Genomic DNA, 100971 nt, shown 5'->3' on the forward strand with positions numbered 1-100971 from the left:
AGCTACGGACCCGCGACGCGCTTGACGCGGTACTGTTGCGCCTCGGCAGCGCGCCGATGCCGCGCGACTTCCCCGAAACCTTCGCCGATCATGTCGGCGACGCGCTGGTCTCCGCCGCCGGCCTGCGCGCCATCGCCGATGACCCCGCGTGGTGGTCGCCCGCCGGGCTGACCCCCGCGATCGCCGCGACCGAGGGCTGGACGTTCGGGATCGCCTAGAGCGTCCACCATTTCAGCGCGTCGGCGCGCGCGCGGCCGTAATCGATCAGGCAGCGCATCTGGCGCTTGTGGAATTCGACCGGCGCGGGCTTGTCGGCATTGTCGAGTGCGCGCCACGCGTCGCAGCTCAAGGTCTCGCCGCCGGATGCGAACAGATGCTCGCCCGCGTCGGGGCCGATGAGCGCGACCGGCGGGTCGCCGGGCAGCGTCGCCGCGGCGGCGGAGAAGCGGTAGATCTGGTTGGTCAGGATCTTGACTGCACGCTGCGCACTGTCGGCGAAGTCCCAGTCGCGCAAGCGACCCGTCGCCGGACACGCCGCGCCCTTGGCGGTCACGAACGGGCACTGCGCCTCGGTTTCGAGCGTGCCGTTGACGACGCGCAGCGCGAGCGGGGCCGGGCCGCGGGCTGTGCGCGCCGCGAGCAGGGCGCGATCCTCGGCAGCACGGAAAAGGCCGAAGCGCGCGCCGCCGTCGATATACATGACGTCGTCGATATAGACCGGCGGTGCCGCGGCGGGCACCGACGACGAGGCGATCAGCGTCTCGATATAGCAGCGCTTGATCTGCGGTTTCGCCGCCGCATCGGCTTCGCGCCAGCGTTGCGCCAATGCCGTCATGTCGACCGCCCAGGCGTCGCCGCCGCGCAGGTCGACAACCCCGACCAGCAGCTTGCGACGCTGGTCGGCGGCGGTGGCCACCTCGCCGAGCAGGGCGTCGTCGTCCACGCCGGGCGCGCTGTCGAACATGCGGTCGAGCCGCCCGCGCAGCGGCACCAGCGTCCCCGCCGCGCCCTTGCGCACAACGCCGATCAGCCCGCGCGCCTGGACGTCGAGGATGTCGGCCTCGGCATCGATCGTATAGCCCGCGACGGCCCGCTCGCTGCGCCCGACGAAGATCGGCGTCGCGAGCAGCGACCCCGTGCTGACCCCGGTGACGACGCGGAACGCCGGCAGGCCGCCGCCGCGCACGCGCCACTGGTCGATGAACCCCGCGCCGAACGCGCCGTTCTGGCTGCCGCCCGACAGGAACAGCAGCACCGGGCGTTCGGCGACCCCCACCGCCCCCGGCGCGCCGGCAATGGCGCCCGCGATCAGCGCCTCGTACCCGGTCTCGGCCCCGCCCACTGCGCCGCGCGCGACCTCGGTACGCAGCGGCGTGCGCGGCAGGTCGCAACCGCCTAGCGACACGGGCTTGTGCGCGCAGCCCGCGAGCAGCGCGGCGAGGATTGGCATCACCAGCCAGGTGCGCATTCGCGAGCTCCCCCGTCTGCCGCGCAGCATGCCATATCCCCGTAAATGCGCAATTGACGCGCACCGCCTTTTGCCCCGCCGCCCCGCGTGCGCTACAGGCTCGGCAATGCCCGCATTCGCCGCCCTGCCCCCCCTCGCCCTCGTCATGCTCGGCGGCGCGATCGGCGCCGGTCTTCGCTACTCTGTCGGCGTCTGGACAATGCGCACGCTCGGCCCCGGACTGCCGTTCGCGACCTGGGGGGTGAACATCCTGGGTGCGCTCGGCATGGGGCTGCTCGTCGGCTGGCTGAGCGCGCGCGACGATGGGGAGCCGTTGCGGCTGCTGCTCGGTGTCGGGGTGCTGGGCGGATTCACCACTTTCTCGGCGTTCAGCCTCGAGGTCGTCGAGATGATCCTGCGCGGCGAGATCGCGCTGGCCACCGCCTATGCCGTGTCGTCGGTCGCGGGCAGCGTGCTGGCGCTGTTTGCCGGCCTCTACCTGATGCGCGCCTGATGCGGACCTTCACCGTCCAGCCCGACGACGAGGGCATTCGCCTCGACCGCTGGTTCAAGCGGCACGAGCCCGGCACGAGCTTCAACGTCGTGTCGCGCTGGGCGCGCACCGGCGTGCTGCGCCTCGACGGGGCAAAGGCCGATCCGGGCGACCGGCTGCGCACGGGGCAGGTCCTGACCCTGCCGCCCGCCGAGGCCCCCGACCCCGGCGCCCCCGTGGCGCGGCCGGCGAAGCCGCTGAGTGCTGCCGAGATCGAGTATGCGCAGTCCCTCGTGATCTACAAGGACATGCACGCGATCGTCATCAACAAGCCCCCCGGCCTCGCGACGCAGGGCGGCACCGGCACGACGACGCACGTCGACGGGCTGCTCGACGCGCTGATGTACGACACGCGTGCCCGGCCGAAGCTGGTGCACCGGCTCGACAAGGACACGTCGGGCGTGCTGCTGCTGGCGCGCACCGCGCGCGCGGCGGCGCATTTCTCCAAGGCCTTTTCGGGCCGCACCGCGCGCAAGATCTACTGGGCGCTGACCGTCGGCATGCCCGAGCCCGAGCAGGGCGAGATAGATGCGGCGCTGGCGAAACAGCCGGGCAGCGGCGGCGAGAAGATGCACGTCGATCCGCAGGCGGGCCTCGCGGCGCGCACCGTCTACTCGGTCGTCGACAACGCCGCCGACCGCGCCGCCTGGGTGCAATTCCAGCCGCTGACTGGGCGCACCCACCAGATCCGCGTCCACGCCAACGCCATTGGCCACCCGATCGTCGGCGACGCCAAGTACGGCGGCAAGGAAGCGTTCCTGACCGGCGGGATCAGCCGCAAGCTGCACCTCCACGCCCGCCGCCTGCTGATCGACGATCCCGACGGCAAGATCCTCGATATCTCCGCCGACCTACCCGCGCATTTCATCGAGAGCTTCAAGATGCTGGGCTTCGAGCCCGGCCAGGCGACCGCCGAGCCCTACGACGACACCAAATACGCCGACACGCCCGAGGGCAAGCGCAAGGCGGCGGCGGCGGCTGCCAAGTCGCGCCGCAAGGCGCATCGCGGCGAACGGCGGTCGCGGGGCCAGGGCTGACGATGCACCCGTCGCCGCTGTACCGCTGGGACGACGACAGCGCGCTCGAGTTCGTCGCCGAGATGGCGTTCGCGCATGTGTTTGCGCAGGTGCCCGCCGGTCCGCGCGTCGCGCATGTGCCGCTGCTGGCGGAGGGGCGGAAACTGCGTTTCCACCTCGCCAACGCCAATGCGCTGACGCCGCATCTGGGCGGGATGACGGCGCTCGCGAGCGTCGCGGGGCCGAACGCCTATGTCAGCCCGAATTGGTATGTGAAGCGGACGCGCGTGCCCACTTGGCTGTACGTCGCGGTCGAATGCGAGGGCCCGGTGCGGGCGCTGGGCAACGACGAGCTGGTCGACCTGCTCGATGCGAGTGCGGCGACCTACGAGACCCGCGCCGCGCAGGACTGGACGCGTGCCAAGATGGACCCGGCGAAGTTCGCCGCGATGTGCCGCGCCATCACCGGCTTCGAGCTGACCGTCGAGACGATCCGCGCGACGCGGAAGCTGAGCCAGGATTCGGACGCCGCCGACACCGCCGGCGTGATCGCCCACGTGCCCGACGACGTGGCGGCGCTGGTTCGCGCGCAATGACCCGGCTTGCGGTGTTCGATTGCGACGGAACGCTGGTCGACAGCCAGGCGAACATCGTGCGCGCGATGGGCGACTGCTTCGTGCGCGTCGGGCTGACGCCGCCGCCCGAGCAGGCGACGCGGCGGGTGGTGGGCCTCAGCCTCGTCGAGGCGATGCAGGCGCTGCTGCCGGACGCCGACGCGGCGCTGCACGCGAGCCTCGCGGGCGAGTACCGCGATGCCTTCCACCGGCTGCGCGCCGAGGCGCGGCTCGACGCCGAGCCGCTGTATCCGGGCGTCCGCGAGGGGCTCGACCGGCTGCGCGATGCCGGCTGGGCGCTGGGCGTCGCGACGGGGAAGTCCGACCGCGGCCTTGCGCTGCTGCTCGACCACCACGGCATCACGGGCCATTTCGTGACGCTGCAGACCGCCGATCGCCACCCGTCGAAGCCGCACCCGGCGATGCTGCGCGCCGCGCTGGCCGAGGGCGGCGCTCGTCCCGCGCAGGCCGTGATGATCGGCGACACGGTGTTCGACATTGTCATGGGAGGCCGCGCGGGCGTGCGCGCGATCGGCGTCGACTGGGGCTATCACGACACGCACGAGCTGCACGACGCCGGCGCGCTGGCGGTGGTGACGACGATGGACGAACTGCTCGACCTGTTGCTGGAGGACGCATGATCGGACGGTTGAACCATGTCGGGATAGCGACGCCCAGCATCGACGACGCGGTGCGCGTTTATGCTGACCTTTACGGCGCGACCGTCAGCCGGGCCAAGTTCGCGCTGCCCGAACAGGGCGTGTGGGTCGCCTTCATCGACCTTGCCAACAGCCAGATCGAGCTGATCGAACCCTATGGCGACGCCTCGCCGGTGTGGGGTTTCCTCAAGAAATTCCCGAACGGCGGGCAGCACCACATCTGCTTCGAGGTGCCCGACATCATCGCGGCGCGGGACGCGCTGAGGGCGAAGGGGGCGACGGTACTCGGCACCGGCGAGCCGCGCATGGGGGCGCACGGCGTGCCGGTGATCTTCGTCCATCCCAAGGACACGGGCGGGGTCCTCGTCGAGCTGATGACCGAGCCGTCAGGCCACTAGCGCCGCCCGCGCGCCAGCAGCAGCGCCGTCAGCAGCCCCGCACCAACCACCCCAGCAGCGCGCATCGGGAACAGCTGCGCCTCCAGCCACAGGCTGGTGCGGCGGACGTGCGTGTCCTGGTCGCTCTCGATCCGCCCGTCGGCGCGCGAGGTGAACAGATTGTCCTTCACCCCCGGCGGCGGCGGCTGGTCGGTCTGCTGCGCGGGCGTGCCGATCAGCGACTCGCCGAGTTCGGTCAGCGCCGGGAAATGCGTGCCGAACAGGCTGATCAGCGCGCCGTTGCCGCCCACCGTGATTTCGCGGCGCGGGTTGGCGGCGGCGAAGACGATCGCCTTCGCCACGAGGCGCGGGTCGTAGATCATTGGCGGCAGGCTGGCGGGCTTGTCCATATAGTTGCGCGCATGCTCGGGCCACGGCGTGTGGATCGCGCCGGGCTTGATCAGCGTCACCTGCACCGGGTCGCCCGCCTCCATCACCTCGGCGCGGAGTGCGTTGGTGAAGCCGTGGACGGCGTGCTTCATCGAGGCATAGATGCCCTGCTGCAGGATCGACACGTCGCCGAGGATCGAGCCGATGTTGATCAGCGTGCCGCCGCGGTCCTGCATCACCTCGACCGCCTTCAGCGAATTGCGCACCGTACCGAAATAGCCGACGTCGAAGACGCGGCGATGGTCGGCCTCGGGGACCTGGTCGAAGCGGCCGTAGACCCCCGCAGCCGCGATGTTCACCCAGGTGTCGATGCGCCCGAAGGCGGTCAGTGCGGCGTCGGCGATACGTTCGGCACTATCCTCGTCGGCGATATCGGCGACGCACACCACCGCGGCATTACCCAGCTCGGCGGCGACGGCGTCGAGCGCGTCGGCGTTGCGCGCGACGAGCACCATTTTCGCGCCCTCGCGCGCGGCAAGATGCGCGGTGGCGAGGCCGATGCCGCTCGAGGCGCCGGTGATGACGATGACCTGGTCTTGGATGGGCTTCTGCTGCACGGCACGGACTCCTGTCGGGTCCCTGCGCAACGCGCGCTCATGGCCCGCGGGTTCAGCCCTGCGACACCAGCCGCCGCTCGATATCGGCCCATAGCCCGTTGAAGGCGCGCGCCGCGGGTCCGCCTGGGGCGCGCACCGCGATCGGCGAGCGGTGAACCGACATCGCCTCGACCGCGCTCGCATAGGGGATCGCGGCCCGGTCGGCATCGACGTCGACGATGTTCCGGTGCAGTGCGCGGCGGCGGTCGACCATGGTGAACACCGGCACCACCGCGGGCCCCTTGGGATGATGGCGCGCGAGGTGGGCGACCAGCTGCTCATAGGCGCGGATCGACAGCGGGGACGGGATCATCGGCACGACGAGCAGGTCGACCGCGCGGAACAGCTGTTCGGCGAGTTCGCTCAGCCCCGGCGGGCAGTCGAGGACGATGCGGTCGTAGTCGCCGTCGAGGTCTTTGAGCATCCGGCGCAGGCGCTTCGCCTTGTCGTCGGTCGCCAGCTGCTTCTCGAGGCTGCGCAGCGAACCGTCGGCGGCGAGCAGGTCGAGGCAGGGCCAGGCGCTCGGCTGGATCGCCGCGTCCAGCGCGGCATCCTTGGCGAACAGCTTGCGCGCCGCCGCGCCGCCCTTGGGCGCGAGTTTCAGGGTGAAGGTCGCCGCCCCCTGCGCGTCGAGGTCCCAGAGCAGGGTGCGCCGCGCGCTCAGCGTCGCGCTGGCATAGGCGAGGTTGACCGCGAGCGCGGTCTTGCCGACCCCGCCCTTGACGCTGAAAACCGCGACGCTCTTCACGCAGCTACGGCGAGGAGCCCCGCCGCGAGCCGGTCGCGGATGGCGCGGATCGCACTCAGGTCGATGCTGGCGATCGCCGGTGCCGCAGCGGGCGCCGGCGCGGGCGCTGGCTTGAGCCCATCGCCCAGCAGCTTCTGCACGCCCTTGATCGTATAGCCCTCGTCGTAGAGCATGCGATGGATATCGCGCAGCAGCACGACATCGGCAGGGCGGTAATAGCGCCGGTTGCCGCCGCGCTTCAGCGGCTGGACCTGCGGAAAGCGCGTCTCCCAGAAGCGCAGCACATGCTGCGGCAGGCCGAGTTCGGCCGCGACTTCGCCGATGGTGCGAAACGCACCCGGCGACTTGCCCGTATCGGTCATGCGGCGGGCGGCCCGCCGTTGATGCGCTCGCGGAGCAGCTGGCTGGGGCGGAAGGTCAGCACGGTGCGCGGCTCGATCGGCACTTCCTGGCCGGTCTTCGGGTTGCGCCCGATGCGCTGGCCCTTGCTGCGCAGCACGAAGCTGCCGAACGAACTGATCTTGACGTTGTCGCCGGCGACGAGCGTGTCGCAGATATGGTCGAGGACGCCTTCGACCAAGTCCGACGACTCGGAGCGCGACAGGCCGATCTCGCGGTGAACCGCCTCGCACAGGTCGGCACGGGTCAGCGTGCCCTGCCCCGAAGCGCGCGCGGCGCGTGCCGTGGACTTCGTTACGCCAACCGTTTCAACTGCTTCCAGCATTGTCATCTTGCCCTCCCGTCGATCGCTCCAGATCACCTACCAGCGAACCGCTGCTGCCCCCCAGGTGAAGCCGCCGCCCATCGCTTCCAATAGCAATAAATCGTACGGTTTGATACGCCCGTCGCGCACCGCGGTGTCGAGCGCCAGCGGCACCGACGCAGCGGACGTGTTGGCATGGGCGTCGACGGTGACGACGACGCGCTCGATCGGCAAATGCAGCTTCTTCGCCGTACCCTCGAGGATGCGCAGGTTCGCCTGGTGCGGGATCACCCACGCGACATCGTCGGCGGCGAGACCGGCGGCGCCGAGCGTCTCGGTCATCACCGACGCGAGGTTGGTGACCGCATGGCGGAACACCTCCTTGCCCTTCATCCGCAGCTTGCCGACGGTGCCCGTCGAGCCCGGGCCGCCGTCGACGTAGAGCAGGTCGTTGTACTTGCCGTCCGAATGCAGGCGATGCGCGAGGATGCCGCGGTCGGCGGAGGTCCCCGCCCCCTCCTCGACGCGCAGCACGATCGCGCCTGCGCCGTCGCCGAACAGCACGCAGGTCGCGCGGTCCTCCCAGTCGAGCAGGCGCGAGAAGGTCTCCGCGCCGATCACCAGCGCGCTGTTCGCCGCTCCCGTCACCAGCATCGCGTCGGCGACGCTGAGCGCATAGAGGAAGCCCGAACACACCGCCGCGACGTCGAACGCCACGCCGTGGCGCATGCCCAGCTTGTGCTGCACGACCGTCGCGCACGACGGGAAGGTCTGGTCGGCGGTCGCGGTGGCGACGACGATCAGGTCGATGTCGTCGGGCGTCAGGCCGGCCATTGCGAGCGCGCGGTTGGCGGCGGCAACCGCGAGGTCGGAAGTCAGTTCGCCGTCGGCGGCGATGTGGCGCTGGCGGATGCCGGTGCGCTCGATGATCCATTCGTCGCTGGTGTCGACCTGCGCCGCGAGTTCGGCGTTGGTCAGGATGCGGTCGGGCAGGTAACTGCCGGTGCCGATAATCCGCGCGCGCCTCACTTGGCGCTCGTCAGGTCGACCGCAGCGGGCCGGTGCGCGTGAAAGTTCGCGAGATCGTCCGAGATCTTGCGCGCCACGTCGGCGACGACCAGGTCGTGCGCGACGCCGATCGCATTGGCGATACCGCGCACCGACGCGCCGCCATGGCTCTTCACGACGATGCCGTTGAGGCCGAGCAGCACCGCGCCGTTGTGGGCGTTGGGATCGAGGTGCGCGCGGAGCGCGCGGAGCGCCCCACGCGAGAGCAGATAGCCGAGCCGCGTCAGCCACGACGTCTTGAAGGCTTCGGCCAGCAGCCCGGTGACGAGCTTGCCCGTCCCCTCGGCGGTCTTCAGCGCGATATTGCCCGAGAAGCCGTCGGTGACGATCACGTCGACATTGCCCTGGCCGATCTTGTCGCCCTCGACGAAACCTTCGAAGCGCATCGGCAGGTCGACGGCGCGGAGCAGCATCGCCGCTTCCTTCAGCTCTTCGGTGCCTTTCAGCTCCTCCTCGCCGATGTTGAGCAGCGCGACCCGCGGCCGCTCGACGCCCAGCACGACGCGCGCGAAGGCGGCGCCCATGACGGCGAACTGGATCAAATTTTCGGCATCGCACTCGACGTTGGCGCCGAGGTCGAGGACGACCGAATCATTCTTGAGCGTCGGCAACAGCGCCGCGAGCGCCGGGCGGTTGATGCCCTCCATCGTGCGCAGCGCGAGGTACGCCATCGACATCAGCGCGCCGGTATTGCCGGCCGACACGAGCGCCTGCGCCTCGCCGGCCTTCACCGCCTCGATCGCCAGGCCCATCGACGTGCCGCGGCCGCGCCGGATGACCTGGCTCGGCTTGTCGGTGCCCAGCACCTGCGTCGCGGTATGGACGACGACCGCTTCGGCGCCGACGCGCGGCGCACGCGCCAGTTCGGCGCGGATCGCGGTCTCGTCGCCATAGAAGCGGAAGAGCAGCTTGGGATAGCGTTCGCGGGCAAGCTCGGCACCGGCGATTACTGCCGCCGGTCCGCTGTCACCGCCCATCGCATCCAGCGCGATCACGGGGCGTGCGGTCATGCCGTTGCCCCCGTCACGCCGGTCGAAATCAAGCCTCGACGGCGACGATCTCGCGCCCGTTGTAGTGGCCGCAGGCGTTGCACAGGTTGTGCGGGGCCTTGAGCTCGCCGCAGTTCGGGCAATCCTGGAACGGCGACGCGCTCAGCGCGTGGTGGCTGCGGCGCATGTTGCGGCGCGAAGGCGAGGTCTTGCGTTTCGGAACGGCCATCCGGCACCTGTCATCTTCATCATGAGGGGCAAGCGCCTGAGCGGCCGCAACGTGCGGCCGGCGCGTACCCCGGCTGTTTGTGAAGCGCGGACCATAAGGATTTGCGCGCCGAACGCAATATGAAAAGCCGCCGCCCCCCGGTTATGGGGGACGGCGGCTCAATCATGCGGTGAGTTTAGGCAGCGTCTTTGTCGCGAAGCGCGTCCTTGGCTCCGCCCCAGGTGTTCTGGACCTTGCCCTCGACCTGGTCGGCCTTGCCTTCGGTCTCGATCTTGGTGTCGCCGACCAGCTTGCCAAAGCCTTCCTTGATCTTGCCGCCGACATTCTTGGCGGCGCCTTCGATGCGATCTTCGTCCATGACAACACTCCTTCGTGAAGTTACTCCAGGTTAACGAGGTGGACGCCCGAAGGTTGCACGGGGTAAACCGGGACCACGACCGAACGGGGGGAACACACATGATCGTCACCATCACCACGGCCGGCCTGTGCGGGCTGGTCCTCATGGCGCTCAGCGTCCGCGTCATCGTGGTGCGCGGCAGTGCCAAGGTGTCGCTCGGCGACGGCGGCAACCCGCTGCTGCTGTCGCGCATCCGCGCGCACGCCAATTTCGCCGAGTACGTGCCGATCATCCTGATCCTGATGGGCCTGATCGAGAGCTTCGACGGCGACCGCTACATCCTCGGCATCATGGGTATTGCGCTGGTGCTGGGGCGCATCGCGCAGGCGGCCGGGATGGGGCTGCCGGCGCCGAACCCGTGGCGGGTCGTCGGCACGCTGACGACCTTCATCATCCTGATCAGCACGAGCGTCTGGGCGCTGATCATCTCGGCGCGCCTGCACGGCCTCTAGGCAGCGAGCACACTGTCCGCAACGAAGGCGTTCGAGCGCCGCTCCTGCGCGAAGGTCGACATCGCGCCGTGCCCGGGGATGAACGCCGTCTGCCCGCCGAGCGGCCATAGCCGGGTGGTGATCGCGTTGATCAGGTCGGCGTGATTGCCCATCGGAAAATCGGTGCGCCCGATCGACCCCTGGAACAGCACGTCGCCGACGATTGCCAGGTTCGACGGCGCATGGTGGAAGATCACGTGTCCGGGCGTGTGGCCGGGGCAGTGATGGACGTCGAGCACAAGCTCGCCGACGGTCACCGTGTCGCCCTGCACCAGCCAGCGATCGGGCGTGAACGCCGTCGCGCCCGCGATGCCGTATTGCGCGCCGACCGCGGGCGCCATGTCGATCCAGAACTTGTCGTCGGCGTGCGGCCCCTCGATCGGCACGCCGAGCCGGTCGCGCAGCGTCCCCGTCAGCCCGCAATGGTCGATATGGCCGTGGGTGACGAGCAGCTTCTCGATGGTCACCTTGTGCTGCGCCGCGACGCCGAGCAGCCGGTCGAGGTCGCCGCCGGGATCGACGAAGGCACCCTTCATCGTCTTCGTGCACCACAGGAGCGTGCAGTTCTGCTGGAGCGGCGTCACCGGCACGATGACGGCATTGAGCGGCCGGTCGGTCACAGCAGTTTGATCTCGCGCAGGCGCTGCAACAGGAAGTCGTGCGCGGTGATCGGCGCCGCGGGCCGTTCGCCGGGAAGCGTCTCGATCAGGTAATCGGGCCGGAAGTGCAGGAAGTACGGCGTCGAATAGCGCGCATGGCCGCGCCGCTCGGGGGCCGGATTGACCACCCGGTGCGTCGTCGAGGGCAGGCGCCCGCCGGTCAGCCGGTCGAGCATGTCGCCGATGTTGCACACCAAAGTCCCCGCCGGGGCGTCGATGTCGCGCCACTCGCCGTCGCGGGTCAGCAGCTGCAACCCCGCCTCCTCGGCGCCGAGCAGCAAGGTGATGACGTTGATGTCCTCGTGCGCCCCGGCGCGGATGCCCGGCGCGTCCGCCCCGATCGGCGGATAGTGCAGCAGGCGGAGCACCGAATTGCCGTCGCGCACCGTGTCGTCGAAGAAGTCGGGGGCGAGAGCCAGGTGCACCGCGATGGCGCGCAGCACCCGCCGCCCGGCGAAGTCGAGCGCGTCGTACAGCGCCAGCACCGCACCCTCGAACTCGGGCACTTCGGCGGGCCAGACGTTGGGCTGCATGAACGCGCGGAACACGTGGCCGGCGGGCAGCTCGCGCCCGACATGCCAGAACTCCTTGAGGTCGGAGACGTTCGCGTCCTTGGCAGTCTCGATGCCGAACGGCGTCAGGCCGCGCGCGCCGCCCTGCCCCGCCACGACATAGGCGCGCTTGACCTCCTCGGGCAGCGCGAACAGCGCCTTCGCGGCGGCCAGCGCGCGGTCGATGATCGCCTGGTCGACCCCGTGATCGGCGACGACCGCGAAACCGGTGCGCGCGAACGCATCGCCGAACGCGGCGGCTGCGGCGTCGAGATCGCTGTCGACGAGGCTAAGCGAGATCGGGCGGATGTCGGCTATGCCTGGCACGAGGCCTCCAGATCGGGTGCGGTAGCGGGAGAGGGACTTGAACCCCCGACCCCAGGATTATGATTCCCGTGCTCTAACCAGCTGAGCTACCCCGCCGCACCGGCGCGAGGGCGGCGATATAGTCTTGGGGTTGGCGCTGCGTCAACGCCAGTCTAACCGGGCGGGCATGGAAAGCAGCAACTGGTCGCTCGTCGTCCACGGCGGATCGGGCGTCTTCACGCGCGCGTCGCTCAGCCCCGAGCAGGACGCGGCGTTCCGCGCCGGGCTCGGCGAGGCGCTCGCGGCGGGGTCGGCACCCCTCGCGGCGGGCGGCAGCGCGCTCGACGCGGTCGAGGCGGCGGTGCGCGCGCTCGAGGACAACCCGATCTTCAATTCGGGCCGCGGCGCGGTGTTCACCGCCGAGGGGCGCACCGAGCTCGATGCCGCGATCATGGACGGCCGCGACCGCGCCGCGGGGTCGGTAGCGGGCGTGACGCGCACCCGGAACCCGGTCACCCTGGCGCGCGCGGTGATGGCGCACTCCCCCCACGTCCTGCTGGCACGCGACGGCGCCGACGTGTTCGCCCTCGAGCAGGGCCTGCCCCAGGTCGACCCCGGCTATTTCCGCACCGAGGAACGCTGGGCCGCGCTGCAGGCGATGAAGGCCGCCCATGCGCGCGGCGAGCCGCTGTTTGACAAGAACCTCAAATACGGCACCGTCGGCGCGGTAGCACGCGACAGCCACGGCCATGTCGCGGCAGCGACCTCGACCGGGGGCCTGACCGGCAAGCGCTGGGGCCGCATCGGCGACTCCCCGCTGATCGGCGCCGGCACCTACGCCGACGACCGCGCCGGCGCAGTATCGGCGACCGGTTCGGGCGAATATTTCATCCGCGCCGGCGTGAGCCACGAGATCTGCGCCCGCGTCCGAATGCTCGGCGAGACCATCCAGCAGGCCGCCGACCTCCTGCTGCAGGAAGAGCTGAAGGCAATGGGCGGCGACGGCGGCGTGATCGTCGTCGGCGCGGACGGCAGCATGGGCTGGTCGTTCAACACGCCGGGCATGTTCCGGGGGCGCGTCGGGGCCGAAGCAGCGGCGGTGATCGCGGTTTACGGGGACGAAGCCTGAGCCCATCGTTCGGAGCTTGAACTGGAAGGTTGACGCACCCGTCAACCTCCGCGATGCACAGCCGTAACGCCTCGGGGAGAGCACGCATGTCCATGCCCGCCAGTTTCGCGAACCGCCTGTCGATCCCGGTCATCGGGTCGCCCTTGTTCATCATCTCCAACCCCGACCTCGTCATCGCGCAGTGCAAGGCGGGCGTCATCGGCAGCTTCCCCAGCCTCAATGCGCGGCCGATCGAGCAGCTCGACGAGTGGCTGACGCGGCTGGGTGAGGAACTCACGCCGCAGGACGCGCCCTTCGCGGTCAATCTGATCGTCCACAAGACGACCGCGCGGCTGGAGGAGGACCTCGCCCTCGTCGTCAAGCACAAGGTGCCCGTGGTCATCACCTCGCTCGGCGCACGCGAGGACGTCAACGCCGCGGTGCACTCGTACGGCGGCATCGTGCTCCACGACATCATCAACGACCGCTTCGCGCGCAAGGCGATCGAGAAGGGCGCCGACGGCTTGATCGCGGTCGCCGCTGGGGCCGGCGGACATGCCGGCACGATCTCGCCCTTCGCGCTGATCCAGGAAATCCGCGCGTGGTTCGACGGGCCGCTGGCCTTGTCGGGATCGATCGCGAGCGGCGGCGCGGTGCTCGCGGCGCTCGCGATGGGGGCGGACTTCGCCTATATCGGCTCGGCGTTCATCGCGACGACCGAGGCGCGCGCCGACGACCGCTACAAGGCGATGATCGTCGAGTCGGGCGCATCCGACATCGTCTATTCGAACCTGTTCACCGGCGTGCACGGCAATTATTTGCGCCCCAGCATCGTCGCGGCGGGCATGGACCCGGACAATCTGGCGACGGGCGACGTCAGCACGATGAACTTCGGCTCGGGCGGCAACTCGGACGCCAAGGCATGGAAGGACATCTGGGGCTGCGGCCAGGGCATCGGCGCGATCACCGAGGTGCAGGGTGCCGCGGGCTTCGTCGCCAAGCTGCGCCGCGAGTATGAGGAGGCGCGCGCGCGTCTCGGCCTGTCGACCCAAGTCGCTCGCGCCGCCTGAGGGAACACAGAACAACCGCCATCGTTGCCGCCGCATATTCGCGAAGGAACGCCCTGTGGAACTGACCATCCCCCTCGACACCGTCTGCCGCATTGTGCTGCGCGCCCGTGAGTTCGAGGCGCTGATCCCCGACACCGACCCCGACGACGGCTCGAACGCGAGCGACGACGGCGCGGTCGGCGAACTCGAGGACGACGGCGACAATCCGACCGAGGAAGAGCTGCGCGCGATCATCGACGACCTGGCCGACGACGAGCAGGCCGAACTCATTGCCCTCGCCTGGGTCGGCCGCGGCACCTACGACGCGACCGAGTGGGACGACGCGATCAGCACGGCCGCCGACGAGGTCGACGACACCGCCGACTATCTCCTCGATCTGCCGATGCTGGCGGCGTACCTCGAGGCGGGGCTGGCGGCGTTTGAGCTGAGCTGCGACGGCCAGGGCCAGGTGGTCTGAACTAAATCGTCATCCCCGCGAAGGCGGGGACCCAAGGTCACAATTTCTGCCAAGGGGTCAGCGCTGCTTCATCCGAGCCCGGTGACTTTGGGTCCCCGCCTTCGCGGGGATGACGACTGTTAAGGCCGCTTCGCATCCCACAACGCGACCGCGATTGCCGCGACCACGCCCGCGGCGAACCCGCCCAGCAGCCCGGCGGTCGCCTGCCCCACGGCAATGCCCGCGAGCGCCCCGACGATGGTCAGCGCCGCCAGCAGGCAGCCCCCGGCAGCGCGCGGTTGACGGTTCATGCGCTCAGATACTCCAGTATGGCCGCACCCATTGCGGGCCCGACGACGGCGCTCATATGGGTGCCCGGCATCTCGACATAAGTGCCGTGCGGCAAGGCGTCCGCGAGGTCGGGCGCCGACCCGTTGTCCTGGTCCTCGGCCCCGCACAGCACCAGCACCGGCGTCTGCACCGCCGCAACCTCCGCCGCCGTCGTGACGATCTGCGAGCGCAGCACGTGCGCGACCGCTTCGCCGTCGACCTTGTTGGTCCGCATGAACTGCACCGCGGTCCAGCCGTTCGACCCGCGTTCGAAGCTGTCGGCGTTGGCGATGACGTTCAGGAACCAGTCGGTGCGCTTGCCGATCTCGATGATGCCGGTCAGCCCCATGCCCGCGACCACGGCGCGGCGCGGCGTCATCCCCCGCACCAGGCAGCGCATCGTCGTCCGCCCGCCGAGCGAATAGCCGCCGAGGTCGTAATCGGTCAGCCCGAGGTGCGCGACTAATGCCGCGGCATCCATTGCCAGCACGTCGGGCGGATAGGCCGCGGCATCGTGCGGCGCGCCGCTCTGCCCGTGGCCGCGCAGGTCGGGCAGGATGACGCGAAACCCCGCGTCCGCCAGCTGCTTCGCCTGGCCGAACTTCGTCCAGTTGGTGTCGCCGGTCGAGAACAGGCCGTGGAGCAGCACGACGGGCCGGCCGGCACCGACTTCCTGCCAGCTCAATTCCACGCCGTCGAAGCTGGGGAAGGTGAAGCGGTCGGTCATTCGGCCTTATGCACCGCCGCCCAACGCTCGACCAGCGGCGGATGCTCGTCGGTCCGCAGGTGCGGCAGGGTGTCGTCGTGGATCCAGCCGGGCACCCAGCTCTCGACGCCGAAATGGCTGGCGAGCCGCACCAGACCAGGCTCGTCGAGCGATCCCACAGTCAAGTCGAGCATGTCGGACCCCGCGTCGTATTCGAAGGTCAGCGGCGTCCCGCACAATGCGCAATGTCCGCGATGCGCGAACGGCGAAGAGCGGTACAGGTCGCGCGGCCGCCCCGACCAGGTGACCGCATCCCGCCGCGCGTTGACCAGCGCCGCCGCGACCCCACCGGTGGCGCGCTGGCACATGCGGCAATGGCAGAAATAGGCCTCGTCGGTGTCGAGCGTGCCCGCATAGCGCACAGCCCCGCACTGGCACCCGCCTTCGATCTCGATCATCCCGCCTCCACGAACCGCCGCCGCCACGCCGGCAGATCGGCCGGCTGCGTCTCGAACGCCTCCACCGCCGGGTCAAGAATTACCCACGGCTGGCGGTGCGCCGTCCAGATATGCGCTCGCGCGAAGAGGCCCGACGTGTCGTCGAGCGTCCCGGGCTTGAGAGTCAGCCACTCGGGCGCGGCGCTCGACTGGTGATGGATGCGCGTGCCGCATGCCGCGCAGAAGCTGCACGCCGTACGCGCCCCGCTGGCCGTGCCGCGCGACCACACGCCGACGTCGCCGGTCAGCGCGAAGTCGGCGCTCCGCACCGGTGCCGACAGCGCAAAGGCGCTTCCCGACTGGCGCTGGCATTCGCGGCAGTGGCACGCATAGACCTTCAGGTCCGCGGCGCTCACCCGGTAGCGCACCGCCCCGCACTGGCACCCGCCCTCGATCATCCGCCGGTCTCCTCGCGGTCACCTAGCCGACAAAGCGAGCGTTTTCGAACCCGGACCGCGAAGACGGTTGCCCCGCCGTTATGAAACGGCGACATGCCCTGCCAGAAACGGGGAGCGATGATGATCACGACACGGCGGCAAATCCTGGCGGGCGCGGCCGGCCTGACCGCGAGCGCGGCGTTCGCCGCGCCGTTCGACCCCAGGGCCTACGACACCGCCATCGTCATCGACGGTCTCGGCGCCTTCAACGACCCCGACGGCAAGGAGAGCGACGGCTTCAACCTCAGCGTCCGTGCGGTCGAGGAGCTGCGCGCCAGCGGCCTCACCGCCGTGCAGCAGACGATCGGCGAGGTCGGCAACACGCCCGGCGGGTGGGAATCGACGGTCGCCAGCATCGCCTTCTTCAACCGGCTCGTCGCCGCCAATCCGCAGGTGCTCAGCGTCGCGCGCACGGCGGGCGACATCCGCGCCGCCAAGGCCGCGCGCCGCATGGCGTTCATCTACGGCACGCAGGACACCGCGATGGTCGGCCCGACGCTCGACCGCATCGACACGATGGCGGGCCTCGGCATCCGCGTCGTCCAGCTGACCTATAATCTGCGCAACCTGAGCGGCGACGGTGCGCTCGAAGCGGCCGACGCGGGCCTGTCGAAGCTCGGCCGCACCACCATCGAGCGGATCGAGGCGGCGAAGCTGCTGCTCGACCTGTCGCACGGCGGCGCGCGGACGATCGCCGACGCCATCGCCCACGCCAAGCGCCCGCCGACGATCAGCCACACCGGCTGCCGCGCCCTCCACGACCACCCGCGCAACGTCGGCGATGCCAGCCTGAAGGCCGTCGCGGCGAAGGGCGGCGTCGTCGGCATCTACTGGATGCCGTTCCTCGTCGCCGGCGGGAAGCCGATGGCGGCCGACCTGATCCGCCACCTCAACCACGCGGTGAACGTGTGCGGCGAGGACCATGTCGGCATCGGCACCGACGGCATCCTGTCGAAGACGGTGATCGACGCCGCCGCGCGCAAGCGCCAGGCAGAGGCCTATGCCAGCCGCAGCGCCGCGGGCTACGCCGCCCCGGGCGAAGGGCCCGACATCTTCACGATCATCCCCGACCTCGACTCGCACCTCCGCTTCCGCCTGTTCGCCGACGCATTGTCGAACGCCGGATGGAGCAGCGCGCGGATCGAGAAGATCCTGGGGGCGAACCTGCTGCGCCTGTACGGCGAGGTATGGGGCTAGAGTCGATAGCGGTCCGGTCGCCCAGTCCTTGCAGGGACTTGTGCCGCCGTCGCCGCGTCGACTAGTCTGCCGGCACAGGCGCGATGCGCTCCCACCCAAGGGCTTTCATGATCAGCAAGAATGTCGTCGCCGCCACCACTCTGCTTGCCGCGGCGGTACCGCTCGCCGGTGCACACGGGGCGCCCGCAATGACGCCGCTGCCCGCCGACCCCTATATCTGGCTGGAGGAAGCGTCCTCGCCGCGCGCCATGGCGTGGGTCAAGGAGCACAATGCCGTCACCGAACAGCGGCTGACCGCCGATCCGCGCTACAAGACGCTGTACGAGGAGGCGCTGGCGCTGGGCGGGGCCAAGGACCGGATCCCGCAGCCGAGTTTCCTCAACGGCGCGATCTATAATTTCTGGCAGGATGCCGATCACCTGCGCGGCATCTGGCGCAAGACGACGCTCGACAGCTATCGCACCGCCAGCCCGGCGTGGACGACGGTGCTCGACATCGACGCGCTCGGCAAGGCCGAGGGCAAGAGCTGGGTGTTCAAGGACGTCGACTGCCTGCGTCCCGCCGAACGCCTGTGCGTCGTCTCGCTGTCCGATGGCGGCGAGGACGCCGTCGTGGTGCGCGAGTTCGATCTCGACACGGGCAAGTTCGTCGCCGGCGGCTTCAACCTGCCGCGCGGCAAGCACCGCATCGAATGGCAGGACGAGAATCATCTGCTCGTTGCCAGCGAATGGACCCCGGGCGACCTGACGCCGTCGGGCTATCCCTATATCGTCAAGCGACTGGCGCGCGGCCAGGCGCTCGCCGACGCGGTCGAGGTGTATCGCGGCGGCAAGACCGACGGCGGCTACGGCGTCAGCCCGGGCAGCGTCCGCGACGGCAAGGGCCGCAGCCTGTTCTTCGTCGTGCGCCCGCTCGACACCTTCCATCACGAAACCTGGGTCCTGACCCCGCGCGGCGTCGAGCGGCTGGCGATCCCGTCGAAGGCCGACATCGTCGCGATGGTTGACGGCCGGGTGATCGTCAGCCTCGACGAAACCATGACGAGCGGCGGCGCGACCTTCCGCGCCGGTTCGGTGGTGGCGCTCGACCTCGACGCGGTGCTGGCGACGCCGGGCGCGCTCAAGCCCAGCCTGGTGTGGCAGCCCGGGCCGCGCGACGCGCTCAACAGCGTGCGTTCCAGCAAGGACCTGCTGCTGCTGTCGACCCTCGACAATGTGCGCGGCCGCGCGCTGGTGCTGCGCCCGGCGGCGAACGGCGGCTGGACGACGACGACGCTCGACCTGCCCGACAATCTGGCGGTCGGCTTCGGCTCGGCGGACGATAATTCGAACCTCAGCTTCCTGAACGTCAGCGGCTTCCTGACCCCCTCGTCGCTGCTGATCGCCGATGCCGCCGCCGGCAAGGTCGACACGCTCAAGACGCTGCCCGCGAAGTTCGACGCCGCCGGGCTGGTCGTCGAGCAGCGGTCCGCAACCTCAACCGACGGCACCAAAATCCCGTATTTCATCGTCCACAAGAAGGACATCAAGCGCGACGGCACGACGCCGACGCTGTTGTCGGCCTATGGGGGCTTCCAGGTCAGCCGGACGCCGAGCTATTCGCCAGAGCTGGGCAAGCTGTGGCTGGAGCGCGGCGGGGCGTACGTCCTCGCCAACATCCGCGGCGGCGGCGAGTTCGGCCCGGCGTGGCACGAGGCCGGGCTGCTGACCAAGCGGCAGATCATCTACGACGACTTCGCCAGCGTGGCGCGCGACCTGATCGCCACCAAGGTGACCAGCCCGCGGCGCCTCGGCATCCAGGGCGGATCGAACGGCGGGCTGCTGACCGGCGTGCAGATGATCCAGCAGCCCGACCTGTGGACCGCCGTCGTCATCGACGTGCCGCTGCTCGACATGCTGCGCATCTCCAAGATCGCCGCGGGCGCGTCGTGGCAGGGCGAGTACGGCGACGTCAACGCCGACCCGGCAGTGCGCGCCTTCTGGCTGAAGACCTCGCCGTACCACAACCTCAAGAAGGGCGTGCGCTACCCCGAACCGTACATCTTCACGACGAGCAAGGACGACCGCACCGGCCCCCAGCACGCACGCAAGTTCGCCGCGCGCATGGAGGAAATGGGCCTGCCCTTCTACTTCTACGAGAACACCGAAGGCGGCCACGGCAGCGGCGCCGATCTCAAGCAGGCAGCCCACACGCGCGCGCTGACGATGACCTACCTGCACAAGAAGCTGGTGGACTGAAGGCGAGGGGGAGGCTTTCGCTACTCCCCCGCCCCGCGCACGATCCCGTATTTCTCGACAAGCGCCCAGATGTGCGGGGGGACCATCGACTTGACCCGGCGGGGGCGTTCGCGGCGCAGGTGGATGATCGTCTCGGCGGCCTTCATCTCGAGCCGGGTGCGGGCGAATTCGAGGCCGCGGGGGCCGGTGCGAGGCATCAGCCACGCGACGATCGGCCGGACCCAGTCGGGCATCTTCTGCAGCGGCAGGCCGCCCGCGGCGCGCTCGACGTTGGCGATATAGCCCTTCACCGCGCCCGCGCGCTTGCCCTTGCTGCCCAAGGGCCTGGTCACCAGCTCGGCGCCGAGCAGGTCGATCAGCTCCTGCCCGCGTTCGTTGCGGACGATCAGCCACTGGTCGCCCTCGCCCGCCATATAGCCGACCGTCACATCCGCGAGGACGTTCGAATAATCGACGCAGGTCCGGCAGGTCAGCGGAAAGAAGTCGGGCGGCAGCGTCGACAGCGGCAGCATCAGGAAGGGAATGCGCTTTACCGCGCCCCCGACGAAGCGCAGCTCGACATGATAATCGGCGCAGAACTCGAGGTAGGTGATCGTCGCCGGGTCGTCAGCCAGCAGCGCGAGAAACTCGTGGAAGCGCACCGTCGTGGTGTTGTCCGAGCACGGCGTGCCGATCACGTATAGCCGCTCGAAGCCCAGCTTCGCCTCGAGCGCGCGCAGCGCATGGACCTGACACGGGATGCCGATCACCGCGAGCCGCCTGTGCCCCGCCGCCGCCGCGGGTTCGAGCATCGCGAGCAGCGGCGCGTACCCCATCCGCATGCCGCGTACCGCCGCCATCCCTTCCGCCCTGGTGACCAGCACGGGCACCGGCTTCCAGCGGTCGTCGGGGTCGGGCGCCATCGTCAGCACCGCGTCGACCGCGCCAGTCTCGAGCAGCCGCTCGGCGATGCGCGAGGTGATGCCAGTCCATTGCGCGCCGGGCGATGCGGGGTTCAGCCGCGCGCGATACATCGCCTTGAAAGGCCCGAAGAACAGCTCGTCGGGCCGCTCGGGGTCGCGCGCCCGGCCATGCACGCGGGTTTCGAGGTTCGCGTAATCGGGCTTGATGAACTGGCACGCGGTGCCGCAGTCCTTGGGCGTCGCGGTGCGCGAGATGCCGCAATCGGTGCACAGATCGCGCGGGGCTGCGTCACGCAGGATCAACGCGCGCTCTTCTTCAACGCGACGCGGATCAGCGCGCCCGCGTCGCTGTCGCCGACCTCGGCCACGGCTTCCGCCACCGCGCGGCTGGCGTCCATCGGCCGGAAGCCCAGGTTGGCGAGCGCCGACAGCGCATCGGCGACCGCCCCGCGACCGGGTGCTGACACCGGCGCGACCACCGCACCCGCGGGCAGCGACCCCGCGCGGTCCTTGAGTTCGAGCACGATGCGCGCCGCGAGCTTCGGGCCCACACCGTTGGCGCGCGCGACGCTCGCAGTGTCCTTGGCGGCGACCGCGTGCTGCAGCTCGGACGGGGTCAGCACCGACAGGATCGCCAGCGCCACCCGCCCGCCGACACCCTGCACCGACAGCAGCAGGCGGAACCAGTCGCGCTCCTCGCCGGTGGTAAATCCGAACAGCTGGATCGCATCCTCGCGCACCTGCGTCTCGATATGCAGCACCGCCTCGCCGCCGAGGCTGCCCAATGTCCGCGCGCTGGCATGGACGAGATAACCGACGCCGTTGACGTCGACGACGCACGTATCGGTGCCGATCGCGTCGACGGTGCCCTTCAGCCGCGCGATCATGCTTACCCCTCCCCTTCAGGGGAGGGGCGAGAGACGGCGAAGCCGGCCCGGGGGTGGGGCTCCGGCCCGCGCGCAAAACCCCACCCCGGGGCCGCGCTTCGCGCGTCTCTCCGACCCTCCCCTGAAGGGGAGGGTTGCTCCCCGCGCGACGCCGCCGATCCCGCCATGTGCGCATGGCAGATCGCCACTGCGAGCGCGTCCGCCGCATCCTCGCCGTCGATCGAGCAGCCCGGCAGCAGCCGCTCGACCATCGCCCGCACCTGGCGCTTGTCGGCCCCGCCCGTGCCGACGATCGCCTTCTTGACGAAGGTCGTCGCATATTCGGCGACCGGCAGCCCGGCGCGCGCCGCGACCAGCATCACGACCCCGCGCGCCTGCCCCAGCTTCAATGTCGACTGCGGGTTGGAATTGACGAACGTTTCCTCGACCGCCGCAGCGTGCGGGGTATGCGCGCGGATCACCGCGTCAAGCCCGTCGTGCAGCGCCACCAGCCGGACGCTCAGCGCATCGCTCGCCCGGCTGCACACGCGCCCGTTGGCAATGTGCCGCAACCGGTTGCCCTTGGCCTCGATGATGCCCCAGCCGCTGGTCTGCAACCCCGGATCAAGGCCGATAACAATCACCACCCCTCCCCTTCAGGGGAGGGGCGAGAGACGGCGAAGCCGGCCCGGGGGTGGGGCCCACTCTGCGCTCCGAGTCCCCCCACCCCGGGGCCGCGCGTTCCGCGCGTCTCTCCGACCCTCCCCTGAAGGGGAGGGTTTTGCCACCGATCCGGCAGCGCCTCGAGCTTCGCGAGAATGGTCGTCGTCACTCCATCCAAATTACGCCCGATCGACTGATTCCCGAACCGCAGCGTCGTGAAGCCGCGCGCCAGCAAGTCTGCATCCCGCCGCGCATCGCGTTCGGCCTCATGCGTGTCCCCGTCGAGTTCGACGATCAGCCCCTTTGCCGGACAGAAGAAATCCGCGATCCACGGCTCCAACACGGCCTGCCGCCGGAATTTATACCCGCCGAGCTTCGAGTTTCGCAGGCGCTGCCACAAGGCGCGCTCGGGGGGCGTCTGCGCGGTGCGCATGTCGCGCGCAAAAGTAGCGAGGCGCGGGTCCAGTCGCGTCACCCACCCCTCCCCTTCAGGGGAGGGGCGAGAGACGGCGAAGCCGGCCCGGGGGTGGGGAACGAGCGAGGTGCGGGCGACATGCTCATACCGAAAGTCCCCCTCCCCCACCCCGGGGCCGCGCGTTCCGCGCATCTCTCCGACCCTCCCCTGAAGGGGAGGGTTTGTCACAGCTTCGCCAGCACGTCCTCGGGCACGTCGCTGTTGTCCCATACGACCTGGACGTCGTCGTCGTCCTCCAGCGCGTCGATCAGCTTGAACAATGTCCCCGCGTCACCCTCGCCGACGGTCACCGGGGTCTGCGCGCGCCATGCCAGCTTGCCGCCGTCGCCTTCGCCCAGCACCGCTTCGAGTGCCTTGACGACATTGTGCAGCTCGTCGAGCGCGGTCCAGATCTCGTGGCCGTCCTCGCTCGACTGGCAGTCCTCGGCACCGGCGTCGAGCGCGGCTTCGAACACCGCGTCGGCGGTGCCGGCCTTCGCCGGATAGACGATACGGCCCAGCCGGTCGAAGGCGTGGCTGACCGATCCGCTGGCGCCCAAATTGCCGCCGTTCTTGGCGACGATGGTGCGCACGTTGGTCGCGGTGCGGTTGCGGTTGTCGGTCAGCGTCTCGATGATCAGGCTGACACCGCCGGGGCCGAAGCCTTCGTAGCGGATCTCCTCATAGGTCTCGCCCTCGCTGCCGGCGGCCTTGCTGATCGAGCGCTCGATATTGTCCTTGGGCATGCCGCCCGCACGCGCCGCGAGCACGGCGGCGCGCAGCCGCGCGTTCATCGCCGGGTCGGGGATGCCCGCCTTCGCCGCGACGGTGATCTCGCGGCTGAGCTTCGAGAATGCGGCCGCGCGCTTGCGGTCCTGCGCACCCTTGCGGTGCATGATGTTCTTGAATTTGGAATGGCCTGCCATGGTGCGCGTCCTAGCGCGAAGGCGGGCGGTTTGCCAACTCCGCGAGGAGCAGGTCGCGCGCCGCGGTGGCGCGCTGCGTCGCGGCGTCGGAGCCGCCGGCATCGGGGTGGGCGGTCGCCAGCGCGCGGCGCCACGCGGCGTGGATTTCGGCCGGGCCCGGGTCGCCGGTCAGGCCGAGCACGGTCAGCGCCTCGCGGGTCGAGCCGACTTCGCGAGTCCGGTCGCGCGCCGCGTACCACCACCACGCCGCCGCGCCCGCCGCCGCCAGCGCCAGCGGCCAGCGCCCGGTTTCCAGAAAGCGCGCCGCGAGCAGCGCGAGTGCGGCCACCGCACCCCAGCGCTTGAGCGCGGGCATCAGCTCGCCCTTCGAATGCAGCCACCACGCCAGCCCCAGCACGGCGATAGCCGCGAGGATCACTCGGCCCACCCCGGCAGCTTGAGCGCCCCGACCAGCGCGCGCAGCTCGGCACGCGCCGCGACATGGCTGAGGCTGAAATCCTCGAGCGCGCCGACGTCGAGCAGGGTCAGCCCGCGCGGGAACAGCTCGCGGAAGATCACGCGCTCCGAAAGCCCCGGCGCGACGCGGAAACCGACGCGCTTCGACAGTTCGGCGAGCGCCGACGCCATGCGCCGCATGTTGCGCGCGTCGAGGCTCGACAGGCGGTTCCTGAGCACCACCCAGTCGACCGTGCCGCCGTCGACCCGCCCGCGCGCCTTGCGGGCGTCCCAGATGAGTTCGCTGTAGAAGCTCGGCCGCTTGACCTTGAAGGTGTCGGGGTCGACTTGCCCGATCAGGTCGAAGTCGACGAAACTGTCGTTCATCGGCGTGATCAGCGTGTCGGCCTTGCTGAGCGCCGCGCGCGCCATCGGCGAATCGCGGCCCGGCGTGTCGACGACGACGAAATCGAGCCCGCGCCATTCGAGCAGCTGGTCGGTCAGCGCGTCGACGTCGCCCTCGCCGTCCTTGATCACCGCGACCTGCGGCGACGGCAGCTCGATGCCCGACTTCTTCGCGAAGTTCGCGCGGTTCTCCAGATAGCGCGCCACCGTCGCCTGGCGCGCGTCGAGGTCGACCGCGCCGACGCTGAACCCCGCGTGCGCCAGCGCGACCGCGACATGCACCGCAGTCGTCGACTTGCCCGACCCGCCCTTTTCATTGCCGAGCACGATGATGTGCGCCCGGCCAGCCCCCGCCGTCATTCGCTATGTCCCGTCATGTGCGCGCGGTTTCGGGCAGGGGGGCGGGTAAGTCCAGTTTTTTTGCGGAGGACGCGCTCGCGAAGGCGCGAGCACCCACCCCCGGCCCCTCCCTGAAGAGGGAGGGGGGAAGAAAGGACGCGGGGGTCCCCCTCCCTCTTCAGGGAGGGGCTAGGGGTGGGTGCGCGGCGCTTGCCGCGCTTGTTGACGGCGCTCGAAACCGGGGGGCAAGAAGCCCCCATGACCCACCCCCTCCCCATCGTCCGCACCGTCGCCGACCTCCGCGCCCGCCTCGCCCCATGGCGCGCCGCCGGTGAGCAGATCGCCCTCGTGCCGACAATGGGCGCGCTCCACGCCGGCCACCTCGCGCTCGTAACCGCAGCGAAGGCCACGCCGGCGCGCACCGTCGCGACGATCTTCGTCAACCCGAAGCAGTTCGGCGCGAACGAGGACCTCGACCGCTACCCCCGCGACGAGGCGGGCGACGCCGCCGCCCTCGCTCACGTCGGCTGCGACCTGCTGTTCGCGCCTGCCCCGGCCGAGGTCTACCCCGCGGGCTTCGCCACGAACGTCCGCGTCGCCGGCCTGTCGGACGTCCTCGACGGCGCCGCCCGCCCCGGCCATTTCGACGGCGTCGCGACGGTGGTCACCAAGCTGCTGACCATGGCGCGCGCGCACGCCGCGTGGTTCGGCGAGAAGGACTGGCAGCAATTGTGCGTCATACGCCGCCTCGCCGCCGACCTGAACCTCGAGACGCGCATCATCGGCCACCCCATCGTCCGCGCCGCCGACGGCCTCGCGCTGAGTTCGCGCAACGCCTATCTGAGCGCGTCCGAACGGGCCGCCGCGACCGCCCTGCCCGCCGCGCTTAACACCGCCGCCGCCGCCCTCGCCGCCGGAGCCGCCGCGCCCGAAACCCTCGCCGCCGCGCACGCCGCGCTGACCGCCGCGGGGTTCGACCCCATCGACTATATCACCCTCGCCGACGCCGCGACGCTCGGGGATCCCGTGCCCGGACAACCCGCCCGCCTGCTCGCTGCCGCGTGGCTGGGAAAGACGCGCCTGATCGACAATGTGGCGGTCGCGCTGCGCTGAGCCGCGGAACCTTTCGAAATCGAAACTATTGTGGCTGGCGTGTAAGCGGTTGGCACCGCGCGCTATTTCCCCCCAACAGTCCCGAGAAGCTTTTCATGCCCGGCGTGTCCGAAATCGAATATCGCGTTGCCCGCGAGGCGTATCACCTCGACATGGCGACCAAGGCAGGCAGCGACGCCGTAGCGCGCCGCCACCACGAAGCCGCCCGCCGCTGCGCCGACTATAGCTACCCGCTGTCGGCCATCGAGCCGGCACCGCTGCGCCCCGTGTGGTTCGCCCGGGAGCTTCACGCCGACGCCGCATAGCGCTGGCGTCCGACACTCATTTCGTTTATTCGACTCCTATGGAAGAGTCGAAGACCGTCGAAGTCCTGCAGGCACTCGGCCACGCGACGCGGCTACAGGCGTTCCGCGCGCTCGTCGTCGCCGGGCCGAACGGCCTGCCCGCGGGTGCGCTGGGTGAGATCACCGGTGTCCCCGCCTCGACGCTGTCCAGCCATCTCGCGCGCCTCGAACAGGCCGGCCTCGTGCACGGCCAGCGGCGCAGCCGGCAGATCATCTACGCGGTCCAGATCGACGCGGTGCGCCACCTGCTCGCCTATCTGATCGAGGATTGCTGCCAGGGCCGCCCCGAACTCTGCGGCGGCATACCGGCCTTGGCGTGTGCGGGATGACCACGCCCTTCGACCTGTCCAACATCGCGCCCGAGTTCCTCGACCGTCCCGACCTCGCCCGCCTCGGGCTGACGGCGGGGGCGGCGCATCCCCCGCGGATCCTGCTGCTCTACGGGTCGTTGCGCGAGCGGTCGTACTCGAAGCTGCTCGCGCTCGAGGCCGAGCGGTTGCTGCAGTGGATGGGGTGCGAGACGCGCGTCTACGACCCGCTCGGCCTGCCGCAGGTCGAGGCGTGCCCCGCCGACCATCCCAAGGTCGCCGAGCTGCGCGCGCTGTCGCTCTGGTCGGAGGGGCAGGTCTGGGTGTCGCCCGAGCGGCACGGCACGCTGACCGGCATATTGAAGTCGCAGATCGACTGGCTGCCGCTGGAGGAAGGCGGGGTGCGCCCGACGCAGGGGCGGACGCTCGCGGTGATGCAGGTCTCGGCCGGGTCGCAGTCGTTCAACGCGGTCAACGCGATGCGCATCCTCGGCCGCTGGATGCGCATGGTCACCATCCCCAACCAGTCGAGCGTGCCCAAGGCCTATACCGAGTTCGACGACGCCGGCCGCATGAAGCCCGGGGCCCTGTACGACCGCGTCGTCGATGTCTGCGAGGAGCTGGTCAAGTTCACCCTGCTGGTCCGCGACCACGACGCCTATCTGACCGACCGCTATTCGGAGCGTAAGTCCGCCGGCCGCCCCGTCCCCGGTGCCGCGCATCTGAAGGCAGCCACCGCGTGATCCCGCTGCCGCGCCGCCTGCTCGCCGAGGGGCTGGGGGCGGCGCTGCTGTTCGCGACCGTGATCGGGTCGGGCATCATGGCCGAGCGGCTGGCGGACGGGAACGACGCGGTCGCGCTGCTCGGCAACACGCTGGCGACCGCGGCGATGCTCGTCGTGCTGATCACCATCCTGGGGCCGGTGTCGGGGGCGCACATGAACCCCGCGGTGAGCCTCGTCGCGACGCTGCGCGGCGAGCTCAAGCCGCTCGACGCGCTCGCCTATACCGCGGCGCAACTCGGCGGCGGCCTGCTCGGCGTGGTGACCGCGCACGTCATGTTCGACCTGCCCGCGCTGATGATCGGGGTGAAGGAGCGGACCGGCGCGGGCCAGTGGCTCGGCGAGGGCGTCGCGACCTTCGCATTGGTGCTGACCATCCTCGGCACGGTGCGCCATCGCCCCGCCTGGGTGCCGGTCACCGTCGCCGCAGCGATCACTGCAGGCTACTGGTTCACCTCGTCGACGAGCTTCGCCAACCCTGCGATCACGCTGGCGCGCGCCCTGACCGACAGCTTCGCCGGCATCCGCCCCGTCGACGCACCGGGGTTCATCGCCGCACAGCTGGCGGGCGCGCTGCTCGCGGCGCTGGTGGCGCGAGGGCTGTTCGCGGAGAACGACCGCCGCTGACCCGCGGGCCCTATCGAATCGCCCAACGTTCCCTCTATGTTCTCACGCAATGCCCGAGCGCAAATTTCCCGATACCTGGGTCCACCAGCACCGCGTCCATGATGCCGGGCTGCTCGGCTATACCGTCGAGCTGACTTGCCCCGGTTGCGGCCGGGTGCGCGGCTTCGACCCTTACGCCTTGTGGTGGCTGTTCGAGCAGCGCGGGTGGGACGACCGGCTGAAGCACGTGCCGCGCCGCTTCCGCTGCACGCCGTGCTACATCGCGCGGCGCAGGGTGGTGCGGCCGACCCTGCGCATCACCAACGACCCCGCGACCGACGACACGCTGAAGCGCCCCGACGCGCTGACGTGGAAGAAGTCGGTCAAACGGCGGCAGACCTGAACGGGCGATCAAGCCGCGCGAAGTTGCGATTTACAAGCCAATGCGGACAGACTGATGCAAGTTCGAACCTGTAAGGTCCGAAACGGGGTAGAAAGCGGGGATGGCAACCTATTTTATCCATTCCAGCCTTGGCGCCCAAACAATCGAAGATCCAGAGGGCCTGGACTTCGACGGCCTCGAAGACGCCCGCCAATACGCGATCGGCGCAGGGCGTCACATCGTTGCGGAAGAGATCATCGAGGGCGCAACCTCGGTCGATCTCCAGCTCTACATCGAGAACGAAGGTGGTGAGCGGCTTGCGACGGTCAGCTTCGCCGTGCGGGTCGGCCACCCGTAACTGGCAACGTCAACCGCGTTGAGGCTGATGTTTGTCGGGACACGGCGGCAAAATGAGCGTAGGGTGCCTGCATCGGTCGCTTCTGAATCAGCGCGTCACCGATTGAGGGTCGCTGCCCCCGCTGTAGCCGGGGGGCCTTTGATGATCTTTGAAACCGATTCGATCTATTTTACTCGCCGCGAGCGTGAAGAGCTGGTTTTGGCTCATGCCACAGAGCATCGTATCGTACGCCGCGCTCATCATGCGATGGCGAACGCCTACCAGGATCAACTCGAAGCCCTTGCCGTCGTCGAGCGCGCGGCTTGGCCGCTTGTGGCTGCCAGGATCAAGGCTCGGGCCGATCTGCTGCAGGAACGCCGGTTGCAAAGGAAGATTGCGCCTGCAGTCTAAGTCTTGCGAGAGGTGCTGCGACCCCGGCGCCGCTCGCAACCTGCCCGCACCGTCGAGAAAAGTCCCCGCCCCCTGTCAGGGCGAGGGCTTCTCTGGCCTAAACGCAAAGGCTGACGCCGCGCCTTAGGCGGGTCCGCTGCAGCCGTAGGAACCTAATCTTCGGTCGGTGCGCCCACACCGTGTCGGCGTGAAGTATTTGAATGTCAAAGTGTTTATCGGCGTCGACCGGTTCGGTCAGGCCGGAGGGCAGTTTCGCGCGACGAACTGCAGCACCGGCCTCACTCCCATAGGCTCCGGCCGGGTACACGCTCCGCGACTTCGGGCTCGGGCACCGGCATCGCGGCGGGCGGCGGCGGCGGGGGCAGCAGGCCGGCGGCGACGCATGCTTCCCTCATGGTGATCAGGCTCCCGCCGTCGTTGAGGCGGCGCAACAATTTATCGCGCGCCCTGGCCACCGACTCCTCGGTGATCTCGACCCATCTGCCGCCGTTCGAGCGGCGGTCGGCCTCGATGCGCTCGATGACCTTCAGCATCATGCGCGGGTTGGCGCGGCGGGTGCGGCGGACCTCGCGGCCGTCGGCCTCGGTCACTTCTTCGAAACCGTGGAGCGCCCCTTCGATCAGCGTGTCGTTGAGACGCTCGGCGAAGTCGCGGCGGACCAGCGCCCAGGCGGCGGCGAAGTCCGCGTCGTGGCGGCGCACGACGTACGGCGTCACCACCGACGAGCCGATCGCCTGCGCGGCCGCCTTCGCGCTGCCGGTTTCAGCGAAAGCCGCGAGAAACGCCTCCTTCCGGTCTCGCGTCCACGCCACCGGCTGTCCCCGGAACGGCCGGGTCGCGCGGAGCGCGCGGCTCCAGCGCGCCGCGAAGCCGGGGTCGCGCCGTCGCTCCTGATAGAAATGCGCGGTGCACAGGCCCAGGTCGCGCGCCGCGGGGGCAACCCGCGCGCCGCCCTCCAGCAGCGCGATGAAGCGGTCCTTCAGCGCCGGATCCGACGCCCGCGCGCTGCCCTTCAGCTCGCCCATCACTTCAGCCCGTAGAAGGTCGCGACGCGGTCGAGCGCGAGGCCCAGCACCAGCTTCGCGGCACGCGCCGGCCACGCCAGCGCGCGTTCGGCACTCTCCAGCCCCTCGCCCATGCAGACGACGCGCCACAGGATGTCGGACAGGCCCGGGCCGGCCGCCGCGACCGCCGCGTCGAATCGCTCGCGCGCGGAAAGTGCAGCAAGTCCGGGGTCATAGGCTGGCGGCGCACCCCGCGGACCGAGCTGGGGGGGTGCGACATTCCACCGCATGCTGACCTGCGGCGTGTGCCCGGCGCGGTGAAAATCCTCGCGCAGCCGAACCCCGGCTGCCAGCTGGATGGCCGACAGCAGCCCGCGACGGGCCAGCCAGTAAAGAGGGGATTCACTTAGGTTAACAGAAACTTGACGGCGATCGATGCGATCCGATGGTAACAAATTGCGCCGCGACATCACCCGTCCGGCCGACGGCGGGGCCGCGACATCGGTGGCGGCGGCGGCGGGTTTGCGGCGGGTGGCGGCGCGGCTGGGCATGGGCGGTCCTTTCGACTCGGGAACCAAATCCCTTGCACACCCGTACCCAAATAGGACAGGGTTTAACCGAACCGGTTTCTTTGGAGCTGTAACGCATGATCACGCGCATCCGCGAAGTCCGCAAAGCCAAGGGCTTGACCCTGCACGAGGTCGCGATGGCCTGCGATCCGCCGACGACCGCGCAGACCATTGGCCGCCTTGAGACCGGCATGCGCACCGTGTCGGTGGGCTGGCTGAACCGAATCGCGCCGGCGCTGGGCGTCGAGGCCGCGACGCTGGTCACCCTGCCCGACCGCGTCGACGTGCCGGTCAGCGCAATCTACGGCTCCGAAGGTCCCGTCGCCCCCAAGCGCGCCGCGACATTGCTCGCGCCCGCCCCCGCCGGCGAAGCCGTCGGCGTCAGCTTCGAGGTCGCCGCGGGCGAGTACCGCGCCGGCGACGCGCTGTGGCTCGACAAGCTGGGCCCGACCGAGTTCGGCCGCGCGGTCAACCGCGACGTGCTGGTCCCGCGCGGCGGCAGCCGCTTTGTCTTCGGCCGCCTGGCGGCTGCCGACGGCGCCAAGCTGCAGATCCTGCCGATCAACCCCGGCGCCCGCCAGATCGTCGTCGGCGATGCCCAGTGGCTCGCGGTCGCACGGACGCTGATCCGCGCGCTGTAAGGGATAGTCGTTCCGATTACAGACGCCCCCGCCCTGCCCCGCGTACATCGCCGCCAACGACGTTGTGCGAGAGTATGAGAGCATGGCACCGCCGATCGACCCGAGCGTCACCCGGGTAACCACCACCCCGCCGCCGGCTGCGCCGCCGCCGGTGGGGGTCGAGGCCGATCGGCTGATCGCCGACGCCCGGGGTGGCGGCTGCATCGACCAGCGCAAGCTCGCCGATGGCCTGCTCGCCGCCGCCGACCAGCCCGATCAGGGCGTCGCGCTGCGTGCCGCGGTCGACGCGCGCCTGACCCCCGTCGAGCGCGGCCAGCTGCAGTCGGCGATCGACAGCCAGCTGCGCGCCGCGGCCGCTCCGCCGCCTGCTGCCGACGACGGCCCCAGCCAGGCGTCGGTGGCGCTCGACCTGACGCAGGTCGCGCTCGACATCGTCGGGATCGTCGAGCCGACGCCGTTCGCCGACGGCAGCAACACGATCATCTCGATCGGGCGCGGCGACTGGTGGGGTGCGGGCGCCTCGTTGCTCGGCGTCGTGCCGTACCTCGGCGACGCGGCGAAGCTCGGCAAGCTGGGCAAGTGGGCCGACACGGTCAGCAACGCCGCCGAGCTCGCGGCGAAGGATGTCGGCTTCCGCAAGCTCGTCGAGCCGACGCTCGAGAAGATCCGCGACGCCATCAATGCCGCTCCGCTCGACAGCCTGCCGTCGTCGGTCCGCAACACGCTCGAGAGCATGCGGACCAAGATCGACGAGGCGCTGGCCCCGCCGCCGACGACGCGCATCGGCGATTACGACGCGACCGTGCGCGGCGTGCCCGTGCGCCTAGAGGGGGTCGAGATCCGCCCCGTCGACTACCTGAAGCGCGACCGTGCGAGCTATGAATCGCTGCGCCGCGAATTCGACGGCGGCGCGCGTGCCGGCTTCGTGAAGTCGATCTCTAGCGATCCCACGAACCTCGCCGCTTTGCGCAACGCCGGGCTGAACGACGCCCAGATCGCGCGCCTCGCCGAGGGCAAGATCCCGCAGGGGTGGCAGGTCCATCACAAGCTGCCGCTCGACGACGGCGGCACCAATTCCTTCGACAATCTCGTGCTGATCAAGAACGACCCGTCGCACATCGCAATCACCAACGCCCAGCGCTCGCTGGTGGGTGACCTCGCGGTCGGCGAGACCCGCCGGGTCGATTTTCCCGTCCCCCCCGGCGTGGTATATCCGCCCGCGCCCTGAGTTGAGGTCCGACGCATGATGGAAGCAGTTCTCGACGCGGTCAGCGCCGACCAGCGGAAGGCGGGCGAAATCGTGCGCCCCCCCGCGAGCGACGCGGCGGTGGCGACGGTCGCTGCGCGGGTGCGCGACGAGCTCCACGCGACGCTTCCCGACGATTACGCGGCCTTCCTGCGCCGCCACGACGGGGTCGATTACAACGGCATCGTCTTCTACGGCGCGACCGCGTCGCCCGAAACGCCCGAGGACGGCTTTTGGCAGGGCATCGTCGCGGCGAACCAGGCGTGGCGCGCCGACGGCGGCAACAAGGGGCTGCTGGTGCTCGGCGACAGTGACATCGACATGTTCGCCGTGCCCGCGACCGGCGGCGCGCCGGGCCGCTACGACCGGGTCAGCGGCGACGGCATCGAGACCTATGCCGACGTGCCGACGATGATCGAGACGGTGCTGCGCGAGCGGCTGTAGAATCCTATGCTGACCGACGAAGTGCAAGTGGCGCGAGCCGATTACGACGACCTCGAGTTCGATGACGATCTCGCGTTGCTGAACGGGGTGCCGTTCACGGGGATCGTGTTCTCGATGCACCCCAACGGCCGGCTTGAGGCGGAAACCCGCTATACCGACGGGCTGCCGGACGGGCTGTCGGAATGGTTCTACCCCGACGGCCGGCTCGAATCGCGCAACATCGCGGTGCGTGGGCGGGGGTCGAGCGAGAGCTGGAACTGGCACCCGAACGGTGTGCTGGCGGAGTATCGCCGCGACGAGAACCAGCGGCCGGTCGAACTCCGGAAGTGGAACGAGCAGGGCGTGGCGCGCTAGTCGTCGAGCTTCGCCTTCGCCGCGTCGGCCCATTTCTCGCCCGCGTCGCCGCCCCAGAGCAGCCACGCGATATAGCCTGCCGACGGGTCCTCGGTGTCGCCCCAGCGGTGTGCCTTGGCCTGCTTGTCGACGCTGTGACGTTTGAAATAGCTGCTGATCTTGGCGATGTCGGCCTCCGACACGGCCTCGCGGGCGATCAGCTGCTTGGCACGGCGCACGCCGACCTCGGTGCCGCCGCGCTTGAACTTCGCGCGCAGGTCGAGGCCCTGCTGCGCGGCCTTGGCGACCGCGGCGGGCGGGACGAGGGGGTCGCTCACTTGGCCTTCTTCAGCGCCGACGGCTTGTGCGCCGCCTCGCCGCCGCTCTTGTCGGACTTGACCAGAAACTCGGGGTTGTCGGGCGACGCGGCGACCTTGTGACCCTTGATCTGGGTCGGCTTGGTCAGCTTCTTGACCACCTTGCCCTTGGAATGGCCGCCCGACGAGTCCCACTCGACCGCGTCGCCTGCCTTCAGATCCTTCGCCATGACGGTCTCCCTCTTGCGGGAGCCAACCGGCTACGGACGCGCGCGGTTCCGCCTACTCGCCGACCTGCGGCTCCTTGTAGCGGTTTTCGAGGAACTTGCCCTGGATCAGGAAGGCGTCGCGGTCGTCGCTCGCGAGGTTTTCCGACACGCGGGCGAGTTCGGTGTCGACGGTCTTGAGCCCCTCGACGAGCCGCGCCTCGATGCTCGGGCCGCCGTCGTCGGCGGGGGTACGGCGCAGCTCGGGCGGCACCTTGCGGTAGCGCTCGACGAGCTCGGGCAAATGCGAATTCAGCAGGCGGCCGACATCCTGCGCTCGCGCGTCCATCGCCGGCACCGCAGCCAGCTGCGGACCGATCGCGTTGAGCTTGGCCGAAATCGCGTCGAGCGTCGGGGCCGCAAGGCGCGGCAGGTCGCGGCGGCGCGCGTCGAGCCACACGTCGGTCCGTGCCGGCAGCTCGGCGGGGGGAAGCTTCTTCAGCGCCGGGGTCTCGATCGCGGCACCGCCGAGCGGCAGGATCATGCCCAGGATGAACGCCAGCGGCAGCAGCAGCGCCGCCAGCAGAAACCCGCCGATCCCGATCGCGCCCACGAACAAAGTATAGCCGAGCAGCACTGCGAGCAGCGCGGCCACCGCATACAGCCCCCGCCGCAACCGCCGCCCGGCGTTCGACACGGTGCGCGAGATCCGCCGCGTCCGCGCGGTGTTGTTGAACCCGCCCGGCAGCCGGTCGAGCACCTCGTCGAAACGGGCAATGGCGCGGTCGACGTCGCGGCTCACCTCAACCCTCCAGCGCCGCGAAGGTCGTCCCGCCGCCGCCCAACGCCATTGAATTGCTCGCCCCCTCCGCCCGCGCGATATACCCCCGCGACTTCTCCACCTCACTCGACAATGTATCCACCGTCGTCTTCATGCTGGTCAGCGCCTGCACCTTGAACGTGTCGATGGCATCCATCGTAGCGTATATATTTTGGAACGCCTTCTGCAGCGTCGCGATCGGGATCGTGCTGCTCGCGGCCTGCTGATGGATTGCCCCGGTCTGGGTGCGCAGCAGCTCGCCGGTCGAATCGATCATGCCCGCGGTCGTCGTGTTGAGCGCTGTGATCTGCTCCAGCACCAGCTTCTGCGCGGTCAGCGCCTGTGCGACGGTGACCGCGGTGCGCAGCGCAGCGACGGTCGTGGTCGACGCGCGGTCGACACCCTTCACCAGCTCGACATTGTTCTTCTTGACGAGGTCGAGCGCCAGATAGCCCTGCACGCTGACTGCCATCTGCGTCAGCAGGTCGGTGGTGCGCTGGCGGATGTAGAACAGCGCGGTCTCGCGGATCGCCTTGGCCTTGGCGGGGTCGCTATAGTCGAGCTCGGCGGCCTTCGCCTCGAGCCCCGCATCCAACGTCTTCGAGACGTGGATCATCTGCTCGAGCTTCCCCATGGTCTTCCACAGGTTGGCCCGCTCGACGTCGACCGCGGCATTGTCGTGGAGCAGCTCGTCCTTGCCCGACGCGAGGCGCGCGAGGATCGCCGAGATGTTCGACTGCGCCGACTTGTAGCTGTTGAAATAGCCGCGCAGCTTGTTGCCGCCGAAGGGGATCAGCCCGAACAGCTTCTTCTTCTGCAGCAGATCGCCGCGCTTGCCGGGGTCGAGGTCCTCGATGGTGGCGCGCAGCTGGGTCAGGTTGGCGCCGATGCCGGTGTCGCGGTCCATCGCGCGCACCGGGCGGTCGAGGAAGCGGTTCGACTGGCCCGCGGCGTCGGCGATTTCCTTCGCGCCCAGGTTGGTCAGCGCGTCGACCTTGGCACCGAAGGCAGGCGACGCGGCATCCTCGGTGACAAGTTCGCCGATCCACTTCTCGACATTGGCGTCGAGCTTCGACTTGGTCGCGTCGTCGACGGGGACCAGCCCGCTGGCGGCGGTCGGCGCGACGACCGCGACGGGCGCGGGCGGGGTCAGCACGATGGTCGGCGCTTCGGCGGTGGTCGTCGGGGCCTGGGTGGCCATTGGGCGATGCTCCGGTGAGTGGCGAGTGCGAGGGTTAGCAGATCGGACGCGACGGCTCTACTGTGTTGCCGCACTATGTCGGTAGTTGCGAGGGCCGGCGCAAGGGCTAGGGTGGCGCCCATGACCGACCCCCGCGACGCCGACTTCGGCACCCTGTCCGACCTGATCCGCGGGCATGCCGCCGCCAACCCCGGGGGCACCGCCTTCGTGGTCGGCGACGAGCGGATCGACTGGGCCGACCTCGACGCGCGACTCGACGCCGTCGCGGGGGCGCTGCAGGCGCGAGGAGTCGAGCGCGGCGACCGGGTCGCGGTGTGCGCGGGCACCAGCATCGCCTACGCCAGCCTGTTCCTCGCGACGCTGCGTGCGGGCGCGTGCATCGCCCCGATCGCCCCATCGTCGACGCCGACGCAGATCGCGGCGATGGTTGCCGACAGCGGGGCAAAGCTGTTCTTTACCGACCCCAGCACGGTGGCCGACCCGGTCGCGGTGCCGGTGCTCGACCTGGGCGACGACGCGTGGATCGGTTCGCACGCCTTCACCCCCGTCGCGGTTGGGCCGAGGGACGCGTTCAACATCATTTATTCGAGCGGCACGACGGGGACGCCGAAGGGCATCGTCCACGACCATGCGATGCGCTGGCAGCATATCGCGGCGGGGTGGAAACTGGGTTACGACCGCGCCTCGGTGACGCTGCTGTCGACGCCGCTCTATTCGAACACGACGATGGCGAGCTTCCTGCCCGGCGTCGCGGGCGGCGGCACGGTAGTGATGATGCCGAAGTTCGACGCGGCCGCGTACCTCGCGCTCGCGGCAGAGCATCGCATGACGCACACCATGCTGGTGCCCGTGCAGTACCGCCGCATCATGGCGCTGCCAGACTTCGACAGCTTCGACCTGTCGAGCACGGTCTGCAAGTTCGCCACCTCGGCGCCCTTTCCCGCCGCGCTGAAGGCCGATGTACTCGCGCGCTGGCCGGGCGGGCTGATCGAGTATTTCGGCATGACCGAGGGCGGCGGCCTGTGCGTACTGATCGCCCACCAGCACCCCGACAAGCTCCACACCGTCGGCCGCCCCGCGCCGGGCCACGAGATGCGCGTGCTGGGCGACGACGGCCGCGAGCTGCCGCCCGGCGAGGTCGGCGAGATCGTCGGCCACTCGACCGCGACGATGCGCGGCTATCACAACCAGCCAGGCAAGACCGCCGAGGCGCAGTGGATCGCCCCCGATGGCCGCGTCTTCATGCGCACCGGCGACGTCGGGCGGATCGACGCCGACGGGTTCCTGACGCTGATGGACCGCAAGAAGGACATGATCATCAGCGGCGGCTTCAACATCTACCCGAGCGATCTCGAGGCGGTGCTGGCGGAGCACCCGGCGGTCGTCGAGGCGGCGGTGGTCGGGGTGCCGTCGGACGACTGGGGCGAGACGCCGGTGGCGTTCGTGGTGCTGCGCGAGGCGGCGGACGTGAAGGCATGGGCGAACGAACGGCTAGGCAAGACGCAGCGGCTGCATGCGGTCGAAGTTGTGGACGCATTGCCGCGGAGTGCGATCGGGAAGGTGTTGAAGCGGGAGTTGCGGGATGGGTGGGCCGCAGCCTGATCGAAGGCTATGTGACCCGGATGCACCTCACCAACTTCGACGCGCCCGCCTTCCTCCGCGACACTTGGCAGCGGCGCCCGCTGCTGATCCGCAACCCCTGGGCCGCATGGGCGAACCCGCTCGAACCCGACGAGCTGGCGGGGCTGGCGTGCGAGGACGGGGTCGAGGCGCGGATCGTGACGACGAAGCGCAAGGGCTATGTGCTCGAACAGGGGCCGTTCGCGGAAAAGCGTTTCGCCAAGGCCGGCAAGAAACCGTGGACGCTGCTGGTGCAGGCGGTCGACACCTACGACCCCGACGTCGCCGCCTTGCGGGAGGCGTTCCGCTTCATCCCCGACTGGCGCATCGACGACGTGATGGTCAGCTACGCCAGCGACGGCGGCGGTGTCGGGCCGCACTACGACCAGTACGACGTGTTCCTCGTGCAGGGGCTGGGGCGGCGGCGCTGGCAGATCGGAGGGATGTGCGACGCCGCGACGCCGCTCCAGCCGCACGACGATCTGCGGTTGCTGGCGGACTTCCAGGCGACCGAGGAATGGGTGCTCGAGCCCGGCGACATGCTTTATATTCCGCCCGGCATCGCGCACCACGGCGTCGCGGTCGGCGACGACTGCATGACCTATTCGATCGGCTTTCGCGCCCCGTCGCGCGCCGATCTGATCGGCCACTGGGCCGACGACCTTATCGCGGGCCTCGCCGACGACGACCGCTACGCCGACCCCGGCCTGAGCCCCCAGGCGAACCCCGGCGAGATCGCGCCCGATGCGGTCGCGCGCCTGCACGCCATGGTGACGAGCACGATGAAGGACCCCGCGGTCTTCGCGCGCTGGTTCGGGCGCTACGTCACGGAGCGCAAGTACGACGATGCGCCCGAAGTTGTCCCCGAGGGAACGGGCCTGCGCCGCAACCCGGCGAGCCGCTTCGCCTTCGTGCGCCGCAGCGAGGGCGTCCTGCTGTTCGCCGACGGCGCCTGCTTCGACTGCACCGGCGACATGGTCGGGTACGCAGAAGCGCTTTGCGCGGGCGTCGTCGGCGCACCTTCGTTCGCCACGCGCGAGCTCATCGCGGCGCTGGTCGCGCAGGGCAGCCTGGTCGACGCGTGAAGCGCACGCGGGCAAGCGTCTGCGCGCGCAAAGTGCGGCACGCGAGCGAGGCGGCGGCGCTTGCGGTGGCGCGGGACGCGGCGGTGCCGCTCAGGCCTTATCGGTGCGACCGCTGCGGGGCGTATCATTTGACCAGCCGGACCAAGGGCAAGCGGGTGCCGCGCTCCGGTGCGAGCTGAAGAAGGAAGAATTGCTCACACGAAGGCACGAAGGCACGAAGAAGCAAGGCACCGAAAGGACGGCCGATACGCGGATCAGATGACCGGCGCCGTCCCTCCGCGCCCTACCTTTTCTCTTTCTTCTTCGTGCCTTCGTGCCTTCGTGTGAGCAATGACTTCTACCGCTCCACCTCCCGCCACGCCCCCGGAGCAAGTCCCGCGACCGCCCAGTCGCCCACGCTCCAGCGGACGAGGCGCAGCGTCGGGTGGCCGACGGCGGCGGTCATGCGGCGGACCTGGCGATTGCGTCCCTCGCGGAGGGTCAGGCGGAGCCAGGTGTCCGGGATTGTCTGGCGCACGCGAATCGGCGGGTCGCGCGGCCACAGGTCGGGGGGTGCGATGGCCTCGGCCTCGGCGGGCAGCGTCGGGCCGTCGTTCAGTATGACGCCCTTGCGCAGGGCGGAGAGGACGCTGTCGTCGGGAATGCCCTCGACCTGCACGAGGTAAGTCTTCGGCAGCTTGAAACGCGGGTCGGCGATGCGCGCCTGTAGGCGGCCGTCGTCGGTGAGGATCAACAGCCCCTCGCTGTCGCGGTCGAGGCGGCCGGCGGGGTAGACGCCGGGCACGTCGATATAGTCCGACAGTGTGGCGCGCGCCGCGCCGTCGGTGAACTGGGGGAGAACGCCCCAGGGCTTGTTGAACAGGATGAGGCGGGGCATCGGCCCTCGCCCGCGAAGATCAGTTCTTGACCACCGCCGGCTTCGCCGCCTCGGCACTCGCCACCGGCGCAACCACGGGTGCGGCGAGCGCGACCTCTAGCCGCTTGGCCGCTGCGCAATCGGTCTTGCACAGCGTCTTGATGCGGACGAGGTTCAGGTTTGCCCGCGCCCGCGCACCGCGCGCGACGAGCGCCTTGCCCTGCCCCTCGAGCGCCGCGAGATTGTTCGGATCGAGCGCCAGTGCCTCGCGGTAGAAGCGCACCGCCTTGCCGGGCAGGCCCTGTGCCTCATAAGCGTGGGCGATGCCGATGAAGGCGCGCCCATTGCGCGGATCGACCGCGGCAGCGGCTTCGTAAGCGTCGATGGCAGCGGCCGGCTGCTGCTTGGCGAGCGCGGCGTCGCCGATCGCCTGCAGGCGCAGCGACTGCGGGTTGATCGCATCGTCACCGCCCGCGGCCCCGACCGCGACGGTCGACGCGGTACCCGCAACCAGCAAAAACAACGGTATCGCCCAGGACTTGCGCATGTCGTCTCCCTCGCCCCGCGGCGATGCTAACAGATGCGTATCAGCCCCCCTAGAAAAAATCCGTCGCACCCCTGTGTCCCCGGCGTCAGTACGACTTTAGATACGGGCGCACCCCCCAATGGGTTGCGTAAGGGCAAGGGGTTGACGTCGGCGGTCTGCGCCAGGAAATCGGCGACGACCCCTTCGCCCTCCTCGGGCAGCAGCGAGCAGACGACATAGACGATCCGCCCGCCGGGCTTGACGAGGCCTGCCGCGAGCTTGAGCAGCCGCCCCTGCTCCGCGACGAAGCGCGCCAGCCGGTCCGGCGTCAGCCGCCACCGCGCCTCCGGATTGCGCCGCCATGTGCCCGTCCCCGAGCATGGCGCATCGACGAGAACGAGGTCGCACGCACCCTGCAGATCGCCGAGCGCCGCCATCTCCTTGCCCGGGTTGAGCAGGCGCGTCTCGATCTCGGCCCCGGCGCGGACAGCGCGCGGTTCAAGCTGGCGCAGGCGCGCGCGGTCTGTATCGGCGGCGATCAGCCGGCCCTCCCCCCCCATCGTCGCGGCGAGCGCGAGCGTCTTGCCGCCGGCGCCGGCGCACAGGTCGAGAACGGTCTCGCCGGGCTTCGCTTCGCACGCCGCGGCGGCGAACTGGCTGCCGGCGTCCTGGACCTCGATGAGGCCGTCGTGAAAGGCGGGCAGCGTCTCGACGTTCAGGTCGCCGCGGACGCGCAGCGCGGTGTCGATGAGCGGCACCGGGTCGGCGTCGATCTCGATGGCGTCCCGCGTCGTCTTGAGCGTGTTGACGCGCAGGTCGAGCGGGGCGCGGTCGAGGAGCGCGGCCAGCTGCGCGTCGGTGTCGGCGCCGAAGCGCCTCCGAAGCCGCTCGATCAGCCACGCCGGCGCGGGGCCGGGGCGGGCTTCGGGCTCGCCCTCGACGTGGGGCGCCGGGCCGTGCGTGCCGCCCTCGAACAGGTCGAGCAGCGCGGGGTCATGCGCGCGGGCGTGGGCGAGCATCGCGCTGCGGCCCGTGGCGGGGCGCTCGCCGATGCTGCGGATGACGGCGTAGATCAGCTCGCGCACCGCGCGCCGGTCCTTCGACCCGGCATAGCGGCGCGTCTGGAAATAGCGCGCGATCAGCGTGTCGGCGGCGGCCCCGCCCTCGCGCGCGGCGTGGACGATGGCGTCGAGGCAGTCGATCGCGGCCTGCACGCGGGCGGAGGGGGTCATTCTATATCTACCTTGTCATTCCGGCGCACGCCGGAACCCATCGTGGTACGAGGCGGAGGCTCCGCTGGTGGCAAAGTGAGTTCCGGCCTTCGCCGGAATGACAACTTCAAATACTCACCCCGCCGGATAATTCGGCGCTTCGCGGGTGATCGTCACGTCGTGGACATGGCTCTCGCGAAGCCCCGCATTGGTGATGCGGATGAAGTCGGCGCGCTCGCGGAACGCCGCGAGGTCCTCGGCGCCCGAATAGCCCATCGCCGCCTTCACCCCGCCGACCAGCTGGTGCAGCACGTCCTTCGCCGGACCTTTGAACGGCACCTGCCCCTCGATGCCCTCGGGCACCAGCTTCAGCTGATCCTTGATGTCCTGCTGGAAATAGCGGTCGGCCGAGCCGCGCGCCATCGCGCCGACCGAGCCCATGCCGCGGTAGCTCTTGTACGTCCGACCCTGCCACAGGAAGGTCTCGCCGGGCGCCTCGCTGGTGCCGGCGAGCAGCGAGCCGATCATCACCGCGCTCGCGCCCGCCGCGAGCGCCTTGGCGATGTCGCCGCTGGTGCGCAAGCCGCCGTCGGCGATGACGGGCACGTCGCCCGCGGCCTTCGCGGTGTCGAAGATCGCGGTCAGCTGCGGCACGCCTACCCCTGCGACGATGCGCGTCGTGCAGATCGACCCCGGCCCGATGCCGACCTTGATGCCGTCGGCGCCGGCGTCGATCAGCGCGCGCGCCGCGTCGGCGGTGGCGACGTTGCCGGCGATGACCTGCGCCGAGTTCGACAGGCGCTTGATGCGCGCCACGGCCTCGGCGACGCGCAGCGAATGGCCGTGCGCGGTGTCGACGACGATCAGGTCGCACTCGGCGTCGAGCAGCGCCTCGGTACGCTCGAAACCTGCATCGCCCACGGTCGTCGCGGCGGCCACCCGGAGCCGGCCGGCGGCGTCCTTGGTCGCGTCGGGGAAGGTCACCGCGCGCTCGATGTCCTTGACCGTGATCAGGCCGATGCAGCGGTTATCGTTGTCGACGACCAGCAATTTCTCGATGCGGCGGGCATGGAGCAGGCGGCGCGCCTCGTCCTGGCTGACGCCGGGCTTGACGGTCGCGAGGTCGGTCGAGGTCATCAGCTCGGAAATCGGCTGCAGCGGGTTCTCGGCGAAGCGCACGTCGCGGTGGGTGACAATACCCGCCAGCCGGCCCGCAGCGTCGATGACCGGGATCGACGAGATCCGGTGCCGGCGCATCAGGTCGAGCGCGTCGCCCAGCGTGCCGCCAACCGCCATGGTGACGGGGTTGACGACCATGCCGCTCTCGAAGCGCTTGACCTGGCGGACCGCAGTCGCCTGCTCGTCAATCGTCAGGTTGCGGTGGAGGACGCCGATGCCGCCGGCCTGCGCCATGACGATCGCCATGTCGGCCTCGGTCACTGTGTCCATCGCGGCGCTGAGCATCGGGATGTTGAGGCCGATCTCCCGCGTTACGCGCGTGCGGGTGTCGGCCTGGGAAGGCAGCACCCCCGATTCGCAGGGCACCAGCAGAACGTCGTCGAAGGTCAGGCCGAGTCGGATATCCATCGCGTCTGTTAGCGACGCGTGAGCCTTCAGGCGAGCAGAAATTCGACCAGCGCGCGCACCTTCGCCTGACGCCACTGCGGCGTGGGGGCGATCAGCCAGTAGGACTTGGCGCAGGGCTGCGGTTCGCCTGCGGCAGTGACGCGCCCCGCAGCGAGGTCGGCCGCCGCCAGAGTCGCAGGAACCAGCGCACTGCCCAAGCCGAGTGCTGCAGCGTCGATCGCCAGGCCTGCGTCGCCCACCGTCAGCCCGTCGGCATCGGGGTCGAGCGGGTGGACGATGCGCGGGCCCTCGCCGACGAGCACCAAGGTCTCGGTCGCCAGCGTGCGCCCGTGGATGCCCTCTTCCTGTGGCTCGCCGTCGAAGACGATCGCGAGGTCGAGATTGGCCTGGGTGAAATCGACCGGACCGTCCTGCGCCGCGAGCACGAAGCGCACGTCGGGGTGCGCCCGCGCATAGTCCGCCAGCCGCGCGGCGAGCCACTTGGCGGTAAAGTCGCGCGGGGCGGCGATGGTCAGCACCTTCGACCCCTGCGCGTCCTGCAGGATGCGGACCGATTCCTCGAACTGGATGAAACCGGCGCGCAAGGCAGGCAACGCGCGCTCGGCCTCGGGAGTGAGTTCCAGATTGCGCGTCAGGCGGCGGAACAGCACGACGCCGAGCGTATCCTCGAGCGCACGGACCTGCTGGCCGACCGCGGCGGGGGTCACCGCGAGCTCGTCGGCGGCCTTGGTGAACGACAGGTGCCGCGCGGCGGCGTCGAAGACGCGCAACGCGTTGAGCGGGAGGTGAGTGCGCTTCAATGCACCGCCCCGCGCTCGTGCGGGATGTCGAGCGAGAACATCGGGATCGCGACCGCGAACAGCCCGCCGTCGGCGGCGAAGGCGTAGGTGCCGTGCATCGTCCCCGACGGCGTCGGCAGCGGGCAGCCCGAGACATAATCGAAGCTCTCGCCCGGGCCGAGCAGCGGCTGTTCGCCGACGACGCCCTCGCCCTCGACCTCCTCAACGTGGCCGCGTGCGTCGGTGATGATCCAGTGGCGGGAGATCAGCTGGACGTCGCGCGTCGATCCATTCTCGATGCGGACATGGTAGCTCCACGCGTACCGCCCGTCGTCGGGGTCCGACTGGTCGGGCAGGTAGCGCGGTGCGACGCGGACGGTGATGTCCGCCGTGACCTGCGCGTACGGGAAGAACGCCGACATCATAGCCCGGCCCTCTTCAACGCTTGGGTCAAGTCGGCGATCAGGTCGCGCGGGTCCTCGAGGCCGACCGACAGGCGCAGCAGCCCTTCGGTGATCCCCATCTCCTCGCGCACCGTCGGCGACACGCTGGCGTGCGTCGTCGACGCGCAGTGCGTCATCAGCGAACGCGAATCGCCGAGGTTATTGCAGATGTCGATGATCTCCAGCGCGTCGAGCAGCGCGTGCGCCTGCACGCGGTCCTCGACGTGCAAAGTGACGATCGTGCCACCGCCCGACATCTGGCGCATCGCGAGGTCGTGCTGCGGGTGGCTCGGCAGGCCGGGGTAGAGCGTCACCGGCACGCGACCCTCTAGAAAGCTGGCGACCGCATGCGCGTTGTCGACCATGCGCCGGACGCGCAGGTCGAGCGTCTCCAAGGACTTGAGCAGCAGCCACGCATTGAAGGCGCTCAGCACCGGCCCGGTGTGGCGCGTGTAGGCGAGATAGATGTCGTTGATCCACTGCGCCGAGCCGAGCACCGCACCCGCCAGCACGCGCCCCTGCCCGTCGATATGCTTGGTGGCGGAATAGCAGACGACGTCGGCGCCGAGCTTGAGCGGCTGCTGCAGGATCGGCGAGGCGAAGGCGTTGTCGATCACCACCAGCGCGCCGGCGTCGTGGCCGATGTCCGAAATCGCCGCGATATCGCAGACGTCGAGCGTCGGGTTGGCCGGCGTCTCGAGGAAGAACGCCTTCGTGTTCGGTCGCCGCGCGCGTGCCCAGGCCTCGGTATCGCGTCCGTCGACGATCGTCGTCTCGATGCCGAACTTGGGCAGGATGGTATCGACGAGGACGCGGCACGACCCGAACAGCGCGCGGCCTGCAACGAGGTGATCGCCCGCCGACAAATGGCTCATCAGCGCCGCCGACATCGCCGCCATGCCGGTGCAGGTGGCTCGGCCCGCCTCGGCACCCTCCATCAGGCACAGCCGCTCCTCGAGCATCTGCACGGTCGGGTTCTGCAGCCGCGAATAGGTCATGCCCGTCTCGGTGCCGGCGAACCGCCCCGCCGCCTGGCCCGCGCTGTCATAGGCATAGCCCGAGGTGAGGAAGATCGCCTCCGACGTCTCGCCATACTCGCTGCGCGCCGTGCCGCCGCGCACCGCCTGCGTCGCGGGGTGCCAGTTGCGCGTGACGCTGCGGTCCTGTCCGGTGTGTCGTTTCATGGGGTGGGGCTTAGCCGCGCGTGCGCATTCAACGCAAGGCGACGGTCTTCACCGCCTCCCACGGCCCGTCGAGGTAGCGCCACACGTCGATGCCGACGATGCGCGCCGTCCACGGCTGAAAGGTCGCGCTCAGCAGCGCCAACGTGGCGCGAGCAACCGCGGGGTCGACCTTGTTCTGGACGGTCACGTGCCCGCGCCAGCCCTGCCGGTCCTGCGGGATCAGCAGCGGCGCCCAGGCATCGGCGAGCTCGGCGCGGATCGCCGCCAGTCCCTCGCAGTGGAGCGTCAGCGCGACGCCCTTGCCGAGCGAGCGCAGGCCCGCGACCTCGATCTCGGGGGCGGGATGGTGGCGCGCGGTGAACTTCAGCCGGTCGACGACCGCCTCGAGTTCGCTGCCGGGAAGATGGTGGAACAGCGAGATGTGCGCGGGCACGCGGTTGATCTCGGCGGGGTAATGCGCCCGGCGCAGGGCCTCGAACTTGGCCATGCTGGCCGGATCGGCGCGCGCAGTCAGGATGAGGGGGTGGGGATCGGTCACTCGACCGGTTTAGCGGGCCAATGGTCCTTGTCGAACCCGCCGCGGGCGTCGAGGTCGGCGCCCGACAGCGGCAGCGAAAGCGCGCCGTCCTCGGGATCGACGGTGAAATCGCACCACGAGATCGCGTGCAGCGTCTCGCCGACGCCGAGCACGCCGCCGCGCGCCAGCACGACATAGGCGATCGCGCCTTGGCCCGCGGTCAGCATGATCTCGGCGATCTTGCCCAGAGTCTCGCCGTCCTTGCCCTTGACCGGACTTTCAAGGATCGCGCCGACGGCGATCAGTGTTGCCTGCGGGGCGTCGGCGACGGTCGCTTCGCTCGTCATGAGCGGCGGAACACGCGCGCGCTGGTCGCGGTCGCGGAGTCGGCGCCCTTTTCGTAGCGCGCGCGGATGCCGAGCCAGCGCCACACGCCGACGAGGTTGACGAACAGCAGGAAGACGTTCTGCCACAGCAGGTTCGGCTGGTCGGTCACCGCGCCGATGACGATCCAGCCGATCGACCCGACGCTGAACACGACGAAGCCCCAGCCGGTGATCTTCGTCCCCAGATTGGCGGCGACGAGGATCGCGGCGAGCGTCGTCGCGATCGGCGCGACCCAGTTTGCGGCGGTTTCCATTGCGTGCGCTGAACGGAGTGGTTCGAACGCGGTTCCGCCGCCCTTCACGCGGCAAGCTGGCGCACGTATTGCGGCGGGCGTGACCCCCGCCCTTCCCGCTCCGCGCTGGCCCTGGGCCGTCGCCGCCGCGCTGCTGATCGCGCTCGCACTGATCACGCCGGTTAACCACGACGAGGACCAGTATCTCGCCGCCGCCAATCTGGTGTCGCGGGGGCTGCGGCCCTTCGGCGACTTCATGTACCTGCAGACGCCCGTCCAGCCGTGGCTGCTCGCGCCGGTCGCGTGGCTTGCGGACGGGTGGAGCTTCATCGCGCTGCGGCTGGTCAGCGCAGTTGCCGGGCTCGGTACGCTGGCGCTGGTGTACGCAGCGCAGCGGCGGGCCGGGGTGACTCCAAGGCACGCACTGATCGCGACCGCGCTGTGCGGCAGTTGCGTGCCTTTCCTGTTCGGCATGAGCTTGGCGCGCAACGACGCGCTGCCCGCGTTGCTGCTGGCGGTCGCGCTGTGGGCGGCGGCGCGGGGGCGGACGCTCGACTGGGGGGTCGCGGGGCTGGCGCTCGGGTGTGCCGCAAGCATCAAGATTTCGTACGGGCTGCCGCTGGCGTTCGGCGGCTTCTGGCTGCTGTGGCAGGCGGTGCGCACGCAGTCGGTGGCACCCATGCTGGCATGGGGGATCGGCGGGGTGATCGCCCTGCTGCCGACCGCGCTGACCTGGGCGGCGTACGCGCAAGCGTTCGAATACGGCGTCTTCCGCTATGCCGCGGAGGGCGCGAAGATCTGGTACGACCTCAACGGCATCGGCGACCGGCTGTCGCTGGCGGCGAAGCTGCGCGACACGGGGGTGGCGCTGGCGATAGGGCCGGCGCTGGTCGCGCTGATCGTTCTTCTCTTTCTTCGTCGGGATGACGGTAAAAAATACCGCGCCTTCGTCATCACCCTTCTCGTCGCCGGTGTCGTTGCCGCCATCCTCCCGACCCCGACCTACCGCCAGTACTTCCTGCCCGTACTGCCACCGCTGTTCGTTGCCCTCGGCCTCGCGATGCCCCTCGGGCGCTGGCCGCTGCGGATCATGGCGGCGCTGGGTGTCGCGGCGGTCGCGGTCTATGCGGGGCTCGGCGTCGCCGACGCGGTCAGGCGCGGCCCGGCGGCGTGGTGCGTCACGAGCCAGGCGCACTGGATCGGGGCGCAGGCGGCGGGGCCGATCGTCACCTTCTCGCCGACCTATGTGGTCGACAGCGGCGTGCCGCTCGATCCGCGCTTCGCCACCGGCACGCACGTCTGGCGCTCGGGCGACCTGCGCTCGGACGCCGAACTCGGCGCCTTCAAGGTCACGTCGCGGCGCACGCTGGCGCGCGAACTTGACGCCCGGCCGCCGGGCGCGATCCTGACGGGGTTCGAGGGTGCGTCGGGGGTCAATCGCCGCATCATTCCCGACGAGGTCCTGAACGACTGGGCGCGGACCAACGGCTACCGCGCGGTGCCGACCCCGTATGGCGGAATGCTCTGGCTAAAGCGGTGACAGGTCGCTGTCGCGGCGGCGGATGACGAGGTTTCGGATCTCGGTCATGTCCTCCATCGCGAAGCGCACGCCCTCGCGGCCAAGGCCTGAATCCTTGACGCCGCCATAAGGCATGTTGTCGACGCGGTAGCTCGGCACGTCGTTGATCACGACGCCGCCGACCTCCAATTTGTCCCACGCCTTCATCATGTTGAACAGGTCGCGGGTGAACACGCCGGCCTGCAGGCCGAACTTCGAATCGTTGACCTCGTCGAGGGCCGCGTCGAAATCCTCGAACTTCGAGAAGAAGGCGACCGGGCCGAACGCCTCCTCGCGGTACAGGTCGGTCGAGCGCGGCACGCCTTCCAGCAGCGTCGCCTCGAGCATCGCGCCGTCGCGTGTTCCCCCGCAGAGCAAAGTCGCGCCGGCAGCGGTCGCCCCCTGGATCCAGCCGTCGAGGCGGGCGGCCTCCTTCACGTCGATCATCGGGCCGATGAAGGTCTTCTCGTTGCTCGGATTGCCCGCGATCAGTTTCGCCGTCAGCGCCACGAGCTTCGCCTTGAACGCGTCGTAGACGCTCGCGTGGACGATGATGCGCTGGACGCCGATGCACGACTGGCCCGACTGGTAGAAGGCACCGAAGACCGTGCGCGCAGCGGCGTCGTCGAGATCGGCATCCTTGTCGATGATCACCGCCGCGTTGCCGCCGAGTTCGAGCACGACCTTCTTCTTGCCGGCCTTCGCCTTCAGCGCCCAGCCGACGTCGGGGGAGCCCGTGAAACTGAGCAGCTTCAGCCGGTCATCGGTGGTGAACAGGTCGGCGCCGTCGCGGTGCGCCGGCAGGATCGAAAAGGCACCGAGCGGCAGGTCGGTTTCGGCCAGCACCTCGCCGATTATGATCGCACCCAGCGGCGTGCGGCTGGCGGGCTTCATGACGAACGGGCAGCCGACCGCGAGCGCCGGGGCGATCTTGTGCGCGGCAAGGTTGAGCGGGAAATTGAACGGCGAGACGAAGCTGCACGGCCCGATCGGCACGCGCTTCCACATTCCCATATAGCCCTTGGCGCGGGGGCTGATGTCGAGCGGCTGAACCTCCCCGGTCATCCGCACGCTTTCTTCAGCGGCAATCCGGAACGTGTCGATCAGGCGGCCGACTTCGCCGCGCGAATCGTTGATCGGCTTGCCCGCCTCGATGCAAAGTGCATGCGCGAGCTCGTCCTTGCGCTCGGTGAAGCGTGTCACGCAGTGCGCTAGCACCGCCTGGCGCTCGTACGCCGCCATGCGCGCACATGCCGGGGCGGCCGCGACCGCCGCCGCGATGCCGCGGTCGATGGTGGCGGCGTCAGCGAGCGCGACGCGCGTTGCGACCTCGCCGGTGAACTTGTCGGTGACCTCCAGGTCAGTGTTCGGTTGCTCGGCGCGATTGGCGACGTAGAGCGGGTAAGTCGGTTGCAGGCCGGGCATGATCGGGTTCTCCGCAGGGTCGTTGCACCGCTACAGCCTCCATCGTGAAAGCGCAAAAATGGCGCATTTGGTGCAACGCAGCAATGTCCATTAACGCAAATCAGTAATCGTTAAAAAATAATTTATATTTGGGGGAACAGGTCGGTTAAGAATGGGTTATCGCGCCTAGCCCGGGAAGATTGTCGCAGGGTGCGGCGAGGTTCTTTGGATTTGTTCGTTGTTTGGAGTATCCCCCATGAAATTGCTTTCGACCCTCGCGCTCGCTGCGGGTTTTGCGGTTGCCGCGCCGGCCGCCGCCGTCACGACCTTCGCGACGTTCACTGCCACGTCGTTGTTTCCGAGCGTCGAGTTCACCGGTGCCGCCAACGGTGCCGGCACGCTGAGCAGCACCGCCCAGCCGGTTACCTTCCGTTTCCTCGACGCAGTCGGCGGCACGCCCACTGATTTCGACGCGATCTTCAACCTACTCGCCACCACGGCTGGCGGCAGCGTTACGAGCGGCATCGGCTTCGCCCCGGTCATCGGCGGCAGCTTCAGCTTCACCTCGGCGTCGGCAGTGACGTTCGGCGGCGCGACAGGCACCAACTTCCTGACCGGCACCTTCTCGGGCAGCGCCGTGACGGCGCAGATCGACGGCACCACCGCCAACTACGGCGTTGCGCAGCCGCCGGCCTTCGTGACCTTCACGTCGGACTTCCTCGACTTCTCGCAGTCGACCGCGCGTGACCTGGCGTTCGCGATCACCGGCATCAACCCGACCGTCTCGGCCGGCAGCTTCGACGGTGGCGTGGGCAGCTTCGCCGGCACCATCACCGGCAGCTTCAGCGCCGACCAGTTCGCCGGTGGCGGCCTGCCGGTCGTTCCCGAGCCTGCGACCTGGGCACTGATGATCGGCGGCTTCGGCATGGTCGGCACCGCGATGCGCCGTCGCAAGTCGCTCCCGACCGTCACCGCCTAATTAGCTTTCGCTAATTCGGTTAACGGCCGTCGCCCCACCGGGCGGCGGCCGTTTTCGTTTCGGGCCCTCCCCTCGTCATTTCACTGTCGCTTAAGCCGTTGCGGGGCCGCGTATAAACCTATCGTCGCTTCACCTGCGAAAGCGCACTCTCCGTCGATCCATCATCGACGCTTAACTTATCGTCGTTAACACCAAGCAAGCGAGACCGTCTCCCGGGGGGGAGTTGACCGGCAGGTGCCGGGCGGCTGCGAGAGTGGAGTAAAGTGATGGGTCAGCGCTTTGCACGTTACGGGCGGGTCTTGTTGGGGGTGGCGGCGATAGCGGTGGCAGTGCCTGCGGTCGCGTTGCCGGCACAATCATGGAACGGTTACAAATGGGCGCGCACCAGCACGCTCTCGATCAAGTTCGGCGACAACGTCTCGGCCGCCTGGGATCCGTACATCGCGACCGCCGCGCAGCAGTGGAGCGCGGTCGCCAACATCGACTTCATCCCCACCGCCGGCAGCACCACCGGCGCGGCGTGCGGCCCGAAGTACGGCACGGTCCAGGTTTGCAGCGGCAACTACGGCGCGACGGGCTGGCTGGGCTACACCAGCGTCTGGCTGGGCGGCGGCTTCATCAACCAGGTGACGATCAAGCTGAACGACTATTATTTCTCGCAGCCGCAGTACAACACCGCCGCTTGGCGCGCGCAGACTGCCTGCCACGAGGCCGGCCATGCGCTCGGCCTCGCGCACACCAACGACATCCGCACCAATTCCAACACCGGCAGCTGCATGGACGTGACCAACGATCCGACCGGCCTGCTGCCGGGCTACAGGCTCGCCAACACCGCGCCGAACGCCATCGATTTCGCGGCGCTCGCGGCGATCTATGCCAAGGTCGACAAGACCCAGCTGCCGCAGACGCGGACCATGCTGGCCACGCACAGCCTGGGGGCCATCGGCTTCGAATCGATCGAGACCCTGGCCTTCGTCCCCGAACCCGGCACTTGGGCGATGATGATCACCGGCTTCGGCCTGGTCGGCAGCGCGATGCGGCGGCGGACGCTCAAGACCGTCACCGCCTGACGACACGCTGCGGCCCGACGCCACGCCGGTTGCGTCGGGCCGCAGCTGTTCTATATCGGTCATACGGCAATCTGACCCGAGGGTGACCGATGAGTTTCGTGCGCGGCACCTGGAAGGTGCTGGTCGGCATCAAGGACCTGCTCGTCCTGCTGCTGCTTCTGCTGTTCTTCGTCGCTCTATGGGCGGCGCTCAATGCGCGCGCACCGCTCAGCGTGCCGTCGGGCGCGGCACTGGTGCTCGACCTCGACGGCTCGGTCGTCGAGCAGGCGACGCCGGGCACGGCCTTCACCTTCTTCAGCGGCGCCGACACGCCGCCCGAAATCCAGGTCCGCGACGTCATCGCCGCGCTCGACAGCGCGCGCACCGACAGCCGCATCAAGCTCGCGGTGCTCGATCTCGACACCTTCCTCGGGGCGGGCCAAGCCAATCTCCAGTCGATCGGCGCGGCGCTGCGCGCCTTCAAGGCGGCGGGCAAGCCCGTCTATGCCTATGCCACCGCCTATACCGACGACGGCTACTACCTCGCGAGCCAGGCGTCGCAGGCATGGGTCAACCCATTGGGCGGCGTGCTGCTCAGCGGCCCCGGCGGCCCCAACCTGTATTTCAAGGCGGCGCTCGACAAGCTCGACATCGATGTCGAGGTCTTCAAGGTCGGCACCTACAAGTCGGCGGTCGAGCCGTTCACCCGCGCCGACGCCTCGCCCGAGGCCGAGAAGGTCGAGCAGATCCTCGTCGACACGATCTGGGACAGCTATGCCGCCGATGTCGCAGCAGCGCGCAAGGGCGCCAACGTCGATGCGTTCCTCGCGAACCTGCCGGCGCGCGTTGCAGCCTCGAAAGGCGATTTCGCCGCGACTGCGCAAAAGGCCGGCCTGATCGACAGGATCGGCAACCGCGCGGAGTTCGGCCGGATGATCGCAAAGACCGTCGGCGAGGGCAGCGACGGGCGCCCCGGCTCGTTCAACGGCATCAAGCTGAACCGCTACCGCGCCGCGACCAAGACGACCGGCAGCGGGGACGCGATCGGCATCGTCTATGTCGCGGGCACTATCGTCGACGGCGAGGCGCCCAACGGCCAGGCGGGCGGCGACACGATCGCCGAGCAGATCGACATCGCGCTCGCCAACCCCGACATCAAGGCGCTTGTCGTGCGCATCGATTCGCCCGGCGGGTCGGTGCTGGCGTCGGAGCATATCCGCGAGGCGTTGAGCGAGGCGCGCGGTCGCGGCGTGCCCGTCGTCGCATCGTTCGGACCCGTCGCGGCGAGCGGCGGCTATTGGGTCGCGACGGCAGCCGACGAGATCGTCGCCCAGCCCTCGACGATCACCGGATCGATCGGCGTGTTCGCGATCATCCCGACCTTCAACCGCGCGCTGAAGGACCTCGGCGTCGGCACCGACGGCGTCAAGTCGACCCCCTATTCGGGCGACCCCGACGTGCTGCGCGGCCTGACCCCCGAGACGCGCGCCATCCTGCAGGCGTCGGTCGAGGACATCTATCGCCGCTTCACGGGCCTCGTCGCGGGTGCGCGCAAGCTGCCCGCGGCGCGGGTCGACGAGATCGGTCAGGGCCGTGTCTGGGCGGGCACGACCGCCAAGCAGATCGGCTTGGTCGACAAGCTCGGCGGCCTCGACGTTGCGATTGCAGCTGCGGCGAAGCGGGCGAGCCTGCCTGCCGATACGCGCACCATCGACGTCGAGAAGGCTCCGCCGCTGCTCGGCCAGCTGCTCGCCAGCGCGCTGGGCGTCGAAGAGGGTGACGACGCCGAAAGCACCGCGCGCGACCCGTTCGCGCGTGCCGCCGCTTTGTCGCGCCTGCGCCTGTTCGCGGCGTTCGGCGAAGCCCAGGCGGTCGCCCGCGGCCCGACGATCCAGGCGCACTGCCTGTCGTGCTCCAGCCTGTCGGCACCGCGCCCGGTGGCGGTCGCGGCCGGTACGGGGTGGATGGCGAAGCTGGCGGGGACGTTGCTGGGGCGCTAGTCCCGATACCCTGGCAGCGCGACGTTCCACCGGAGCGCGACCGCCCGTAGCGCAAAGCCCGCCGCCGCGCCGACCAGCCCTGCAACCTCCACCCCGGCACCCGCCAGGTCGAGCCCGACGAACACCACCGCTGCCAGCGCGGCCGCCGAGACATAGATCTCGCGGCGCAGCAGCACCGACGGCTGACCCGCCAGCACGTCGCGGACGATGCCGCCGAAGCTCGCGGTCAGTACGCCCATCGCCACCGCTGCCAATGGCGGCACGCCGTAGCTGAGCGCCTTGGCCGCGCCGATTACCGCATACGCCGCAAGGCCGACGGCATCGAGCCACAGCAGCGCATCCTCGCGGAACCGGTCGCCGCGCAGCAGCCAGACAGCGCCCGCCGCGATCATGCACACGCCGAGATAGTCCGAGCGGTACACCCAGAACACCGGCGCGCCGATCAGCAGGTCGCGCAGCGTGCCGCCGCCGACCCCGGTGACCGCGGCGAAGAAGGCGAAGGTGACGATCGTATGCTTGGCCCGCGCCGCCGCGAGCGCCCCCGACGCCGCGAAGACCGCGACGCCGGCATAGTCGAGACCGGCGAGCAGCGGGCGGGCGGCTTCGATAGTGAGGGCGGTGGTGAGGGGCATGATTTCCGCCTTATCGCGTTCGGCGGCGGCATGCGACCCGCGCGCCTGATGACGAATCCGCGTGCGTGCCCTATATGGGCTCCATGAACACAGCCGTCCTGACCGCTGAGCGGGCCGAATTCACGGCACCCGCCCCCGCCCCGCGCGTGTCGTCCGACGACGCCGCGATGATCCGCGAGGCGGCGCGGCTGACGCGCGACCTCAACAGTCCGAACGCCGCGATCTTCTGGGGCGACCTGCTCGCGTCCGCCGTGCTCGGCTATGGCGCGCTCGCATTGGCGATCGTCGCTGGCCCTTGGTGGCTGACCGTCGCCGCGAGCATCGTCGCGATCCTCGCACTCTACCGCGCGGGCAGCTTCATCCACGAGCTGACGCATCTCAAGCCCAACGCGGTCGCGGGTTTCCGCACGGGCTGGAACCTGCTGCTCGGCGTGCCGCTGCTCGTGCCGTCGTTCCTGTACGAGGGCGTCCACAACCTCCACCACGCGCGCACGCGCTATGGCACCGCCGACGACCCCGAGTATCTGCCGCTGGCACTGATGAAGCCCGCGACTTTGCTGGTGTTTCTCGGCGTGTCGGCGATCGCGCCGATCGTGCTGCTGCTGCGCTTCGGCGTCATCGCGCCGCTGTCGTTCGTCATCCCCGGTTTCCGCCGGCTCGTCGTCGAGCGCTATTCGGCGCTGAGCATCAACCCCGCCTTCCGCCGCAAGGCGCCCGAGGGTGCGGTGGCGCGCGACTGGCTGGTCTGGGAAAGCCTCGCCAGTGTCTGGGCGATCGCGCTGCTGACGATGGTCGCCACCGGTGTCATCCCGCTCCGGTCGTTCGCAATCCTGCTGATCGTCGCGTCGGGCGTCGCGGTGCTCAACCAGGTCCGCACCCTCGTCGCACATCTGTGGGAGAACGACGGCGACCCGATCAGCGTCACCGCCCAGTATCTCGACACGGTCAACGTGCCCCCGCCGGGCCTGCTGCCCGCACTCTGGGCGCCCGTGGGCCTGCGTTATCACGCGCTGCACCACCTGCTTCCCGGCGTGCCGTACCACGCGCTCGGTGAGGCGCACCGGCGCCTCGCGGCGGGCCTGCCGTCGACCTCGGCGTACCATGTCGCCAACCATGCCGGGCTGAGCGGCCTCGTCGTGCGCCTCGTCGGCGGATCGGTCCGCGCCTCGCGCTAGGCGCGCCGACGCCGGAAGTAGACGACGATCAACACGATCCCGCTGATCACCGAGATCAGCGACAGCACGGCGCTTGCGATCAGCACCGGATGGTGCGTGTCCTCCCGCTCAACGGGATCGAGGATGTGCAGCCCCCACGCGAGGTCGTGCCACCGCCACGTGTTCGTGCGCAGCGCGAGGATGTCGCCCGCAGTCCCGACATAGACGTGCGTCCCGTTGGGCCAGTCGATGCGCCATGCCCCGCCGGGACGGCGCAGTTCGAGCGGCGGCGGGTCGGGCACGCGCGTCACCACCGGCTCGCCGCTCAGCACTGTCGCGGCGCGCACCACCGCCACGGCGTCGGCGGCAGTCAACGTCCAGTGCTTGCCAGTCCGAGCATCGACCAGCCACTTCGCCTTGCCTTCAGTGACGCGCCACACCGGACGGCCGAGCACGGTCGTCAGTTCGAGCGCGTCGGTGCGCCCGGTCATCGCTTCAGCGGGCGACACGACCGCCCCGACGCCGCGCAGGTCGACGGGCGCGAGCGTGCGGCGCAGATGCTCGCCGCGCACCGTCTCGATCGGGTTTGCGGTCATCAGCAGGCCGCTGGCGGTCCACAGCAGCAGCTGGACCGCAACGACGATGCCGACCCACAAATGGGTCGCGTAGAGCCAGCCGCGCCAGCCGCGTCTGCGAGGGGTCAGCCGTATCATCGCGCGGGCCTAGCGCGAGGGCGAGGGCCGCGCCAGCGTCAGCGCCCGCCCTTCGCGCCCGCCTCCTCGCTCGCCAGATACTTCGCCTGCACGCCGACATAGCCGCGCACCGCCTCGATATCGTCCTTCGTCAGATACTTGCCGAAGCCGATCATGCCGCGGTCCTTCAGCGCGCCGTCGTGGACGATGGTCTGCCACATCGCCGGGTCCGCCAGCGCCCCCGAGCGTCGCAGGTCGGGCAGCACGCCCGACGAGCGCGCGCCGCCGCCGTGGCAGACGCCGCAATTGCCCTCGAACACCTCGCCGCCATGCGTCAGCTGGACCGCGGTGAACGTCTCCGTCGGCGGGTTGGGCGGCGGCAGGTCGAGCGGCGGCGGGGGCGGAAGCTTGGCGGTGCCACCCACCTTGAACACCAGCACGCGGCCGTTCTGCGCGGGGCGGACCTCGTCGAAGCCGCTGCTGATCGGATAGGCGCCGCCATAGCCCGCCATGACCGCGACGTACTGGACGCCCTTGACCGTGTAGGTCACCGGCCCGGCGATCACGCCGGTCTGCGCGGGGAACTCCCACAGCTTACTGCCCTTGGCGGCGTCGAACGCCTGGAAGGTGCCGCGCCCCGTTCCCTGGAAGACGAGGTTGCCCGCCGTCGCGAGCGCGCCGCCGTTCCACGGGCCGTCATACTGCGCACGCCACACCTCGCGCTGCGCGACGGGGTCCCAGGCGATCAGCTGCCCCTTGAGCATGGAGCGGATCGCCTTGGTCTGCGCGCGGTCGTTGGGCGGCGCGTTCTTGTAGGCGTCGACGGCGATGTTCCATGCGCCGGCGCGATACTTATAACCGGTCGCGGTCTCGTAGTAATAAGGCACGTCCTGCGCGGGCAGGTAGACGAGGCCGGTCTGCGGCGAATAGGCCATCGGGTGCCAGTTGTGCGCGCCGAGCGCCGACGGCGCCATCATCGTGCCGGCCTTCTGGAAGCGCGCCCCCTCGACCTCGATCGGGCGCCCGGTCTTCAGGTCGACCCCCGTCGCCCAGGTCTGCGCGACGAAGTTCTTCGCGGAGATCAGCTTTCCGCTCGTCCGGTCGACGACGTAGAAGAACCCGTTCTTCGGCGCCTGCATCAGTGCCTTGCGCTTGACGCCGTCGATCGTCAGGTCGGCGAGGATGATCGGCTGGGTCTGGGTGAAATCCCACGTCTCGCCCGGCGTCCCCTGGTAATGCCACTTGTACGCGCCTGTATCGGGGTCGAGCGCGACGACCGAAGACAGGAACAGATTGTCGCCCTTGCCTTCGCTGCGGACCTGCTGGTTCCAGGGCGAGCCGTTGCCGACGCCGATGTACAGCTGGTCGAGTTCGGGATCGTAGACGATCGCGTCCCACACCGTCCCGCCGCCGCCCGCCCGCCAGTATTTGCCGAACCACGTGGCGCTCGCGGTCGCGAGGATCGAATCCGACGCCGCGCCGTCCGGCCCCTTCGCCGGATCGCCGGGCACGGTGTAGAAGCGCCAAGCCATCTTGCCCGTCATCGCGTCGTACGCGCTGACATAGCCGCGCACGCCATACTCGGCGCCGCCGTTGCCGATGACGACCCGCCCCTTCACGATCCGCGGCGCGCCGGTGATCGTGTACGGCTTCGACTGGTCGACGGTGACCACCGACCACACGACCTTCCCCGTCGCGGCATCGAGCGCGATCAGCCGCCCGTCGAGCGTGCCGAGGTAAAGCCGCCCGCGATACGCCGCGAGGCCGCGGTTGACGACGTCGCAGCACGCCGAAAAGCCGCGCTCGCCGGGGACCTTGGGGTCGAAGGTCCACAGCGGCTTGCCCGTCGCGGCATCGAGCGCGGCGACCTTCGACCAGGCGGTCGTGGTGTACATCACCCCGTCGATGACGAGCGGCGTCGCCTCCTGCCCGCGATTGGTGTCGAGGTCGTACGACCACGCCAGCCCCAGCTTGCCGACATTCCCCGCGTTGATCTGGTCGAGCGTCGAGAAGCGCTGCTCGAGATAGGTGCCGCCGTGCGTCAGCCAGTTGCCGGGCTCCGCCGCCGCGCCGAGCAGGCGCTCGCTGGTCACCGCGGCGCGCTGGGGGGCGGCGCCGCCCAGCCCGATCCACGCAGCGCCTGCCAGTGCCAGGATACTCGTCGACGCTCGCCAGCCCATCGCCCACTCCCCTGCCGCCGCCGGTTCCCGGTCGTGCGGAGCAAAAGCTAGCAGCCGGCCGGGGCCGTGCCAAGCGACACCGCGCCGCGCCGAGGGACCCGGAACGTGAACGGCGGCGTTCAGCCTGCAGTCTCCGGGAGCTTACGCATGACCTTCGCCCATCGCCTGTTGCTGGGCTCTGCCCTCGCCTTCGCTGCTGCCGCATCGGCGCAGGCGCCTGGGCCGGGCCAGATCGGCGAGCGCAGCGTCGAGCCCTCGGGCCAGCGTCTGCCCAATCCCGAGGCTGCCAACGTCCGCGTAGCGGGTGCGGTCTACGAGCCGCGCGCCGAGAAGCCGGGCCCAGACTTCGCGGCGTCGCTGAAGGTCCCGCAGGGCTTCAAGGTCGACGTGTTCGCGCAGGATCTCGGCAATGCGCGCATGCTCGCCGTCGCGCCCGACGGAACGGTGTACCTCAGCCGCCGCACCGAGGGCGACATCGTCATGCTCAAGGACACCAATCGCGACGGCAAGGCCGACACGCGCGCCATCGTCGCCAAGCGCCGCGGGCTGCACGGCATCACGATCCACAACAACGTGATGTACATCGTCGGCACGCACGACGTGTGGACCGCGCAGGTGCGTCCCGACGGCACGCTGTCCGAACTGACGCGGATCATCGAGGACTTGCCCGATGCTGGGCAGCACCTGAACCGCACGCTCGCGGTAGGCCCCGACAACATGCTGTACATCTCGATCGGATCGACGTGCGACGCGTGCCGGGAGAGTAGCGACGAGAACGCGGCGATCGTGCGCGCGAGCCTCGACGGCAAGTCGCGGACGATCTTCGCGAGCGGCTTGCGCAATACGATCGGCTTCGGCTGGCACCCCGCGACGTCGGAAATGTGGGGCTGGGACCAGGGCATCGACTGGCTGGGCGACGAGCATCAGCGCGAGGAGGTCAACAAGATCGAGCGCGGCAAGATGTACGGCTGGCCGCTGATCTATGGCGACGGCGGCTTCAACCCGCAGGACGACGAGCATGCCGGGGTCAAGGTCCCCGAGTTCGACACGCTCGCGAAGCGTCCCGTTGTGACCTACACCGCGCACTCGGCGGGCATGCAGATGGTCTTCAATACCGGGCGGATGTTCCCGGGGGCGTACGCGGGCGACGCCTTCATCGCGCAGCGCGGTTCGTGGAATCGCAGCAGCCCGGCAGGCTATGAGATCACGCGCATCCGCTTCGAGAACGGCGCCGCGGCCGCGGTCGAGCCCTTCGTCACGGGCTTCGTCCGCAAGACCGGCGACGGTCACGCGCAGTACGGGCGGCTGGCCGGCACCGCGATGGCGCCCGACGGCGCGCTGCTGTTCAGCGACGACAAGAACGGCGTGATCTACCGGGTCAGCTATTCCGGCAGCCCGGGCGCGCCCGTCGCAGCGCGGGCGCGCGTGGCTGTCGAGCGCGACGAACCTCGCCTCGCGGGTCCGGCGATCGCCATAGCACGGCCCGAGACGGCGACGGCGGCCAAGCTCACCGTCCGTTCCGCCGACATCGCCGCCAACGCGCTGATCCCGGCGCGGCACAGTGCCTACTACGAGGACACGTCGCCCCAGCTCGGCTGGTCGGGCGCGCCGCTCAACACGCAGAGCTATGTCGTCATCGTCGACGATCCCGACGCGCCGAAGCCCAAGCCGCTGACGCACTGGATCGCCTACGACATCCCGGCGACGCTGGTCGCGCTACCCGGCGGCCTGCCCGGCGACATGCGGGTCAAGACGGGCTTCGTCCACGGCCGCAACTCGCGCGGCGGCACCGGCTGGTTCGGTCCGCGCCCGAAGGTCGGCGAGCCGGCGCATCGCTATCACTTCCAGGTCTTCGCGCTCAGCGCACCGCTGGGCCTCGCACCCGGTGCCGAGCGCGAGGCGGTGATCGCCGCGATGGCGGGCAAGGTCATCGCCAAGGGCGAGCTGGTCGGCCGCTACGCCCAGGCGCGGCCGGCGGCGAAGCTCTAGAGCGTATTCACCCAGACGTTGAAGATCGTCACCGCGCCGGCGGCGATCATCAGCCCGGCCTTGAGCTTCGTCCCGACGTGCTTGACAAGCATCCACACGCCAGTGCCGATCAGCGCGAAAGCCGCAAACATCGCCGCGGTGATCGCGGCCTGGGTCAGGTCGCTCATGCCAGCGCCTGTGCGACGGCGCGGGCCCAGCGCGCGCGGCGAGCGGCACGGTCTTCGGGGGAGATGGCGGGTTCGAACACGCGGTCGCTCTGGCGCATTGCGGCGGCTTCGTCGAGTGAGGCGAACAGTCCCGCCCCGACGCCTGCCAGCATTGCGGCACCCAGCGCGGTCGTCTCGATGACCCGCGGGCGCTCGACGATCAGTCCGGTGGTGTCGGCGAGGTCCTGGCACAGCCAGTCGTTCGCCACCATGCCGCCGTCGACGCGCAACCGTTCGGGCGCGACGCCGTCCGACGCCAGCGCCGCGAGCAGGTCGGCGGTCTGGTGCCCCATCGCCTCGAGCGCGGCGCGGGCGACGTGCGCACGCGTCGTGCCGCCCGATAGGCCGGTCAGCAGGCCGCGCACGTCGGGCCGCCAGTGCGGCGCGCCCATGCCCGCGAGCGCCGGCACGAACACCACGCCGCTACTGTCGGGCACGCTGCGCGCCAGCGCCTCGGTCTCGGCGCTGTCCCCGATGATGCCGAGACCGTCGCGCAGCCACTGCACCGCCGCGCCCGCGGTGAAGATGCTGCCCTCCAGCGCGTAGGACGCGACCCCGTCCAGCCGCCACGCCAGCGTCGCGAGCAGGCGATGCGCCGACACCGGTGTCTCCGGCCCGGCGTGGGCGAGGACGAAGCAGCCAGTGCCGTAGGTCGCCTTCACTTGTCCCGGGGACAGGCACGCCTGGCCGATGGCGGCGGCATGCTGGTCGCCCGCGCTGCCGGTGATCGCGATCTCGTGGCCCAGCAGCGTCGTCGTCCCGAGCGCGCCTGCGCAGTCGGTGATCGCGGGCAGCGGTCCGCGCGGCACCCCGAGAAGTTCGAGCATCGCGTCGTCCCACGCGCAGGTGCCCAAGTTCATCAGCAGCGTGCGCGAGGCGTTGGTCGCGTCGGTCGCGTGCACCCGCCCCTCGGTCAGGCGGAACAGCAGGTACGAATCGATCGTGCCGAGCCGCAGTGTCCCAGCCTCCGCCGCCGCCTTGACGGCAGGCCATTCGGCCAGCGCCCAGGCGATCTTGGTGCCCGAGAAATAGGGGTCGAGCAGCAGGCCGGTCGTCGCCTGCACGACCGCCTCGTGCCCGCCGTCGCGCAATTGCCCGCAGGCGTCGGCCGTCCGCCGGTCCTGCCAGACGATCGCCGGGGCAAGCGGTTCGCCGGTCGCGGCATCCCAGAACACCACTGTCTCGCGCTGATTGGTCAGGCCGAGGCAGGCGATGCGGCCTTCCCCGACCTCAGCAGCGACATCGCGCAGGCACGCCAGGCTATGGTCCCAGATCTCGGCGGCGTCGTGCTCGACCCAACCGGGCCGCGGGAAGTGCTGCGTGAGCGGCCGCGCGGCTTGCGCGACGATATTGCCCGCCAGGTCGAACGCCAGCGCGCGGGTCGAGGTCGTGCCTTCGTCGAGGACGAGGATCAGGTCGTTCATCCGCCTTCCCTAACAAGCGCGGCGCTCGTAGTTAAGCGGCGGTGATCCACGACCTCCTCATCATCGGCGGCGGCATCAACGGCGCCGGCATTGCCCGCGACGCCGCGGGGCGCGGGCTGTCGGTGGCGCTGGTCGAGGCGGGTGACCTGGCGGGCGCGACGTCGAGCGCATCGACCAAGCTGATCCACGGCGGCCTCCGCTACCTCGAATTCTACGCCTTCGGGCTGGTCCGCAAGGCGCTGGCCGAGCGCGAGGTGATCCTCGACATTGCACCGCACATCAGCTGGCCGCAGGGCTTCGTGCTGCCCGTCGTGCCCGGGCGGCCCGAGTGGATGCTGCGCGCCGGGCTGTTCCTTTACGACCGGCTGGCGAAGCGCCGCGTCGTGCCGGGGTCGGCGCGCATCGACCTGCGCGGCGAGCGTGCCGGTCGCGCGCTGCAGGCGAAGTACCGCCGCGCTTATCGCTACTGGGACGGCTGGATCGACGATGCGCGCCTCGTCGTCGCCAACGTCCGCGACGCCGCCGACAAGGGGGCACTTGTCCGGACAAGGACGCGGGTCACCGCCGCGCATCACGACGGCGACGTGTGGCACGTCGACCTCGACAGCGGCGAGACACTCACCGCGAGATATCTCGTCAACGCCGCCGGCCCCTGGGCGGAGAGCGTCGCGCGCAAGGTCATGGGCCGCAACGACGCGCCGCCGCTCAAGCTGGTGCAGGGCTCTCACCTCGTCACGCGCCGCGTCCATCTGGGCAAGGACGCCTTCATGCTGCAGCAGCCCGATGGCCGCATCGTCTTCGTGCTGCCCTACGAGCGCGACTTCTCGCTGGTCGGCACCACCGAGCGCGACGTCGACACACCCGAGGCTGCGGGGATCACCGATGCCGAGACCGACTATCTGCTGGGCGCCGCCAACGCCTATCTGACGCATCCGCTAGGCCGCGACGACATCGTCCACCGCTTCGCCGGGGTCCGCCCGCTGATCCTCGAACCCGGCAAGGGCGACCGCGAGACCAGCCGCGATTACCGCCTCGTCGAGCACCCCGGCGTCGCCGCGATGACCGTCGTCGGCGGCAAGATCACCACCTACCGCGTGCTCGCCGAAGCGGTGATGAAGATCGTCGCGCCAGCCACGAAGATCTGGACGGCCGCCGCCCCCCTGCCCGGCGGCGACGTCCCCCGCGACAAGGGCGAGACCGGCCAGGCGGCGTTCGCGCGCTGGCTCGACCAGCTGATCGTCGCCCACGCCGATTATGACCCCAGGATCGTCAAGCGCCTCGCCAAGACGCTCGGCACGGCCGCCGAGCCCCTGCTGACCGCCGGGCTGGGCGAGAACCTCGGCGGCGTGTTCGAGGCCGAGCTCACCTATTTCCGCGACCACGAATGGGCGACCACCTCGGACGACGTTCTGTGGCGCCGCACCAAGCTGGGGCTGCACCTCGATGGTGCGGCAAAGGCCCGCGTCGCCGCGTGGTTCGGCGAGGCGGAGGCGCCGATGGACGACGTGCCCGCCGCCGGCCACCGCTTCGCGACGCCGGGCGGCTAGGCTCTACCCGCAAGGCAGCGCGCAAACACCTCCGGCCCGACGTTGCCGCCCGACAAGATCACCAGCGCCGTCTTCCCCCGGAGGTCGACCACCCCCTCCAGCGCCGCCGCCAGCGCCACGGCGCCGCCGGGTTCGACGACGAGTTTCAGTTCGCGGAAGGCGAAGGAGACCGCGGCCGCCGCCTGGTCGTCGCTGACCACGACACCGCGCGCGCCGTAGCTGCTCAGGATGCCGAATGTCAGCGGCGACATGGCGAGGGTCTGGAGCGCGTCGCAGATCGTCGGGCCGGGGTTGTCGACGGGGAGTATCATGCCCGCGGCGAGGCTGCGCACCACGTCGTCATAGCCGATCGGCTCGACCGCGACGACGGGCAGCCCCGAACCGATGGCGATGCCGCTCGCCAGCCCGCCGCCGCCGCAGCAGACCAGCGCGACATCGGCTGCGACGCCCATCGCCGCGAGGTCGGCCGCCGCCTCGAGTCCTGCCGTGCCCTGCCCCGCGACGATATAGGGGTCGTCATAGGGCGGCACGATCACCGCGCCGCGGGTCGCAGCCAGCGCCGCGGCGATGGCGGCGCGGTCCTCGGTGTAGCGGTCGTACAGTACGACCTCGGCCCCGTGTGCCCGGGTGCGCGCGACCTTCACCGCGGGGGCGTCGGCGGGCATGACGATCGTCGCGGGCAGGCCGAGCAGCTTCGCCGCCAGCGCCACGCCCTGCGCGTGGTTACCCGACGAGTAGGCCACGACACCGCCGGGCGCCTCGCCGGGGGTCAGCGCCGACAGGCGATTGAAGGCGCCGCGGAACTTGAACGAGCCCGTGCGCTGCAGATTCTCGGGCTTCAACCACAGCTTGCCGCCGGTCGCGGCGTCGAGCGCGTCCGAGCGCAGCAGCGGCGTGCGCACCGCATAACCGGCGATCCGGGCGGCCGCAGCCTCCACATCGACACGAGAAACCATTCAAAAAACTCCCTTTTTGGCCGCCGGTTAAGTTTTTGATCGGCCACGCGAAAACCACGAAAAACGCTGTCACAAAAAACCGCTTTACAGGGGGGGTCTGCGACCCTAGATACGCCCTCCGCTGCCCCATGGGACTTCCAACCGCAAGGCAGTTTGTTGCAGCACCGTCGCTGCGAACCTACCCCCGGAGGTCCCTTGAATTGCACAAGCCATATAACGCGCTGGGGGTAGCCCGCGACGCACGTCCGTCGCAGCCCGTCACCCTCGTCCGCCCGCACGCCGCCCTTCGCGCGGCCCGGTTCTTCGCGCAGAAGTTCCCGGGCACGTCGATGTATGCCGTGAAGGCGAACCCTTCGCCCGACCTGCTCCGCGTCCTGTGGGACGGCGGCATCAAGACCTACGACGTCGCGTCGATCGCCGAGGTGCGCCTGGTGCGCGCCACGCTGCCCGAGGCGACCCTGTGCTTCATGCACCCGGTCAAGCCGTTCGAGAGCGTCTTCGAGGCGTATCACACGCACGGCGTCCGCGTGTTCTCGCTGGACGGCATGGACGAGCTGGAGAAGATCGTCGAGGCGACCTCGACCGATGGTGTCGCGGCGACCGACCTGACCCTTTGCGTCCGCCTGCGCGTGTCGTCGTCGCATTCGAAGCTCAGCCTGGCGTCGAAGTTCGGCGTCGGCGTCGAGGATGCGGCCCCCGTGCTGATGGCGGCTCGCCAGGCGGCGGACGCGCTCGGTATCTGCTTCCACGTCGGTTCGCAGGCGATGAGCCCCGCGGCCTACTCGGACGCGCTGGCCCTGGTGCGCGCGGCGATCGTCGCGGCGGGCGTTACCGTGGACGTTGTCGATGTCGGCGGCGGTTTCCCGTCGATCTATCCCGGCATGGAGCCGACCGGCCTGCAGCGCTATTTCGACGTCATCCACGCGGCGTTCGAGGACCTGCCCGTCAGCTACTCGGCCGAACTGTGGTGCGAGCCCGGTCGTGCACTGTGTGCCGAGTACGCGTCGCTGATCGTCCGCGTCGAGAAGCGTCGCGGCGACACGCTGTTCATCAACGACGGCGCGTACGGCGCGCTGTTCGATGCGGCGCATGTCGACTGGCGCTTCCCGGCCGAGCTGCTGCGCGAGGTGCCGAGCCACGCCAAGCCGCTGGGCTTCAGCTTCTACGGCCCGACGTGCGACGACATGGACTTCATGCGCGGCCCGTTCATGCTGCCCGCCGACGTCCAGGCGGGCGACTATCTCGAGATCGGCATGCTCGGCGCGTACGGCTGCGCGATGCGCACTGCGTTCAACGGCTTCACCAACGGCGACACCCAGGTCGCCGGCGACGAGCCGATGGAGTCGGCGTACGTTGTCACCGAGCCGTCACGCGAGGTCGTTACCCCGATGCGGCGGGTGAAGCGCTAGGCCCTACACCCTCCCCTTCAGGGGAGGGTCGGAGAGACACCGCGTAGTGGTGGCCCCGGGGTGGGGCCCCACCCGCGGGCCGGCTTCGCCGTCTCTCGCACCCTCCCCTGAAGGGGAGGGTCAAGTTCCCGTTCGGCGCTGGATGGTCCAGCCGCGGGCGGCGCCTCGGCGCCGAGCCTCCCAACGGAGACCGACATGACGTCCACCATCAACGACACGCGCAAGGCCGAGCTGCTCTCGACCGAAGTGCGCCACATCGACATCACCTCGTTCGACGCACGCCCGATCATCGACGGCATGGGGGGCATGAGCTTCACCAGCCGCGATCTGGCGCGCGCGACGCGCATCTACAACGACATGCTGCAGGACAAGGACTGCACGATCTTCCTGGTGGTCGCGGGCTCGACGAGCGCCGGCGGCTGCATGGACCTGTACGCCAAGCTGCTCGAATCAAACATGATCGACGGCATCGTCGCGACCGGCGCGACCATCGTCGACATGGATTTCTTCGAGGGTCTCGGCCACAAGCACTATCAGGCGCTCGAAGTGCCCGACGACGACACGCTGCGCTCGCTCTACATCGACCGCATCTACGACACCTACATCGACGAGGAGCAGCTGCAGGACTGCGACCACACGATCCTCGAGATCGCCAACAGCCTCGAGCCGCGCCCCTACTCCAGCCGCGCGTTCATCCGCGAGATGGGCAAGTATCTCGTCGAGCACGGCAAGAAGGAAAACAGCCTCGTCAAGCTGGCGTACGAGCACGACGTGCCGATCTTCTGCCCGGCGTTCGTCGATTCGTCGGCGGGCTTCGGGCTGGTCAAGCACCAGGTCGACCGCGCCAAGGAGGGCAAGCCCTACATGGTGCTCGACGCCATCGCCGACTTCCGCGAGCTGACCGACATCAAGATCAAGGCGGGCACCACGGGCCTGCTGATGATCGGCGGCGGCGTGCCGAAGAACTTCATCCAGGACACCGTCGTCTGCGCCGAGATCCTGGGTCACGACGACGTCCAGGTCCACAAGTACGCGGTGCAGATCACCGTGGCGGACGTGCGCGACGGCGCGTGCAGCTCGTCGACGCTGCAGGAGGCCGCGTCGTGGGGCAAGGTCAACACCGGCATCGAGCAGATGGTGTTCGCCGAGGCCGGCTCGGTGATGCCGCTGCTCGCCAGCGACGCCTATCACCGCGGCCACTGGCAGGACCGCGTCAAGCGCCGCTGGGGCGCGATCTTCGACTAAGGCCGTTTACCCCGCGTCGCGCAGTGCCTAGTTTCGGGTGCGGTGCGATGCGGGGGACGGGTTGAAGTCGATCGATCTGGGGCAGCGGGATTGGAGCGCGGCGCTCGTCGAGCCGCGCTTCGCCCCGCTCGTCGCGCGGCTGGAGGTCGAGGCCGCGGCAAATCCCGACCGCTACCGCCGGCGTGTCTTCGCGGCCGCGCTGCTCGGCTATGTCGTGCTGTTCGGGGTCGTCGCGCTGCTCCTCGGCGGCATCGTGGCGCTGATCGTCTTGGCCTTCGCGGCGGAGAGCGGCGGGGCAATCGCGGGGGCGGTAAAGATCGGCCTGGTCCTCGGTATTCCCGCGCTGATCATCCTGCGCGCCTTGTGGTTCCGCATCGATCCGCCGCTCGGAACGCCGATCACCGCCGACGACGCCCCGGCGCTGTTCGCCAGCATCGAGCATATCCGCGCGGCGACCGGCGGCCCGTCGCTCCACGCCGTGCTAATCACCGACGACTTCAATGCAGCGATCGTCCAGCAGCCGCGCTTCGGCATGTTCGGCGGGCATCGCAACTATCTGATGCTCGGCCTGCCGCTGCTCCAGGCGCTCGACACGCCAGCAGTCGAGGCGGTCATCGCGCACGAGTTCGGCCATCTCGCCAATGCCGACGGCAAGCTCGGCACGTGGATCTACCGCGTCCGCACGACCTGGGCGCGGCTGGCGCAGTCGCTCGACGGCGGCGCGGTGACGGCGGTGCTGCGTCGCTTCTTCAACTGGTACGGGCCGTGGTTCGGGGCGTGGAGCTTCGTGCTGGCGCGCCAGACCGAATATGCCGCCGACCGCGTCTCGGCGCTCGCCACCAGCCCGGCGACCGCGGCGCGTGCGCTGGTGACCGTCGCGGTCGAGGCCGATCGTTTCCAGTCGGAGCACTGGCGCGCGGTCATCGACGCCGCCGAGCGTCATGACCGGCCGCCGGCGATGCCCTATGCCGCAGCGCGCGGCTTCTTCGCGGCACCGTCGGCGGGCCGCGGCACGCCGCTGGCGCGCGCGCTGGCGGTGACGAGCGGACTGGAGGACACCCACCCCGCGCTGGCGCAGCGCCTTGTGGCACTCGGCGAGGCGTCGCACGAGCCGCTGCCTTGCGCGCGCTCGGCAGCCGAGGACCTGCTGCCCGATGGCGGCGCGGCGCTCGCCGCGGCGTTCGATGCCAATTGGTGGGCCGCCAACGAGGAAGCCTGGGCGGCGGCGCGCGAGGGCTTCGAAGCGAGCGTCGCGCGGCTTGCCGAACTCGACCTTGCCGCCGCCGACGGCAGTATCGCGCCGGCCGAACGCTTCGACCGTGCCGCGCTGACCGAGCGCGTGCGCGGCGGCGACGCGGCGATGCCGCTGTACGCCGCGCTCGTCACCGACCCGGGCAAGTCCGTCGATATCGGCCTGGCGCGCCGCGCGATCGTACGCCTGCGCCTCGACGGCGGGGACGAGGCGGCGCTCGCCGATCTCGAAGCCCTGCTGGCCGCGTCGGCGTCGGTCGACGAGACGGCAATGCTGATCGACCTGGCCAGCCAGTATTTCGCGGTCCATGCCCCCGCCGATCCGCGCCACGCGGCGTGGCAAGACCGCGCCGCCGCGACCGCCGCCAATGCCGCGGCGCGCTGGGCCGAACTCAACCGCATCGACGCCGCGACGGCGATCGAGCCGGCACTGGTCGACAACGGCCAGCGCGCCGCACTGGCAGAGATCGGCGCAAGCTGGCCCGAGATCGTGACGATCCACATCGCCAGCCGTACCCTGGCGGCCGGCCCGCCGAATACACAGCATGTGCTGGTCTACCGCGCGAGTTCGACGATGAGCGGCGAACGCAACGCGAATTTCCTCGACGCCGTGCTCGCCGTCCTGTCGCAGGGTGCACCGGCGATCGCACTGCAGTCGACGTCGGCGGCGCGCTGGCTCGACAAGAAGATGCGCGCGGGCGAGCTGGTCTACGACCGCCGCCGCGGAGCTTATCGTCCCGCCATCGCCCAATAGCGGCGCTTGCCCTCGGCGCACTGCTCGACCGCCTGAGCGAGGCGCCGGGCGCGGGTGGCGGGCTGCTTCGCCTCGACGATCCACTCGCTGTATTCGCGCTGCGCGCTCGGCGGGAAGCCGTCGAACGCCGCCGCGGCCGCAGGCACCGCGTCGAGGGCGGCACGCAGGTCGTCGGGGACGGGCAGCGGGGCCTTCGGCGTGCTGACACGCTTGGTCTTCGCGCCGCCCTCGACGAGCGCCACCGCAGTGCGGACCATCGCTGCCAGCTCAGCCTCGGGCGGCAGGTCGTCGATGTTCGTCAGCTTGCCGAACTGGCCCATCGCCGACGGGTTGGCGGGCGCGTCTGCCGCCTCGCGCCGCCAGAAGCCGAAGGCGGCGTGCGCCTTGAACGCCGCCATGTTGGCGATCGGCTGGCCGTGCGCGATGAAGAAGGGCATCGACCATTTGATATCTTCGCCGATGTCGGGGTCGGCGCGGTGCAGGACGGCACGGATGTGCGTCAGGATCGGCTGCGCGAACGGGGGTGCCTTCGCGATATAGGCATCGATCCGGGCGTCTTGCGGCATGATCGTCTCCCCGCTTCAGTGTCCGTCGCGGGTGACGCGCTGTCAATCGACGCACCCGAACCTGAACAATGGCGAACGAACGCGTTCAGAAACATGTCAGCACCCGCCAAGTAATGACCCCTGGTGAAGTGCAGCGAGCCGCCCGGCGATGGGCGAACCGGAACTGCACCTGTCATGGCGCTTTGGGCGTCTCGCACGATCAAATCAGGGATATCGCATAATGAACAAGTTGTTTCTCACCGCGGGGCTGCTCGCCTCGCTCTCGGTGCCGGCAATCGCGACGGCGCAGGTTACCTGCGAGCAGGCGCGGACCAACCGCACCGTCGGCACCGTCGCGGGTGCGGGCATCGGTGCGGTGCTGGGCAGCGTCATCGCGGGCCGCGGCGACAAGACCGAAGGCGCGATCATCGGCGGCCTCGTCGGCGGAATCGGCGGCAACCAGGTGTCGAAGTCGCGCCAGGGCTGCGAGAACGCCTATGGCTTCTACGATCGCCAGGGCAACTGGCGCGCCAGCAACGTCCCGGCGAGTGCCGCGACGGGCTATTACGACCGCGAGGGCCAGTGGGTCGATGGCGCGCCGCGCGGCGCGTACGACAGCCAGGGCCGCTGGGTCGCGTCGAACGTCGACGCCAGCCGCGCTGGCTATCGCGACTCCAACGGCCATTGGGTGCCGGCATCGGCGAACGGCTATTACGACTCCAGCAACCGCTACCAGCAGGGCGTCTCGGCGGGCTATTGGGACAACGGCCGCTGGGTCGCCGGCCGCACGAGCGGCAGCTACGACTCGCGCGGGCGCTGGATCCCGGGCCGCTCGTCGGCGCGCCAGGATGCGCAGGGCAACTGGGTCTATGATCCGCAGCCGGGCTATTACGACAATGGCCGCTGGATCGCGGGCACCACGCGCGGCTACTACGACACGCGCGGCACGTGGATCTCGGTCGATGGCTATGCGGGCAACACCGGCTACGGCAACGACCGCGGCAATGACCGGGGCAACTATGCCGGAAACGACCGGGGCAACGACGGCCCGCGCGACGTGCGCAGCCGCATCGAGCGCCTCGACGAGCGCATCTCGCGCGGCGAGACTGACCGCACGCTGACCCGCCGCGAGGCTGCAAACGCCCGCGCCGAGCTGGCGTCGATCACGCGCTACGACCGTTCCCTGCGCAACCGCCGTGGCGACCTGTCGCCGCGCAACGAGGCGCTGGTCTCGCAGCGGCTCGACCGCCTGCGCGACACGCTCCGCGAGGCGCGTCAGGACGCCCGCTCGGGGTACTGAGACTGAAGCGGGGGAGCGGGCGACCGCTCCCCTTTTTCACGCCGCCAGCGCATCCTCGGGGATCGCGTACAGCGCGCTCGCACCCCGCGTCACCGGGCCGAGCAGCGCGGTCGCCGACGGCAGTATCTGCTCGGCGAAGAAGCGCGCGGTGGCGATCTTTGCCTTGAGGAACGCCGGGTCGCCCTCGCCCGCCGCCAGCCGCGCCTGCGCCGCCACCGCCTGCCGCGCCAGCAGCCACCCGCCCAAAGTTACGCCGAACATGCGCAAATACGGCGCCGCCCCCGCCCCCGCGTCGTCGGGCGCCGCGCCGCGCAGCCACGCGGTCGCGCTTTCCAGCGCACCGAGCGCGTCGTCGAGATACGGCCCCATCACCGCCAGCTCGCCCTGCGGTAGCGACCGCACGAAGTCGCGGATGTCGGCGAACAGCGGCTGCCACGCCCCCTGCCCCAGCTTGCGCCCGACGAGATCCATCGCCTGGATGCCGTTGGTGCCTTCGTAGATCGTCGCGATGCGCGCGTCGCGCAGGTGCTGCGCGGCGCCGGTCTCCTCGACATAGCCCATGCCGCCGAAGACCTGGATCGCGAGGCTCGACAGCTCGACCCCCAAGTCGGTCGCCCAGCCCTTGGTGATCGGGGTCAGCAGGTCGGCGAGGCCCTGCGCCTCGACATCCCCGCCCGCGTGCGCGCGGTCGACCGCGGCAGCGTTCAGATAGGTCAGCGCGCGCGCCGCCTCGGTCGAGCTTTTCAGCGTCATCAGCATGCGGCGCACGTCCGCGTACTCGACGATGCGCTTGCCGCCGCCCTGCACGCGCTCGCGAGCGAAGTGCATCGCGCCCTGCGTCGCCCGCTCGGCGATCGCAACGCCCTGCAGCCCGACGTTGACGCGCGCGTGGTTCATCATCGTGAACATCGCGCGCATGCCGGCGCCTTCGGCGCCGACCAGATAGCCGACGCAATTACCCTGCTCGCCGAACGCCATGGTGCACGTCGGCGAGGCGTGGATGCCCAGCTTGTGCTCGATTCCGACGCAGCGAAGGTCGTTCCGCGAGCCATCTGGCAGGAACTTCGGGCACAGGAACAGGCTGATGCCCTTGGTCCCGGGCGGCGCGTCGGGCAAGCGTGCGAGCACCAGGTGGACGATGTTCGGCGCGACGTCGTGCTCGCCCCAAGTGATGTAGATCTTGGTGCCCGCGATCCGGTAGCTGCCGTCGGCATGCGGCTCGGCGCGGGTGCGCAGCGCGCCGACATCGCTGCCCGCCTGCGGTTCGGTCAGGTTCATCGTTCCCGTCCATTCGCCGCTGACGAGCTTTGTCAGATACGTCTCCTGCAGCGCGGGCGAGGCATGCGCCTGGAGCGCCTCGATCGCCCCCTGGCTCAGCATCATGCACAGGCTGAACGCCATGTTGGCGCTGGTCAGCTGCTCCTGCACCGCGCTCGCCAGCACGAACGGCAGGCCCTGCCCGCCGTGCGCCGGATGCGCGCCGAGCGAGGCCCAGCCGCCCTCGACATACAGCTTGTAAGCATCGGCGAAGCCTGCGGGCAGGCGAACCTCGTCACCCTCGCGTACCGCGCCCTGCGTATCGCCGATGCGGTTGAGCGGGGCGAAAACCTGTCCGGACAATTTGCCCGCTTCCTCGAGGATCGCGTCGACCATGTCGGGCGTCGCCGCCTCGAACCCCGGCAGTGCGCTGAGCCCTGCGATGTCGGCGATGGTATCGAGGACGAAGCGCTGCTCGGCGATCGGTGCGGTGTACATGCGCGGGCCTTTGGACGGACGGTTGCGGGGCCGCTATAGCCCGCGACGATGGACCGGCCAAACGGCGACATGACGACGCTCACCCTGCCCGCGGACGCCGCCGGCATCGCCCGGGCGACCGCGCTGCTCAAGGCGGGCGAGGTCGTCGCCCTGCCGAGCGAGACGGTCTACGGGCTGGCCGGCCGCGCCGCCGACCCAGCAGCCGTGGCACGCATCTTCGAAGCCAAGGGCCGCCCGTCGTTCAACCCGCTGATCGTCCATGTCGCCGACCGTGCCCAGGCCGCGAAACTCGTCCACATCGGGCCGGTGGCGGACAAGCTGATCGAGCGTTTCTGGCCCGGCGCGCTGACCTTGGTCCTGCCCTATCGCCTGGGTGCAAGGCTCGCGCCGCGGGTGCGGGCCGGGCTACAGACGGTGGCGATCCGCTGCCCCGCGCACCCCGTCTTGCAAGCGGTGATCGCGGGGACGGGGCCGCTCGCCGCACCATCGGCGAACGCCAGCGGCGGCCTGAGTCCGACCCGCGCCGCCCATGTCGCTGCCTCGCTCGACGGGCGCATCCCGCTGATCCTCGACGCTGGCGCATGCCCGGCGGGGGTCGAGAGTACCATCGTCGCGGTCGACGGGGAGCACATCAGCCTGCTCCGCCCCGGCGCGATCGACGCTGCGCGGCTGGGCATCAACGCCGCAGCGAGCACCGGCATCAGCGCACCGGGGCAGATGGACAGCCACTACGCCCCGCGCCAGCCCGTCCGCCTCGACGCGCGTACCGCGACCCTCAACGAATATCACATCGGCTTCGGCGCGGTGCGCGGCGACATCACCTTGTCGGCCAGCGGCGACGTCGACGAGGCCGCCGCGCGCCTGTTCGACCTGCTCCACGCCGCGCAGGCAAGCGGCCGCAGCAGCATCGCCGTCGCCCCGATCCCCGAACGCGGGCTGGGTGTGGCGATCAACGACCGGTTGCGACGGGCGGCGGCGGAGCGGACCCATTGATGCCGAGGGCAAGTGGACGTCGGGGCGTGCTGAAGCTTGGGGCCGCCATTGTCGTTTTGGTCGCGCTTGCGATCGGCGTTTACGGGGGCATCGGATATCTCGATGCGCTCGACGATGCACCGGCGCTGAAGAAGCGTGCCGCCGGCTTGATCGCTGCGCGACGCGGTCCCGCCGACCTTACGCCGCGCAAACTCGATCAGCTTATCCGCGTCGAGGATCCAAGCTTCTGGCAACACAACGGGATCGATGTAACGAGCAGCGGCGCCGGGATCACGACCCTGACCCAGTCGCTGGCCAAGCGGACGGCTTTCACCCGCTTTCGGCCGAGGATCGGAAAGATTCGCCAGACGACGTATGCGCTGGGTCTCGAGCGCCGCCTCACGAAGGTCGAGATCCTCGCACTCGGGCTCGACACTGCGCAAATGGGGCGCGGCCCGAAGGGATGGATGCAGGGCGTGTTCACCGCCAGCGAGCAGGTGTTCGGCAAGCGGCCCGCCGACCTGAGCGATCGCCAGTGGCTGCGTCTGGTCGCGGTGCTGATCGCGCCCGGTACCTTCAGGCTGTCGGCGCCCGACGCGCGGCTCGACGAGCGCGTCGCCCGTATCGAAAAATTGCTCGACGGGCGCTGCCGTCCGCGAAGCAACGGCGATGTCTGGCTCGACGGCTGCGTCTGACGACCGATCGTCGAAGCCTATTGCAATTAATTCTCAAAAGCGCATTCTGCCGGCATCAGCTTGCGGAGTGCGCATCATGTTCGTCGATTTCGACACGCCCTTCCCGTCCGCGCCGCGCGGGCTTCGCTGGACCGACCTGCCCGACGACGAGGCGCTGCTGCTCTGGTCGCTGCGCCGCATGGTGATCGCCTGGCCGCGCTGTCACGCGGTACACGCGGCCCTTCACCAGCGCTTCGGCGAGGACGCGCTGGGAGTCGAGCATCTGCTGCGTTGCTGGCTGACGGGCATCGCGCGCCACGCCGCGCGGCCTTTGCAGCTGGGCGATCCGGCGTGCGCGCTGATCCTGCCCGACGAGGGCGTGCTGCTCTACGCGTTGAGCCAGGCCGACGACGAGGCTGCGCTGGCTGGCATGTGCGGCTCGGGGGCGGCGTCGCTGCTCCCCCTGACCGCGGCCCTCGCGGCGCTTACTTGCGCTTGAACGCCGCCTCGCCGCGCTGCTGGATCGGCGTCTTGGGCAGCGTCGCGAGCGTCAGGTAACCCCGCGCGTCGGGGTCGAGCAGGGTGAAGCGGCGGTCGGCGGCGGCGCTCATCTCCTGCGGCGTGACGCGGCGGTTGAGATCGGTGTCGACCGAAATCACCGGCTGCGGCGAGTTGATCAGGCCGTAGCGTCCCGCCCCGCGCGGCAGTTCCGGCAGCTTGCGCGCCGCGGGCGTCGAGCCGTCGCCGCCATCGGGGCCGGGTCCGGACGCGAAGCCGCCCCTGAAGCCGCCGCTGCCGCCGAAGCCGACGCGCACCTCGGGCACCAGCTCCTCCTCGTAGCGCGTGATCTCGCGCGCATCGACGATGCCGTCGCCGTTCTGGTCGAGCGTCGGGAAGTAGCTCATCGCGTCCTTGCGGAACTCGCCGCGCGTCAGCTTCCCGTCATGATCGGCATCCGCCCGCGCGAACCAGGCCGCCACCGGATAGGGCTCGCCCGCGACCCCGCGAAACGGCTCCCCCGAAGGCGCGATGAACAGCGGGCCGAGCCGGGCGGCGGCGGGCGGCGGCATCGGGGCACCGGGTGGCGGCGGCGCGGGCTGGGCCAACACCGCGAACGGCAGCAGGAGGAGCGGAACGGCAAGCGCGGCACGGATCGACATGGCCGTAAGTCTAGGCCCCCCGCCTGCCGCGGCAAAGCGATTCCGACCGGCTTGCACGCGCGCGCTTTGCGTCGCACGACGGGCCGATGATGCAGGCGTTGGTTGCGGGAGGATGGGGGCTGCTCGCCGGGTCGGCGCTGCTGCTCGGCGCGGCCGTCGGCTGGTTCACCAAGTTGCCGCAGCGCGTCGTGGCGGGCGTCATGGCCTTCGGCAGCGGCGTGCTGATCTCCGCCCTGTCGTTCGAGCTGATGGACGAGGCGGAGGCGCACGGCGGGCTGGCCGCCACGGCGCTGGGCTTCGTCGTCGGCGCGGCGCTGTTCACGGGCGCCAACCTGTTGATCGCATGGCGCGGCGGCAAGCATCGCAAGCACGCCGACGGCCGCGCCAAGGACGGCGGCAACCCGACCGCACTGGCGATCGGCGCGCTGCTCGACGGCATCCCCGAATCGATCGTCGTGGGCGTCAGCCTGCTCGGCGGCGGCGGCGTCAGCCTGGTCGCGGTCGCGGCGGTGTTCCTGTCGAACATCCCCGAAGGGCTATCGAGCGCCGCGGGGATGAAGGCGGCGGGCCGCAGCTTCACGCACGTCGCGCTGTTGTGGGGCGGCATCGCGCTCGCGTCGGGCGTGTCGGCAATGGTCGGCTATCTCGCCTTCGACAATGCCCCGCCCGAGACGATCGCCTTCGTCCAGGCGCTCGCAGCCGGCGCGATCCTCGCGATGATCATCGACACCATGGCGCCCGAGGCTTTCGAGGGCGCGCACAATGCCGCGGGCTTCATCGCGGTGGCGGGCTTTCTCGCGGCGTTCGCGCTTTCGAAGGCGGCCTAGGTGTAGCCCAGCTGCCGGCCCGCGAGGTCGAGCATGATCTCCTCGCTGCCGCCGCCGATCGCGTTGACGCGGACCTCGCGATAGATGCGCTCGATCTTCGAGCCCGTGATGTACGACGCACCGCCGAGCACCTGCGCCGCCTCGCGCGCGACGGCCTCCAGCATGCGCGTCGCCTGGACCTTGAGCATCGCATAGTCGGCCGGCCGCCCCCGCCCCTCGCGCGACTGCCACGCGCACAGGTCGACCCACGCCTGCGTCGCCTCGATCTGGCGCTCGCAGTCGGCCAGCTTGATGCGGATCGACTGGTGCTGCGCGAGCCGCTTGCCGAAGGTCTCGCGCGTCGTCGCCCACGCCACGGCTTCCGCCAGGGCAACGCGGGCGTGCGCGCAGCAGCCCATCGCCATGCCCAGCCGCTCGCCGTTGAAGTTGCGCATGATGCCGGCAAAGCCGCCGTTCTCGGGCCCGATCAGGTTCTCGGGCGGCACCTCGACATCGTCGAAGTGGATCGTCGCGGTGTCGGAGCAGCGCCATCCCATCTTGTCGAGGCGTGTCCGCGACACCCCGGGCCGGTCGGTCTCGACCAGCATCAGCGAGATGCCCGCCATGCCCGGCCCGCCGGTGCGCACCGCGACGGTCAGATAATCGGCGCGCATGCCGCTGGTGATGAACTGCTTCTGCCCGCTGACGACGTACTTGTTGCCGACCAGCGTCGCCCTGGTCTTGAGCTGCGCGACGTCGGAGCCGCCCGACGGCTCGGTGATCGCCAGCGCGATGATCTTGTCGCCCGCCAGCACCTCCGGCGCGATGCGGCGCTTCATCTCGTCCGACCCCAGCGCGAGGATCGGCGGCAGCCCGATGCCGTGCGTCATCAGCGACGCGGTCAGCCCTCCCGCCCCCGGCGCCGCCAGCTCCTCCGACTGGGTCAGCGAGTGGAAGATGTCGAAACCTTCGCTGTGCCCGCCGTATTCCTCCGGGTAGCCGAGCCCCAGGATGCCCGCCGCGGCGGCCTTGCGGTGCAGCTCGCGCGGCAGTTCGCCCTCGGCCTCCCAGCGGTCGATATGCGGCGCGACCTCGGCGGCGACAAACCTCCGCACCGACTGCGCGACCGCCTCGTGCGTCTCGTCATAATACGGGCTGCGCGCGCGCCAATCGTCGAATGCGGTCATATTCTAGGTCTCGCAAGGATTAGAAAAGCTGAAGATGCTCAAGAGGCAAGCCGTTGATCTCGAGCCATTCGTTCCACGAATCGATAGACTCGCGGAGCTCCTCGAACCAAGCGGCATCGCCCGTGCCGACCCGTAGCGTGGCAGCCTGATCCGCTGAATGATCCGCTTTCGGCATGCCGCTTCTTCTTGCCACCCCGTCATGCCGGCGAAGGCCGGAACCCAGTTGCATTACGCGCGCGAAGGTTGGAGTTTGCAAGGCAGCTGGGTTCCGGCCTTCGCCGGAATGACGATCTTGGGGGGTCTACCGCCGCATGAAACGGACGCTCGCTGCCGCCCTCGCCCTCATCGCCACCCCCCTCGCCGCCGCTCCGGCCAAGTTCGAGCCTGCCGACCTGTACCGACTGTCGATGGTCACCGATCCCAAGGTCGCGCCCGACGGTGAGCGGATCCTGTTCACGCGCGCCAGCTTCGACATCCAGACCGACAGCCGGCAGGGCGAGATCTGGCTCGCCACGCTGGGCGGCAAGACCCTCGACAAGCGGCTGCTGATCGGTGCGGCGGCGCGCGCCAGTCGGGTCGAGTGGTCGCCCGACGGCAGCGCGATCGCTTATATCGCGCCGTGGCTCGGCAAGCCGCAGCTATGGGTGATGAAGCTCAGCGACGGGGTCGGGCGCGTCGTGACGACGGGCAAGAACGGCCCCGGCGGCTTCGCATGGTCGCCCGACGGCAGCCGCATCGCCTTTGTCGCACGCGTCGAGGCACCCCCGCGCAGGATTGCCGGCATGCCTGACAAGCCCGAGGGCGCGACCTGGGCGGCGGCGCCGAAGCTGATCACCGACTTCAGCTACCGTTCCGACAGCAGCGGCTATGCGACCGCGGGCGCCGACCAGCTGTTCGTCGTCCCGGCCGCAGGCGGCGCGGCGACGCAGCTGACCAAGGGCGACTTCGACCAAGTCGGCGACGACGCCGTCGCCTGGACCAAAGACAGCGCCAGCATCCTGTTCTCGGCGATGCATGACGCCGACCGCGACCTGCGGGCGCGCGAGAGCGACCTGTTCAGCGTGCCTGCTGCAGGCGGCGCGGTGACCCAGCTGACCCGCACGCGGGGCAGCGAATCGAACCCCAAGGTATCGCCCGACGGGCGCAGCATCGCATTCACCGGCGCGCTCGATACGCCGACCTTCTATGCGCAGGACGATGTGTGGGTGATGCCCGCCGGCGGCGGCGAGGCGCGCAACCTGACGCGCAGCCTCGACCGGCCGATCATCTCGTACAGCTGGTCGGGGGACGGGCGCGGCGTGCACGCGCTGTACAACGACCGCGGCGTGACCCGCGTCGCGTTCGTGCCGCTGGATGGCGGCAAGCCGCGCGTGGTGGTGAACGAGGTCGGCGGCACGCGCCTCTACCTGCCATCATCGGGCGGCTCGTTCAGCGAGGCGGCGGGTACCTTCGCCTACCCGACGCTCGAGGCCGACCGGCCCGCGGGTCTCGGCATCACGCGGGGTGGGAAGCAGGTTGCGGGCGTCGACTTCAACACCGCTTGGCGGGCCGGCAAGTCGATCGGCAAGCTTGAGCGCATCGCCTACAAGTCCTCCGACGGGCTCGACATCGAGGGCTGGGTGCAGTTTCCTCCCGACTTCGACCCCGCGAAGGCCGACTTCCGCACGCCGATCGCGCAGACCGAGGCGTACTATGGGGCGCTCAAGCTACGCGGCGTCGACACGATGATGGTGCGCCTGCCCGAGGCGGGCCACTCGATGGGGCGGCCGAGCCAGTGGCTCCAGTCGATCCTGACGGTGGTCGAGTGGTACGACAAGTACAAGGTGAAGTAGGGCGCCTAACCCTCCCCTTCAGGGGAGGGTCGGAGAGACGCCGCGAAGCGGCGGACCCGCGGTGGGGATGTGCGGGCGGGAAGGCCCCACCCGCGGGCCGCGCCTGCGGCGCGTCTCTCCCACCCTCCCCTGAAGGGGGGGGTTTGGGCTTAGGCCGCCGCCTTCAATCGGCTCGCATACCCCTTGCGAAACTTCGCCAGCTTCGGCCCGACCACCACCGCGCAATAGCCGTTCGACGACCCGTTGTTCTTGTAATAATCCTGATGATACTGCTCGGCGCGGTACCACGTGCTCAACGGCTCGATCGTCGTGACGATCGGCGCGTCCCAGTCGGCCTGGTTGCGCTCGATCGCGGCCTTCGCCTCCGCCTCCTGCTCGGGCGTCGGGAAGATCGCGCTGCGATACTGCGTGCCGGTGTCGGCACCTTGGCGGTTGAGCGTCGTCGGGTCGTGAGTGTGGAAGAAGATGTCGAGCAGGTCGCCATAGCTCAGCACGGCGGGGTCGTAAGTGATGCGCACCGCCTCGGCATGGCCGGTCGTGCCGCTGCACACCGACTGATAGTCGGGGTCGATCATGCGCCCGCCGATATAGCCCGATTCGACGCTCTCGACGCCCTTCAGCTCGGCAAACACCGCCTCGGTGCACCAGAAGCAGCCCCCGGCGATCGTCGCAGTGTCCAGCGCCATTTTGCGTTCTCCTTAAGCAAGGCTATGCAGATAGGCATTCGCGGCGTGATTGGAAGGCGGGCCCGGCGCGGATGCGGGGGTCGGTGTGAGTCTGTTCAGCGACATACAAAGCTTCGTGACGACAGTGCGCGGCGCCGCCGACCTCGACGCGGTCGAAGCATGCCTGTCGGACGCGACGCGGCGGCTCGACTTCGACTATTTCGGCATGGTGCAGCGCGTTTCGGCACGGCTGTCGGTATCGCCGGTGCAGCTGTCGGACTTTCCCGAAGACTGGCGCAACCTGCTGGCGACCGAGGATTATTACGTCCACGACCCCGTGCTGGTGGCGTGCGAGAAATCGGTCGCGCCCTTCTCGTGGGACGACCTGCCCGACCTCATCACGATGACACGCCAGCACCATGATTACATGGCGACCGCCGGCCGTATGGGGCTGCGCCGCGGCTACACCATCCCGATCCACGTCCCCGGCGAGGCGTCGGGCCTGTGCTCGTTCGTCACCGCCGGCGACCGCGAACTGCCGGCGCAGTCGCTGCCCGCCGCGCAGTATCTCGCGTGCTTCGCCTTCGAGGCGGCGCGGCGTCTCGTCGTGTCGCGCGCCGAGGCGAACGGCGTCCCACGCCTGACGCAGCGCCAGCTCGACTGCGTCGTCCTCGTCGCCCAGGGCAAGTCGAACTGGGTCGCCGGCCAGCTCCTCGGACTGTCGCCGCAGACGGTTCACAAATACCTGGAGAGCGCCAAGACGCGCTACGGCGTGTCGAGCCGCACCGAACTGGTGGTCCGGGCGCTCTACGACGGGCAGCTGAGCTTCAACGACGTCCTCAATTAGTCACTCCGCCGCCACCGCCAGCACCGGCTCCCGCCACGTCAGCACGGGCTTGCGCGCCGCCGCGGTCTCGTCGAGCCGGCGCCGCGGACTGAGGTAGGGCGCAGCGCGATAGGCGTCGGGGTCCGCGAGCATCCGCCGCGCAAGCGACCGCAGCGCGCCGATCAGCTCGTCCATCGACGCCTTGCTCTCGGTCTCGGTCGGCTCGACGAGCATCGCGCCGTGGACGACGAGCGGGAAGTACATCGTCATCGGGTGGAAGCCCTCGTCGATCATCGCCTTGGCGAGGTCGATCGTCGAAAGCCCTGTGCCGTCGAGGAAATCGTCCGAGAACAGCGCCTCGTGCATGCACGGTCCGCTGTCGGCGAAGGATGCGGTGAACACGTCCTTCAATGACGCTAGCACGTAGTTGGCGTTGAGCACCGCGTCCTCGGCGACCTGCCGCAGCCCGTCGTTGCCGTGACTGAGGATATAGCTGAGCGCGCGCACGAACATACCCATCTGGCCGTGGAAGGCGACCATGCGCCCGAAGCTCTGATTATGGTCGGCGGAGGCCAGCGCCTCGCGCTCCTCGATCAGCGCATATTTGTCGCCCTGCTTGAGCACGAAGGGCAGCGGCGCGAACGGCGCGAGCGCCGCCGAGAACACCACCGGGCCCGACCCCGGCCCGCCGCCGCCGTGCGGGGTGGAGAAGGTCTTGTGCAGGTTGATGTGCATCGCATCGATGCCGAGGTCGCCCGGCCGCACGCGTCCGACGATCGCGTTGAAGTTGGCACCGTCGCAATAGACGAAGGCCCCCGCCGCGTGCACCGCCTCGCCGATCGCGATCATGTCGGGTTCGAACAGCCCGCAGGTGTTGGGGTTGGTGATCATCACCGCCGCGACGTCCGGACCCAGCCGCGCCTTGAGCGCCGCCAGATCGACCCGCCCGCGCGCGTCGGCGGGGATGTTCTCGACCGCATAGCCGCAGAAGGCGGCGGTGGCGGGATTGGTGCCGTGCGCGCTTTCGGGGACCAGCACGACCTTGCGGCTGTCACCGCGCGCTTCCAACGCGGCGCGGATCGCGAGCATGCCGCACAGCTCGCCGTGCGCGCCGGCCTTGGGCGACATCGCGACTTCGGGCATGCCGGTCAGCATCTTGAGCCAGTGCGCCAGCGTGTCGATCAGTTCGAGCGCGCCCTGCACGCTGTCGACCGGCTGCAGCGGATGGATGTCGGCGAACCCCGGCAGGCGCGCCATTTTCTCGTTGAGGCGCGGGTTGTGCTTCATCGTGCAACTGCCGAGCGGGAAGATGCCCAGGTCGATGCCGTAATTCTGGCGGCTGAGGCGCGTGTAGTGACGCACCATGTCGGGCTCGGACAGGCCCGGCAGGTCGATCGGGCGATGCCGCTCTAGCCCGCCGAGGCGCGACTTGACCTCCGGCACGTCGGGCAGGTCGACGCCGCAGCGGTCGACTGCGCCTTTTTCGAACAGCAACGGCTCCTCGAGCATCAGTCCGCGGTTGCCCGTCCAGGTCTGGACGCCGCCCTGCCCGCCCTCGGGCGTCGTCTTGCGCGCGTGTCCCATCATGCCAGCACCTCGTCGAGAGCGTCTTCGTAAGCGTCCATGTCGCCGTCGGTGACGGTCTCGGTGACCGCCACGATCAGCCCGCGTTCGAGGTCGCGCACCCCCGGAAACAGCCGGTTGAGCGACACGCCCGCGAGCACGCCGCGCTCCGCCAGCTTGCGCACCACGGGCCGCGCCTCCTGCGGCAGCGAGATCGTGAATTCGTTGAAGAAGGTCTGGCTGACCAGCTCGACCCCCGGCACGCGCGCCAGTCGCTCGGCCATCTGCACCGCGCGCGCATGGTTGAGCGCCGCAAGCTTGCGCAGGCCGACCTCGCCCAGCAGCGTCAGGTGCGCGGTGAACGCGAGCGCGCAAAGCCCTGAATTGGTGCAGATATTGCTCGTCGCCTTCTCGCGGCGGATATGCTGCTCGCGCGTACTGAGGGTCAGCACGAAGCCGCGCCGCCCGTCGGCATCGACCGTCTCGCCGCACAGGCGGCCAGGGGCTTGGCGCACGTGCTTCTCACGGCACGCGAACAGGCCGAGGTAAGGCCCGCCATAGTTGAGGCCGTTGCCGATCGACTGGCCTTCGCCGACCACGATGTCGGCGCCCATCTCGCCCGGCGACTTGAGCGCGCCGAACGACACGGCCTCGGTGACCACGACGATCAGCAGCGCGCCGGCGGCATGGCAAGCCTCGGCGAGCGGCGTCAGGTCGGCGACGTGCCCGAACAGGCTGGGGTTCTGGACGACGACGCAGCTCGTCTCCTTGTCGACGCTCTCCGCGAGCTCCACGAGATAATCGTCCGAGGTCAGGTCGGGGGTGCGCGTCACGATCTCGTCGTCGGTGAAGCGCGTCAGCGTCCGCAGCACGGCGACATAGTGCGGGTGGACGCCGCTGCTGATCAGCGCCTTGGTGCGCCGCGTGATGCGCCGCGCCATGAACACCGCCTCGGTCATCGCGGTCGAGCCGTCGTACATCGACGCGTTGGCGACCTCCATGCCGGTCAACCGCGCGACCTGCGTCTGGAATTCGAACAGGACCTGCAGCGTGCCTTGCGCGATCTCGGGCTGGTACGGCGTGTAGCTCGTCAGGAACTCGCCGCGCTGGATGATGTGATCGACGCTGGCGGGCACGTGATGCTTGTACGCGCCGCACCCGAGGAAGAAGGGCGTTGCGCCGGCATGCAGGTTCTTCGCCGCCATCTTCGACAGCGCGCGCTCGACCTCGAGCTCGCCCATGTGCGGCGTCAGCCCGTGGATCGGCCCGTCGAGGCGCGCGGCCTCGGGCACGTCGGCGAACAGCGCGTCGATATCGGGGGCGCCGATGACGCGCAGCATGTCGGCGCGGTCAGCGGGGGTGAGGGGGAGGTAGCGCATGGGTCAGGACACCTCAGGAAAATGCGCGTCATGCTGGCGCACGCCAGCACCCACGGAGGAGCGCGCTGGCAGATGGGTGCTGGCGTTCGCCAGCATGACGGGGAAAGGAAGGCGGCGGCTCACAACGGCTTCCGCGCGCTGAACCGCAGGCGGACATAATCGGCGATCCAGCTACCGTCGTCGTCGGCCAGCACCGGGCGCAGCAGTGCGCGCGTGTCCTCGATGACCTGGCCGCGCTGGTTCGCGGGCACGCCGGCCGAGTCGATGAAGCCGCCGCGGAAGGTCTGGAGCCAGGCGCTGATGCCGGTCGGCAGCGGCGTCGGGCGGTGGATCAGGTCGCAGCTGGCGACCTCGAAACCCTGCGCCTCGAGCACCGCGCGATAGGCGTCGGCGGTCGGGTAATAGCTGGTCTCATCGTCGGGAACGCGGAAGCCCCGCGCCTTCAAGACGCTGCGAATGCCGACGCGGATCGCGGCGATGTTGCCGAAGCCGCCGAACTCGCCGACGAACCGCCCGCCGGGCTTGAGTGCGCGCCAGACACCGTCGACGACAGGCTGCGGCGCCCCCATCCAGTGCAGCGCGGCGTTCGAGAACACCGCGTCGAACTCGCCGTCGAACGCCAGCGCGCGGCCGTCGCCGACGTGCGCGTCGAGGCCCTTATCGACCGCGCTCGCAATCATCGCGGCGTCGGCGTCGACCCCCACCACCTCGGCCCCCGCCTCGACCAGCCTGACCGTCAGCACGCCGTCGCCGCAGCCGAGATCGAGGATCCGCTCACCCTGCTTCGGCGCGAGCAGGTCGAGCACGGCATTGCCCAGCGCGGGCACGAAGCTCGCGTGCTGGGCGTAGGTGGCGGGGTCCCAGGCGTGGCTCACAGGGTCGCCACGAAAGCCTTGTACGCATCCTCGTCCATCAGCCCGTCGAGTTCGGACGCATCGCTCAGCGTCAGCTTGAAGAACCAGCCGCCGGTCTCGGCGCCCGTGTTGACCAGCGCAGGGTCCGCCTCGAGGTCGGCGTTGACCTCGATGACCGTGCCGCCGACGGGGGCATAGACGTCGGACGCCGCCTTGACCGATTCGACCACTGCGGCATCGCCGCCCTTGGTCAGCACGCGGCCCGGCGCCGGCAGGTCGACGAACACGACATCGCCGAGCATCTCCTGCGCGTAACTCGTGATCCCGCACGTGCCGGTGTCACCCTCGACGTCGACCCACTCGTGTTCCTTGGTGAAATAGCGCGTCATCGCGGGGCTCCTTCGCGGACATAGGATTTGGGGAAAAACGGCATCGGCACGACCGTCGCGTCGAGGATGCGGCCGCGCACGTCGATACCGAGCGCGGTGCCGTCAGCGACGTGGGCGGCATCGACCATCGCCATCGCGATCGGCGCGCCCAGCGCGGGGCCGAAGCCGCCGCTGGTAACGGTGCCGACGACGCCCTCGGCCGCGACCACCGACGCACCCTCGCGCGCCGGCAGGCGGCCCTCGACCTTCAGACCGACGCGGCACTTCGGCGCGCCGTTGAGCAGCTGATCGAGCACGTGCGTGGCGCCGGGAAAGCCGCCCTCGACCTTGCGGCGCTTCGAGATCGCGAAGGCCAGCCCCGCCTCGACCGGCGTGATCGCGGGCGTCAGGTCGTGGCCGTAGAGCGGCAGCCCCGCCTCCAGCCGCAGCGAATCGCGCGCGCCGAGCCCGATCGGGCGCACTTCGGCGTGCGTCAGCAGCGCGCGCGCCACCGGCTCGACGGCGTCGTTGGGTACCGAAATCTCGAAGCCATCCTCGCCGGTATAGCCCGACCGGCTGATCCACGCCGGCACGCCGAGCAGCGCGAACGCCCCGCCGCGCATGAAGCTCAGCGATCCGACCCCCGGCGCGAGCCGTTCGAGCACCGCGACCGCCAGCGGCCCCTGCAGCGCCAGCAGCGCCCAGTCGTCGCGATACTGCGGGTTCAGTCCCGCGGCACGGAACACGGAGATATCATCGTGCTTCGTCGCGCCGTTGACGACCATGTACAGGTCGTCCTCGCGCCGCGTCACCATCAGGTCGTCGAGAATGCCGCCGTTGTCGTTCAGCAGCATCGAATAGCGCAGCACGCCGGCCTTCAGCCCGGTGATGTCGCCCGGCAGCAGGGTCTCGAGCGCGACATCGTCGGCGCTGGCGAAGACGAGCTGGCCCATGTGGCTGACGTCGAACAGGCCCGCCTGCGTCCGCGTCCAGTTATGTTCGGCGATGATGCCCTCGAACTGGATCGGCATCGCATAGCCCGCGAACGACACCATGCGGCCGCCGAGTTCGCGGTGCAGGCTGTCGAGGGGAAGGGCGAGGTCCATGCGCGAGTCCGTGACAGAGCGCGACGAAACCCGCCGCCCGCACCCCCGTCTGTCACTTGCACCTGAGAGCTTTGCCCCTTCGGTGGGACGGCACCCGCGAAGGCCCGTCCGCTTTCCAGATTGCCGCTGATGCGCCCGCCCGGTCCCTGGTGCCTGAGAGTTTGCCGGGGGCGGCTTGCTCCTTCGGCGGCGACGGTCTCGGCCCCCGCTCTCTCCCGCACGCGCGCCGGGTTGCCCCGACGACGTCTCAGGTTTTGCGGCGGTGCAGCGTAAGAGTCAACGCGTCACTTGGTGACGTTGTACGCCAGTGCGGCCTCGTCGAGCTGGAAGCCGACCAGCACCTCGAAGCTCGCGGCGCGGACGGCGGCGCGGACCTCGGGGTCGGACAGCGGATCGGTCGCGGCGTCGAGGTCGCCGGGCTTGCGCTCGCGGCTGATGCGCTCCTGGACCGCCGGCGGCAGCAGCACCGCCGAGCGCGCGACGCGCGTGCGGGCACCGCCTGCCACCTCGGCACGCTGCTGGCCGGCGGCGAAGCTGACCGTCACCGAGCTCAGCTGCTTCGACACCAGCAGGTTGCCGCCCTGCACGACGCTGGCGAACACCGGCAGCGTCACCTGCCGTGCTGCGGTCGCATCGATGCGGCGCGCGACGACGACGTAATTGACCTGCGTCTCGATCGAGTCCGTGCCCTCCGTGCAGGTGCCGCGTACGTCGGTGATCGTGGCGACGACGTCGACCCCGGCGGCGTTGCGGTCGGTATCGCCGGCGGCGAACAGCGTCGTGTCGCCGGCATAGGCGGGCACCGCGACCGCCGGGCAGAGCGAGCGCTTCACCAGCAACGGATTATTCTGACACCCCGCCAGCGCGAGGGCGGCGAGACCGAGGACGACGAGCGGACGCGTGGACAAGGGGCGGACCTTTTTCGCCGGAGACTTCGCCGCCGTCATAGGTCGCCATGCCGCGCGCGACAAGCAATGGCGCTCGCGCGCATCTGGCAATGGCGCTCGTCCGCAATCCGCACTATCACGCGCCCATGTCCGTCACCGCGCTCCCGCTGCCCCCGCTCAAGGTTCTCGTTGCCGCCCCGCGCGGCTTTTGTGCCGGCGTCGACCGCGCCATCATGATCGTCGAGCGCGCCATCGAACGCTTCGGCGCGCCGGTCTATGTGCGGCACGAGATCGTCCACAATCGCTTCGTCGTCGACACGCTGAAGGCCAAGGGCGCGATCTTCGTCGAGGAATTGGACGAAGTGCCCGACGGCGTCCCCGTGGTGTTCTCGGCGCACGGCGTGCCCAAGGTCGTGCCCGCCGCGGCCGAGGCGCGCGGCCTCAACTGGCTCGACGCGACCTGCCCGCTGGTCTCGAAGGTCCACCGCCAGGCCGAGCGCCTCGTCGCGCAGAACCAGCACATCCTGTTCATCGGCCACGCCGGCCACCCGGAGGTCATCGGCACCTTCGGCCAGGTGCCGCCCGGCACGATCACGCTGGTCGAGACGATGGAGGAGGCGCGCACAGTCCGCGTCTCCGACGCCGCCAACGTCGGCTTCCTGACGCAGACCACCCTGTCGGTCGACGACACCGCCGAGATCGTCGCCGAACTGCGCCGGCGCTTCCCCTCGATCGTCGGGCCGAAGGGCGAGGACATCTGCTACGCCACCTCGAACCGCCAGGCCGCGGTCAAGGCGATCGCGCACGCCTGCGATCTGATGCTCGTCATCGGCGCGCCCAACTCGTCGAATTCGCAGCGCCTGCGCGAACTGGGCGAGCGCGAGGGCCGGGCGGCGTATCTGGTGCAGCGCGCCGCCGACATCGACTGGGCCTGGTTCGAGGGCGTTCGCACGCTGGGCCTCACCGCCGGCGCTTCGGCACCCGAGGTACTGGTGCAGGAGGTACTCGCCCGCCTCGCCGTGCGTTTCACGCTGAGCGTCGAGGAGATCACGACAGCGGTCGAGGACGTCGTGTTCAAGCTGCCCCGCTCGCTGACGGCCTAACATGGCGGTCTACACGCAGGTCGACGCCGCGGCGCTGGCGGCGTTCCTGACGCGCTACGATGTCGGCACCGCGCTGAGCTTCAAGGGCATCGCCGAGGGGGTCGAGAACTCCAATTACTTCGTCGCGACGACGCACGGGCGCTTCATCCTGACGCTGTACGAAAAGCGCGTCGATGCGGCGCAGCTGCCCTATTTCCTCGCTCTGACGACGCACCTCGCCGACGCCGGCCTGCCGGTGCCGCGGCCGATCCAGGACCGGGAGGGTGTCGCGCTGCAGACGCTGAACGGCCGCCCGGCGTGCCTGATCCAGTTCGTCGAGGGCGTGTCGGTGACCGCGCCGAACGACGCCGAAACCCGCGAGGTCGGCGCGGCACTCGGCCGCCTCCACGCCGCGGTCGCGAACTTCGAGGGGGAGCGTCCCAACGGCCTCGGCCCCGCCGGCTGGGCGCGTCTCGCCGCCGATTGCGCCGGGCGGCTCGACGCGATCGAGCCAGGTCTCGAGGCGCTGGTCGCGGACCAGCTCGCGAGCATCAACGCGGCGTGGCCAACGCACCTCGACACGTCGACGATCCACGCCGACCTGTTCCCCGACAATGTCCTGATGCTGGGCGGCAAGGTCACCGGACTGATCGACTTCTACTTCGCCTGCACCGACATCCGCGCCTACGACATCGCGGTGACCCACGCCGCCTGGGTGTTCGACGGCGACGGCGCAGCATTCGCGCCCGGACGCGCCGCAGCGCTGATTGACGGCTACCGCAGCGTTCACGCGCTGAGCGAAGCCGAGGTCGCTGCCCTGCCCGTGCTGTGCCGCGCCGCGTCCCTGCGCTTCCTGCTGACCCGCGCCTACGACTGGCTCAACACGCCCGCGGGCGCGATGGTGACGCGCAAGGACCCCCTCGCCTTCGCGCGCCGCCTGCACTGGTACGGCGCCGCCACCCCGGAGCAGATCCTTGGCCGCTGACCTGCCCGCCGTCACGATCCACACCGACGGCGCGTGCAAGGGCAACCCCGGCATCGGCGGCTGGGGCGCCATCCTGCGCATGGGTGCGGCCGAAAAGGAGCTGATGGGTCACGAGGCGCACACCACCAACAACCGCATGGAGCTGACTGCCGCGATCAAGGCGCTCGAGGCGCTGACCAAGCCGTGCGCGGTGACGCTGACCACCGACAGCAATTACGTCCGCGACGGCATCATGAAGTGGGTCCACGGCTGGCAGAAGAAGGGCTGGCGCACCACCGACGGCTCGCCGGTCAAGAACGTCGAGCTGTGGAAGGCGCTGCTCGCCGCTACCGCGCGCCATCAGGTGACGTGGAAATGGGTCAAGGGCCACGCCGGCGACCCGGGCAACGAGCGCGCCGACGCGCTGGCCAATGCCGCAATCGACGCCGCACGGGGGCGCGGCACGGCGACATCGTGACATGGCGGCGTCGCGCAACTCCCGGCGTATAGTCACGCATGGCATTGACGGTCTGGTTCGACGGCGGGTGTCCGCTGTGCACGCGTGAAATCGCGCTGATGCGCCGCCTCGACCGCGCTGGCCGCATACAGTTCGTCGATGCCGGCGCGAGCGACGCGGCGTGTCCGATCGACCGCGCGGCGCTCCTGGCGCGCTTCCACGCGCGCGAGGACGGCGTGCTGCTCGACGGCGCAGCGGCGTTCGCGGCGATGTGGCGGGCGATTCCGCTGCTCCGCCCGCTCGGCCTGCTGGCGCGCTGGCGTCCGGCGCTGCACCTGCTCGAACGGGCTTATGTCGCCTTCCTGCGCGTCCGGCCCCGCCTGCAGCGGCTGGCCGCGTGACCCCCGATCCGGTCCGCCCCGGCCAGCGCAGTGTCTGGGACTTCCCGCGCCCGCCGGCGATCGAGCCCGAGCCGCGCCGACTTGAGATCGTCCACCGCGGGCAGGTGATCGCCGCGACAAGCGCGAGCTTCCGCACCCTCGAAACCAGCCACCCGCCAACCTATTACTTCCCGCCCGGCAGCGTCACGCCCGGCGTCTTGCAGCGTGCCGCGCAGTCCAGCTTCTGCGAGTGGAAGGGCCACGCGGTCTACTTCGATGTCGTAGCCGGCGGCGAAGTCCTGCCTGGTGTGGCGTGGAGCTACCCGGCCCCAACCGCCGCCTTCGAAGCCCTGCGCGACCACCTCGCCTTCTACGCCGCGCCGTTCGACGCGTGCACCGTTGGCGGCAAGCGGGTGACGCCGCAACCCGGCGGCTTCTACGGCGGCTGGATCACCAGCGACCTCGCCGGCCCGTTCAAAGGCGTGCCGGGCTCGCGCTTCTGGTAGCTGAGGCGGGCGGAGACCGTTGACTAAACGCTGCAATTGCTGCGGAATTGTACCAGAACGACTCGTCTGCAATTGGAATGCCCGTGATCCGTCCCGCGCCGCTGCTCTGCCTGGCCCTGCTGTTCGGCGCCGTCGTCGCCCCCGTGTCGGCCCAGCCGGTCGAGGAACTGCACCTCGCCTGCTACGGTTCGGGCGAGAAGCAGGTCAGCAGTTTCAGCAACGATTACTACTGGGATCGCCGCGACGGCAGGTACCGCAGCCGCGACGGCATCGAGAACACCACGCGCAACTTCGAGACGGCGGTGTCGATCGACATCGCCGATGGTCAGGGGCGCATCCGCCTCGCCAAGACCGTCATCCCGCCCCTCAACAATGGCGGCGAGGGCGACGGTTGGTGGCGTCTCGATGCCATCAGCGTGACCCCCGACGAGATCAGGGCGAGCTACAAGCTGAACGGTCTCAATCACCCCAAGGTGCGTATCGATCGGCGCAGCGGCGCAATCACGATGAGCGGCCTCAACATCGACTTCACCGGGCGCTGCGACGCCATGGATCGTGACGCCCGCCGCTTTTGAGCCGCGGCGTCAGGTAAACAGCGAGCCCACGACGAACACGATCACCGAACTGAGCACCATTGCACCCGTCGCATCGGCGAGGCTGCGGAGGACCGACTGGCCGAGGTGGCGGGCGAACCAGCGGATCTGCACGATGCAATACCAGATGAGCGAAACGGAGATCAGGACAAGGCCCGTCAGCGCGCCGGAGTCGGCGCCGGTGCGAAGCATCGTCCAGCCGACGCTGAAGAACAGTGCGAATGCCGCAGCGGCATAGCACTGCGCAAAGAATGGCGGCCGCAGCGTGTCGCGATCGACAACAATGGCTTTGCGGACCAGCAGCCAGGTCGCCATGGTCAGCGGGAAGACGCTGAACAGCAGCGCGCGCATCATGACGAGGCTCGTGTCGCTGTCGACCAGCGCGCTGACGCCGCGCGTGCTGCGGACGATCTCGCTTGGCCCGACGAGGATGAGCTCCGCGGCATGCGCGACCACCATCGCCAAGAACAGGAACAGCGGCGGACTTAGTCCATCGAGGTAAGGTTGCGTTTCGGACCGGGCGGGCGCCGCCGCGCCATGGTTCATCATCCGTGCCGGACGAAACAGCGATCGCCACAGCGTCAACGGGAAAAACAGCAGCCAGGACACCAGCTCGTAGAGCAGCTCGTCGAGCGAACGCAGTAAGCCGAGTATTCCCATCGTGTTGCCAACCCTGGCACAGTTGGCGTCATAGGTCGACCGCGCCGCGCGCCTAGGTCTTGGCACGACGCTTTCACTTGACATCACGAACCGTATAGGTTATAGACAAACTGGTTGGAAGGGCGGGAGGTGGCGACCGAGTTTGGGATGGTGGGTTCGTCGGCTCCCGGCTTGCGTTCCGTGTGATCTTAAGGGCGAAAGGGTCCCGCGCCAAAAGCGCTTCGCACCGTCAAATTCGCTTACTTATTCATCTTCGCAAGCCGCGCCGGGTCGTATGGTGCCGCATCGACCTGGGTTTCACGCACGAGCAGCAGGTCGGCCGCGAGCCGGCCCCAGGCAGGCGCGGTCTGGATGCCGATGCCCCCCTGCCCCGCGCACCAGAAGAACCCCGGCACGGCGGCGTCGAAGCCGATGACCGGCGCGCGGTCGGGGGCGAAGGTGCGCAGGCCGGCCCAGTGGCGCTCGACGCGCCTGACACGGTAGCGTGTCGCCGACTGGAAGCGGTCGACGGCGACGGCGATGTCCATCTCCTCTGGCGCGGCGTCGCGCGGCACGTCGGGGATCTCGTCGTGGGGGGAGACCCACATGCGGCCCGCGTCGGGCTTGAAGTAGAAGGTGCCGGCGGCGTCGAAAGTCACCGGCAGCGTGGGGTCGGGAACCGGATCGACGTCGAGGACGACCATCGTGCGGCGCAGCGGGGTCAGGCTCAGCGGCTGCGCCCCCGCCAGTTCGGCGAGCCCGTCCGCCCAGGCGCCCGCCGCATCGACGACGATGTCGGCGGCGACCTCGCCCGCGGTCGTGACGATCCGCCACCCCGCTCCTTCGCGGTGCAGCGCGGTGACGCGCGCGTCGGTCAGCAGCGCCGTCCCGGCCCGCCGGGCGCCGCCCAAGAACCCAGCGTGCAGCGCCGCAACGTCGATGTCCCAGCAGTCGCCCTCCAGAAGCCCGGCACGCGACCAGCCCTCGGCGAGCATCGGGAAGCGCTCAGCCAGCGCTCCGGCGTCGAGCCGCGCATAGTCGATGCCGTCGCGGTCGAAGTCCGCCGCCAGCGCCCCGATCGCCGCATCGTCGCCGGGGGCGGCGAGGTGCAGCCCGGCACGCGGGGTCAGCAGCGGGCGCGCAAACCCCGGGGGAGGATCCATGAAGAAGTCGCGGCTCGCGGCGGTCAGCGGGAGGACTGCGGGGCCGCCATAGCTCGGCACCCAGAACGCCGCCGAGCGCCCGGTGGTGTGATAGCCGGGGTGCGCCTCGGCCTCGATCAGCGTCACGTCCGCCGTATCGCCGAGCGCCCAGGCGAGGCTCGCGCCACCCATTCCGGCGCCGACGATGGCAATGCGCGGCCTCATGCCAGGAACTCCGCGATCGCCTCGAACACGGGCAGGCGGATGGCGTCGATCTCGCGCACCAACTCGTGCCCCGCGCCCGCGAAGTCGCGCACCCGGGCGTGCGGCAGACGCGCCGCCAGCCGGACGGTCGCGGCATTGTCGACCAGCGCCTCTCCTTCCGCGGTCAGGATCAGCAGCGGGGTCCCGATCCCCTCGGGCACGCCGGGCGCCGCCAGCGCGTCGATCGAGGCGAAGGCGGCGTTCAGCCAGCCGTTGGTCACCCCGCCGAGCGCCCACTCGGGGTGCTGTTCGAGCCACCAGCCCTCGTCGGCGTAGCGGCCCAGATCGTGCGTCAGGCGGCGCTGGCGCAGCGTTCCCGGCAGGCCGCGCGCCAGCGCCCCGTTGCCCGGCGCGTACGCCTCGCCGTTGCCCAGCGCGCACGCCAGCGCCGCGACATGCCGCGCCAGCCACGGCCCGATCGGCGCCGCCTGCAGCCCGACCATCGGCGACAGCAGCACCGCGCGCGCGAAGTCGGGATGACGGCTCAGGTGGCGCAGCAGCAAGTGAGCGCCCATCGAATGCGCGACCGCATAGTAGGGCGGCGGCAGTGTCGCACGGAACCACGCGACCTGCTCGGCGAGGTCGCCCAGCCACGGCGCGAAGTCGCTGGCATGGCCGCGCGCATCACCCAGCAGCCGCCCCGACCCGCCCTGCCCGCGCCAGTCGAAGCTCGCGACGCCGTAGCCGCGGCCCGACAGGTCGTGGATCAGCTCGGCGTACTTCTCCATGAAGTCGCCGCGCCCGTTGAGCACCAGCACCGAGCCCGCCGCGCCGTCGCCCGCGCGCATCGCACTGCGCACCCCCCAGCCGTCGCGCATGGTGCGCATCTCGACGCCCATCCCGTCGGGCAGGCAGCGGCGCTGGTCGGGGGCGGCGAGCATGCGTCTGCCGATAGGCGAGCGGCGGTGGCCGCACAACGTGGCCAAGGGGGCTTGCGTCGTTGTGCCGGGGCTGCGCGTTATCGCGCAGTCCATCATGCCGGAGCCACCATGACCGAGTTCGTCCTGACGCCGCAGCTTATCGTCACCGCCGTCATCGCGCTGCTGATCGGCCTCTGGCTGGGGTTCATCATGCGCAGCGGCACCAAGCGCCGCGCGCTCGACGCCGAGGCCCGGATCGCTGCGCTGTCGTTCGACTTCAACACGCTGCTGGGCGAGCGCGACGCGCTGAAGCTGGAGCGCGACTCGCTCGACGAGCGGCTGCGCCCCCTCGCTGCCGAGGTCGATCGGCTGAAGCGTCTCGAGGCGCGGCGTACGTCCGCCGGCGCAGAGGTGCCTGTCGACATGGCGGCGGACCCCGCGGTGGGCGCGGTCGGCGACCTCGACGCGCTCGACGTGCGCCGCCTGAAGGGCGTCGGCGACCGCTTCGCTGCAGCGCTCGCCAAGCTGGGGATCACCCGCATCGACCAGATCGCGGCGTGGTCTGGCGCGGATGCCGATGTGATCGATTCGCAGCTGGGGTCGTTCGCCGGGCGCATCCGGACGGACCGGCTCGTCGAACAGGCGCGGCTCCTGCACGAGGGGCGGACGACGGAGTATGAGACGCGGTTCGGGGCGCTCTGACCGGAGCCGTGCGATCGATCGCTTGATATGTCCCGTCCGCGGCGACGACGCCGCGGCAAGCGGCACGCCTACAGTAGAATCCACGATCGTATCGGATAACCATTACGGCTATCTATTGGATATCGAACGAATGATTAAGGAAGCTTTCACAGCCGGTCGAAGCTGATCCGACCAGCCCGGCACTTGGTGCCGGGCCACTCGAGCGGTTGGGGGACTGCATGAGCGGTCGATGCTGTCGACCGTCCTTCGTCATCGTCGATTTCCGAAACCACCGAGCGGGGGGACTGCATCGCCATGACCATTTCGGGGCTTCACGGACCGTTGTTCGCCATCCTTGCCATGTTGCCGGTGCCGTCCGCCGCCGCCATCCTGCTGGGCTCAGACCTGCAGGGCCTTTCGGTCTTTTCGAACACCGCGATCACCGCCGGTGCAGGGGCGCGGGTGTACGGCAGCCTGATGGCCGGCGACGTCGCGACCGCAGGGGCGGGTAGTTCGGTGCACGGCCACTACACGTCGGGCGGCGCGTCGGTGATCGGTGCGGACGGGGTGACGATCGGCGGCAACGTCAACGCCGGCGGTGCCGTCACCGTCGGTGAAGCGACGACCATCCACGGCGATGTGACCACCGGTGCGGCGGCGACGCTGGGTGCCGGGGCGACGATCAACGGCGACGTCAACGCCGCCGCGGCGGTCACTGTCGGCGCAGCGTCGGCGGTCGCGGGAAGTGTCCGCGCTGGTGCCGCAGCCACGATCGGCGCCGACGCGACGGTCGCCGGCACGGTCGGTGCTGTCGCCGCGATCACCCAGGGTGCGGGCAGCCAGGTCGGCGGTATGCACGCGCTTGCGTCACCGCCGGTCGAATCGGCCGCCTACGCCGCCGCCCTCGCCGATCGCGTCGGCGTTATCCGGACGCAGGTCGTCGCGGCGCAGACGGGCTTTGCCGCGATGGTCGCGACGGGCGCACTGACCCCGCTGATGACGAGCGACACGACGCTGCTGTCGGGCGTCTACAGCGCGAGCAGCCTGTCGACGACCGCCGGTACGACGCTCACTCTCGACGGCCAGGGGCGTGTCGGTCAGGTCTGGGTCTTCAACATCGCCGACAGCCTGACCACCGGGGCCAACACCAATATCGTGCTGATCGGCGGCGCGACGGCCAACAGCATCATCTGGAACACCGGCAGCTATGCCAGCCTCGGCGCCGATTCACGGCTGCTCGGCACGCTGCTCAGCGGCGGCTACATCAGCATCGGTGCGAACACCCAGGTCACCGGCGTCGGCGGTACGTGCGGCGGTGCCTTCTCGGCCGCATCCTATGTCACAGCGGCGGCAGGGGCGACGGTCGGCGCCGAAGGGTGCAGCGGCATCGACCGAGGGTCAGCGTCGCCGCCGGCCAGCCCGCGCCTGCTGCCCGACGGCAACGCGGTGCCCGAGCCGTCGACCTGGGCGCTGCTGCTGGCGGGCTTCGCGATGGTCGGCCGCGCGATGCGCCGCGCGGGCATGCGTCAGGTTACCGCCTGAGCGCCGCCTGCGCCGCCGCCAGTCGCGCGATGGGCACGCGGTAGGGCGAGCAGCTGACGTAATCGAGGCCGAGCGTCTCGCAGAAAGCGATGCTCAGCGGGTCGCCGCCATGCTCGCCGCAGATGCCGAGCTTGATCTCCGGCCGCGCCGCGCGCCCCCGCTCGGCGGCGAGCGCGATCAGCTCGCCGACGCCCTCGACATCGATGCTCACGAACGGGTCGCGGGCGTAGATGCCCTGCTCGACATAGACCTGCAGGAAGCGCGCGGCGTCGTCCCGGCTGATGCCCAGCGCGGTCTGCGTCAGGTCGTTGGTGCCGAAGCTGAAGAACTCGGCCGCCGCCGCGATCTCCCCGGCGCGCAAGGCAGCGCGGGGCAGCTCGATCATCGTGCCGACCAGATAGTCGAGCGTGCGGCCGGTCTCGCCGAACACCTCGGCAGCGACGCCGTCGATCTGCGCCTTGATGATCTCCAGCTCGCGCGGCGTCGCAACGAGCGGCACCATGACCTCGGGCACCACCGTCGCGCCAGTGCGCACCGCGACGTCGACCGCCGCCTCGAAGATGGCGCGCGCCTGCATCGCGTAGATCTCGGGGTAGGTAATGCCCAGCCGGCAGCCGCGATGGCCGAGCATCGGGTTGAACTCGTGCAGCTCCGACACGCGGCGGCGCAGCGCCTGGACCGAGATGCCGACCGCAGCCGCGACCTCGTCGAAGTCGGCTTCGTGCGCGGGCAGGAACTCGTGGAGCGGCGGGTCGAGCAGGCGGATGGTCACCGGCAGGCCGGCCATGATCTCGAAGATCGCGGCGAAGTCGGCGCGCTGCTCGGGCAGAAGCTCGGCAAGTGCGGCGGCGCGCGCCGTGCCGTCCTCGGCCAGGATCATGCGGCGCACCGCAGTGATGCGCGCGGCGTCGAAGAACATGTGCTCGGTTCGGCACAGGCCGACCCCCTCCGCCCCGAAGCCGCGTGCGGTGCGGCAGTCGTCCGGCGTCTCGGCGTTGGCGCGGACCTTCATGCGGCGGTGCGCGTCGGCCCAGACCATCAGGCGGCCGAAGTCGCCCGCCATCTCGGGCTCGACAGTCGGTACCGCGCCCGCCATCACCTCGCCGGTCGACCCGTCGAGGGTCAGCACGTCGCCCTCGCGGATTTCGCGCCCGCCGACCCGCATGATGCGCGCCGCGAGGTCGATCGAGATGCCCCCCGCCCCCGATACGCACGGCCGTCCCATGCCGCGCGCGACGACCGCGGCGTGGCTCGTCATGCCGCCTCTCGCGGTCAGGATGCCCTTCGCGGCGTGCATGCCGTGGATGTCCTCGGGACTGGTTTCGGTGCGCACCAGGATCACCGCCTCGCCCGCATCGGCGCGCGTCGCGGCGGTATCGCTGTCGAACACCGCAATGCCGCTCGCCGCACCCGGCGACGCGGGCAGCCCCTTGGTCAGCACGTCGCGCGGCGCGGACGGGTCGAGGGTCGGGTGGAGCAGCTGGTCCAGCGCGCCCGGGTCGACGCGCAGCACCGCCTCCTCGCTCGAGATCAGCCCCTCGCCCGCCATGTCGACCGCGATTTTCAGCGCTGCCTTCGCGGTGCGCTTGCCCGACCGGGTCTGCAGCATCCACAGCTTGCCCTGCTGCACGGTGAACTCGATGTCCTGCATGTCGCGGTAATGACCCTCGAGCAGGTCGAAGACGCGCGCCAGCTCGGCGAACACCTCGGGCATCGCCTCTTCCATCGACGCCGCCTTGGCCCCGGCGCGCTCGCGTGCGGCCCGCGTCAGGTATTGCGGCGTGCGGATGCCGGCGACGACATCCTCGCCCTGCGCGTTGATCAGGAACTCGCCGTAGTGGACGCGCTCGCCGGTCGCGGGGTCGCGGGTGAAGGCGACGCCGGTCGCCGAGGTCGCGCCCATGTTGCCGAAGACCATCGCCTGGACGGTGACCGCGGTGCCCCAGCTCTCTGGGATGTCGTTGAGGCGGCGATAGACGCGGGCGCGCTCCGACCGCCACGAGCCGAACACCGCGCCGATCGCGCCCCACAGCTGGTCGTGGACGTCCTGCGGGAAGGCGTCGCCCCACGTCTGCAGCACGATCGCCTGGTAGCGCGCGACGAGGCCCTGCAGGTCCTCGGCCGACAGCTCGGTATCGAGCGTGACGCCGCGGTCCTCCTTGAGGATCTCGAGCGCGTCCTCGAACAGGTAGTGATCGAGACCGAGCACGACGTCGGCGTACATCTGGATGAAGCGGCGATAGCTGTCCCACGCGAAGCGCGCGTCCTTGCTCGCCTCCGCGAGCCCTACGACGGTCGCGTCGTTGAGGCCGAGGTTGAGCACGGTGTCCATCATGCCCGGCATCGACACGCGCGCCCCCGACCGCACCGAGACGAGCAGCGGGTTCGCCGCGTCGCCGAAGACCATGCCGGTGTGCGCCTCGATATGCGCGATGCCCGCGGCGACGTCGGCCTTGAGCGCGTCGGGGAAGCTCTCGCCATTGTCGTAGTAGAGCGCGCAGACCGCGGTGCCGATGGTGATGCCCGGCGGCACCGGCAGGCCGATCGACGACATCTCGGCGAGGTTGGCGCCCTTGCCGCCCAGCGCCTCCTTGGCCGTCGCGTCGCCATCGGCGACCCCGCCGCCGAAGCGGTAGACGTGGCTGGTCGGACTGTCGGAAGGCATCGGGCGGCGTCCCTCGAATATGAACAAGTAAGCGAATTTGACGGTCAGAGCGCTCTTTGGCGATTCGGCTCAGGGCCACCCATTCGCAGCTTAAGTAGTTGTTTTATATCGATTATATTCTGCCGACCTGTTCAGCCCTCGATCTTGGAGAAGTCGGCGACATTGTGCACCGCAGCACGGAAACTCGCCAGCAGGTTCAGGCGATTTGCCCGCACCGCGGCGTCGGGATCGTTGACCATCACTGCGTCGAAGAATGCGTCGACCGGCGCGCGCAGGCGGCTGAGCGCGGTCATCGCCTCCTCGAAGGCTTCGCGGGTCACGGCGTCGGTGGCGGCCGCGAGCGTCGTGGTCAGCGCGTCGGCGAGTGCGCGTTCGGCGGGTACGGCGAGCAGCGCCGGGTCGGGCGCCGCGGCGAAGGCCTCACCCTTGGCCTCCTCGATGCGCAGGATGTTCGCGGCACGGCGATAGCCGGCGAGCAGGTTCGCGCCGTCGTCGGTGTCGATGAACGCCTGCAATGCGCGGACGCGAGCGAGCAGACGGACGAGGTCGTCCTCGCCGCCGAGGGCGAAGACTGCGTCGATGATGTCGGGGCGGATGCCGGCTTCGCGCTGCTGAACTTTGAGGCGGTCGGCTAGGAAGTCGTAAAAGAGTGACAGAATCTGCGTACGTGGTCGCAGATGTACGAAGGCGTAAGCCTCAGCATGATCGACGCTGCGTGGCTCCTGAAAACCGGGGCTATCGAAAGGTAACTCGAAGAACCAAGAAAAGTCATCCAACGCTTGGTCTGCGCTAGTTACCCTCGTAAGCGTAAGCGTCGGTTCGAACTCGATGAAGTATCCGTGAAATTTTTTGATAAGAGTTTCGACGACTGACTGAAATGTAATTTCAGCGCCATCGAAGAGCGAAATTCGAATGCCGTTCCGTACTATTATCCTAAGTATTCCTAGGGCGGCACGTCGGAGAGCATATGGATCTCGTGAGCCTGTGGGTACCTCCAGAATAGTGTAGAAGGCGGCTAATGTATCCAGCTTGTCCGCCAGCGCGACGGCGACGCTGACCGGGGCGGTGGGCACGTTGTCGCTGGGGCCGACGGGTTTGTAGTGGTCGCGGATGGCGTCGGCGACCTGCGGGTCGAGGCCCTCTGCAAGTGCGAGGTAGCGACCGGCGATGCCTTGGACCTCGGGGAATTCGCCGACGGTGGCGGAGACGAGGTCGGCCTTGCACAGGCGCGCGGCCTGTTCGGCGAGATCGGCGAGGTGCGACACTGAAACTTCGTCATGCTGGCGAACGCTAGCACCCATTGTGGTGCCTGCTCCGCCGTCCGTGTTCGCACCACCGTGGGTGCTGGCGTTCGCCAGCATGACCGGGCTTGGGGAGGGTGGAACCGCCCCGCTCTCCACGAGCCAGCGCGCGAGCTTCGCCACGCGCTCGACCTTGTCGGCGACGGTCCCCAGCTTCTCGTGGAAGACGATCGACTCCAGCTTGGGCAGGCGGTCCGCCAGCGGCACCTTGAGATCGGCATCCCAGAAGAACTTGGCGTCGGACAGGCGCGCCGCCAGCACCTTCTCGTTGCCCGCGACGATCGCCGCGCCGCCATCCGGAGCGGCCAGCCCTGCGACGCAGACGAACGCCGGGGCGAGTGCGCCCTGCCCGTCCGCACACGCGAAATACTTCTGGTTGGTGCGCATGGTGAGCTGGATCACCTCGCGCGGCACGTCGAGGAACGCCGCGTCGAAGCGGCCGAGGAGCGGCACCGGCCATTCGGTCAGCCCGGCGTTCTCGGCGATCAGTCCGGCGTCCTCGATCAACGTCAGGCCCGCGGCAGTCGCGGCGGCGCGGGCACCCTCGGCGATGATCGCCGCGCGTTCGGCGGCGTCGATCACGACATGGGCATCGCGCAGTTGCCCCGCATAGCTCGCGGCGCTGCTGATCTCCACCGGCGCGCGGTGCATGAAACGGTGGCCGCGCGTCGTGCGGCCGCTGGTCACGCCGGCCGCCTCGAACGGCACGACCGTCTCATCGAGCAGCGCGACGATGCCCGACAGCGGGCGCACCCAGCGCGGGGATGCGGTGGTCACCGACGCATCGCCCCAGCGCATCGACTTGGGCCAGTCGAAGTCGCGGACGATCGCCGGGATCAGCTCGGCGAGCACGTCCGCCGCGGGGCGCCCGGGGGCGCGGATGGTGGCGTAGAGGAACTTGCCCTTGGGCGTGTCGCGCTCCTCGAGGCTCTCGCGCGGCAGGCCGGTCGAGCGGACGAAGCCCTCGATCGCCTGCGCCGGCGCGTCAGCGCGGGGGCCGCGGCGTTCTTCCTCAGTGGCGGTGCCCTCGGCCGCGAGGCCGTATGCGATCAGGATCAGGCGGCGCGGGGTGACATGGGTCTCGACGCTGGCGACGGGCAGCTTGCCCGCGATGCCGGCCTCGAAGCGCTCGCGCAGCTGGGCTGCGGCGCGCGGCTGCATGCGCGCGGGAATTTCCTCGGTGAGGAGTTCGAGGAGGAAGTCAGGCATGGGGCACCGCCCGCACGTCCCCACCCC

Annotated in this window: 112 protein-coding genes, 1 tRNA gene, 1 pseudogene and 2 riboswitches (1 of these 116 cut by a window edge); of the genes and pseudogenes, 51 read left to right on the forward strand and 63 right to left on the reverse strand. The window is 69.8% G+C overall.

From position 1 onward, the window contains the following. A protein-coding gene (locus FMM06_RS08935) for a hypothetical protein (RefSeq protein WP_144236900.1) crosses the window boundary here: on the forward strand, positions 1-218 show its end. It extends 598 nt beyond the left edge of the window; the window shows 218 of its 816 coding nt (coding positions 599-816); its start codon lies off the left edge, out of view; it ends in the stop codon at positions 216-218. Here the strand turns inward: FMM06_RS08935 and FMM06_RS08940 are convergent. Next, the gene (locus FMM06_RS08940; RefSeq protein ID WP_185965108.1) at positions 215-1468 is read right to left on the reverse strand and encodes a patatin-like phospholipase family protein; all 1254 of its coding nucleotides are present in this window, start codon (positions 1466-1468) and stop codon (positions 215-217) included. The two genes, FMM06_RS08935 and FMM06_RS08940, sit on opposite strands and share 4 nt — an antisense overlap. Before the next feature lie 106 nt (positions 1469-1574). On the opposite strand from FMM06_RS08940, the gene crcB reads away from it, so the two are divergent. The 5 genes from crcB to mce are packed head-to-tail and all read left to right on the forward strand — an operon-like array spanning position 1575 to position 4687. Then, on the forward strand, positions 1575-1961 hold the full coding sequence (gene crcB, locus FMM06_RS08945; protein ID WP_235889182.1) for a fluoride efflux transporter CrcB: 387 nt from the start codon (positions 1575-1577) through the stop codon (positions 1959-1961). Next, a complete protein-coding gene (locus FMM06_RS08950; protein ID WP_144236902.1) occupies positions 1961-3037 on the forward strand; it encodes an RluA family pseudouridine synthase in 1077 nt (358 codons plus the stop codon). Before crcB ends, FMM06_RS08950 begins: the two co-directional genes overlap by 1 nt. Before the next feature lie 2 nt (positions 3038-3039). Next, on the forward strand, positions 3040-3612 hold the full coding sequence (locus FMM06_RS08955) for an FMN-binding negative transcriptional regulator (protein WP_144236903.1): 573 nt from the start codon (positions 3040-3042) through the stop codon (positions 3610-3612). Further along, entirely contained in the window at positions 3609-4271 is a 663-nt protein-coding gene (locus FMM06_RS08960) for an HAD-IA family hydrolase (RefSeq protein ID WP_144236904.1), read from the forward strand. The genes FMM06_RS08955 and FMM06_RS08960 overlap by 4 nt, the downstream gene beginning before the upstream one ends. Beyond that, positions 4268-4687, forward strand: a complete 420-nt coding sequence (gene mce, locus FMM06_RS08965) for a methylmalonyl-CoA epimerase (RefSeq protein WP_144236905.1) — start codon at positions 4268-4270, stop codon at positions 4685-4687. Before FMM06_RS08960 ends, mce begins: the two co-directional genes overlap by 4 nt. On the opposite strand, the gene FMM06_RS08970 is transcribed toward mce, so the two are convergent. The 8 genes from FMM06_RS08970 to FMM06_RS09005 form a co-directional block, all read right to left on the reverse strand. Continuing rightward, positions 4684-5673: an SDR family oxidoreductase gene (locus FMM06_RS08970; protein WP_185965109.1), complete on the reverse strand. Its 990-nt coding sequence runs from the start codon at positions 5671-5673 to the stop codon at positions 4684-4686. The two genes, mce and FMM06_RS08970, sit on opposite strands and share 4 nt — an antisense overlap. Before the next feature lie 52 nt (positions 5674-5725). Further along, positions 5726-6460, reverse strand: coding sequence for a ParA family protein (locus FMM06_RS08975; protein WP_144236907.1), 735 nt, complete (start codon positions 6458-6460; stop codon positions 5726-5728). Beyond that, positions 6457-6822: a MerR family transcriptional regulator gene (locus FMM06_RS08980; protein ID WP_144236908.1), complete on the reverse strand. Its 366-nt coding sequence runs from the start codon at positions 6820-6822 to the stop codon at positions 6457-6459. The genes FMM06_RS08975 and FMM06_RS08980 overlap by 4 nt, the downstream gene beginning before the upstream one ends. Continuing rightward, positions 6819-7184, reverse strand: a complete 366-nt coding sequence (locus FMM06_RS08985) for an integration host factor subunit alpha (protein WP_144237167.1) — start codon at positions 7182-7184, stop codon at positions 6819-6821. Before FMM06_RS08985 ends, FMM06_RS08980 begins: the two co-directional genes overlap by 4 nt. A gap of 36 nt (positions 7185-7220) precedes the next feature. After that, positions 7221-8192, reverse strand: coding sequence for a beta-ketoacyl-ACP synthase III (locus FMM06_RS08990; RefSeq protein ID WP_144236909.1), 972 nt, complete (start codon positions 8190-8192; stop codon positions 7221-7223). After that, on the reverse strand, positions 8189-9241 hold the full coding sequence (plsX, locus tag FMM06_RS08995) for a phosphate acyltransferase PlsX (protein ID WP_144236910.1): 1053 nt from the start codon (positions 9239-9241) through the stop codon (positions 8189-8191). Before plsX ends, FMM06_RS08990 begins: the two co-directional genes overlap by 4 nt. A gap of 28 nt (positions 9242-9269) precedes the next feature. Beyond that, positions 9270-9449: a 50S ribosomal protein L32 gene (gene rpmF / locus FMM06_RS09000; protein WP_144236911.1), complete on the reverse strand. Its 180-nt coding sequence runs from the start codon at positions 9447-9449 to the stop codon at positions 9270-9272. 175 nt (positions 9450-9624) lie between these two features. Then, positions 9625-9807 (reverse strand): CsbD family protein, encoded by a 183-nt coding sequence (locus tag FMM06_RS09005; protein WP_144236912.1) that lies wholly within the window; start codon positions 9805-9807, stop codon positions 9625-9627. Between the two features lie 98 nt (positions 9808-9905). Here FMM06_RS09005 and FMM06_RS09010 point away from each other — a divergent pair, with 98 nt between their 5' ends. Further along, a complete protein-coding gene (locus tag FMM06_RS09010) occupies positions 9906-10298 on the forward strand; it encodes an MAPEG family protein (protein WP_144236913.1) in 393 nt (130 codons plus the stop codon). Here the strand turns inward: FMM06_RS09010 and FMM06_RS09015 are convergent. The 3 genes from FMM06_RS09015 to FMM06_RS09025 form a co-directional block, all read right to left on the reverse strand. Then, positions 10295-10957, reverse strand: coding sequence for an MBL fold metallo-hydrolase (locus tag FMM06_RS09015; RefSeq protein WP_144236914.1), 663 nt, complete (start codon positions 10955-10957; stop codon positions 10295-10297). The two genes, FMM06_RS09010 and FMM06_RS09015, sit on opposite strands and share 4 nt — an antisense overlap. Beyond that, positions 10954-11874, reverse strand: a complete 921-nt coding sequence (locus FMM06_RS09020; protein ID WP_144236915.1) for an isopenicillin N synthase family dioxygenase — start codon at positions 11872-11874, stop codon at positions 10954-10956. Before FMM06_RS09020 ends, FMM06_RS09015 begins: the two co-directional genes overlap by 4 nt. A gap of 22 nt (positions 11875-11896) precedes the next feature. Beyond that, positions 11897-11970, reverse strand: a tRNA-Met gene (locus FMM06_RS09025). A 70-nt stretch (positions 11971-12040) separates the two neighbouring features. Here FMM06_RS09025 and FMM06_RS09030 point away from each other — a divergent pair. From FMM06_RS09030 to FMM06_RS09040, 3 genes are all read left to right on the forward strand, one after another. Next, on the forward strand, positions 12041-12982 hold the full coding sequence (locus FMM06_RS09030) for an isoaspartyl peptidase/L-asparaginase family protein (RefSeq protein WP_144236916.1): 942 nt from the start codon (positions 12041-12043) through the stop codon (positions 12980-12982). An 86-nt stretch (positions 12983-13068) separates the two neighbouring features. Beyond that, complete coding sequence (locus FMM06_RS09035) at positions 13069-14031, forward strand: NAD(P)H-dependent flavin oxidoreductase (protein ID WP_144236917.1); 963 nt, start codon at positions 13069-13071, stop codon at positions 14029-14031. 55 nt (positions 14032-14086) lie between these two features. Further along, positions 14087-14488: a DUF3775 domain-containing protein gene (locus FMM06_RS09040; RefSeq protein WP_144236918.1), complete on the forward strand. Its 402-nt coding sequence runs from the start codon at positions 14087-14089 to the stop codon at positions 14486-14488. Between the two features lie 119 nt (positions 14489-14607). Here the strand turns inward: FMM06_RS09040 and FMM06_RS16785 are convergent, their stop codons facing one another. The 4 genes from FMM06_RS16785 to FMM06_RS09055 are packed head-to-tail and all read right to left on the reverse strand — an operon-like array spanning position 14608 to position 16398. Then, positions 14608-14778, reverse strand: coding sequence for a hypothetical protein (locus tag FMM06_RS16785; RefSeq protein WP_185965110.1), 171 nt, complete (start codon positions 14776-14778; stop codon positions 14608-14610). Beyond that, positions 14775-15524, reverse strand: coding sequence for an alpha/beta fold hydrolase (locus FMM06_RS09045; protein ID WP_144236919.1), 750 nt, complete (start codon positions 15522-15524; stop codon positions 14775-14777). The genes FMM06_RS16785 and FMM06_RS09045 overlap by 4 nt, the downstream gene beginning before the upstream one ends. Then, on the reverse strand, positions 15521-15961 hold the full coding sequence (locus FMM06_RS09050) for a GFA family protein (RefSeq protein WP_144236920.1): 441 nt from the start codon (positions 15959-15961) through the stop codon (positions 15521-15523). The genes FMM06_RS09045 and FMM06_RS09050 overlap by 4 nt, the downstream gene beginning before the upstream one ends. After that, positions 15958-16398, reverse strand: a complete 441-nt coding sequence (locus FMM06_RS09055) for a GFA family protein (RefSeq protein ID WP_144236921.1) — start codon at positions 16396-16398, stop codon at positions 15958-15960. Before FMM06_RS09055 ends, FMM06_RS09050 begins: the two co-directional genes overlap by 4 nt. Before the next feature lie 120 nt (positions 16399-16518). On the opposite strand from FMM06_RS09055, the gene FMM06_RS09060 reads away from it, so the two are divergent. Then, a complete protein-coding gene (locus FMM06_RS09060) occupies positions 16519-17634 on the forward strand; it encodes a dipeptidase (RefSeq protein WP_185965111.1) in 1116 nt (371 codons plus the stop codon). 107 nt (positions 17635-17741) lie between these two features. Beyond that, positions 17742-19871 (forward strand): prolyl oligopeptidase family serine peptidase, encoded by a 2130-nt coding sequence (locus FMM06_RS09065; protein WP_144236923.1) that lies wholly within the window; start codon positions 17742-17744, stop codon positions 19869-19871. Positions 19872-19891: 20 nt separating this feature from the next. Here FMM06_RS09065 and FMM06_RS09070 read toward each other — a convergent pair whose 3' ends face one another. The 7 genes and pseudogenes from FMM06_RS09070 to FMM06_RS09100 form a co-directional block, all read right to left on the reverse strand. Beyond that, positions 19892-21076 (reverse strand): Coenzyme F420 hydrogenase/dehydrogenase, beta subunit C-terminal domain, encoded by a 1185-nt coding sequence (locus FMM06_RS09070; protein WP_235889184.1) that lies wholly within the window; start codon positions 21074-21076, stop codon positions 19892-19894. Then, positions 21073-21660 (reverse strand): Holliday junction branch migration protein RuvA, encoded by a 588-nt coding sequence (gene ruvA, locus FMM06_RS09075; protein ID WP_144236924.1) that lies wholly within the window; start codon positions 21658-21660, stop codon positions 21073-21075. Before ruvA ends, FMM06_RS09070 begins: the two co-directional genes overlap by 4 nt. Before the next feature lie 152 nt (positions 21661-21812). Continuing rightward, a pseudogene (gene ruvC / locus FMM06_RS09080) lies at positions 21813-22283 on the reverse strand (crossover junction endodeoxyribonuclease RuvC); the annotation flags it as partial. Then, a complete protein-coding gene (locus tag FMM06_RS09085) occupies positions 22280-22777 on the reverse strand; it encodes an endonuclease domain-containing protein (protein WP_235889185.1) in 498 nt (165 codons plus the stop codon). The gene FMM06_RS09085 and the pseudogene ruvC, both read right to left, overlap by 4 nt. A 164-nt stretch (positions 22778-22941) precedes the next feature. Continuing rightward, on the reverse strand, positions 22942-23682 hold the full coding sequence (locus FMM06_RS09090; protein WP_144236927.1) for a YebC/PmpR family DNA-binding transcriptional regulator: 741 nt from the start codon (positions 23680-23682) through the stop codon (positions 22942-22944). A 10-nt stretch (positions 23683-23692) separates the two neighbouring features. Then, positions 23693-24100 (reverse strand): hypothetical protein, encoded by a 408-nt coding sequence (locus FMM06_RS09095; protein ID WP_144236928.1) that lies wholly within the window; start codon positions 24098-24100, stop codon positions 23693-23695. Beyond that, positions 24097-24882: a division plane positioning ATPase MipZ gene (locus tag FMM06_RS09100; protein ID WP_144236929.1), complete on the reverse strand. Its 786-nt coding sequence runs from the start codon at positions 24880-24882 to the stop codon at positions 24097-24099. The genes FMM06_RS09095 and FMM06_RS09100 overlap by 4 nt, the downstream gene beginning before the upstream one ends. 237 nt (positions 24883-25119) lie before the next feature. Between FMM06_RS09100 and panC the strand changes: the two genes are divergently transcribed. From panC to FMM06_RS09140, 8 genes are all read left to right on the forward strand, one after another. Beyond that, positions 25120-25974, forward strand: coding sequence for a pantoate--beta-alanine ligase (gene panC, locus FMM06_RS09105; protein WP_144236930.1), 855 nt, complete (start codon positions 25120-25122; stop codon positions 25972-25974). Positions 25975-26078: 104 nt separating this feature from the next. Then, a complete protein-coding gene (locus tag FMM06_RS09110) occupies positions 26079-26279 on the forward strand; it encodes a hypothetical protein (protein ID WP_144236931.1) in 201 nt (66 codons plus the stop codon). A 38-nt stretch (positions 26280-26317) separates the two neighbouring features. Continuing rightward, on the forward strand, positions 26318-26647 hold the full coding sequence (locus FMM06_RS09115) for an ArsR/SmtB family transcription factor (protein ID WP_144236932.1): 330 nt from the start codon (positions 26318-26320) through the stop codon (positions 26645-26647). Then, on the forward strand, positions 26644-27369 hold the full coding sequence (arsH, locus tag FMM06_RS09120; protein WP_144236933.1) for an arsenical resistance protein ArsH: 726 nt from the start codon (positions 26644-26646) through the stop codon (positions 27367-27369). The genes FMM06_RS09115 and arsH overlap by 4 nt, the downstream gene beginning before the upstream one ends. A gap of 5 nt (positions 27370-27374) precedes the next feature. Then, positions 27375-28034, forward strand: a complete 660-nt coding sequence (locus FMM06_RS09125; protein WP_144237169.1) for an aquaporin — start codon at positions 27375-27377, stop codon at positions 28032-28034. Between the two features lie 49 nt (positions 28035-28083). Then, complete coding sequence (locus FMM06_RS09130; RefSeq protein WP_144236934.1) at positions 28084-28416, forward strand: hypothetical protein; 333 nt, start codon at positions 28084-28086, stop codon at positions 28414-28416. Between the two features lie 100 nt (positions 28417-28516). Beyond that, entirely contained in the window at positions 28517-28753 is a 237-nt protein-coding gene (locus FMM06_RS09135; RefSeq protein ID WP_144236935.1) for a DUF6894 family protein, read from the forward strand. 141 nt (positions 28754-28894) lie between these two features. Further along, the gene (locus FMM06_RS09140) at positions 28895-29143 is read left to right on the forward strand and encodes a hypothetical protein (RefSeq protein WP_144236936.1); all 249 of its coding nucleotides are present in this window, start codon (positions 28895-28897) and stop codon (positions 29141-29143) included. A gap of 278 nt (positions 29144-29421) precedes the next feature. Here the strand turns inward: FMM06_RS09140 and FMM06_RS09145 are convergent, their stop codons facing one another. Both FMM06_RS09145 and FMM06_RS09150 read right to left on the reverse strand, forming a co-directional pair. Next, the gene (locus FMM06_RS09145; RefSeq protein ID WP_144236937.1) at positions 29422-30168 is read right to left on the reverse strand and encodes a hypothetical protein; all 747 of its coding nucleotides are present in this window, start codon (positions 30166-30168) and stop codon (positions 29422-29424) included. After that, complete coding sequence (locus FMM06_RS09150; protein WP_407925191.1) at positions 30168-30698, reverse strand: DUF6456 domain-containing protein; 531 nt, start codon at positions 30696-30698, stop codon at positions 30168-30170. Before FMM06_RS09150 ends, FMM06_RS09145 begins: the two co-directional genes overlap by 1 nt. A 95-nt stretch (positions 30699-30793) precedes the next feature. On the opposite strand from FMM06_RS09150, the gene FMM06_RS09155 reads away from it, so the two are divergent. The 4 genes from FMM06_RS09155 to FMM06_RS09170 all read left to right on the forward strand — a co-directional run bounded on the left by FMM06_RS09155 (position 30794) and on the right by FMM06_RS09170 (position 33401). After that, on the forward strand, positions 30794-31357 hold the full coding sequence (locus tag FMM06_RS09155) for a helix-turn-helix domain-containing protein (protein ID WP_144236938.1): 564 nt from the start codon (positions 30794-30796) through the stop codon (positions 31355-31357). A gap of 82 nt (positions 31358-31439) precedes the next feature. Next, positions 31440-32585, forward strand: a complete 1146-nt coding sequence (locus FMM06_RS09160) for an HNH endonuclease (RefSeq protein ID WP_144236939.1) — start codon at positions 31440-31442, stop codon at positions 32583-32585. Between the two features lie 15 nt (positions 32586-32600). Next, entirely contained in the window at positions 32601-33047 is a 447-nt protein-coding gene (locus FMM06_RS09165) for a YrhA family protein (protein ID WP_144236940.1), read from the forward strand. A 6-nt stretch (positions 33048-33053) separates the two neighbouring features. After that, positions 33054-33401 carry a toxin-antitoxin system YwqK family antitoxin gene (locus FMM06_RS09170; RefSeq protein ID WP_144236941.1) on the forward strand — a complete coding sequence of 116 codons (348 nt, stop codon included), beginning with the start codon at positions 33054-33056 and terminating at the stop codon, positions 33399-33401. Here the strand turns inward: FMM06_RS09170 and FMM06_RS09175 are convergent. The 4 genes from FMM06_RS09175 to FMM06_RS09190 are packed head-to-tail and all read right to left on the reverse strand — an operon-like array spanning position 33398 to position 35924. Further along, on the reverse strand, positions 33398-33718 hold the full coding sequence (locus FMM06_RS09175; RefSeq protein WP_144236942.1) for a hypothetical protein: 321 nt from the start codon (positions 33716-33718) through the stop codon (positions 33398-33400). The genes FMM06_RS09170 and FMM06_RS09175 overlap by 4 nt on opposite strands. Next, positions 33715-33927 (reverse strand): hypervirulence associated TUDOR domain-containing protein, encoded by a 213-nt coding sequence (locus tag FMM06_RS09180; RefSeq protein WP_144236943.1) that lies wholly within the window; start codon positions 33925-33927, stop codon positions 33715-33717. The genes FMM06_RS09175 and FMM06_RS09180 overlap by 4 nt, the downstream gene beginning before the upstream one ends. 52 nt (positions 33928-33979) lie before the next feature. After that, positions 33980-34705, reverse strand: a complete 726-nt coding sequence (locus tag FMM06_RS09185) for a hypothetical protein (protein ID WP_144236944.1) — start codon at positions 34703-34705, stop codon at positions 33980-33982. Between the two features lies 1 nt (position 34706). After that, complete coding sequence (locus FMM06_RS09190) at positions 34707-35924, reverse strand: toxic anion resistance protein (protein ID WP_144236945.1); 1218 nt, start codon at positions 35922-35924, stop codon at positions 34707-34709. Between the two features lie 120 nt (positions 35925-36044). Between FMM06_RS09190 and FMM06_RS09195 the strand changes: the two genes are divergently transcribed. Both FMM06_RS09195 and FMM06_RS09200 read left to right on the forward strand, forming a co-directional pair. Further along, a complete protein-coding gene (locus tag FMM06_RS09195) occupies positions 36045-37526 on the forward strand; it encodes a class I adenylate-forming enzyme family protein (protein ID WP_144236946.1) in 1482 nt (493 codons plus the stop codon). A 20-nt stretch (positions 37527-37546) separates the two neighbouring features. Beyond that, positions 37547-38629, forward strand: coding sequence for a cupin domain-containing protein (locus FMM06_RS09200; protein ID WP_144237171.1), 1083 nt, complete (start codon positions 37547-37549; stop codon positions 38627-38629). Between the two features lie 337 nt (positions 38630-38966). Here FMM06_RS09200 and FMM06_RS09210 read toward each other — a convergent pair whose 3' ends face one another. The 10 genes from FMM06_RS09210 to FMM06_RS16790 all read right to left on the reverse strand — a co-directional run bounded on the left by FMM06_RS09210 (position 38967) and on the right by FMM06_RS16790 (position 46372). Beyond that, complete coding sequence (locus FMM06_RS09210) at positions 38967-39506, reverse strand: pseudouridine synthase (protein WP_144236948.1); 540 nt, start codon at positions 39504-39506, stop codon at positions 38967-38969. Positions 39507-39525: 19 nt separating this feature from the next. Beyond that, positions 39526-40032, reverse strand: a complete 507-nt coding sequence (locus FMM06_RS09215; RefSeq protein WP_144236949.1) for a tetratricopeptide repeat protein — start codon at positions 40030-40032, stop codon at positions 39526-39528. Between the two features lie 26 nt (positions 40033-40058). After that, positions 40059-41243 (reverse strand): RsmB/NOP family class I SAM-dependent RNA methyltransferase, encoded by a 1185-nt coding sequence (locus tag FMM06_RS09220; protein WP_144236950.1) that lies wholly within the window; start codon positions 41241-41243, stop codon positions 40059-40061. Positions 41244-41357: 114 nt separating this feature from the next. Beyond that, on the reverse strand, positions 41358-42809 hold the full coding sequence (gene guaB / locus FMM06_RS09225; RefSeq protein WP_144236951.1) for an IMP dehydrogenase: 1452 nt from the start codon (positions 42807-42809) through the stop codon (positions 41358-41360). A gap of 26 nt (positions 42810-42835) precedes the next feature. Continuing rightward, positions 42836-43609, reverse strand: a complete 774-nt coding sequence (locus tag FMM06_RS09230; RefSeq protein ID WP_144236952.1) for a LysR substrate-binding domain-containing protein — start codon at positions 43607-43609, stop codon at positions 42836-42838. Then, on the reverse strand, positions 43606-44010 hold the full coding sequence (gene apaG, locus FMM06_RS09235) for a Co2+/Mg2+ efflux protein ApaG (RefSeq protein ID WP_144237172.1): 405 nt from the start codon (positions 44008-44010) through the stop codon (positions 43606-43608). The genes FMM06_RS09230 and apaG overlap by 4 nt, the downstream gene beginning before the upstream one ends. After that, positions 44010-45215, reverse strand: coding sequence for an O-succinylhomoserine sulfhydrylase (gene metZ / locus FMM06_RS09240; protein ID WP_144236953.1), 1206 nt, complete (start codon positions 45213-45215; stop codon positions 44010-44012). Before metZ ends, apaG begins: the two co-directional genes overlap by 1 nt. Positions 45216-45243: 28 nt before the next feature. Further along, positions 45244-45753: a 2'-5' RNA ligase family protein gene (locus tag FMM06_RS09245; RefSeq protein WP_235889187.1), complete on the reverse strand. Its 510-nt coding sequence runs from the start codon at positions 45751-45753 to the stop codon at positions 45244-45246. Then, positions 45750-46079, reverse strand: a complete 330-nt coding sequence (locus FMM06_RS09250; RefSeq protein ID WP_144236954.1) for a PRC-barrel domain-containing protein — start codon at positions 46077-46079, stop codon at positions 45750-45752. The genes FMM06_RS09245 and FMM06_RS09250 overlap by 4 nt, the downstream gene beginning before the upstream one ends. Then, complete coding sequence (locus FMM06_RS16790; RefSeq protein WP_185965112.1) at positions 46076-46372, reverse strand: hypothetical protein; 297 nt, start codon at positions 46370-46372, stop codon at positions 46076-46078. Before FMM06_RS16790 ends, FMM06_RS09250 begins: the two co-directional genes overlap by 4 nt. A gap of 79 nt (positions 46373-46451) precedes the next feature. Here FMM06_RS16790 and FMM06_RS09255 point away from each other — a divergent pair, with 79 nt between their 5' ends. Next, positions 46452-47891, forward strand: a complete 1440-nt coding sequence (locus FMM06_RS09255; RefSeq protein WP_185965113.1) for an ArnT family glycosyltransferase — start codon at positions 46452-46454, stop codon at positions 47889-47891. Here FMM06_RS09255 and FMM06_RS09260 read toward each other — a convergent pair. After that, the gene (locus FMM06_RS09260; RefSeq protein WP_144236956.1) at positions 47880-49334 is read right to left on the reverse strand and encodes an aldehyde dehydrogenase family protein; all 1455 of its coding nucleotides are present in this window, start codon (positions 49332-49334) and stop codon (positions 47880-47882) included. The genes FMM06_RS09255 and FMM06_RS09260 overlap by 12 nt on opposite strands. 235 nt (positions 49335-49569) lie before the next feature. On the opposite strand from FMM06_RS09260, the gene FMM06_RS09265 reads away from it, so the two are divergent. From FMM06_RS09265 to sppA, 3 genes are all read left to right on the forward strand, one after another. After that, positions 49570-50292 carry a PEPxxWA-CTERM sorting domain-containing protein gene (locus FMM06_RS09265; protein ID WP_144236957.1) on the forward strand — a complete coding sequence of 241 codons (723 nt, stop codon included), beginning with the start codon at positions 49570-49572 and terminating at the stop codon, positions 50290-50292. A gap of 329 nt (positions 50293-50621) precedes the next feature. Continuing rightward, complete coding sequence (locus FMM06_RS17185) at positions 50622-51362, forward strand: PEPxxWA-CTERM sorting domain-containing protein (RefSeq protein WP_235889189.1); 741 nt, start codon at positions 50622-50624, stop codon at positions 51360-51362. A gap of 89 nt (positions 51363-51451) precedes the next feature. Next, entirely contained in the window at positions 51452-53341 is a 1890-nt protein-coding gene (sppA, locus tag FMM06_RS09275; RefSeq protein ID WP_144236958.1) for a signal peptide peptidase SppA, read from the forward strand. Here sppA and FMM06_RS09280 read toward each other — a convergent pair. Further along, complete coding sequence (locus FMM06_RS09280; RefSeq protein WP_144236959.1) at positions 53338-53973, reverse strand: trimeric intracellular cation channel family protein; 636 nt, start codon at positions 53971-53973, stop codon at positions 53338-53340. The two genes, sppA and FMM06_RS09280, sit on opposite strands and share 4 nt — an antisense overlap. An 83-nt stretch (positions 53974-54056) precedes the next feature. Between FMM06_RS09280 and FMM06_RS09285 the strand changes: the two genes are divergently transcribed. Then, a complete protein-coding gene (locus FMM06_RS09285) occupies positions 54057-55148 on the forward strand; it encodes a fatty acid desaturase family protein (RefSeq protein WP_144236960.1) in 1092 nt (363 codons plus the stop codon). On the opposite strand, the gene FMM06_RS09290 is transcribed toward FMM06_RS09285, so the two are convergent. Further along, entirely contained in the window at positions 55145-55840 is a 696-nt protein-coding gene (locus FMM06_RS09290) for a hypothetical protein (protein ID WP_144236961.1), read from the reverse strand. The two genes, FMM06_RS09285 and FMM06_RS09290, sit on opposite strands and share 4 nt — an antisense overlap. 38 nt (positions 55841-55878) lie before the next feature. Next, positions 55879-57999 (reverse strand): PQQ-dependent dehydrogenase, methanol/ethanol family, encoded by a 2121-nt coding sequence (locus FMM06_RS09295; protein ID WP_144236962.1) that lies wholly within the window; start codon positions 57997-57999, stop codon positions 55879-55881. A 147-nt stretch (positions 58000-58146) separates the two neighbouring features. Here FMM06_RS09295 and FMM06_RS09300 point away from each other — a divergent pair, with 147 nt between their 5' ends. Beyond that, complete coding sequence (locus FMM06_RS09300; protein WP_185965114.1) at positions 58147-59988, forward strand: YbhB/YbcL family Raf kinase inhibitor-like protein; 1842 nt, start codon at positions 58147-58149, stop codon at positions 59986-59988. On the opposite strand, the gene FMM06_RS16795 is transcribed toward FMM06_RS09300, so the two are convergent. Both FMM06_RS16795 and glpK read right to left on the reverse strand, forming a co-directional pair. Then, positions 59985-60155 (reverse strand): hypothetical protein, encoded by a 171-nt coding sequence (locus tag FMM06_RS16795; protein ID WP_185965115.1) that lies wholly within the window; start codon positions 60153-60155, stop codon positions 59985-59987. The two genes, FMM06_RS09300 and FMM06_RS16795, sit on opposite strands and share 4 nt — an antisense overlap. Next, positions 60152-61618, reverse strand: a complete 1467-nt coding sequence (glpK, locus tag FMM06_RS09305) for a glycerol kinase GlpK (RefSeq protein WP_144236963.1) — start codon at positions 61616-61618, stop codon at positions 60152-60154. Before glpK ends, FMM06_RS16795 begins: the two co-directional genes overlap by 4 nt. Positions 61619-61659: 41 nt before the next feature. Between glpK and glpD the strand changes: the two genes are divergently transcribed. Then, positions 61660-63165, forward strand: a complete 1506-nt coding sequence (gene glpD, locus FMM06_RS09310; RefSeq protein WP_144236964.1) for a glycerol-3-phosphate dehydrogenase — start codon at positions 61660-61662, stop codon at positions 63163-63165. On the opposite strand, the gene FMM06_RS09315 is transcribed toward glpD, so the two are convergent. Then, on the reverse strand, positions 63162-64121 hold the full coding sequence (locus tag FMM06_RS09315; RefSeq protein WP_144236965.1) for a threonine ammonia-lyase: 960 nt from the start codon (positions 64119-64121) through the stop codon (positions 63162-63164). The genes glpD and FMM06_RS09315 overlap by 4 nt on opposite strands. 200 nt (positions 64122-64321) lie before the next feature. On the opposite strand from FMM06_RS09315, the gene FMM06_RS09320 reads away from it, so the two are divergent. The 3 genes from FMM06_RS09320 (at position 64322) to FMM06_RS09330 (ending at position 68780) form a co-directional block, all read left to right on the forward strand. Next, positions 64322-65530: a type III PLP-dependent enzyme domain-containing protein gene (locus FMM06_RS09320; protein ID WP_144236966.1), complete on the forward strand. Its 1209-nt coding sequence runs from the start codon at positions 64322-64324 to the stop codon at positions 65528-65530. Between the two features lie 195 nt (positions 65531-65725). Beyond that, a complete protein-coding gene (locus tag FMM06_RS09325) occupies positions 65726-66775 on the forward strand; it encodes a 1,9-bis(guanidino)-5-aza-nonane synthase (RefSeq protein ID WP_144236967.1) in 1050 nt (349 codons plus the stop codon). Between the two features lie 61 nt (positions 66776-66836). Continuing rightward, positions 66837-68780, forward strand: coding sequence for a M48 family metallopeptidase (locus FMM06_RS09330; protein WP_144236968.1), 1944 nt, complete (start codon positions 66837-66839; stop codon positions 68778-68780). Here the strand turns inward: FMM06_RS09330 and FMM06_RS09335 are convergent. Then, on the reverse strand, positions 68756-69346 hold the full coding sequence (locus FMM06_RS09335; protein WP_144236969.1) for a YdeI/OmpD-associated family protein: 591 nt from the start codon (positions 69344-69346) through the stop codon (positions 68756-68758). The genes FMM06_RS09330 and FMM06_RS09335 overlap by 25 nt on opposite strands. Positions 69347-69566: 220 nt before the next feature. Here FMM06_RS09335 and FMM06_RS09340 point away from each other — a divergent pair, with 220 nt between their 5' ends. Continuing rightward, the gene (locus FMM06_RS09340; RefSeq protein ID WP_185965116.1) at positions 69567-70625 is read left to right on the forward strand and encodes a glycine zipper 2TM domain-containing protein; all 1059 of its coding nucleotides are present in this window, start codon (positions 69567-69569) and stop codon (positions 70623-70625) included. A gap of 36 nt (positions 70626-70661) precedes the next feature. Here FMM06_RS09340 and FMM06_RS09345 read toward each other — a convergent pair whose 3' ends face one another. Then, positions 70662-72380: an acyl-CoA dehydrogenase gene (locus FMM06_RS09345; RefSeq protein ID WP_144236971.1), complete on the reverse strand. Its 1719-nt coding sequence runs from the start codon at positions 72378-72380 to the stop codon at positions 70662-70664. A gap of 48 nt (positions 72381-72428) precedes the next feature. On the opposite strand from FMM06_RS09345, the gene FMM06_RS09350 reads away from it, so the two are divergent. The 3 genes from FMM06_RS09350 to FMM06_RS09360 all read left to right on the forward strand — a co-directional run bounded on the left by FMM06_RS09350 (position 72429) and on the right by FMM06_RS09360 (position 74525). Then, entirely contained in the window at positions 72429-73373 is a 945-nt protein-coding gene (locus FMM06_RS09350; RefSeq protein ID WP_235889190.1) for an L-threonylcarbamoyladenylate synthase, read from the forward strand. Between the two features lie 26 nt (positions 73374-73399). Then, positions 73400-74047: a transglycosylase domain-containing protein gene (locus FMM06_RS09355; RefSeq protein WP_235889191.1), complete on the forward strand. Its 648-nt coding sequence runs from the start codon at positions 73400-73402 to the stop codon at positions 74045-74047. Positions 74048-74123: 76 nt separating this feature from the next. After that, positions 74124-74525 carry a hypothetical protein gene (locus FMM06_RS09360; RefSeq protein ID WP_144236972.1) on the forward strand — a complete coding sequence of 134 codons (402 nt, stop codon included), beginning with the start codon at positions 74124-74126 and terminating at the stop codon, positions 74523-74525. Here the strand turns inward: FMM06_RS09360 and FMM06_RS09365 are convergent. Then, entirely contained in the window at positions 74512-75186 is a 675-nt protein-coding gene (locus FMM06_RS09365) for an EF-hand domain-containing protein (RefSeq protein ID WP_144236973.1), read from the reverse strand. The genes FMM06_RS09360 and FMM06_RS09365 overlap by 14 nt on opposite strands. 86 nt (positions 75187-75272) lie before the next feature. Here FMM06_RS09365 and FMM06_RS09370 point away from each other — a divergent pair, with 86 nt between their 5' ends. After that, entirely contained in the window at positions 75273-76013 is a 741-nt protein-coding gene (locus tag FMM06_RS09370; RefSeq protein ID WP_144236974.1) for a ZIP family metal transporter, read from the forward strand. On the opposite strand, the gene FMM06_RS09375 is transcribed toward FMM06_RS09370, so the two are convergent. Together FMM06_RS09375 and FMM06_RS16800 are read right to left on the reverse strand one after the other, a co-directional pair. Beyond that, positions 76010-77179 carry an acyl-CoA dehydrogenase family protein gene (locus FMM06_RS09375; RefSeq protein ID WP_144236975.1) on the reverse strand — a complete coding sequence of 390 codons (1170 nt, stop codon included), beginning with the start codon at positions 77177-77179 and terminating at the stop codon, positions 76010-76012. The genes FMM06_RS09370 and FMM06_RS09375 overlap by 4 nt on opposite strands. 19 nt (positions 77180-77198) lie before the next feature. Further along, positions 77199-77354, reverse strand: coding sequence for a type II toxin-antitoxin system CcdA family antitoxin (locus FMM06_RS16800; protein ID WP_185965117.1), 156 nt, complete (start codon positions 77352-77354; stop codon positions 77199-77201). Positions 77355-77490: 136 nt separating this feature from the next. Between FMM06_RS16800 and FMM06_RS09380 the strand changes: the two genes are divergently transcribed. Next, positions 77491-79011: a prolyl oligopeptidase family serine peptidase gene (locus FMM06_RS09380; RefSeq protein ID WP_144236976.1), complete on the forward strand. Its 1521-nt coding sequence runs from the start codon at positions 77491-77493 to the stop codon at positions 79009-79011. 149 nt (positions 79012-79160) lie between these two features. Here the strand turns inward: FMM06_RS09380 and msrA are convergent, their stop codons facing one another. Then, positions 79161-79697 carry a peptide-methionine (S)-S-oxide reductase MsrA gene (msrA, locus tag FMM06_RS09385; RefSeq protein ID WP_144236977.1) on the reverse strand — a complete coding sequence of 179 codons (537 nt, stop codon included), beginning with the start codon at positions 79695-79697 and terminating at the stop codon, positions 79161-79163. 85 nt (positions 79698-79782) lie between these two features. Here msrA and FMM06_RS09390 point away from each other — a divergent pair, with 85 nt between their 5' ends. Next, a complete protein-coding gene (locus FMM06_RS09390) occupies positions 79783-80523 on the forward strand; it encodes a helix-turn-helix transcriptional regulator (protein WP_185965118.1) in 741 nt (246 codons plus the stop codon). Here the strand turns inward: FMM06_RS09390 and gcvPB are convergent, their stop codons facing one another. The 6 genes from gcvPB to FMM06_RS09420 all read right to left on the reverse strand — a co-directional run bounded on the left by gcvPB (position 80524) and on the right by FMM06_RS09420 (position 86680). Then, positions 80524-82089 carry an aminomethyl-transferring glycine dehydrogenase subunit GcvPB gene (gcvPB, locus tag FMM06_RS09395; protein ID WP_144236979.1) on the reverse strand — a complete coding sequence of 522 codons (1566 nt, stop codon included), beginning with the start codon at positions 82087-82089 and terminating at the stop codon, positions 80524-80526. Then, complete coding sequence (gene gcvPA, locus FMM06_RS09400; protein ID WP_144236980.1) at positions 82086-83444, reverse strand: aminomethyl-transferring glycine dehydrogenase subunit GcvPA; 1359 nt, start codon at positions 83442-83444, stop codon at positions 82086-82088. The genes gcvPB and gcvPA overlap by 4 nt, the downstream gene beginning before the upstream one ends. 119 nt (positions 83445-83563) lie before the next feature. Beyond that, on the reverse strand, positions 83564-84319 hold the full coding sequence (locus tag FMM06_RS09405) for a class I SAM-dependent methyltransferase (protein WP_144236981.1): 756 nt from the start codon (positions 84317-84319) through the stop codon (positions 83564-83566). Further along, the gene (gene gcvH / locus FMM06_RS09410; RefSeq protein WP_144236982.1) at positions 84316-84687 is read right to left on the reverse strand and encodes a glycine cleavage system protein GcvH; all 372 of its coding nucleotides are present in this window, start codon (positions 84685-84687) and stop codon (positions 84316-84318) included. The genes FMM06_RS09405 and gcvH overlap by 4 nt, the downstream gene beginning before the upstream one ends. After that, the gene (gene gcvT, locus FMM06_RS09415; RefSeq protein WP_144236983.1) at positions 84684-85772 is read right to left on the reverse strand and encodes a glycine cleavage system aminomethyltransferase GcvT; all 1089 of its coding nucleotides are present in this window, start codon (positions 85770-85772) and stop codon (positions 84684-84686) included. The genes gcvH and gcvT overlap by 4 nt, the downstream gene beginning before the upstream one ends. Before the next feature lie 39 nt (positions 85773-85811). After that, positions 85812-85901, reverse strand: a riboswitch (glycine riboswitch). 11 nt (positions 85902-85912) lie between these two features. Next, a riboswitch (glycine riboswitch) is annotated at positions 85913-85990 on the reverse strand. Positions 85991-86056: 66 nt separating this feature from the next. Beyond that, positions 86057-86680, reverse strand: a complete 624-nt coding sequence (locus FMM06_RS09420; RefSeq protein ID WP_144236984.1) for a hypothetical protein — start codon at positions 86678-86680, stop codon at positions 86057-86059. A gap of 125 nt (positions 86681-86805) precedes the next feature. Between FMM06_RS09420 and ispH the strand changes: the two genes are divergently transcribed. From ispH to FMM06_RS09450, 6 genes are all read left to right on the forward strand, one after another. Continuing rightward, positions 86806-87762: a 4-hydroxy-3-methylbut-2-enyl diphosphate reductase gene (gene ispH / locus FMM06_RS09425; protein ID WP_144236985.1), complete on the forward strand. Its 957-nt coding sequence runs from the start codon at positions 86806-86808 to the stop codon at positions 87760-87762. Between the two features lies 1 nt (position 87763). Beyond that, positions 87764-88726 carry a homoserine kinase gene (gene thrB / locus FMM06_RS09430; protein ID WP_144236986.1) on the forward strand — a complete coding sequence of 321 codons (963 nt, stop codon included), beginning with the start codon at positions 87764-87766 and terminating at the stop codon, positions 88724-88726. Then, positions 88716-89183, forward strand: a complete 468-nt coding sequence (gene rnhA, locus FMM06_RS09435) for a ribonuclease HI (protein ID WP_144236987.1) — start codon at positions 88716-88718, stop codon at positions 89181-89183. Before thrB ends, rnhA begins: the two co-directional genes overlap by 11 nt. Positions 89184-89221: 38 nt before the next feature. Beyond that, entirely contained in the window at positions 89222-89563 is a 342-nt protein-coding gene (locus FMM06_RS09440) for a thiol-disulfide oxidoreductase DCC family protein (protein ID WP_144236988.1), read from the forward strand. Continuing rightward, positions 89560-90048: a DUF427 domain-containing protein gene (locus tag FMM06_RS09445; protein WP_144236989.1), complete on the forward strand. Its 489-nt coding sequence runs from the start codon at positions 89560-89562 to the stop codon at positions 90046-90048. Before FMM06_RS09440 ends, FMM06_RS09445 begins: the two co-directional genes overlap by 4 nt. Positions 90049-90131: 83 nt before the next feature. Next, positions 90132-90623, forward strand: a complete 492-nt coding sequence (locus tag FMM06_RS09450; protein ID WP_144236990.1) for a hypothetical protein — start codon at positions 90132-90134, stop codon at positions 90621-90623. Positions 90624-90632: 9 nt separating this feature from the next. On the opposite strand, the gene FMM06_RS09455 is transcribed toward FMM06_RS09450, so the two are convergent. From FMM06_RS09455 to FMM06_RS09465, 3 genes are all read right to left on the reverse strand, one after another. Then, positions 90633-91301: a hypothetical protein gene (locus FMM06_RS09455; protein ID WP_144236991.1), complete on the reverse strand. Its 669-nt coding sequence runs from the start codon at positions 91299-91301 to the stop codon at positions 90633-90635. Between the two features lie 239 nt (positions 91302-91540). Continuing rightward, a complete protein-coding gene (locus FMM06_RS09460; RefSeq protein ID WP_144236992.1) occupies positions 91541-92647 on the reverse strand; it encodes an NAD(P)/FAD-dependent oxidoreductase in 1107 nt (368 codons plus the stop codon). Further along, complete coding sequence (locus FMM06_RS09465) at positions 92644-93567, reverse strand: alpha/beta fold hydrolase (RefSeq protein WP_185965119.1); 924 nt, start codon at positions 93565-93567, stop codon at positions 92644-92646. The genes FMM06_RS09460 and FMM06_RS09465 overlap by 4 nt, the downstream gene beginning before the upstream one ends. A gap of 108 nt (positions 93568-93675) precedes the next feature. On the opposite strand from FMM06_RS09465, the gene FMM06_RS09470 reads away from it, so the two are divergent. Continuing rightward, positions 93676-94248 carry a hypothetical protein gene (locus FMM06_RS09470; protein ID WP_144236994.1) on the forward strand — a complete coding sequence of 191 codons (573 nt, stop codon included), beginning with the start codon at positions 93676-93678 and terminating at the stop codon, positions 94246-94248. Between the two features lie 294 nt (positions 94249-94542). After that, positions 94543-95769: an ice-binding family protein gene (locus tag FMM06_RS17190; protein ID WP_144236995.1), complete on the forward strand. Its 1227-nt coding sequence runs from the start codon at positions 94543-94545 to the stop codon at positions 95767-95769. Here FMM06_RS17190 and ppdK read toward each other — a convergent pair. Both ppdK and glyS read right to left on the reverse strand, forming a co-directional pair. Beyond that, positions 95759-98434, reverse strand: a complete 2676-nt coding sequence (ppdK, locus tag FMM06_RS09480; RefSeq protein WP_144236996.1) for a pyruvate, phosphate dikinase — start codon at positions 98432-98434, stop codon at positions 95759-95761. The genes FMM06_RS17190 and ppdK overlap by 11 nt on opposite strands. Before the next feature lie 131 nt (positions 98435-98565). After that, entirely contained in the window at positions 98566-100944 is a 2379-nt protein-coding gene (glyS, locus tag FMM06_RS09485; RefSeq protein ID WP_144236997.1) for a glycine--tRNA ligase subunit beta, read from the reverse strand. Positions 100945-100971 lie beyond the last annotated feature (27 nt).

The organism is Glacieibacterium frigidum (assembly GCF_007097155.1).
Taxonomy (GTDB): Bacteria; Pseudomonadota; Alphaproteobacteria; order Sphingomonadales; family Sphingomonadaceae; genus Glacieibacterium; species Glacieibacterium frigidum.

Excerpts from the sequence above, each read along its gene's own strand:
- FMM06_RS08940 (WP_185965108.1), bottom strand. The coding sequence starts at position 1,468 with ATGCGCACCTGGCTGGTGATGCCAATCCTCGCCGCGCTGCTCGCGGGC.
- crcB (WP_235889182.1), top strand. The coding sequence starts at position 1,575 with ATGCCCGCATTCGCCGCCCTGCCCCCCCTCGCCCTCGTCATGCTCGGC.
- FMM06_RS08950 (WP_144236902.1), top strand. The coding sequence starts at position 1,961 with ATGCGGACCTTCACCGTCCAGCCCGACGACGAGGGCATTCGCCTCGAC.
- FMM06_RS08955 (WP_144236903.1), top strand. The coding sequence starts at position 3,040 with ATGCACCCGTCGCCGCTGTACCGCTGGGACGACGACAGCGCGCTCGAG.
- FMM06_RS08960 (WP_144236904.1), top strand. The coding sequence starts at position 3,609 with ATGACCCGGCTTGCGGTGTTCGATTGCGACGGAACGCTGGTCGACAGC.
- mce (WP_144236905.1), top strand. The coding sequence starts at position 4,268 with ATGATCGGACGGTTGAACCATGTCGGGATAGCGACGCCCAGCATCGAC.
- FMM06_RS08980 (WP_144236908.1), bottom strand. The coding sequence starts at position 6,822 with ATGACCGATACGGGCAAGTCGCCGGGTGCGTTTCGCACCATCGGCGAA.
- FMM06_RS08985 (WP_144237167.1), bottom strand. The coding sequence starts at position 7,184 with ATGCTGGAAGCAGTTGAAACGGTTGGCGTAACGAAGTCCACGGCACGC.
- plsX (WP_144236910.1), bottom strand. The coding sequence starts at position 9,241 with ATGACCGCACGCCCCGTGATCGCGCTGGATGCGATGGGCGGTGACAGC.
- rpmF (WP_144236911.1), bottom strand. The coding sequence starts at position 9,449 with ATGGCCGTTCCGAAACGCAAGACCTCGCCTTCGCGCCGCAACATGCGC.
- FMM06_RS09005 (WP_144236912.1), bottom strand. The coding sequence starts at position 9,807 with ATGGACGAAGATCGCATCGAAGGCGCCGCCAAGAATGTCGGCGGCAAG.
- FMM06_RS09010 (WP_144236913.1), top strand. The coding sequence starts at position 9,906 with ATGATCGTCACCATCACCACGGCCGGCCTGTGCGGGCTGGTCCTCATG.
- FMM06_RS09030 (WP_144236916.1), top strand. The coding sequence starts at position 12,041 with ATGGAAAGCAGCAACTGGTCGCTCGTCGTCCACGGCGGATCGGGCGTC.
- FMM06_RS09035 (WP_144236917.1), top strand. The coding sequence starts at position 13,069 with ATGTCCATGCCCGCCAGTTTCGCGAACCGCCTGTCGATCCCGGTCATC.
- FMM06_RS16785 (WP_185965110.1), bottom strand. The coding sequence starts at position 14,778 with ATGAACCGTCAACCGCGCGCTGCCGGGGGCTGCCTGCTGGCGGCGCTG.
- FMM06_RS09045 (WP_144236919.1), bottom strand. The coding sequence starts at position 15,524 with ATGACCGACCGCTTCACCTTCCCCAGCTTCGACGGCGTGGAATTGAGC.
- FMM06_RS09050 (WP_144236920.1), bottom strand. The coding sequence starts at position 15,961 with ATGATCGAGATCGAAGGCGGGTGCCAGTGCGGGGCTGTGCGCTATGCG.
- FMM06_RS09055 (WP_144236921.1), bottom strand. The coding sequence starts at position 16,398 with ATGATCGAGGGCGGGTGCCAGTGCGGGGCGGTGCGCTACCGGGTGAGC.
- FMM06_RS09060 (WP_185965111.1), top strand. The coding sequence starts at position 16,519 with ATGATCACGACACGGCGGCAAATCCTGGCGGGCGCGGCCGGCCTGACC.
- FMM06_RS09065 (WP_144236923.1), top strand. The coding sequence starts at position 17,742 with ATGATCAGCAAGAATGTCGTCGCCGCCACCACTCTGCTTGCCGCGGCG.
- ruvA (WP_144236924.1), bottom strand. The coding sequence starts at position 21,660 with ATGATCGCGCGGCTGAAGGGCACCGTCGACGCGATCGGCACCGATACG.
- FMM06_RS09090 (WP_144236927.1), bottom strand. The coding sequence starts at position 23,682 with ATGGCAGGCCATTCCAAATTCAAGAACATCATGCACCGCAAGGGTGCG.
- FMM06_RS09100 (WP_144236929.1), bottom strand. The coding sequence starts at position 24,882 with ATGACGGCGGGGGCTGGCCGGGCGCACATCATCGTGCTCGGCAATGAA.
- panC (WP_144236930.1), top strand. The coding sequence starts at position 25,120 with ATGACCCACCCCCTCCCCATCGTCCGCACCGTCGCCGACCTCCGCGCC.
- FMM06_RS09115 (WP_144236932.1), top strand. The coding sequence starts at position 26,318 with ATGGAAGAGTCGAAGACCGTCGAAGTCCTGCAGGCACTCGGCCACGCG.
- arsH (WP_144236933.1), top strand. The coding sequence starts at position 26,644 with ATGACCACGCCCTTCGACCTGTCCAACATCGCGCCCGAGTTCCTCGAC.
- FMM06_RS09130 (WP_144236934.1), top strand. The coding sequence starts at position 28,084 with ATGCCCGAGCGCAAATTTCCCGATACCTGGGTCCACCAGCACCGCGTC.
- FMM06_RS09135 (WP_144236935.1), top strand. The coding sequence starts at position 28,517 with ATGGCAACCTATTTTATCCATTCCAGCCTTGGCGCCCAAACAATCGAA.
- FMM06_RS09140 (WP_144236936.1), top strand. The coding sequence starts at position 28,895 with ATGATCTTTGAAACCGATTCGATCTATTTTACTCGCCGCGAGCGTGAA.
- FMM06_RS09145 (WP_144236937.1), bottom strand. The coding sequence starts at position 30,168 with ATGGGCGAGCTGAAGGGCAGCGCGCGGGCGTCGGATCCGGCGCTGAAG.
- FMM06_RS09150 (WP_407925191.1), bottom strand. The coding sequence starts at position 30,698 with ATGCCCAGCCGCGCCGCCACCCGCCGCAAACCCGCCGCCGCCGCCACC.
- FMM06_RS09155 (WP_144236938.1), top strand. The coding sequence starts at position 30,794 with ATGATCACGCGCATCCGCGAAGTCCGCAAAGCCAAGGGCTTGACCCTG.
- FMM06_RS09160 (WP_144236939.1), top strand. The coding sequence starts at position 31,440 with ATGGCACCGCCGATCGACCCGAGCGTCACCCGGGTAACCACCACCCCG.
- FMM06_RS09165 (WP_144236940.1), top strand. The coding sequence starts at position 32,601 with ATGATGGAAGCAGTTCTCGACGCGGTCAGCGCCGACCAGCGGAAGGCG.
- FMM06_RS09170 (WP_144236941.1), top strand. The coding sequence starts at position 33,054 with ATGCTGACCGACGAAGTGCAAGTGGCGCGAGCCGATTACGACGACCTC.
- FMM06_RS09180 (WP_144236943.1), bottom strand. The coding sequence starts at position 33,927 with ATGGCGAAGGATCTGAAGGCAGGCGACGCGGTCGAGTGGGACTCGTCG.
- FMM06_RS09190 (WP_144236945.1), bottom strand. The coding sequence starts at position 35,924 with ATGGCCACCCAGGCCCCGACGACCACCGCCGAAGCGCCGACCATCGTG.
- FMM06_RS09195 (WP_144236946.1), top strand. The coding sequence starts at position 36,045 with ATGACCGACCCCCGCGACGCCGACTTCGGCACCCTGTCCGACCTGATC.
- FMM06_RS09200 (WP_144237171.1), top strand. The coding sequence starts at position 37,547 with ATGCACCTCACCAACTTCGACGCGCCCGCCTTCCTCCGCGACACTTGG.
- FMM06_RS09210 (WP_144236948.1), bottom strand. The coding sequence starts at position 39,506 with ATGCCCCGCCTCATCCTGTTCAACAAGCCCTGGGGCGTTCTCCCCCAG.
- FMM06_RS09215 (WP_144236949.1), bottom strand. The coding sequence starts at position 40,032 with ATGCGCAAGTCCTGGGCGATACCGTTGTTTTTGCTGGTTGCGGGTACC.
- FMM06_RS09220 (WP_144236950.1), bottom strand. The coding sequence starts at position 41,243 with ATGACCCCCTCCGCCCGCGTGCAGGCCGCGATCGACTGCCTCGACGCC.
- guaB (WP_144236951.1), bottom strand. The coding sequence starts at position 42,809 with ATGGATATCCGACTCGGCCTGACCTTCGACGACGTTCTGCTGGTGCCC.
- apaG (WP_144237172.1), bottom strand. The coding sequence starts at position 44,010 with ATGTCGGCGTTCTTCCCGTACGCGCAGGTCACGGCGGACATCACCGTC.
- metZ (WP_144236953.1), bottom strand. The coding sequence starts at position 45,215 with ATGAAACGACACACCGGACAGGACCGCAGCGTCACGCGCAACTGGCAC.
- FMM06_RS09250 (WP_144236954.1), bottom strand. The coding sequence starts at position 46,079 with ATGACGAGCGAAGCGACCGTCGCCGACGCCCCGCAGGCAACACTGATC.
- FMM06_RS16790 (WP_185965112.1), bottom strand. The coding sequence starts at position 46,372 with ATGGAAACCGCCGCAAACTGGGTCGCGCCGATCGCGACGACGCTCGCC.
- FMM06_RS09260 (WP_144236956.1), bottom strand. The coding sequence starts at position 49,334 with ATGCCCGGCCTGCAACCGACTTACCCGCTCTACGTCGCCAATCGCGCC.
- FMM06_RS09265 (WP_144236957.1), top strand. The coding sequence starts at position 49,570 with ATGAAATTGCTTTCGACCCTCGCGCTCGCTGCGGGTTTTGCGGTTGCC.
- sppA (WP_144236958.1), top strand. The coding sequence starts at position 51,452 with ATGAGTTTCGTGCGCGGCACCTGGAAGGTGCTGGTCGGCATCAAGGAC.
- FMM06_RS09280 (WP_144236959.1), bottom strand. The coding sequence starts at position 53,973 with ATGCCCCTCACCACCGCCCTCACTATCGAAGCCGCCCGCCCGCTGCTC.
- FMM06_RS09285 (WP_144236960.1), top strand. The coding sequence starts at position 54,057 with ATGAACACAGCCGTCCTGACCGCTGAGCGGGCCGAATTCACGGCACCC.
- FMM06_RS09290 (WP_144236961.1), bottom strand. The coding sequence starts at position 55,840 with ATGATACGGCTGACCCCTCGCAGACGCGGCTGGCGCGGCTGGCTCTAC.
- FMM06_RS09295 (WP_144236962.1), bottom strand. The coding sequence starts at position 57,999 with ATGGGCTGGCGAGCGTCGACGAGTATCCTGGCACTGGCAGGCGCTGCG.
- FMM06_RS09300 (WP_185965114.1), top strand. The coding sequence starts at position 58,147 with ATGACCTTCGCCCATCGCCTGTTGCTGGGCTCTGCCCTCGCCTTCGCT.
- FMM06_RS16795 (WP_185965115.1), bottom strand. The coding sequence starts at position 60,155 with ATGAGCGACCTGACCCAGGCCGCGATCACCGCGGCGATGTTTGCGGCT.
- glpK (WP_144236963.1), bottom strand. The coding sequence starts at position 61,618 with ATGAACGACCTGATCCTCGTCCTCGACGAAGGCACGACCTCGACCCGC.
- FMM06_RS09315 (WP_144236965.1), bottom strand. The coding sequence starts at position 64,121 with ATGGTTTCTCGTGTCGATGTGGAGGCTGCGGCCGCCCGGATCGCCGGT.
- FMM06_RS09325 (WP_144236967.1), top strand. The coding sequence starts at position 65,726 with ATGACGTCCACCATCAACGACACGCGCAAGGCCGAGCTGCTCTCGACC.
- FMM06_RS09335 (WP_144236969.1), bottom strand. The coding sequence starts at position 69,346 with ATGCCGCAAGACGCCCGGATCGATGCCTATATCGCGAAGGCACCCCCG.
- FMM06_RS09340 (WP_185965116.1), top strand. The coding sequence starts at position 69,567 with ATGAACAAGTTGTTTCTCACCGCGGGGCTGCTCGCCTCGCTCTCGGTG.
- FMM06_RS09345 (WP_144236971.1), bottom strand. The coding sequence starts at position 72,380 with ATGTACACCGCACCGATCGCCGAGCAGCGCTTCGTCCTCGATACCATC.
- FMM06_RS09350 (WP_235889190.1), top strand. The coding sequence starts at position 72,429 with ATGGACCGGCCAAACGGCGACATGACGACGCTCACCCTGCCCGCGGAC.
- FMM06_RS09360 (WP_144236972.1), top strand. The coding sequence starts at position 74,124 with ATGTTCGTCGATTTCGACACGCCCTTCCCGTCCGCGCCGCGCGGGCTT.
- FMM06_RS09365 (WP_144236973.1), bottom strand. The coding sequence starts at position 75,186 with ATGTCGATCCGTGCCGCGCTTGCCGTTCCGCTCCTCCTGCTGCCGTTC.
- FMM06_RS09370 (WP_144236974.1), top strand. The coding sequence starts at position 75,273 with ATGATGCAGGCGTTGGTTGCGGGAGGATGGGGGCTGCTCGCCGGGTCG.
- FMM06_RS09375 (WP_144236975.1), bottom strand. The coding sequence starts at position 77,179 with ATGACCGCATTCGACGATTGGCGCGCGCGCAGCCCGTATTATGACGAG.
- FMM06_RS16800 (WP_185965117.1), bottom strand. The coding sequence starts at position 77,354 with ATGCCGAAAGCGGATCATTCAGCGGATCAGGCTGCCACGCTACGGGTC.
- FMM06_RS09380 (WP_144236976.1), top strand. The coding sequence starts at position 77,491 with ATGAAACGGACGCTCGCTGCCGCCCTCGCCCTCATCGCCACCCCCCTC.
- msrA (WP_144236977.1), bottom strand. The coding sequence starts at position 79,697 with ATGGCGCTGGACACTGCGACGATCGCCGGGGGCTGCTTCTGGTGCACC.
- gcvPB (WP_144236979.1), bottom strand. The coding sequence starts at position 82,089 with ATGATGGGACACGCGCGCAAGACGACGCCCGAGGGCGGGCAGGGCGGC.
- gcvPA (WP_144236980.1), bottom strand. The coding sequence starts at position 83,444 with ATGCGCTACCTCCCCCTCACCCCCGCTGACCGCGCCGACATGCTGCGC.
- gcvH (WP_144236982.1), bottom strand. The coding sequence starts at position 84,687 with ATGACGCGCTATTTCACCAAGGAACACGAGTGGGTCGACGTCGAGGGT.
- gcvT (WP_144236983.1), bottom strand. The coding sequence starts at position 85,772 with ATGGACCTCGCCCTTCCCCTCGACAGCCTGCACCGCGAACTCGGCGGC.
- ispH (WP_144236985.1), top strand. The coding sequence starts at position 86,806 with ATGTCCGTCACCGCGCTCCCGCTGCCCCCGCTCAAGGTTCTCGTTGCC.
- thrB (WP_144236986.1), top strand. The coding sequence starts at position 87,764 with ATGGCGGTCTACACGCAGGTCGACGCCGCGGCGCTGGCGGCGTTCCTG.
- FMM06_RS09440 (WP_144236988.1), top strand. The coding sequence starts at position 89,222 with ATGGCATTGACGGTCTGGTTCGACGGCGGGTGTCCGCTGTGCACGCGT.
- FMM06_RS09455 (WP_144236991.1), bottom strand. The coding sequence starts at position 91,301 with ATGGGAATACTCGGCTTACTGCGTTCGCTCGACGAGCTGCTCTACGAG.
- FMM06_RS09460 (WP_144236992.1), bottom strand. The coding sequence starts at position 92,647 with ATGAGGCCGCGCATTGCCATCGTCGGCGCCGGAATGGGTGGCGCGAGC.
- FMM06_RS09465 (WP_185965119.1), bottom strand. The coding sequence starts at position 93,567 with ATGCTCGCCGCCCCCGACCAGCGCCGCTGCCTGCCCGACGGGATGGGC.
- FMM06_RS09470 (WP_144236994.1), top strand. The coding sequence starts at position 93,676 with ATGACCGAGTTCGTCCTGACGCCGCAGCTTATCGTCACCGCCGTCATC.
- FMM06_RS17190 (WP_144236995.1), top strand. The coding sequence starts at position 94,543 with ATGACCATTTCGGGGCTTCACGGACCGTTGTTCGCCATCCTTGCCATG.
- ppdK (WP_144236996.1), bottom strand. The coding sequence starts at position 98,434 with ATGCCTTCCGACAGTCCGACCAGCCACGTCTACCGCTTCGGCGGCGGG.
- glyS (WP_144236997.1), bottom strand. The coding sequence starts at position 100,944 with ATGCCTGACTTCCTCCTCGAACTCCTCACCGAGGAAATTCCCGCGCGC.